At 72.5% G+C, this 115,343-nt stretch carries 87 protein-coding genes and 2 riboswitches (1 of these 89 running past the window's edge); of the genes, 50 read left to right on the forward strand and 37 right to left on the reverse strand.

What is annotated here, in order from left to right:
- Positions 1 to 71 precede the first annotated feature (71 nt).
- From ACWC9R_RS17240 to ACWC9R_RS17260, 5 genes are all read right to left on the reverse strand, one after another.
- Complete coding sequence (locus ACWC9R_RS17240) at positions 72 to 2,627, reverse strand: ABC transporter permease (protein ID WP_450732374.1); 2,556 nt, start codon at positions 2,625 to 2,627, stop codon at positions 72 to 74.
- Positions 2,628 to 2,690: 63 nt separating this feature from the next.
- Positions 2,691 to 3,491 carry an ABC transporter ATP-binding protein gene (locus tag ACWC9R_RS17245; RefSeq protein WP_450732376.1) on the reverse strand — a complete coding sequence of 267 codons (801 nt, stop codon included), beginning with the start codon at positions 3,489 to 3,491 and terminating at the stop codon, positions 2,691 to 2,693.
- Between the two features lie 172 nt (positions 3,492 to 3,663).
- Positions 3,664 to 4,392 carry a helix-turn-helix domain-containing protein gene (locus tag ACWC9R_RS17250; protein WP_450732378.1) on the reverse strand — a complete coding sequence of 243 codons (729 nt, stop codon included), beginning with the start codon at positions 4,390 to 4,392 and terminating at the stop codon, positions 3,664 to 3,666.
- Positions 4,393 to 4,488: 96 nt separating this feature from the next.
- Positions 4,489 to 5,178: a response regulator gene (locus ACWC9R_RS17255; protein WP_450732380.1), complete on the reverse strand. Its 690-nt coding sequence runs from the start codon at positions 5,176 to 5,178 to the stop codon at positions 4,489 to 4,491.
- A gap of 40 nt (positions 5,179 to 5,218) precedes the next feature.
- A complete protein-coding gene (locus ACWC9R_RS17260) occupies positions 5,219 to 6,889 on the reverse strand; it encodes a sensor histidine kinase (protein ID WP_450732382.1) in 1,671 nt (556 codons plus the stop codon).
- Between the two features lie 165 nt (positions 6,890 to 7,054).
- Between ACWC9R_RS17260 and ACWC9R_RS17265 the strand changes: the two genes are divergently transcribed.
- A complete protein-coding gene (locus ACWC9R_RS17265; protein WP_450732384.1) occupies positions 7,055 to 8,458 on the forward strand; it encodes a cation:dicarboxylate symporter family transporter in 1,404 nt (467 codons plus the stop codon).
- Positions 8,459 to 8,778: 320 nt separating this feature from the next.
- Here ACWC9R_RS17265 and glgB read toward each other — a convergent pair whose 3' ends face one another.
- The 6 genes from glgB to ACWC9R_RS17295 all read right to left on the reverse strand — a co-directional run bounded on the left by glgB (position 8,779) and on the right by ACWC9R_RS17295 (position 19,735).
- Complete coding sequence (glgB, locus tag ACWC9R_RS17270; RefSeq protein WP_450732386.1) at positions 8,779 to 11,253, reverse strand: 1,4-alpha-glucan branching enzyme; 2,475 nt, start codon at positions 11,251 to 11,253, stop codon at positions 8,779 to 8,781.
- Positions 11,254 to 11,335: 82 nt separating this feature from the next.
- The gene (locus ACWC9R_RS17275; protein WP_450732388.1) at positions 11,336 to 12,844 is read right to left on the reverse strand and encodes a maltokinase N-terminal cap-like domain-containing protein; all 1,509 of its coding nucleotides are present in this window, start codon (positions 12,842 to 12,844) and stop codon (positions 11,336 to 11,338) included.
- Between the two features lie 323 nt (positions 12,845 to 13,167).
- Positions 13,168 to 14,886, reverse strand: a complete 1,719-nt coding sequence (gene treS, locus ACWC9R_RS17280; protein WP_450732390.1) for a maltose alpha-D-glucosyltransferase — start codon at positions 14,884 to 14,886, stop codon at positions 13,168 to 13,170.
- A complete protein-coding gene (locus tag ACWC9R_RS17285; protein WP_450732392.1) occupies positions 14,883 to 16,886 on the reverse strand; it encodes a maltotransferase domain-containing protein in 2,004 nt (667 codons plus the stop codon). The genes treS and ACWC9R_RS17285 overlap by 4 nt, the downstream gene beginning before the upstream one ends.
- Positions 16,887 to 17,483: 597 nt before the next feature.
- Entirely contained in the window at positions 17,484 to 19,049 is a 1,566-nt protein-coding gene (locus tag ACWC9R_RS17290) for a sensor histidine kinase (protein ID WP_450732393.1), read from the reverse strand.
- The gene (locus ACWC9R_RS17295; protein ID WP_450732395.1) at positions 19,046 to 19,735 is read right to left on the reverse strand and encodes a response regulator; all 690 of its coding nucleotides are present in this window, start codon (positions 19,733 to 19,735) and stop codon (positions 19,046 to 19,048) included. The genes ACWC9R_RS17290 and ACWC9R_RS17295 overlap by 4 nt, the downstream gene beginning before the upstream one ends.
- Before the next feature lie 169 nt (positions 19,736 to 19,904).
- Between ACWC9R_RS17295 and ACWC9R_RS17300 the strand changes: the two genes are divergently transcribed.
- The gene (locus tag ACWC9R_RS17300; protein ID WP_450732397.1) at positions 19,905 to 20,501 is read left to right on the forward strand and encodes a hypothetical protein; all 597 of its coding nucleotides are present in this window, start codon (positions 19,905 to 19,907) and stop codon (positions 20,499 to 20,501) included.
- 103 nt (positions 20,502 to 20,604) lie between these two features.
- Here the strand turns inward: ACWC9R_RS17300 and ACWC9R_RS17305 are convergent, their stop codons facing one another.
- From ACWC9R_RS17305 to glgX, 7 genes are all read right to left on the reverse strand, one after another.
- Positions 20,605 to 22,236, reverse strand: a complete 1,632-nt coding sequence (locus tag ACWC9R_RS17305; protein WP_450732398.1) for a M4 family metallopeptidase — start codon at positions 22,234 to 22,236, stop codon at positions 20,605 to 20,607.
- 287 nt (positions 22,237 to 22,523) lie between these two features.
- Positions 22,524 to 24,803: a M4 family metallopeptidase gene (locus ACWC9R_RS17310; protein ID WP_450732400.1), complete on the reverse strand. Its 2,280-nt coding sequence runs from the start codon at positions 24,801 to 24,803 to the stop codon at positions 22,524 to 22,526.
- A 454-nt stretch (positions 24,804 to 25,257) separates the two neighbouring features.
- Complete coding sequence (locus ACWC9R_RS17315; protein ID WP_450732402.1) at positions 25,258 to 27,105, reverse strand: ABC transporter ATP-binding protein; 1,848 nt, start codon at positions 27,103 to 27,105, stop codon at positions 25,258 to 25,260.
- A complete protein-coding gene (locus ACWC9R_RS17320) occupies positions 27,102 to 28,910 on the reverse strand; it encodes an ABC transporter transmembrane domain-containing protein (RefSeq protein ID WP_450732404.1) in 1,809 nt (602 codons plus the stop codon). The genes ACWC9R_RS17315 and ACWC9R_RS17320 overlap by 4 nt, the downstream gene beginning before the upstream one ends.
- A gap of 28 nt (positions 28,911 to 28,938) precedes the next feature.
- Complete coding sequence (locus ACWC9R_RS17325) at positions 28,939 to 30,843, reverse strand: ABC transporter ATP-binding protein (protein WP_450732405.1); 1,905 nt, start codon at positions 30,841 to 30,843, stop codon at positions 28,939 to 28,941.
- Complete coding sequence (locus ACWC9R_RS17330; RefSeq protein WP_450732407.1) at positions 30,840 to 32,729, reverse strand: ABC transporter ATP-binding protein; 1,890 nt, start codon at positions 32,727 to 32,729, stop codon at positions 30,840 to 30,842. The genes ACWC9R_RS17325 and ACWC9R_RS17330 overlap by 4 nt, the downstream gene beginning before the upstream one ends.
- 84 nt (positions 32,730 to 32,813) lie before the next feature.
- On the reverse strand, positions 32,814 to 35,063 hold the full coding sequence (gene glgX, locus ACWC9R_RS17335) for a glycogen debranching protein GlgX (protein WP_450732408.1): 2,250 nt from the start codon (positions 35,061 to 35,063) through the stop codon (positions 32,814 to 32,816).
- Between the two features lie 234 nt (positions 35,064 to 35,297).
- Here glgX and ACWC9R_RS17340 point away from each other — a divergent pair, with 234 nt between their 5' ends.
- The 7 genes from ACWC9R_RS17340 (at position 35,298) to ACWC9R_RS17370 (ending at position 41,949) form a co-directional block, all read left to right on the forward strand.
- Positions 35,298 to 36,614 carry an Ig-like domain-containing protein gene (locus ACWC9R_RS17340; protein WP_450732409.1) on the forward strand — a complete coding sequence of 439 codons (1,317 nt, stop codon included), beginning with the start codon at positions 35,298 to 35,300 and terminating at the stop codon, positions 36,612 to 36,614.
- 177 nt (positions 36,615 to 36,791) lie between these two features.
- A complete protein-coding gene (locus tag ACWC9R_RS17345; protein ID WP_450732411.1) occupies positions 36,792 to 38,030 on the forward strand; it encodes a L,D-transpeptidase in 1,239 nt (412 codons plus the stop codon).
- An 83-nt stretch (positions 38,031 to 38,113) separates the two neighbouring features.
- Positions 38,114 to 38,881, forward strand: coding sequence for an enoyl-CoA hydratase/isomerase family protein (locus ACWC9R_RS17350; protein ID WP_450732413.1), 768 nt, complete (start codon positions 38,114 to 38,116; stop codon positions 38,879 to 38,881).
- Between the two features lie 264 nt (positions 38,882 to 39,145).
- Positions 39,146 to 39,685 (forward strand): ATP-binding protein, encoded by a 540-nt coding sequence (locus ACWC9R_RS17355; protein WP_450732415.1) that lies wholly within the window; start codon positions 39,146 to 39,148, stop codon positions 39,683 to 39,685.
- A gap of 124 nt (positions 39,686 to 39,809) precedes the next feature.
- On the forward strand, positions 39,810 to 40,286 hold the full coding sequence (locus ACWC9R_RS17360) for a hypothetical protein (RefSeq protein WP_450732416.1): 477 nt from the start codon (positions 39,810 to 39,812) through the stop codon (positions 40,284 to 40,286).
- Positions 40,287 to 40,345: 59 nt separating this feature from the next.
- On the forward strand, positions 40,346 to 41,113 hold the full coding sequence (locus ACWC9R_RS17365) for a DsbA family protein (RefSeq protein ID WP_450732418.1): 768 nt from the start codon (positions 40,346 to 40,348) through the stop codon (positions 41,111 to 41,113).
- Positions 41,110 to 41,949 carry a cytochrome c biogenesis CcdA family protein gene (locus ACWC9R_RS17370; RefSeq protein WP_450732420.1) on the forward strand — a complete coding sequence of 280 codons (840 nt, stop codon included), beginning with the start codon at positions 41,110 to 41,112 and terminating at the stop codon, positions 41,947 to 41,949. Before ACWC9R_RS17365 ends, ACWC9R_RS17370 begins: the two co-directional genes overlap by 4 nt.
- A 97-nt stretch (positions 41,950 to 42,046) precedes the next feature.
- Here ACWC9R_RS17370 and dgt read toward each other — a convergent pair whose 3' ends face one another.
- From dgt to ACWC9R_RS17395, 5 genes are all read right to left on the reverse strand, one after another.
- Positions 42,047 to 43,372 (reverse strand): dGTP triphosphohydrolase, encoded by a 1,326-nt coding sequence (dgt, locus tag ACWC9R_RS17375; RefSeq protein ID WP_450732421.1) that lies wholly within the window; start codon positions 43,370 to 43,372, stop codon positions 42,047 to 42,049.
- Positions 43,373 to 43,442: 70 nt separating this feature from the next.
- On the reverse strand, positions 43,443 to 43,796 hold the full coding sequence (locus tag ACWC9R_RS17380; protein ID WP_450732423.1) for a hypothetical protein: 354 nt from the start codon (positions 43,794 to 43,796) through the stop codon (positions 43,443 to 43,445).
- A 368-nt stretch (positions 43,797 to 44,164) separates the two neighbouring features.
- Positions 44,165 to 44,995, reverse strand: coding sequence for an ammonia-dependent NAD(+) synthetase (gene nadE, locus ACWC9R_RS17385; protein ID WP_450732425.1), 831 nt, complete (start codon positions 44,993 to 44,995; stop codon positions 44,165 to 44,167).
- Between the two features lie 133 nt (positions 44,996 to 45,128).
- On the reverse strand, positions 45,129 to 45,683 hold the full coding sequence (locus ACWC9R_RS17390; RefSeq protein ID WP_450732427.1) for a GH25 family lysozyme: 555 nt from the start codon (positions 45,681 to 45,683) through the stop codon (positions 45,129 to 45,131).
- Between the two features lie 284 nt (positions 45,684 to 45,967).
- A complete protein-coding gene (locus ACWC9R_RS17395; RefSeq protein ID WP_450732429.1) occupies positions 45,968 to 47,188 on the reverse strand; it encodes a glycosyltransferase family 4 protein in 1,221 nt (406 codons plus the stop codon).
- Between the two features lie 234 nt (positions 47,189 to 47,422).
- Here ACWC9R_RS17395 and ACWC9R_RS17400 point away from each other — a divergent pair, with 234 nt between their 5' ends.
- Positions 47,423 to 48,214, forward strand: a complete 792-nt coding sequence (locus tag ACWC9R_RS17400; protein ID WP_450732430.1) for a response regulator transcription factor — start codon at positions 47,423 to 47,425, stop codon at positions 48,212 to 48,214.
- Position 48,215: 1 nt separating this feature from the next.
- Positions 48,216 to 49,763 (forward strand): ATP-binding protein, encoded by a 1,548-nt coding sequence (locus tag ACWC9R_RS17405; protein WP_450732432.1) that lies wholly within the window; start codon positions 48,216 to 48,218, stop codon positions 49,761 to 49,763.
- 116 nt (positions 49,764 to 49,879) lie between these two features.
- Here the strand turns inward: ACWC9R_RS17405 and ACWC9R_RS17410 are convergent, their stop codons facing one another.
- A complete protein-coding gene (locus tag ACWC9R_RS17410; protein WP_450732434.1) occupies positions 49,880 to 50,305 on the reverse strand; it encodes a BlaI/MecI/CopY family transcriptional regulator in 426 nt (141 codons plus the stop codon).
- A gap of 263 nt (positions 50,306 to 50,568) precedes the next feature.
- On the opposite strand from ACWC9R_RS17410, the gene ACWC9R_RS17415 reads away from it, so the two are divergent.
- From ACWC9R_RS17415 to ACWC9R_RS17425, 3 genes are all read left to right on the forward strand, one after another.
- Complete coding sequence (locus tag ACWC9R_RS17415; protein WP_450732436.1) at positions 50,569 to 51,381, forward strand: phosphatase PAP2 family protein; 813 nt, start codon at positions 50,569 to 50,571, stop codon at positions 51,379 to 51,381.
- Between the two features lie 213 nt (positions 51,382 to 51,594).
- Complete coding sequence (locus ACWC9R_RS17420) at positions 51,595 to 51,894, forward strand: hypothetical protein (RefSeq protein WP_450732438.1); 300 nt, start codon at positions 51,595 to 51,597, stop codon at positions 51,892 to 51,894.
- Between the two features lie 296 nt (positions 51,895 to 52,190).
- Positions 52,191 to 52,997 carry a serine hydrolase domain-containing protein gene (locus ACWC9R_RS17425; protein WP_450732523.1) on the forward strand — a complete coding sequence of 269 codons (807 nt, stop codon included), beginning with the start codon at positions 52,191 to 52,193 and terminating at the stop codon, positions 52,995 to 52,997.
- A gap of 103 nt (positions 52,998 to 53,100) precedes the next feature.
- Here the strand turns inward: ACWC9R_RS17425 and ACWC9R_RS17430 are convergent, their stop codons facing one another.
- From ACWC9R_RS17430 to gcvT, 5 genes are all read right to left on the reverse strand, one after another.
- On the reverse strand, positions 53,101 to 54,486 hold the full coding sequence (locus ACWC9R_RS17430; protein ID WP_450732440.1) for an L-serine ammonia-lyase: 1,386 nt from the start codon (positions 54,484 to 54,486) through the stop codon (positions 53,101 to 53,103).
- A gap of 104 nt (positions 54,487 to 54,590) precedes the next feature.
- Positions 54,591 to 56,285, reverse strand: coding sequence for an APC family permease (locus ACWC9R_RS17435; protein WP_450732442.1), 1,695 nt, complete (start codon positions 56,283 to 56,285; stop codon positions 54,591 to 54,593).
- Positions 56,286 to 56,523: 238 nt separating this feature from the next.
- A complete protein-coding gene (glyA, locus tag ACWC9R_RS17440) occupies positions 56,524 to 57,783 on the reverse strand; it encodes a serine hydroxymethyltransferase (protein ID WP_450732444.1) in 1,260 nt (419 codons plus the stop codon).
- Between the two features lie 127 nt (positions 57,784 to 57,910).
- Positions 57,911 to 58,288 carry a glycine cleavage system protein GcvH gene (gcvH, locus tag ACWC9R_RS17445; protein WP_450732446.1) on the reverse strand — a complete coding sequence of 126 codons (378 nt, stop codon included), beginning with the start codon at positions 58,286 to 58,288 and terminating at the stop codon, positions 57,911 to 57,913.
- 142 nt (positions 58,289 to 58,430) lie between these two features.
- Entirely contained in the window at positions 58,431 to 59,558 is a 1,128-nt protein-coding gene (gene gcvT / locus ACWC9R_RS17450) for a glycine cleavage system aminomethyltransferase GcvT (RefSeq protein WP_450732447.1), read from the reverse strand.
- A gap of 33 nt (positions 59,559 to 59,591) precedes the next feature.
- Positions 59,592 to 59,704: riboswitch (glycine riboswitch) on the reverse strand.
- Positions 59,705 to 59,800: riboswitch (glycine riboswitch) on the reverse strand.
- A gap of 221 nt (positions 59,801 to 60,021) precedes the next feature.
- On the opposite strand from gcvT, the gene ACWC9R_RS17455 reads away from it, so the two are divergent.
- From ACWC9R_RS17455 to ACWC9R_RS17495, 9 genes are all read left to right on the forward strand, one after another.
- Positions 60,022 to 60,747, forward strand: coding sequence for an AAA family ATPase (locus ACWC9R_RS17455; protein WP_450732448.1), 726 nt, complete (start codon positions 60,022 to 60,024; stop codon positions 60,745 to 60,747).
- Positions 60,748 to 60,836: 89 nt separating this feature from the next.
- A complete protein-coding gene (locus ACWC9R_RS17460; RefSeq protein ID WP_450732449.1) occupies positions 60,837 to 61,643 on the forward strand; it encodes an enhanced serine sensitivity protein SseB in 807 nt (268 codons plus the stop codon).
- A 72-nt stretch (positions 61,644 to 61,715) separates the two neighbouring features.
- Positions 61,716 to 62,507: an enhanced serine sensitivity protein SseB C-terminal domain-containing protein gene (locus ACWC9R_RS17465; protein ID WP_362608799.1), complete on the forward strand. Its 792-nt coding sequence runs from the start codon at positions 61,716 to 61,718 to the stop codon at positions 62,505 to 62,507.
- A 383-nt stretch (positions 62,508 to 62,890) separates the two neighbouring features.
- On the forward strand, positions 62,891 to 63,889 hold the full coding sequence (locus ACWC9R_RS17470) for an ABC transporter permease (protein ID WP_450732451.1): 999 nt from the start codon (positions 62,891 to 62,893) through the stop codon (positions 63,887 to 63,889).
- Positions 63,890 to 64,001: 112 nt separating this feature from the next.
- Complete coding sequence (locus tag ACWC9R_RS17475) at positions 64,002 to 65,753, forward strand: ABC transporter substrate-binding protein (RefSeq protein ID WP_450732453.1); 1,752 nt, start codon at positions 64,002 to 64,004, stop codon at positions 65,751 to 65,753.
- A gap of 78 nt (positions 65,754 to 65,831) precedes the next feature.
- Positions 65,832 to 66,842: an ABC transporter permease gene (locus ACWC9R_RS17480; RefSeq protein WP_450732455.1), complete on the forward strand. Its 1,011-nt coding sequence runs from the start codon at positions 65,832 to 65,834 to the stop codon at positions 66,840 to 66,842.
- Positions 66,839 to 67,954 carry an ABC transporter ATP-binding protein gene (locus ACWC9R_RS17485; RefSeq protein ID WP_450732457.1) on the forward strand — a complete coding sequence of 372 codons (1,116 nt, stop codon included), beginning with the start codon at positions 66,839 to 66,841 and terminating at the stop codon, positions 67,952 to 67,954. Before ACWC9R_RS17480 ends, ACWC9R_RS17485 begins: the two co-directional genes overlap by 4 nt.
- Positions 67,955 to 67,983: 29 nt before the next feature.
- Positions 67,984 to 69,060, forward strand: a complete 1,077-nt coding sequence (locus ACWC9R_RS17490; protein ID WP_450732525.1) for an ABC transporter ATP-binding protein — start codon at positions 67,984 to 67,986, stop codon at positions 69,058 to 69,060.
- 98 nt (positions 69,061 to 69,158) lie between these two features.
- Positions 69,159 to 70,568, forward strand: coding sequence for a M1 family metallopeptidase (locus ACWC9R_RS17495; RefSeq protein WP_450732459.1), 1,410 nt, complete (start codon positions 69,159 to 69,161; stop codon positions 70,566 to 70,568).
- Positions 70,569 to 70,586: 18 nt separating this feature from the next.
- On the opposite strand, the gene ACWC9R_RS17500 is transcribed toward ACWC9R_RS17495, so the two are convergent.
- Positions 70,587 to 71,222, reverse strand: coding sequence for a trimeric intracellular cation channel family protein (locus ACWC9R_RS17500; protein WP_450732460.1), 636 nt, complete (start codon positions 71,220 to 71,222; stop codon positions 70,587 to 70,589).
- Positions 71,223 to 71,318: 96 nt separating this feature from the next.
- On the opposite strand from ACWC9R_RS17500, the gene ACWC9R_RS17505 reads away from it, so the two are divergent.
- The 7 genes from ACWC9R_RS17505 (at position 71,319) to ACWC9R_RS17535 (ending at position 82,939) form a co-directional block, all read left to right on the forward strand.
- On the forward strand, positions 71,319 to 72,170 hold the full coding sequence (locus ACWC9R_RS17505) for a thioesterase family protein (RefSeq protein ID WP_450732462.1): 852 nt from the start codon (positions 71,319 to 71,321) through the stop codon (positions 72,168 to 72,170).
- 138 nt (positions 72,171 to 72,308) lie between these two features.
- Positions 72,309 to 72,776 carry a CU044_2847 family protein gene (locus tag ACWC9R_RS17510; RefSeq protein WP_450732464.1) on the forward strand — a complete coding sequence of 156 codons (468 nt, stop codon included), beginning with the start codon at positions 72,309 to 72,311 and terminating at the stop codon, positions 72,774 to 72,776.
- Positions 72,773 to 74,950, forward strand: a complete 2,178-nt coding sequence (locus tag ACWC9R_RS17515; protein ID WP_450732466.1) for a VMAP-C domain-containing protein — start codon at positions 72,773 to 72,775, stop codon at positions 74,948 to 74,950. Before ACWC9R_RS17510 ends, ACWC9R_RS17515 begins: the two co-directional genes overlap by 4 nt.
- A 42-nt stretch (positions 74,951 to 74,992) precedes the next feature.
- Complete coding sequence (locus ACWC9R_RS17520; RefSeq protein WP_450732468.1) at positions 74,993 to 76,006, forward strand: AAA family ATPase; 1,014 nt, start codon at positions 74,993 to 74,995, stop codon at positions 76,004 to 76,006.
- Positions 76,003 to 80,811 (forward strand): SAV_2336 N-terminal domain-related protein, encoded by a 4,809-nt coding sequence (locus ACWC9R_RS17525; RefSeq protein WP_450732470.1) that lies wholly within the window; start codon positions 76,003 to 76,005, stop codon positions 80,809 to 80,811. Before ACWC9R_RS17520 ends, ACWC9R_RS17525 begins: the two co-directional genes overlap by 4 nt.
- Positions 80,812 to 80,939: 128 nt before the next feature.
- Entirely contained in the window at positions 80,940 to 81,605 is a 666-nt protein-coding gene (locus tag ACWC9R_RS17530) for an ArsR/SmtB family transcription factor (RefSeq protein ID WP_450732472.1), read from the forward strand.
- A complete protein-coding gene (locus tag ACWC9R_RS17535; protein ID WP_450732474.1) occupies positions 81,602 to 82,939 on the forward strand; it encodes an MFS transporter in 1,338 nt (445 codons plus the stop codon). Before ACWC9R_RS17530 ends, ACWC9R_RS17535 begins: the two co-directional genes overlap by 4 nt.
- Positions 82,940 to 82,971: 32 nt before the next feature.
- On the opposite strand, the gene ACWC9R_RS17540 is transcribed toward ACWC9R_RS17535, so the two are convergent.
- The gene (locus ACWC9R_RS17540) at positions 82,972 to 83,826 is read right to left on the reverse strand and encodes an alpha/beta fold hydrolase (protein ID WP_450732476.1); all 855 of its coding nucleotides are present in this window, start codon (positions 83,824 to 83,826) and stop codon (positions 82,972 to 82,974) included.
- Positions 83,827 to 84,043: 217 nt separating this feature from the next.
- Between ACWC9R_RS17540 and ACWC9R_RS17545 the strand changes: the two genes are divergently transcribed.
- Complete coding sequence (locus ACWC9R_RS17545) at positions 84,044 to 85,213, forward strand: cysteine desulfurase family protein (RefSeq protein ID WP_450732478.1); 1,170 nt, start codon at positions 84,044 to 84,046, stop codon at positions 85,211 to 85,213.
- Positions 85,214 to 85,292: 79 nt separating this feature from the next.
- Here the strand turns inward: ACWC9R_RS17545 and ACWC9R_RS17550 are convergent, their stop codons facing one another.
- Positions 85,293 to 86,015, reverse strand: a complete 723-nt coding sequence (locus tag ACWC9R_RS17550) for an N-acetylmuramoyl-L-alanine amidase (protein ID WP_450732480.1) — start codon at positions 86,013 to 86,015, stop codon at positions 85,293 to 85,295.
- A gap of 54 nt (positions 86,016 to 86,069) precedes the next feature.
- On the opposite strand from ACWC9R_RS17550, the gene mnmA reads away from it, so the two are divergent.
- The 14 genes from mnmA (at position 86,070) to gatB (ending at position 103,684) form a co-directional block, all read left to right on the forward strand.
- Positions 86,070 to 87,200, forward strand: a complete 1,131-nt coding sequence (mnmA, locus tag ACWC9R_RS17555; RefSeq protein ID WP_450732482.1) for a tRNA 2-thiouridine(34) synthase MnmA — start codon at positions 86,070 to 86,072, stop codon at positions 87,198 to 87,200.
- Between the two features lie 217 nt (positions 87,201 to 87,417).
- A complete protein-coding gene (locus ACWC9R_RS17560; RefSeq protein ID WP_450732526.1) occupies positions 87,418 to 88,161 on the forward strand; it encodes a VC0807 family protein in 744 nt (247 codons plus the stop codon).
- Positions 88,162 to 88,544: 383 nt separating this feature from the next.
- On the forward strand, positions 88,545 to 89,921 hold the full coding sequence (gdhA, locus tag ACWC9R_RS17565) for an NADP-specific glutamate dehydrogenase (RefSeq protein ID WP_393363429.1): 1,377 nt from the start codon (positions 88,545 to 88,547) through the stop codon (positions 89,919 to 89,921).
- Between the two features lie 428 nt (positions 89,922 to 90,349).
- Complete coding sequence (locus tag ACWC9R_RS17570) at positions 90,350 to 90,892, forward strand: LOG family protein (protein WP_450732484.1); 543 nt, start codon at positions 90,350 to 90,352, stop codon at positions 90,890 to 90,892.
- A gap of 48 nt (positions 90,893 to 90,940) precedes the next feature.
- Complete coding sequence (locus ACWC9R_RS17575; protein ID WP_450732486.1) at positions 90,941 to 91,630, forward strand: SDR family oxidoreductase; 690 nt, start codon at positions 90,941 to 90,943, stop codon at positions 91,628 to 91,630.
- Positions 91,631 to 91,713: 83 nt separating this feature from the next.
- Entirely contained in the window at positions 91,714 to 92,154 is a 441-nt protein-coding gene (locus ACWC9R_RS17580; protein WP_450732488.1) for a MarR family winged helix-turn-helix transcriptional regulator, read from the forward strand.
- Between the two features lie 138 nt (positions 92,155 to 92,292).
- The gene (locus ACWC9R_RS17585) at positions 92,293 to 93,693 is read left to right on the forward strand and encodes an MFS transporter (protein ID WP_450732490.1); all 1,401 of its coding nucleotides are present in this window, start codon (positions 92,293 to 92,295) and stop codon (positions 93,691 to 93,693) included.
- Positions 93,694 to 93,864: 171 nt separating this feature from the next.
- A complete protein-coding gene (locus ACWC9R_RS17590; protein WP_450732492.1) occupies positions 93,865 to 94,878 on the forward strand; it encodes a methionine synthase in 1,014 nt (337 codons plus the stop codon).
- A gap of 31 nt (positions 94,879 to 94,909) precedes the next feature.
- Positions 94,910 to 97,126 carry an NAD-dependent DNA ligase LigA gene (ligA, locus tag ACWC9R_RS17595; protein WP_450732493.1) on the forward strand — a complete coding sequence of 739 codons (2,217 nt, stop codon included), beginning with the start codon at positions 94,910 to 94,912 and terminating at the stop codon, positions 97,124 to 97,126.
- Between the two features lie 156 nt (positions 97,127 to 97,282).
- Positions 97,283 to 99,391 (forward strand): putative bifunctional diguanylate cyclase/phosphodiesterase, encoded by a 2,109-nt coding sequence (locus tag ACWC9R_RS17600; RefSeq protein WP_450732495.1) that lies wholly within the window; start codon positions 97,283 to 97,285, stop codon positions 99,389 to 99,391.
- A gap of 733 nt (positions 99,392 to 100,124) precedes the next feature.
- Positions 100,125 to 100,421: an Asp-tRNA(Asn)/Glu-tRNA(Gln) amidotransferase subunit GatC gene (gene gatC, locus ACWC9R_RS17605; protein ID WP_006602950.1), complete on the forward strand. Its 297-nt coding sequence runs from the start codon at positions 100,125 to 100,127 to the stop codon at positions 100,419 to 100,421.
- Between the two features lie 5 nt (positions 100,422 to 100,426).
- Positions 100,427 to 101,920, forward strand: a complete 1,494-nt coding sequence (gene gatA, locus ACWC9R_RS17610; protein ID WP_393363417.1) for an Asp-tRNA(Asn)/Glu-tRNA(Gln) amidotransferase subunit GatA — start codon at positions 100,427 to 100,429, stop codon at positions 101,918 to 101,920.
- Between the two features lie 5 nt (positions 101,921 to 101,925).
- Positions 101,926 to 102,159, forward strand: coding sequence for a hypothetical protein (locus ACWC9R_RS17615; RefSeq protein WP_030087700.1), 234 nt, complete (start codon positions 101,926 to 101,928; stop codon positions 102,157 to 102,159).
- Between the two features lie 16 nt (positions 102,160 to 102,175).
- Entirely contained in the window at positions 102,176 to 103,684 is a 1,509-nt protein-coding gene (gene gatB / locus ACWC9R_RS17620) for an Asp-tRNA(Asn)/Glu-tRNA(Gln) amidotransferase subunit GatB (RefSeq protein WP_450732496.1), read from the forward strand.
- Between the two features lie 90 nt (positions 103,685 to 103,774).
- Here gatB and ACWC9R_RS17625 read toward each other — a convergent pair whose 3' ends face one another.
- Genes ACWC9R_RS17625 through ACWC9R_RS17640 form a run of 4 tightly spaced genes read right to left on the reverse strand, consistent with a single transcriptional unit; the run spans position 103,775 to position 105,840 of the window.
- Positions 103,775 to 104,032 carry a hypothetical protein gene (locus ACWC9R_RS17625; protein WP_450732498.1) on the reverse strand — a complete coding sequence of 86 codons (258 nt, stop codon included), beginning with the start codon at positions 104,030 to 104,032 and terminating at the stop codon, positions 103,775 to 103,777.
- 28 nt (positions 104,033 to 104,060) lie between these two features.
- Positions 104,061 to 105,065, reverse strand: coding sequence for an aldo/keto reductase (locus ACWC9R_RS17630; protein ID WP_450732528.1), 1,005 nt, complete (start codon positions 105,063 to 105,065; stop codon positions 104,061 to 104,063).
- A gap of 17 nt (positions 105,066 to 105,082) precedes the next feature.
- Positions 105,083 to 105,346, reverse strand: a complete 264-nt coding sequence (locus ACWC9R_RS17635; protein WP_450732500.1) for a DUF397 domain-containing protein — start codon at positions 105,344 to 105,346, stop codon at positions 105,083 to 105,085.
- A complete protein-coding gene (locus tag ACWC9R_RS17640) occupies positions 105,343 to 105,840 on the reverse strand; it encodes a DUF5753 domain-containing protein (RefSeq protein WP_450732501.1) in 498 nt (165 codons plus the stop codon). The genes ACWC9R_RS17635 and ACWC9R_RS17640 overlap by 4 nt, the downstream gene beginning before the upstream one ends.
- 9 nt (positions 105,841 to 105,849) lie before the next feature.
- Here ACWC9R_RS17640 and ACWC9R_RS17645 point away from each other — a divergent pair, with 9 nt between their 5' ends.
- Complete coding sequence (locus ACWC9R_RS17645) at positions 105,850 to 106,242, forward strand: ATP-binding protein (protein ID WP_450732503.1); 393 nt, start codon at positions 105,850 to 105,852, stop codon at positions 106,240 to 106,242.
- A 24-nt stretch (positions 106,243 to 106,266) separates the two neighbouring features.
- Here the strand turns inward: ACWC9R_RS17645 and ACWC9R_RS17650 are convergent, their stop codons facing one another.
- Positions 106,267 to 107,295, reverse strand: a complete 1,029-nt coding sequence (locus tag ACWC9R_RS17650) for a hypothetical protein (RefSeq protein ID WP_450732505.1) — start codon at positions 107,293 to 107,295, stop codon at positions 106,267 to 106,269.
- A 186-nt stretch (positions 107,296 to 107,481) separates the two neighbouring features.
- Between ACWC9R_RS17650 and ACWC9R_RS17655 the strand changes: the two genes are divergently transcribed.
- The 4 genes from ACWC9R_RS17655 to ACWC9R_RS17670 all read left to right on the forward strand — a co-directional run.
- Positions 107,482 to 109,590: a phosphocholine-specific phospholipase C gene (locus ACWC9R_RS17655; RefSeq protein WP_450732507.1), complete on the forward strand. Its 2,109-nt coding sequence runs from the start codon at positions 107,482 to 107,484 to the stop codon at positions 109,588 to 109,590.
- A gap of 245 nt (positions 109,591 to 109,835) precedes the next feature.
- Positions 109,836 to 112,073 (forward strand): MMPL family transporter, encoded by a 2,238-nt coding sequence (locus tag ACWC9R_RS17660; protein ID WP_450732509.1) that lies wholly within the window; start codon positions 109,836 to 109,838, stop codon positions 112,071 to 112,073.
- Positions 112,074 to 112,179: 106 nt separating this feature from the next.
- Positions 112,180 to 112,818 carry a hypothetical protein gene (locus ACWC9R_RS17665; RefSeq protein ID WP_450732511.1) on the forward strand — a complete coding sequence of 213 codons (639 nt, stop codon included), beginning with the start codon at positions 112,180 to 112,182 and terminating at the stop codon, positions 112,816 to 112,818.
- A gap of 235 nt (positions 112,819 to 113,053) precedes the next feature.
- On the forward strand, positions 113,054 to 115,343 hold the 5' portion of the coding sequence (locus ACWC9R_RS17670) for an ABC transporter substrate-binding protein (protein WP_450732513.1). It continues 386 nt past the right edge of the window; 2,290 of the gene's 2,676 nt are visible here — the first part of the coding sequence; the start codon lies at positions 113,054 to 113,056; its stop codon lies beyond the right edge, outside the window.

Consider the following 115,343-nt stretch of genomic DNA (forward strand, 5'->3'; position numbering starts at 1 on the left):
GCTCAGCGACGTCGAGATGGTCACCATGATCCTCACCGTCGTCCTCGCCGGGCACGAGACCACCGCCCACCTCATAGGCAACGGCACGACGGCGCCAGCATGTTCAGCCGGGCCGCCCGGCGGGCCGGCCACAGCGCGGCCAGCACCCCCACGACCAGCGCGATCAGCACGAACAGCGCGAGCCGGCCCCAGGGCAGCAGCAGCTCGTAGGTGGGCAGGCCCTGGCTGACCAGGTTGCCGACGGCCCAGGAGCAGAAGACACCCACCGCGATGCCCAGGCCCGCGCCGAACAGCGCGATGACCACCGACTCCAGCCGGACCATCTGCTTGATGCCGCTGCGGGCCAGGCCGATCGCCCGCAGCATCCCGATCTCGCGGGTCCGCTCGAAGACCGACATGGCGAGGGTGTTGACGACGCCCACCACCGCGATGACGACGGCCATGCCCAGCAGCCCGTAGGAGACGTTGAGCACCATCTCGATGCTCCGGGCGTTCTCCGTGCGCAGGTCGGCGTGGTCCTGGACCAGCAGCAGCGGGCTGTCGCCGAGGGCGTGCCGGATCTGCTTCTCCAGCCCCTCCGACGGGCCGTCCTGGGCGTTCACCAGCAGGGTCTCGACGTTCGACTCGTACTGGTGCGGCGCCACCGTCGAGGCGGCTCCGATCGAGTCGCCGAGCAGCTCGTTGGCTGCGAAGATTCCGACGATCTTGAGCTTCGCCTTCTTCTCGTCGAAGAAGGTGCCGTCCAGGGTGTCGCCGGTCTTCCAGCCCTTCATCTTGGCCATCTCCTCGGAGACCGCGATGTCGTTGCCTCCGGCGCCCTTCAACGAACCGCTGATGAGGTCCAGTCGGACGACCTTGCCGATCGTGCTGAGGTCGGTGCCCTTCAGGCTCATGGAGGAATTGGGGGTGTCGAAGCTCGTACCGCTCAGCGGAGCCGCCGCCTCGACGCCGGGGAGATCCGCCACCTTCTGCGACCGCTCGGGGTCCAGACCGGTGAACGTCGTGGTCCCGATCTTGTAGTCGGCCTTCAGCCCCTGGGCCGTCATCTTGTCCATGGCCTGCCCGGCCGAGTTCCCGACGACCGTCATACCGGTGATCAGGGTGAGGCCGATCATCAGCGCCGATGCGGTCGCCGCCGTACGGCGGGGGTTGCGCAGCGTGTTCTCCTTGGCCAGCTTGCCGCTGATGCCGAAGAGCCGGGTGGTGACGACGCCCGCCAGCGAGACCAGCGGCCGGGACAGCAGCGGCGCGAGGATGATGACGCCGATCAGCATCAGCACTCCGCCCACCATCGCGATCGGCAGGTCGTCGGACTCCTTGAGGGTGGAGACGTAGAACATGGTCGCGACGCCGAGGCCGGTGATCACCGTGCCGAGGGAGTTGCGGAGCACCAGGCTGCGCAGTGCGGGCGGCGCCTCGACGGTGTTGAGCGCCTCCACCGGGGCGATCTTCGCCGCCTTGCGGGACGGCAGCCAGGCGGCCAGTACGGTCACCACGACGCCCACCCCGAGCGCGGAGAGCACCGCGGCCGGGCTGATGACGACCGGTCCGTCCGGGAAACCCGCGCCATTCGCCGCGAGCACAGCCCGCAGACCCACAGCGAGGCCGATGCCCAGCGCGAATCCGACGACCGACGAGATCAGGCCCAGCAGGGCCGCCTCCGCGAGCACCGAGCGCACGACCTGACGGCGGGAGGCGCCGATCGCGCGCATCAGGGCGATCTCCCGGCTGCGCTGGGAGATCAGCATGGTGAAGGTGTTGGCGATGATGAAGACGCCGACGAACAGCGCGATTCCGGCGAAGGACAGCAACGTCTGGGTCAGGGACTTGCTCTCGTTGGCGACCGACCTGGACTGCTCGGCGGCGAGCTCGGTGCCGCTGGTCGCCGTGGCACCTTCCTTGGGCAGTACCTCGCTGACCTTGGCGGTCAGGGCCTGCTGGTCGGCGCCGGGCGCGGCACCGACCAGCAGCTCGTCGAACTGGCCGGGGTGCAGGAACAGCTTCTGCGCGGTGTCGGTGTCGAAGAGCGTCAGACTGCCGCCCGCGGTCACCTGCGGGTCGTCGGTGGTGACGATGCCGACCAGCTTCTTCGTCAGCACCGGGCCGTCGGTGGCGAACCGTACGGAGTCACCGATCGTGTGGCCGGACGCCTTCGCGGTCGCCTCGTCCAGCGCGATCTCGTCGGCGGCGGCCGGTCCGCGGCCCTTCAGCAGCGGGTAGCGGGGGTCGTGACCGTCCTTGCCCGGCTGGAAGTTGCCGGCGAGGTTCTGCCAGCCGTTGCCGAGCGGCACATTGTCCGGACCGGCGACGGTGGCCCTGCCGACGACATTGGCGCGCACGGACTGCACGCCGGGCAGTGCGCGGATTCTGTCCGCCAGCTTTTCGTCGACAGGAGTGCTCCGCTTGCCGTCCTTGCCGAGGGTCGGGGAGTTGGCGTCGGACTCGGCCTTGACGGAGACGGCCACCCCGTCGAGGTTCCTCTCGGACGCCTTCTTGACGGCCGAGCCGACGGTGTCGCTGAAGATGAGGGTGCCGGCGACGAAGGCGACGCCGAGCAGGACCGCGAGCGCGGTCATCATCAATCGGGCTTTGTGCGCAAGGACGTTGCGCAGGGCGGTTCGCAGCATGGTGGTGGTGTCAGTCCTGGTCCGGTGCGGGAGAGGGAGGGTGAGGTGCCGGGGCGTCCGGCGTCAGCTGGTGCGGCCCTTGGAGTCGAAGAGCCGCATCCGGTCCAGGACGGTGTCCGGGGTCGGGTCGTCGAGCTCCTCGACGATCCGCCCGTCCGCGAGGAAGACCACCCGGTCCGCGTAGCCGGCGGCGACCGGGTCGTGGGTGACCATCACCACCGTCTGCTGCATGGCCCGCACCGACTCCCGCAGAAAGCCCAGCACTTCGGCGCCGGAGCGGGAGTCGAGGTTGCCGGTAGGCTCGTCCGCGAAGATGATCTCCGGCTGGGCGGCCAGCGCACGGGCGACCGCGACCCGCTGCTGCTGACCGCCGGAGAGCTGCGCCGGCCGGTGCGACAGGCGCCCGGACAGGCCGACCGTCTCGATGACCCGGCTGACCCACTCCCGGTCCGGCTTGCGGCCCGCGATGTCCATCGGCAGCGTGATGTTCTCCAGCGCGGTCAGCGTCGGCAGCAGGTTGAAGGCCTGGAAGATGAAGCCGATCTTGTCCCGGCGCAGCCGCGTCAGCTGCTTGTCGTTCAGCGACCCCAGCTCCACGTCGCCGATCCGGGCCGAGCCGGACGAGATGGTGTCCAGACCGGCCATGCAGTGCATCAGCGTCGACTTGCCGGAGCCGGAGGGGCCCATGATGGCGGTGAACCGGGCCTTGCCGAACTCGACCGAGACGGAGTCCAGTGCGACCACGCGGGTCTCCCCCTGGCCGTAGACCTTGTTCAGGTCCGTGGCGCGGGCAGCGACCGCGGCGGAGGCGCGGGTGGGGGCGGGGGAACCGGGGACGCCCTGAAAGGCAGCCGCGTGGGACACGGGGACTCCTGGGGAAGGAACGGAAGAATGCGACGTTCCTATTCTTGAATGCGCAGGTCAGCGCGGTCCTCACCCGGAGGGACCGAAAGCCGGACCGGCCGGAAGTGCGATCTCCCCGCCCGGCGTCATCCTCTGGACGGACGGCCGTCCGTCCAGAGGCCGACGGAGAAGATCAGGGCTGCCGGCCGCTCCCGGCTTCCGACTCGCCCGCCCGTGCCCAGAATTCCGCCACGATATCGGCGAGGAAGGCGCGCCCCGCCTTCCCGGACTCCTCGGCGCCGTCCCCGCCGCCCCAGTGGAGCGTGCCGGCCATCAGCGTCTGATACGTGCTGTGCAGATCCCGCAGCACGTCCTGGAGCCGCTGCCGGGGCAGCGGTACCAGCTTGCCGACCGGCCGGACACAGGCCTGCCAGCGGGTGGTGGCGGCGCTGGTCAGCAGCCCGGCCAGGGCCTCGTCCCGGCCGGTGAAACGGAGCAGCGCGGGCAGCGGCAGCCGCAGCACCTCGGCGAGCGCCGCGGCCTGCCGGTCGGTGCCGCGCCAGTTCCCGCCGGCCTCCAGACGCTCATAGGCACGCGGCTCCATACCGGTCCGCAGTGCGAGGTCCGCCGGGGCGAGGCCGAGCGCCAGCCGGTGTTCGCGCAGGGTGCCCGGTGTGCCGATCAGCTCGCCCGGCGCGCACCACAGGGCACCGGCCAGCGCGGTCAGTTCGGCTTCCGTGGGGCGGCTCTCGCCCCGCTCCCAGGCCGCCACGGTCCCGGGCGCGACGCGCATGCCGAAGGCGGCCCCTATCCCGTACGCGACATGGGCGGGCGTCATGCCGAGGGCCTCACGGAGCCGGCGGGCGGCCTCGGCGTCGAAAGGGGGGCGGTGCGGCTCCCCGGCACGCGTGTTCACCGGCACACGGTAGGTGACGGGGTGGGACCGCACCTATGGTGCGGATGCCCAAGAAGGGAAGTCGTAGGAAGCTCCTAGCGGGCCGGTTTCCGGTCCGGCAGGTCAGTGGCCCGACCAGCGGTAGCGCAGTTCGGGGCGGCCGACCTGGCCGTACTGGGGGGCGCGGGCGGCCCGTCCGCTCTCCACGAGGTGTTCGAGATAGCGGCGGGCGGTGATCCGTGAGATGCCCACGTCGGCAGCCGCCTCGGTCGCCGTCAGCCCGCTGCCGGCCGATCGCAGCACCGTGGTCACCGCGTCCAGGGTGGCCGCGGTCAGCCCCTTGGGCAGCGCGGCAGGGCGCGGCGCGCGCAGGGCGGCGATCGCCCGGTCCACCTCGTCCTGCCCGCTGGCCTCACCGGTGGCGGCCCGGAACTCCGCGTAGCGGGTGAGCCGGTCGCGCAGGGTGGCGAAGGTGAACGGCTTGAGGACGTACTGCACCACGCCGAGCGAGACGCCCTCGCGCACCATCGTCAGATCCCGCGCCGAGGTGACCGCGATGATGTCGGCGGTGTGCCCGGCCGCGCGCAGTGTCCGCACCAGCTGCAGCCCGTGGCCGTCGGGCAGGTAGAGGTCGAGCAGCAGCAGGTCGATGGCGTGCTGTTCGAGGTGGCGGCGGGCGTCGGCGCCGGAGTGCACGGTGCCGGAGACGGTGAAGCCGGGCACCCGCCCGACATACAGGGCATGGGCGTCCGCCGCGACCGGATCGTCCTCGACGACGAGGACCCGGATGTCGGAGGGGGTCACCGGTTCCATCCTCTCCCGGCCGGACGGCCCGCGCAGGGCGCCGGCCCGCTCATCCGGCGGCCCCCGCCCGCAGCGGCAGCCGTACGGTGAACCGCGCGCCGCCCTCCGGCGCCCGGTCCAGCGTGACGGTGCCGCCGTTGCGCCGTACCGCCTGCTGGACCAGGGCCAGCCCCAGACCGCGGCCCCGGGCGGGGGCGGCGGTGCCCGGCTTGGTGCTCCAGCCCCGGCGGAAGATCTCCCCGGCGGCGTCCGCGGCCACCCCCGGGCCGGTGTCCGCCACCCGCAGCAGCAGCTCGTCCTCGGCCGCCCGTGCGGTGACCCGCACCCGTGGCGGGTCGGTGGCGCCGTGCTCCGGGGTGGGCGCGGCGGCGTCGATGGCGTTGTCGAGCAGGTTGCCCAGCACGGTGACCAGGTCGCGGGCCGGCAGTCCGGGCGGCAGCAGCCCGTCGTCGATCCGGCTGTCGGGCGTCAGCCGCAGGTCGACACCGCGCTCGTTGGCCTGTGCCGCCTTGCCGAGCAGCAGCGCGGCCAGCACCGGCTCGGCGACCGCGCCGACGACCTGGTCGGTCAGCGCCTGCGCCAGCTCCAGCTCCGCGGTGGCGAACTCCACGGCCTCCTCGGCACGCCCCAGTTCGATCAGCGAGACCACGGTGTGCAGCCGGTTGGCGGCCTCGTGAGCCTGTGAGCGCAGTGCCTCGGTGAAGCCGCGTACGGAGTCCAACTCCCCGGAGAGCGCCTGGAGTTCGGTGTGGTCGCGCAGGGTGACGACGCTGCCGCGCCGCTCACCGCCGGAGACCGGCGAGGAGTTGACGACCAGCACCCGCTCGCCGGTCAGCTGGAGTTCGTCGACCCGCGGACCGGTCGCCAGCAGTGCCTCGGTCAGCGCCTCCGGCAGCCCCAGCTCCGTGACCTGCCGGCCCACCGCGTCGTCGGACAGCCCGAGCAGCTCCCGCCCGCCGTCGTTGATCAGGGCGACCCGGCGCTGCCCGTCGAGCATCAGCAGCCCCTCGCGCACGGCGTGCAGCGCGGCCTGGTGGTAGTCGTGCATCCGGCTCAGCTCCCGGGCGTTCATCCCGTGGGTGTGCCGCCGCAGCCGGGCGTTGATCACATACGTCCCCAGGCCGCCCAGTGCCAGCGCCGCGGCGGCCACGCCCCCCAGCGCGAGCACCTGGTCGCGCAGCTGCGCACTGATCGTCTTGATGGTGATCCCGGAGCTGACCAGCGCCGTGATCCGGCCGCCGTGCGCGGGGTCGCGCACCGGCGCGACGACCCGTACGGACGGCCCGAGCACCCCGAGGTGGGTCTCGGGGAAGATCTCGCCGCGCAGCGCCGGGCCGATGTGCCCGAAGTACTTCTTGCCGATCGCGGACGGCTCGGGGTGCGTCCAGCGGATGCCCTTCGGCGACATGACCACCACGAAGTCGACCCCGGCGTCCCGCCGCAGCCGTTCGCTGTACGGCTGGAGCGCGGCCGTCGGGTTCTTGGTGCGCGCCGCCGCCACGACCGCCGGGGAGTCGGCGACGGCGGTGGCCGCCGCGGTCGCCTGCCGCCGCGCGGTCTCCTCCGCCTGCCGTCCGGCGCTCACATACGCGAAGACGGCGCAGCCCAGCACGACCACCGCCACCAGCACCACCTGCATGGCGAAGAGCTGCCCGGCGAGGCTGCGGGGGCCGCGCAGCCGGCCGGGACGGCGCGGCCTGCGGGGTCGGGGGAGTCGCATGCAGAACAGTCTGCACGGTGACCACGGAACCGTCTGCACGGTCACTTTTACGTGAACGAAATGTACGTAAGGGTGACGGGCGCCACAGTGACGTGCATAGTCGCCGGGACTTGTTGTGTGGCAGAGCCGCAGATCAGCGCACAGCCGTAGACCGAGGAGACAGCCGTGGCTGCACAGACCCCGCCCGGGGGCACCACCGAGGAGACCGCGCCGGTGAAGCGGGACCGGACCCATTTCCTCTATATCGCCGTGATCGGCGCGGTACTGCTCGGCATCGTCGTGGGCTTCGCCGCCCCCGGTGTCGCCGTCCAGCTCAAGCCGCTCGGCACCGGGTTCGTGAACCTGATCAAGATGATGATCTCGCCCGTCATCTTCTGCACCATCGTGCTGGGCGTCGGCTCGGTGCGGAAGGCCGCCAAGGTCGGCGCCGTCGGCGGCCTGGCCCTCGGCTACTTCATGGTGATGTCCACGATCGCGCTGGCCATCGGCCTGGTCGTCGGCAACCTGCTGGACCCCGGTTCCGGCCTCCACCTGACGGAGACCGTCAAGCACGCCGGGCACGCCCAGACCGAGGGCGGCGGGGAGTCGCTGCCCGAGTTCCTGCTGGGCATGATCCCCAAGACGCTGGTCTCCGCCTTCACCCAGGGCGAGGTGCTCCAGACGCTGCTGGTGGCGCTGCTGGTCGGCTTCGGCCTGCAGGCGCTGGGCACGGCGGGCGAGCCGGTGCTGCGCGGGGTCGGGCACCTCCAGAAGCTGGTCTTCCGGGTGCTGGCCATGATCATGTGGGCGGCGCCGGTGGGTGCCTTCGGCGCCATCGCGGCGGTGGTCGGCGAGACCGGCCTGGACGCGCTGAAGTCGCTGGCCGTCATCATGGTCGGCTTCTACGTCACCTGTCTGCTGTTCGTGATCGTGGTGCTCGGCACGCTGCTCCGGCTGGTCGCCGGCGTCAACATCTTCCTGCTGCTGAAGTACCTCGGCCGGGAGTTCCTGCTGATCCTGTCCACCTCCTCCTCGGAGTCGGCGCTGCCCCGGCTCATCGCGAAGATGGAGCACCTGGGCGTCAGCAAGCCGGTGGTCGGCATCACCGTCCCCACCGGCTACAGCTTCAACCTCGACGGCACCGCCATCTACCTGACGATGTCCTCGCTGTTCGTGGCCGAGGCGATGGGCAAGCCGCTGCCGCTCGGCCAGCAGATCTCCCTGCTGGTGTTCATGATCATCGCGTCGAAGGGGGCGGCCGGGGTCACCGGCGCGGGCCTGGCGACGCTGGCCGGCGGCCTCCAGTCGCACCGCCCCGAACTGGTCGACGGCGTCGGCCTGATCGTCGGCATCGACCGCTTCATGAGCGAGGCGCGGGCGCTGACCAACTTCGCCGGCAATGCGGTGGCCACCGTGCTGATCGGCACCTGGACCAAGGAGATCGACAAGGGCCGGGTGGCCGAAGTGCTCGCCGGGAAGGCCCCGTTCGACGAGAGGACGCCGGCCGCCGACGTGCCCGTCGCTCCGGTCGCCGCTGAGGTCGTCGCGCCGCGGGACGGCGGGACGGAGAAGACGTCCGCCACGGTCTGACACCGGGCCGCAGGAGGGGAGAAGGGGCGGGTGCCGGACACGGCACCCGCCCCTTCGGCACGACCGGGCGGCGGGCCGCCGCGCGACCGGCGCCGCACCCCCCCTCAATGCCCCTCTGACCTGCTGCTTTCCTGACCCCGGTCGATTGTCAGTGCCCCCTGACACCATGGTGAGGACACGGGAAACGCGGCCGGTCGCGGCCGGTTGCGCGGGGGCGCGGACAAGGAGGAACGGGCCATAAGGACATGGGGGACGGATCTGTTCGGTGGGGGTGCCGCAGCCACGGCTGAAGGGTCCGACAGCCACCAGCCGTGAGGTGGTCAGGACGGTCGCAGCCAGACGGTGGTCAGCGGGGGGAGGACGAGGGAGACGGACGCCGGGCGGCCGTTCCAGGGGGTCGGTTCCGCCTTGAGCGGCTCGGGGTTGCCGACGCCGCTGCCGCCGTAGCGCGGGTCGTCGGTGTTGAGGACCTCACGCCAGGCGGGGAAGCGGTCGGGGACGCCGAGCCGGTAGGCGTGACGGACGACGGGGGAGAAGTTGGTGACCGAGATCAGCGGAGAGGCGTCGGCGGCGAAGCGGAGGAAGGGGAAGACGTTGTCCTCGCTCGCGTCGCCGTCGATCCAGGAGAAGCCGACCGGGTCGGTGTCGCGTTCCCACAGGGCGGGCGTGGCCGCGTAATGACGGTTCAGCTCGCGCACGAGATCGCGGACGCCCCGGTGGTCCGGCTCCGCCTCGTACGAGGGGTCGAGCAGCCACCAGTCCGGGCCGTGGCTCTCCGCCCACTCCGCGCCCTGGGCGAACTCCTGCCCCATGAAGAGGAGTTGCTTGCCGGGGTGGGCCCACATGAAGCCGAGGTAGGCCCGGTGGCCGGCGCGCTGCTGCCACCAGTCACCGGGCATCTTCGACACCAGGGCGCGCTTGCCGTGCACCACCTCGTCATGGGAGATCGGCAGCACGTAGTTCTCGGAGTAGGCGTAGATCATCGAGAAGGTCATCTCGCCGTGGTGGTACTTCCGGTGTACCGGCTCCTTGGCGACGTAGCCGAGGGAGTCGTGCATCCAGCCCATGTTCCACTTCAGGCCGAAGCCCAGTCCGCCGAAGCCGCCGGGCCCGGCGTGGTGGGTGGCGCGGGTGACGCCGTCCCAGGCCGTGGACTCCTCGGCGATGGTGACGACGCCGGGGCAGCGGCGGTAGACCGTCGCGTTCATCTCCTGGAGGAAGGCGACCGCGTCGAGGTTCTCCCGGCCGCCGTGGACGTTCGGCGTCCAGCCGCCGTCCTCACGCGAGTAGTCCAGGTAGAGCATCGAGGCGACGGCGTCCACCCGGAGGCCGTCGATATGGAACTCCTCGCACCAGTAGACGGCGTTGGCGACCAGGAAGTTACGGACCTCGGTGCGGCCGTAGTCGAACTCCAGGGTGCCCCAGTCCGGGTGCGCGGCCCGTGCCGGGTCCTGCGGCTCGTAGAGCGCGCGGCCGTCGAACTCCGCCAGCGCCCAGTCGTCGCGCGGGAAATGCGCCGGCACCCAGTCCATCAGCACCCCGATGCCCGCCTGGTGCAGCGCGTCGATCAGGAACCGGAAGTCGTCCGGGCCGCCCATCCTGGCGGTGGGCGCGTAGAAGCCGGTGACCTGGTAGCCCCAGGAGCCGCCGAAGGGGTGCTCGGCGACCGGCATGAACTCGACGTGGGTGAAGCCCAGATCCTTGACGTACGCGGGGAGCTGCACGGCCAGCTGGCGGTAGGTCAGGCCGGGCCGCCAGGAGGGGAGGTGCACCTCGTAGACCGAGAACGGGGCCTCGTGCACGGGGCGCGCGCCGCGCCGGGCCATCCACGTGGCGTCGTTCCAGTGGTAGTGCGAGGTCTCCACGACCGAGGCGGTGGCGGGCGGGCACTCGGTCCGCCGGGCCATCGGGTCGGCCCGCACGGTCCGGGAGCCGTCCGGCCGGGTGATCTCGAACTTGTACAGCTCGCCCTCGCCGAGGCCCGGGACGAAGAGCTCCCAGACACCGGACGAACCCAGCGAGCGCATCGGGGCGCCGGTACCGTCCCAGTAGTTGAAGTCGCCGATGACCCGGACCCCCTGGGCGTTGGGCGCCCAGACCGTGAAGCGGGTGCCGGTCACCCCCTGGTGCTCCATGATCCGCGCGCCGAGCGCCCGCCACAGCTGCTCGTGCCGGCCCTCGCCGAACAGGTGGAGATCCAGCTCGCCGAGCGCGGGCAGGAAGCGATAGGGGTCCTGCACGGTCACGGTGTGCTCGCCGTAGTCCACCAGCAGCTCGTAGTCCGGCACGGTGCGCAGCGGCAGCACCCCGGCGAACAGCCCGTCCCCCTCGAAGGGCAGATCGGCGCGCAGCCCCTTCGCCAGGACGGTGACGCCCCGCGCGTACGGCCGCAGGACCCGGATGAGCAGCCCGCCGCGCACGGGGTGGGCGCCGAGCAGCCCGTGCGGATCGTGATGGGCGCCGCCCAGCAGCCGGCCGCGGTCCTCGTCGGACAGCGGTGCGGCGGGCCGGACCCCGTGACTGCCGCTCGTACGGGCCGGGCCCGCGGGCCCGTCGTTCCGGCCGGGCGCCGCGGCCGTCTCCCGGAGACCGGGCGGCCGGCCGGTGAAGGTGGCGCCGGCGATGCCCGGCCGGACCGACGGCGCCGTACCGGAGGCCGCCGGCCGGGAGGGCGGAGAGCCGGCGGGGGACGGCGACGTCATACCGGCCGGGCCGGTGGCGGGTGACGGGGTGTCGGAGGCGGACGGCGAAGCCGTTCCGGACGGAGGGGTGGCGGGCGATGGGCGGGCGGTCACGGGAGGGGCCTCCTCGGTGCGGGGCAGCGGACGGGTCTCAGCGGCGGACGGGCGGTGGGTGCGGCGGTTCGGCTGCGGCCCCTCACCCCCGGCCGTCGGGCCCGCCGGACCGGGACGGGCCGGACCCGTCCACCCCGACGGCCCGCTCCCCGCCCGCCGCCAGGCGCCGGATGGCGGCCATCGGGACGGCCAGCCAGTCGGGCCGGTGCCGGGCCTCGTAGAGCACCTCGTAGACGGCCTTGTCCGTCTCGTAGGCGCGCATCAGTTCGGGCGCGGAGCGCGGATCGAGCCCGCCGGCCTCCGCGTAGCCCAGGCAGTAGGCGTCGCGGGTGCGCCGCGCCCACTCCAGCGACCAGGGGTCGCCGCCCGCCGGTCCGCTGCGCGCGGCGTAGTCGAAGGAGCGCAGCATCGCCGCGACATCGCGGACCGCGGGCTGCAGCCGGCGCCGCTCGGCCAGCGGCCGGGCCGGTTCGCCCTCGAAGTCGATCAGCGACCAGCGGCCCTCGTCGGCGGAGCGCAGCGTCTGGCCCAGGTGCAGATCGCCGTGGATGCGCTGGGCGGCCCAGCTGCGGCCGTCCTGGCCGGTCGCGGCCAGCGCGTCGAAGGCGGTACGCAGCCGGGCCCGGTAGGGCTGGAGCACCGGTACGGCGCGGGCGGTGGCCGTCAGCCGCTCGTGCATCCGGGCGGCGATCTCCGCCAGCTGCGGGCGGCGCAGCTCGGTGGTCGGCAGCGTCTGGGCGAGCGCGGTGTGCACCTCGGCGGTGGCATGGCCCAGCGCCCGCGCCGAGCCGGTGAAGTCGGCGCGTACGGCCAGCGCGTTCAGCGCCAGCTGCCAGCCGTCCGCCGAGCCCGGCAGGAAGGGCTGCAGCACACCCAGCGTGGTCGGCTCACCGCCCTCCTCGGGGGCCGCCGACTCGAACCACGCCGCGGGCGCCGGCACCCGCGCGCACTTGGCGTCCGCGAGCGCCCGCGGCAGCTCCAGGTCCGGGTTGATGCCCGGCTCGATCCGCCGGAAGACCTTCAGGATGAAGGAATCGCCGTAGACGATCGAGGAGTTGGACTGCTCGACGGCGATCGGCCGGCCCGGCAGCCCGGAGGGGATGTCGGCATCGGGCTCCCGGCAGAAGCGCAGCGCGCCCATCCGGCCCGGCACCCGCAGCCGCTCCAGCAGCAGCCCGCAGAGCCGGCTGTCGAGGAGCGCGTCGTAGACGGCGCGGCCGCGCAGCGGGCCGCCGCCGGGGCACCCGATCACCGCGGGCGCCAGCTGGGGCGGTGGTGCGGGGTGCACTCCCAGCAGCAGCTGGTAGCAGTTGCCGCCGGCCGGGGTGCGGCTCGGTGGTGCGCTCTGGTGGGCGCGGACGAGCAGTTGCAGCAGGCCCGGTGCGGTGCCGTCGGGGGTGCACGGCAGCAGCTCGGTCGCCGAGAGCAGCGTGAAGCCGGTGACCAGCCGCCCCTTGCCGGCGAACCAGCGCTGGCGTGGCACCCAGTCGGCGAGCAGGGGGACCAGCGAGGGCAGCAGATCGGGGGCGGAGACGAGCGGGCGGCGGTCAGGGGTGTTGCGGGTGGCACGGGTCGAGGCGGTGTCCGACATGGCGTCGCGTCCTTTCCCCGGGCACACGACAGATAGGGCAGAGTGTCCCGGAATGCGGCCTTGACTGTGCGGCGGCGCGGTGGGGGTACCCCCAGACGGAGTCCGGGGCCCGGTGCGCGAGATCGTCCGTACGGCAGCGGTCTGCCGGCGTGTGCTGCTCCGCCGCCCGGCGGTCCCCCACCCGAGCCGGAGGGGCCGACGAGGGCTCGCCCGGCCCGTGCGTACTAGGGAGGCTGCCCGAGCGAAAGGTCAGAAAACGCCCGTACGCGCCATGGTGCCGCGTACGGGCGTCCTTCCGGCGCCCGTGCCCGGTCGGGCACCGGCTACCCCGCGTTCCTGCGCAGCCGGAACCAGTAGAACCCGTGGCCCGCGAGGGTCAGCAGATACGGCAGCTCCCCGATGGCCGGGAAGCGGACCCCGCCGATGAGTTCCACCGGATGGCGGCCGCTGAACGACCGCAGGTCCAGCTCGGTGGGCTGGGCGAAGCGCGAGAAGTTGTGCACGCACAGCACCAGGTCGTCGTCCGCGCCGTCGGTGCCCGGAGCCTCCCGCAGGAAGGCCAGCACCGCCGGGTTGGTGGAGGACAGCTCGGTGTAGCTGCCGAGCCCGAACGCCGGATTCTGCTTCCGGATCTCGATCATCCGCCGGGTCCAGTGCAGCAGCGACGAGGGCGAACTCATCGCGGCCTCGACATTGGTGACCTGGTAGCCGTAGACCGGGTCCATGATGGTCGGCAGGAACAGCCGCCCCGGATCGCAGGAGGAGAAACCGGCGTTGCGGTCCGGGGTCCACTGCATCGGCGTGCGCACCGCGTCCCGGTCGCCGAGCCAGATGTTGTCGCCCATGCCGATCTCGTCGCCGTAATAGAGGATCGGCGAACCCGGCAGGGACAGCAGCAGGGCCGTGAAGAGCTCGATCTGGTTGCGGTCGTTGTCGAGCAGCGGGGCCAGTCGGCGGCGGATACCGATATTGGCGCGCATCCGCGGGTCCTTGGCGTACTCCGCGTACATGTAGTCGCGCTCTTCGTCCGTGACCATTTCGAGGGTCAGCTCGTCGTGGTTGCGCAGGAAGATGCCCCACTGGCAGCCGGACGGGATCGCCGGGGTCTTGGCGAGGATTTCCGAGACCGGATAGCGCGATTCCCGCCGTACCGCCATGAAGATGCGCGGCATGACCGGGAAGTGGAAGGCCATATGGCATTCGTCGCCGCCGACGCGGTAATCGCCGAAGTAGTCGACGACGTCCTCCGGCCACTGATTGGCCTCGGCCAGCAGCACGGTGTCCGGATAATGCGCGTCGATCTCCGCGCGGACCCGCTTGAGGAAGGCGTGCGAGGCCGGCAAATTCTCGCAGTTGGTGCCTTCCTCGGCGTAGAGGTAGGGCACCGCGTCCAGCCGGAAACCGTCGATCCCCAGGTCGAGCCAGAAGCGCAGGGCGGAGATCATCTCCTCCTGGACCGTCGGGTTCTCGTAGTTGAGATCCGGCTGGTGGGAGAAGAAACGGTGCCAGTAGTACTGCTTGCGGACCGGGTCGAAGGTCCAGTTGGAGGCCTCGGTGTCGACGAAGATGATGCGGGCGTCGGCGTACTGCTTGTCGTCGTCGGCCCAGACGTAGTAGTCGCCGTACGGCCCGTCGGGGTCGGTGCGCGACTCCTGGAACCACGGGTGCTGGTCGCTGGTGTGGTTCATCACCATGTCGATGATGACCCGCATACCGCGGTGGTGCGCGGCGTCCACGAATTCCACGAAATCGGCGAGGTCACCGAATTCGGGAAGCACCGCGGTGTAGTCGGCGACATCGTAACCGCCGTCCCGAAGCGGGGATTTGAAGAACGGCGGAAGCCAGAGGCAGTCGACCCCCAGCCATTGCAGATAGTCGAGCTTGGCCGTGATGCCCTTGAGGTCGCCGATTCCGTCGCCGTTGCTGTCCTGGAAGGAGCGCACCAGAACTTCGTAGAAGACGGCCCGTTTGAACCAGTCGGGATCGCGGTCCTTCGCCGGGGTGTCCTCGAACGTGTCGGGGACAGGCTCATTGACGATCAATTGGGTGACCCTCCGATCGGTGAGGACGGTCGCAGCGACAGCACATGGGCGGGCGCGAGTGAGCGGCCCGGCTCCAGGCGCACATAGTTGTCCCTGCCCCAGTGGTAGGTGTCGCCGGTGAGCTCGTCGCGCACCGGAATGGACTCGTGCCGGCCGAGGCCGAGTTCCGGCATGTCCAACGACACCGTCGCCTCGTGGGTGTGGTGCGGGTCGAGGTTGACCACCGTGAGCACCGTGTCGGCCCGGTCGCCGTGCCCCTCGCGTTTGGAGTAGGCGAGGACGGCCTCGTTGTCGACGTGGTGGAAGCGCAGACTGCGCAGCTGCTGCAGGGCGGGGTGCCGGCGGCGGATGCGGTTGAGCGCCGTGATCAGGGGGGCGATGGTGTGGCCCGCCCGGGCCGCCGCATCCCAGTCGCGCGGCCTGAGTTGGTACTTCTCCGAGTCGAGGTACTCCTCGCTGCCGCGGCGTACCGGCGTCGACTCGCAGAGCTCGTATCCCGCGTAGACGCCCCAGGTGGGGGAGAGGGTGGCGGCCAGCACGGCGCGCACCTCGAAGGCGGGGCGGCCGCCCTCCTGGAGGTAGGCGTGCAGGATGTCCGGGGTGTTCACGAAGAAGTTGGGCCGCAGGTAGGAGGCGCCCTCACCGGTCAGCTCGGTGAGGTAGTCGGTCAGCTCCTGCTTGGTGTTGCGCCAGGTGAAGTACGTGTACGACTGGTGGAAACCGACCTGGGCGAGGGTGTGCAGCATGGCCGGGCGGGTGAACGCCTCGGCGAGGAAGAGCACGTCCGGATCGGTGCGGTTGATGTCGCCGATCACCTTCTCCCAGAAGGCCACCGGCTTGGTGTGGGGGTTGTCCACCCGGAAGATCCGTACGCCCTTGGCCATCCAGAAGCGCAGCAGGCGTTCGGTCTCGCGGACCAGCCCGCGGAAGTCGGTGTCGAAGGCGAGGGGGTAGATGTCCTGGTACTTCTTCGGCGGGTTCTCGGCGTAGGCGATCGTGCCGTCCGCGCGGCGGTGGAACCACTGGGGGTGCAGGGTGACCCAGGGGTGGTCCGGGGAGCATTGCAGCGCGAAGTCCAGGGCCACCTCCATCCGCAGGTCACGGGCGGTGCGGACGAAGTGCTCGAAGTCGTCGAAGGTGCCCAGGTCCGGGTGGAGGGCGTCATGGCCGCCGGCCGGTGACCCGATGGCCCAGGGGGAGCCGACGTCGTCCGGGCCGGCCGACAGCGCGTTGTTGGGGCCCTTGCGGTAGGAGGTGCCGATGGGGTGGACGGGCGGGAGGTAGACCACGTCGAAGCCCATGGCGGCGACGGCCGGGAGCCGCTCCGCTGCGGTGCGCAGGGTGCCGCTGACGGCCGTGCCGCACGGGCCGACCGTGGCGCCCTCGGAGCGCGGGAAGAGCTCGTACCACGAGCCGTACAGGGCCCGGCGGCGCTCGACGACCAGTGGCATCGGGTGCGAGACGGTGAGCAGCTCGCGCAGCGGATGGCGTGCCAGCACCTCGGTGACCTGCGGGGACAGCGTCGCGGCCAGCCGGGTAGCGGCGGGCAGCCCGGTGTTGCGCAGGGTGTCCACGGCGGCGAGCACCGCCTCACGGCCGTCGCTCTTGGGGACCTCGGCCGCCGCCCGCTCATGGAGGGCGGCGCCCTCGGTGAGCACCAGCTCGGTGTCGATGCCCGCCGGGATCTTGATGGCGGCATGCCGCCGCCAGGTGGTGACCGGATCGGACCAGGCCTCGACGGTGAACGTCCAGCGGCCCTCCAGGCCGGGGGTGACCTCGGCGCTCCACCGGTCGGAGCCGGGCGCCCGTTCCCGCATCGGGGTCCAGGGCCCGCAGCGGCCGGCCGGATTGCGCAGCACCACGTTCGCCGCGACGGCGTCATGCCCTTCGCGGAAGACGGTGGCCGAGACCTCGAAGGTCTCACCCACCACGGCCTTCGCCGGGCGGCGGCCGCAATCGATCTGCGGGCGGATGTCCAGAACAGGAATACGACCGATCATGGGCTCACCTGGTCTTGTGATGCTTTACGGCGTTTTGTCCTTTGTATCCGCTTCATGGCGGGCGGACCGGGTGCGGGCATGGGCGCTCCTGTCCGCTTTCACTCGGCTGGCGGAGGGTGCGGCGGGGCGGGTCGGCGCTCCTCCGGCCTCCGGTCGGTGGTTCCCCCGATGCATCCTGTGCGGGTGTGCGCTGCGGGCGAAGGGTCCTGACCGGCGGACCCTCCCGCGGGCGGCGACCGGGACGGTCGGCGGTGTGCCGCCCGCTCCCGCCCCGCCGTACCGCGGCGGACCTGCCTCGGCCCCCGCGCCGGCGACTACGGCGCTGCGCTGACACGGTCGGCGTTCGCCTCCTCAACTCGGTCTGATCACAGCGGAGTTGCGGTGTGCGGATGTCCGGTGCCGCGCCGGGGCCCGTCGGCGCCACACCGCAGCCTCTCTCCAGGAGGGAGTCCGTACAAGAGCGCATGAGGGGGTGGAATCAGCCATATCGGCGGACGGGGTGGTAGGGAGGATCGAGGCCCGGCGGGAAGGGGAAATTGCCGGTATACAGGGCGAGTTGAGGACGCGCTCCGCGGGTTCGGGCGGGGCGGGGGCGCTCTAACGGTCCCGCCGGTGGACCACGCGCTTCCTGACCAGCCGGTCGTCGGTGAAGCAGAGCTGATAGGCGTCGTCGGAGCCCGCGCGGACGCTGTAGTACCGGCAGGTCCAGTCGTGCGGGGGCGGTGGGGTGCCGTCCGGCGGGGCGTCCAGCGCGAAGAACGGGAGGAAGGACTCCACTCCGGAGCGGTCGGCGCCGAGGCGGAGCACCGCGTAGCGCTCCCGTTCCAGCACCGTCCACGACGGGCTGACCAGATGGAAGGTGCTGCTCAGCACCACCAGGGCGGCCAGCAGTGCCAGCGGGACCGCCACCGTCTGCCGCAGCCGGCGCCGCACCTTGCGCCGGGCGTCCGCCAACTCCCGTTCGGCAGCCGTGGGTTCGGAGAGCCGGGTGGACTCCGGCAGGGGCGCCCCGGCCGTCGGCAGCCGTGCCGAGACGGTGAAGCCGCCCTCCGGGGTGGGGCCGGCCCGCAGGGTGCCGCCCGCCAGCCGTACCCGCTCGTCCAGCCCCACCAGGCCGCTGCCCCCGGAGACCGGGGCGGCCGCCGGCCCGGTCGGCGGCGCGGTGTGGGTCACGGTGACCCGCAGTTGTCCTTCGGCCCGCCCGATCCTGACCCGGACGGCCGCGCCGGGGGCGTGCTTGGCGGCGTTGGTCAGGGACTCCTGGACGACACGGTGCAGGGCGGGGCCGGTCATGGCCGGAAGGGGGATGGTCCCGGTGTCGTCCGGCTGCTCCAGGTCCACCGTCATCCCGGACGCCCGCGCCCGCTCCACCAGCCGGGGCACGCTCTCGTCGGCCGGGGTCCGGGGCGCGCCCTCGTCGTCGGCGCGCAGCACGCCGATGATGTCCCGCAGCCGTTCGGTCGCCGTCCCGGCGGCGGCCCGCAGCTCACCGGCCGCCGCCTGACGGTCCGGGTCCAGCCGTGGATCGACCTCCAGCGCCCCGGCCCGCAGGGCGATCAGGGCCAGGTCGTGGCCGAGGGAGTCATGCATGTCACCGGCGATCCGGGCGCGTTCGCGCAGCCGGGTGCGGTCGGCGACGGCCCGCTGTTCGCGCTCCATCCGCTCGGCGAGCTGCCAGCCGGTGCGGGCCAGCGCGGCGTACTGCCGGCGGTAGCGGCCCAGCAGCCACGGCAGCATCACATTCAGCAGCAGCGTCAACAGCAGCGAGAACCACGGCCACACCGTCCGGCCGACCACCGCTGCCAGCGGCAGCCCGCCCGCCGCCACCGCGGAGAAGAACCACAGTGCCGGGCGGGCCCGGGACATCCGGGCCCCGGCCAGATAGCCGAACACCGCCAGCGCCGCGCAGTAGGCGACGGTGAACAGGTCCAGCGAGATCACCAGGCTCGGCGCGACCGGCAGCGCCAGCGCCGTCAGCGGCCGCCGCCGGTGCAGCAGCACGGACACCGCGAGCAGCGGGAAGGCGGCCGCGGTGGCCCACGGGTGGGTGGCGGCGAGGGAGGGGAAGGCGAACGCCGGCGGACCGCACACCAGGAGGTAGAGCCCCAGCCCGGGGACCAGCGCGCGCAGCTGCCGGGCGTCCGGGCGCCGCCGGCGCGTCATGACGCCGGGACCAGACCCGCCTCGTACGCGAGGACCGCCGCCTGCACGCGGTTGCGGACGTCCAGCCGGGCGAGGACCGCGCTGACATACGCCTTGACGGTGCCCTCGACCAGGGACAGCCGCTGGGCGATCTCGGCGTTGGACAGCCCGGCGCCGACCAGCCCCAGCACCTCGCGCTCCCGCCCGGTCAGCTCGGCGACCCGGGCCCGGGCGGTCACCCCGCGGCCCAACTGCCCGGCCGCCAGGTGCGAGATGACCCGCCGGGCGACGGACGGCGAGAGGCAGGCACCGCCCTCGGCGACGGCCCGGACCCCGGCGATCAGCTCCCGCGGATCGCCGGACTTGAGCAGGAACCCGGCCGCGCCCGAGCCGAGGGCCTCGGCGATGTACGCGTCCTCGGAGAACGTCGTCAGCATCACGACGGCGGTGGCGGGCAGCGCCCTGGCCAGCTCCGCGGCGACCCCGAGGCCGTCCAGCCGCGGCATCCGGATGTCCAGCAGACAGACGTCGGGCCGGTGCCGGAGCGCCAGGCCGACCGCCTCGCGGCCGTCGGCGGCCTCCGCGACGACCTCGATACCGGGTGCCGCGCCGAGGATCGCGCGCACACCGGCCCGTATCAGGGGCTCGTCGTCGGCGAGGAGGACCCTCGTACAGCTCGTGGGCGGGCCGCCGCGGGACTCAGTCATACCGCCAGATTATGCGGCGGGAGGCCCCTGGCGGCGGGGGTTCAGCGGGTATCCGGGCATGCGGCCCGTCCCCCAACCGGGCGGGCTCCCCGGCCCGTCCGGCACGCTGCCGGGGCCGTGGGCGGGAGGTGCCGGATGCTGAGGGCCTCCGAATCCGCAGGAGCGGCCCGTGAACCAGCCCAGCCCCCGAGGAACCGGTGCACCGGCACTCAGCGACGCCGGCCAGGACACCGCCGATCAGCCCGGGGTCATCGGTATCGCCCTCGCCGCCGTGCTGACGGCCGCGCTCGCCGAGGGGTCCTGGCAGTGGTTCGCCACCTACATCGGCGTGACCCTGCTCGCGGTGGTCTTCTCCTTCTACGGGATGCCGGCCTGGACGCCCGGCTTCCGCACCCCGTACCTGCGGAAACTCCTCGCGTATGCGCTGGTCGTCGGCCTGTGCGTGGCGATCGCACTGGCCCCCATGATGCAGCGCTGGGCGTGGCTGTTCCCGATGCCGGGCACCCGTAGCGGCTGCCCGGAACTGGGCCGGTACGAGGGCTTCCGGGCGCACGCCGAACTGGCGCACCCGGCGGGGCTCGACCAGGCCGCGCTGGCCCATGCGCAGCGGGCCCGGACCGAGGAGGCCGTCGCCGACTGCCTGTCGGCCACGACGACGCACTGGCTGCCGGTGTACGGGGCCGGGGCGGCGGTGCTGGTCGGTGTGGCCGTGTGGTTCTTCGACCGGGCCCGTGCGGAGAAGGGCAACCGTCCGGCGTCTTCCTGACCGGGGCCGTGCAACGCGAAGGCGGTGCCCGGAGAATCTCCGGACACCGCCCGCCCCGGGGTCAGATCACCCCGGCACAATCAGCACGTTCCCGCATGGTGCGTCACTTGACGCCGACACCGGTCCAAGCGGCCTCGACGCCCTTGACCTCGGCGCTGTCGGCCTTGTACAGGTCGGTGGCGGCCTTGACGGTCGCCTCGCGCGCGGCCTTGTAGTCCGTGTTCGAGGTCATGTACTCGGTCAGGGCCTTGAACCAGATCTTCTCGGCCTTGTCCCGGCCGATGCCCTCGACCTTCTTGCCGTCCGCCGTCGGGCTGTCGTACTTCACGCCACCGATCTCCTTCGCGCCGCTGCCCTCGGACAGCAGGTAGAAGAAGTGGTTGGCGACACCCGAGGAGTAGTGCGGGTCGAGGCCACCGGTCTTGGAGTCCCAGTTGTCCTGCGACTGACCGTCCTTGGACGGCTTGTCCATGTAGCGCAGCGGCTTGCCGTCACCGTTGATGTCGATCTTCTCGCCGATGAGGTAGTCGCCCGGGTCCTTCTCGCTCTTGGCGAAGAACTCGGCCGACGTGCCGAAGATGTCCGAGGTGCCCTCGTTGAGACCGCCGGACTCACCGCTGTAGGTGAGGTTGGCGGTGGCGGAGGTGACACCGTGCGACATCTCGTGCGCCGCGACGTCCAGGGCGGTCAGCGGCTTCTTGTCGCCCTCACCGTCGCCGTACGTCATGCAGAAGCAGCTGTCGTCCCAGAAGGCGTTGACGTAGCTCTTGCCGTAGTGCACGCGGGACGAGGCGCCCTTGCCGTCGCCCTTGATGCCGCTGCGGCCGTGCACCTTCTTGTAGTAGTCCCAGGTCACGGCCGCGCCGTAGTGCGCGTCCACGGCCGCGGTCTGCGGGTCGTCCGGCTTGCCGGTGCCCCACTTGTCGTCCTCGTCCGTGAAGGCCTTGCCGTCACCGGACTCGCTGTTCTCGAGGTTGGTGGTCTTGTGGTCACCGCGGTCCTTGTCGGTCAGCGTGTAGCCGCTGCCCGACTTGGAGGTGCCCAGCTCGACGCTGCCGCTGTACTCGCTCTCGCCCTTGCCGGTACGGATCTCGTCGTACTGGAACAGCTTCTTGCCGCTGTTGGCGTCGGTGATGACGTGCATCCGGCTGGGGGTGCCGTCCTTCTTCACGCCGTTGACGACGGTGTCGTAGGCGAGGACGGGGGTGCCGGAGGCGGCCCAGACGACCTTCTTGGGCGCCTGCGCGTCGGCCTTCTTCGCGCTGAGCGACTTCACCGCGGTGCCCTGCGCCGACTTCGCGGCGGCGGTCGGGGCGATCTTGGCGGTGGTGGAGGCCACCTTGACCGTCTTGTCGGTCGACTTGGTGGTGCTCTTGACCGCGCCGCCCTTGGCGGTGTGCACGATCAGGTCGCCGCCCAGCACCGGCAGGCCGGCGTAGGTGCGGTCGTAGCGGGTGTGCGTGGTGCCGTCAGCGTCCTTGATGACGTCCTTGACGACCAGCTTCTCCTGTGCGCCCAGGCCCAGTTCCTTGGCGGCCTGCGCCTTGGTGGCGCTCGCGTCACGCAGCAGTTCCGCGCGGTGCGAGGCGCTGAGCTTGAGGGGCGAACCGTCCGCGGTGGGGGTCTGGGCGGGGGAGGCGCCGGCGGTACCTGCGGTGATGCCGGCGGCCACGAGGGCGGCGACGGCGAACGAGGTACCGATGACACGGGTCTTACGGGATATGCGGGGGGTCACGCGTGCTCCTTCAACTTTGCCAAGTGGTGGGGGTGCAAAGCGATGCGGGTGTGACGTGCGTTCGGAGAGACTGCCATTCGAACGCGTGCATGTCAGGAGGGTGTAAAGGGATTGGCTGAAAAATGTCCGTGGAGAGGTGCGCGCCGTTCGCATAACGGAGCTGGGCGCCGCCCCCGGCTATCAGGGGGCGACGCCCAACGCGCTTGCCTCGTACCTCAGTTGTGCGGTGGCGTGATCTGTGACCCGCCTATGTCATACCCGGGTGACGGCTGGGTGCCGCCACGAGGTCAGAACGTCAGCTTCCAGCCGTTGATGTAGCCGGTGTCCTGGGAGTAGACGTCCTGGACCCGGAGCTTCCAGGTGCCACTGGCCTTCTCCGAGGAGGCGTTGACGGTGTACGTGGTCTTCACGTCGGCCGCCGAGTCGAACGCGCTGGAGTTCTTCAGCCGGTAGGCCGTGCCGTCCGGGGCGATCAGGTCCACGACCAGGTCACCGCGGTAGGTGTGCACGATGTCCACCCCGACCTTCAGGGTGCTCGGCGCGTTGCCGGTGCGGCCGACGGTGATCGGCGAGGTGACCGCCGAGCCGGCGTCCGGGATCTGCACGTCGGCGGCGTTCTCGAAGACATTGCCGCCGCCGGCCGGGTTGACCGTCCAGGTGAAGGCGGTGGTACCGGTCTTCTTCGCGGCGTCGGTGACCGTGACCGTCACGTTGGCGGTGCCGGCCGTGGTCGGCGTACCCGAGATCAGACCGGTGGTGGCGTTGATCGAGAGCCCGGCGGGCAGCCCGGTCGCCGCGTACGTCAGTGCGCCCGCGGTACCGCTGCTCGCCTTGATCTGGAGGCTCGCCGCCTGGCCCACGGTGCCGCTCTGGTTGCCCGGGTTGGTGACGGAGACCGCGCCGCTGTCCGGGACGCGGGAGCCGACGTTGACCGCCGCCCAGGTGTTGGCGACCGTGTTGTAGGAGGCGCTGCCCTCACCGAACAGGTCGGCCGCGGCCTTGAGGGTGGCGGTGCGGGCGGCCGCGTAGTTGGTGTTGGCGCTCATGTACTGGCTGAGTGCCTTGAACCAGACCTTCTCGGCGTTGGCCCGCCCGATGCCCGGGACCGGCAGGTTGTCGGAGGTCGGGCTGTCGTAGTGCACGCCGCCGATGTCCTTCGGGCCGCTGCCCTCGGACAGCAGGTAGAAGAAGTGGTTGGCGACGCCGGACGAGTAGTGCACGTCCTTGTTGCCGACGTTGCTCGACCAGTAGTCGGCCGAGGCCCCGTCCTTGGACGGCTTGTCCATGTAGCGCAGCGGGGTGCCGTCGCCGTTGATGTCGATCTTCTCGCCGATGACGTAGTCACCGGGGTCGGAGGTGTTGTTGGCGTAGAACTCCACCGCCGTACCGAAGATGTCGGAGGTCGCCTCGTTGAGGCCGCCGGACTCACCGCTGTAGGTGAGGTCGGCGGTGGCCGCGGTGACACCGTGCGACATCTCGTGGCCGGCCACGTCGATGGCGGTCAGCGGGGCGGCGTTGCCGCTGCCGTCGCCGTACGTCATGCAGAAGCAGCCGTCGTCCCAGAAGGCGTTGACGTAGCTGTTGCCGTAGTGGACCCGGGAGTAGGCGCCCACGCCGTCGCCCTTGATGCCGCTGCGGCCGTGCACGTTCTTGTAGTAGTCCCAGGTCTCCTGGGCGCCGTAGGCCGCGTCCACGCCGGCCGTCTGGGCGTTCTGCGGGGTGCCGTCGCCCCAGGTGTCGTCGGCGTCGGTGAAGAGCGTGCCGGTCCCGGAGGAGCCGTGCTTGAGGTCGTACGTCTTGTGGTTGCCGCGGGTGGGGTCGGTCATCGAGAAGTTCGGTGCCGAGCCCGAGGTCCCGAGGGTGACCTTGCCGCTGTACTCGCTGTTGCCGACGCCGTTCCTGATGCCCTGGTACTCGAAGATCTTGGCGCCGGTCGTGGCGTCCGTGATGACGTGCAGCTGGCTGGGGGTGCCGTCGTCCTGCAGCCCGCCGACCACCGTCTCGTAGGCGAGCAGCGGCTTGCCGTCGGCGACCCAGACCACCTTGCGCGGCGCCTTCGCGGCCTCGGACTTCTTCGAACCGAGCGCCTGCGCCGCCTTGACGGCCTTCGACTCGGCCGTGGCGGGCCGCACCTTCGCGGTGGTGCTCGCGACCTTCAGCTGGGAGCGCACGGCCTTGGTGACGCCCTTGAGCGTGCCGGCCTTGCTCTCGTGGACCACGAGGTCGCCGCCGAGGACGGGCAGCCCGTCGTAGGTGCGCTCGTAGCGGGTGTGCACGGTGCCGTCGACATCCTTCGAGACGTCCTTGACGACCAGCTTCTCCTGCGCGCCGAGCTTGAGCTGCCGCGCGGTCTCGGCGGTGGTGGCCCCGGCTGCCCGTATCAGCTCCGCACGCTGGGACGGGGACAGCTTGGCCGGCAGGGCGCCGGGATCGGGGGTGGCGTGCGTGGTGCCCGGCCGCGGGGCGGCCGCCGTACCGGTACCGGCCTGGACACCGACGGCCAGCATCGCGGTGACAGCGACGAGTGCGCCGGTGGCGACGGCGCGTCCATGGGGGGTGCGTCTCACACTGACTCCTTCTGCGGTGGCCGCCATGAGGCGCTGCGGCCGAGGGGGACCGGGCGGCAAAGCGGCCGTCCGGGCAGAGCGAGGCAGAACTCTTGGAGCGTGTGGGGGGAGACGTACGGGAGGTGCTGGGCGAACAGGTGGAACGGGTGGTGCGGATGAAGCCTCCGGCCGCAGGGAGCTGATGCTGTGGGGGTCCGTGCGGCGGTTGCGGGGAAGAGTCCCACCACCGGTGGCTTGTTGTCAGGCTCCGTTCAACTAATTGGCCGGAAACCGTCCGTTGCCCGAAATCGGTGTCCGGAAGCCGGACAGCCCGTGATCGGCCACGCAAGCCGCCCCCGGCCCTCCACAGCACCGGAAACCGCCCGGACGGCAGTTCACAGCCGTCCGGATCACGACCCCCGCACGGCGGGGCGGGCGGGGTCGTGATCCGGACGCCCCGGTCCGGCGACGCGCCTCAGCTGTGCCAGGAGCGCCACAGGGCGGCGTACGCCCCGTCCGCCGCCACCAGCGCGTCATGGGTGCCGAGTTCGGTCAGCCGGCCCTCCTCCATGACGGCCACCCGGTCCGCGTCGTGGGCGGTGTGCAGACGGTGCGCGATGGCGATGACCGTACGGCCCGTCAGGACGGCGGCCAGCGCGCGCTCGGTGTGCCGGGCCGTCCGCGGATCGAGCAGCGCGGTCGCCTCGTCCAGGATCACCGTGTGCGGGTCCGCCAGCACCACCCGCGCCAGGGCCAGCTGCTGGGACTGCGAGCCGTCGGGGCGGTGACCGCCGTCGCCCAGCTCGGTGTCCAGGCCGGCCGGCAGCTCCGCGGCCCATTCGGCCCCCACGGCGGCCAGCGCGGCACACAGCGCGGCGTCCCCGGCACCGGGCGCGGCGATCTGCAGGTTGTCCCGGAGCGTGCCCAGGAACACATGGTGCTCCTGGGTGACGAGGACGACCTGCCGGCGCAGCGCCGCCGGGTCCAGCGCGGTGACCGGCACCCGCCCGACCGTCACCGAGCCGCTGCGCGGGGCGTCGATCCCGGCCAGCAGCCGCCCCAGGGTGGACTTGCCGGCGCCGGACGGGCCGACCACGGCGAGGCGTTCGCCGGGGCGGACCGTCAGGTCGACACCGCGCAGCACGTCGCGCCGCGCGGCGAGCTCCCGGCCGCCGCCGGGGGCCCCGTAGGCGTAGTGGACGCCGGTGACCTCGATGCGGTCGTCGGCGGGTACGGCCGGGGCGGCGGACTCCGGGGCGGGATGCGGGAGGTGGGCCACGGCGGCTGCCCCCGCGGTCCGCCGGGCCTCGCCGAGCCCCTCGACACGGGCGAACGCGGCGCCGCCGCTCTGCAGTTGCTCGGCCCAGAACAGCACCGTCGCCAACGGGTCGGACAGCTGCCGCAGATACAGCGCCGCGGCGATGACCACGCCCAGACTGATCCCGCCCCGCCCGTGCAGCGCCCCGCCGGCCAGCAGGACACCGGCCACCGGGAGGACGTAGGCGACATCCACCGCGGGCAGCAGCACACTGCGCAGGAACAGCGTGCGGGTGCGGGTGCGGCGGCACCGCTCGACGGCCCGCTCGCCCGCCGCCGCCCGGCTCTCCTGGAGGCCCAGCGCCTCCACGGTCCGCGCGCCCTCGGCGGTGGCCGCCAGCAACTCGGCGAGCGCCGAGGTCGCCGCGCCCTCCGCCAGATACGCGCCGTGCGCCCGGCGCAGATACCACCGGACCGCGAACACCCCGCTGAACACCAGCAGCCCGCACAGGCCGAGCCGCGGATCGAGCACCACCACCGCACCCAGCAGGAACAGCGCCTGCGCCGCGGCGACACACACCTCCGGTACGGCGTCCCGCAGCGACCGGGCGACCGAGGCGACGTCCGACGTCCCGCGGGCCGTCAGATCGCCGGTGCCGGCCCGCTCCACGACCGCGGCCGGCAGCGCCAGCGCCCGCTCCACGTACTGCTCCCGGACCCGCGCCACGGTCCGCTCACCGAAGCGGTGCCCGACATACCGGGCGTAGCGCGCCAGCAGCAGCTGCGCCAGCCCGCACACCAGGATGACCAGCGCCAGCCGGTCCACCGCGCGCACCCCGCCGCCGGCCCGCACCGTGTCCACGATCCGGCCGAGCAGCCAGGGGCCGGCCACCCCCGCGGCGGCCGCCAGCGCGTTCAGCGTGAGCATCAGGGCGAAGGCCCGGCCGTCCCGCCGGATCAGCCGGCCCGCCGCCCGCCGGGTCGTGGCCGGACCGGCCACCGGCAGCGCCGCACCGTCCGGCGGCGCGCTTTCGGACCGTCCGGGCCGGGTGGCGGTCGCCGTCATCGTGCGTCCTCCTTCGTCACGGGCGCCCCGGCCGCCTCCGCGCGCCGGGAGCCGCTGCCCTCGTCCGTGCCGTCCGCGTCCTGAACGCCCTCCGTGTCCCGGACGTCCTCCGCGTCCTCGCCGCGGGACACCAGACGGCGGTATCCGGGCTGCTCGTCGAGGAGTTGCCGATGGCTGCCGACGGCGGCGGCCCGGCCGTCGACGAGGTAGTAGACCCGGTCGGCCCGGTCGAGCAGCAGCGGGGAGGTGCTGGTGACGACGGTCGTACGGCCTTGCCGCGCGCGGTGCAGCCGGGCCGCGACACCGCCCTCGGTGTGCGCGTCGACCGCCGAGGTCGGCTCCACCGCCAGCAGCACCTCGGGGTCGGCCAACAGCGCCCGCACCAGCCGCAGTCGCTGCCGCTGCCCGCCGGAGAGGCTGCGGCCCTGTGCCTCGACCGCCGAGTCCAGCCCGTCCGGCAGGCCCCGGACGATGTCCTCGGCCAGCGCCGTACGGACGGCCTCCCCGATCGCCTCGTCGGTACGGTCCCGGCGCCCGGACACCACCTCGCGCAGCGTCCCGGCGAACAGCGCGGCCTCGTTGTCCGCGACCAGCACCCGGTCGCGGACCTGCGGCAGCGCGATCTCGTCGAGACGTACCGTGCCCCAGGTCGCGGCCGAATCCGCGAACCGGCCCAGCCGGTCGGCCACCGCCGCCGACTCGGCCGGCCGGGCGGCGGCCAGCGCGGTCAGCAGACCGGGCACCACCTCGACACCCGACACCGGATCGTGCAGCACGGACGCGGCCTCGGGGGCGTCCGCCGTCCCGTCGGCGGCATCCGGCTCCAGCCGCAGGAAGCGGATCACCCGCCGGGCCGCGACCAGCCCGCGGGTGAGGTCGTAGCCGCCCTCGATGAAGAACGACACCGGCACCACCAGCGCCGCCGCATAGCCGTACACGGCCACCAACTCGCCCACGCTGATGGCCCCCTGGGCCGCCATCCGGGCCGCGAGCCAGGTCACCGCGGCCAGGAACAGCGTCGGCAGGCCGACGCCGAGGGCCTGCACCCAGCTCGTCACCGCGCCGACCCGGTAGCCCTCGCCCTGCAGCGCCCGGGAGTCGCGCCGGTAGCGGTCGGTGAACACCTCCTTCCCGCCCAGGCCGTTGAGCACCCGCAGCCCGCCCACCAGGTCCGTGAGCCGGGCCGCCAGCCCGCTCTGCCGCTCGCGGTAGCGCGACTCCGCCCCCTGCAGCCGCCCCAGCAGCGGCCCGACCAGCAGCGCGAGCAGTGGGACACCCAGCAGCACCACCCCGGCCAGCAGCGGCGACACGGTCAGCAGCAGGACGGCGACGGTCCCGTAGGCCAGCACCGCGCCGACCCCGGGACCGGTCATCGTCAGCGTCTGGCTGATCACCGCGACATCGCCGATCCCGATCGTGACGACCTCCCCGGCCGTCACCTGGCGCGGCAGCGCCGCCCCCAGCCGCAGGGTGTGCGCCACGATGACCCGCACCGTACGGAACGTGGCGTCCATCCGGATGCGGGTCATGGTGCGGTGCCGCATGACCGCCAGCCAGGCGTTCGCCACCCCGACCACGAACAGCACCGCCACCCAGCCCAGCAGCACCGGCGGCCGGCCCGGCACCAGCCCCTCGTCGATGGCCCGGGACAGCACATAGGGCGGCAGCATCAGCCCGACCATCCACAGGCTCCCGTACGTGGCCCCCGCCGCCGCCCGCCCCCGTTGACGGACCACCAGCCACCACAGGTACCGTCCGGCACTGCGGCGGTCGGGGACCTCCGGTCCCCTCGCGGTGTCGGTCATGCCGCGTCCCCCTCGCGTCGTCTCCGCCCTACCCCACGCTGTCCCGCCACGCCTGGTGCAGCTGAGCGAACCGGCCCCGTCCGGCGATGAGTTCGGCCGGCGGGCCGTCCTCGACGATCCGGCCGTCGGCCATGACCAGCACCCGGTCGGCGATGTCCACGGTCGACAGGCGGTGGGCGATCACCAGGGCCGTACGGCCCTCCAGGACAGTGTCCATGGCGTGCTGCACCGCGCGTTCGCCGGGTATGTCCAGCGAGCTGGTGGCCTCGTCGAGGAGGAGCACGGCGGGGTCGGCGAGCAACGCGCGGGCGAAGCCCACCAGTTGGCGCTGGCCGGCGGAGATGCGGCCGCCGCGCTTGCGGACGTCGGTGTCGTAGCCGTCCGGCAGGGCGGCGATGAAGTCGTGGGCGCCGATGGCCCGCGCGGCGCCTTCGATCTCCGCGCGGGTGGCGTCCGGGCGGCCCAGGGCGATGTTGTCGGCGACGGTGCCGGAGAACAGGAACGCCTCCTGGGTGACCATGACGACATTGCGGCGCAGCGCGGCCGTGGACAGCTCGCGCAGATCGACGCCGTCGAGCAGCACCTGGCCCTCGGTGGGGTCGTAGAAGCGGGCCAGGAGCTTGGCGAGGGTCGACTTGCCGGCGCCGGTGGCGCCCACCACGGCCACCGTCGTCCCGGCGGCCAGGGTCAGCGCGAAGCGCGGCAGCACCTCGCCGCCGGTGCGGTAGGCGAACCGGACGTCCCGGAAGGTGACCTCGCGGCCCGGCCGCTCGGCGGCGACGGGCGGCAGCGCGGCGGAGGCGGCCGGCTCCGGGACACCGGGGCGCCGGGCGAGCAGACCGGCGATCTTCAGGAGCGAAGCGGCCGCGGACTCATAGGAGTTGAGGAACATCCCGAGCCGGTCGATGGGGTCGTACAGCCGGCGCAGATAGAGCACCGCGGCGGCGAGCACGCCGAGCGCCAGACCGCCGGTGGCCACGCGGTAGGCGCCCCACAGGACGATCCCGGCGACCGCGGTGTTGGCCACCAGCCGGGAGGCGACGACATAGCGCGCCATCTCCAGCAGCGTGTCGCCGTTGAGCCGCTGGTGGCGGTGGTTCAGCCGGGCGAAGACGGCGTCGTTCGGGCGCTCGCGGCGGAACGCCTGCACCGGGCGGATGCCGTTGAGTGTCTCGGTGAACTTCACGATCACGGCCGCCGTCGCCGTGGACTTGGCGCTGTAGGCCCGGTGCGAACGGCGCCGGAAGGAGCGGACCAGGAGGGCCAGCGGCCCGGCGGAGGCGAGGGCGGCGGCGCCCAGACCCCAGTCCAGCCAGAGCAGGGTCACGCTGATGAAGACCGTCGAGAGGACGATCACGACCAGTTCCTGCAGGCCCTCTTCGAGGAGTTCGCGCAGCGACTCCACGTCCGTGGTGGCCCGGGAGATCAGCCGGCCGGACGTGTAGCGCTCGTGGAAGTCCAGGCTCAGCGCCTGGCCGTGCCGGAAGATCCGGCCGCGCAGGTCGAGCAGCACGTCCTGGCTGACCCGCGCGGACAGCTCGACGAAGCCGAACTGCAGCCCGCCGGCCGCCGCCGCGCACAGCGCCGCCGCCACCGCCACGGCGAGCAGCGGCCCGTGGTCACCGGCCCGCAGCGCGGGCACCGCGCGGTCGAGCGCGTAGGCCACCAGCAGCGGCCCCGCCTGCACGGCGGCCTGCTGGAGCAGCAGCAGGACGGCCACCAGCCCGACGCGGCGCCGGTGCGGGCCCAGCAGGGAAGCCAGCAGAGCGCGGGCGGCCCCCTTGGGCGCGGGCAGCGCGTCCTGGGCGAGCGCGTCGGGGGAGAGGTCCTCGGACTCCGGGGGCGGCGGCGCGGGATGCTGCCGGGGGCCGGGGCGGTCACCGGGGTGGTCGTCGGGGCCGTCGGACGGGCGGCCGGTCGTGGTGGTGGTCATCGGGCACCCGCTCCCTCGCCGGACATCAGGATCGCGTACTCGGGGTGGTCCCGGAGCAGTTCGTGGTGGGTGCCGACGGCGGCGATCCGTCCGCCGGACAGCAGGGCCACCCGGTCGGCGAGCAGGACCGTGGACGGCCGGTGGGCGACGACCAGGGCCGTGGTGGTCGCCAGGACCTGGCGCAGTGCCGCCTCCACCCGTGCCTCGGTGTGCACATCGAGCGCGGACAGCGGGTCGTCGAGGATCAGGAAGCGCGGCCGGCCGACCACGGCACGGGCCAGGGCGAGCCGTTGCCGCTGCCCGCCGGACAGGCTCAGGCCCTGCTCGCCGACCTGGGTGGCACCGCCCTCGGGGAGCGCGTCGACGAAGCCGTCGGCCTGCGCCACCTCCAGCGCCCGCCGCAGGTCGTTCTCCTGGGCGCCCTCCCCGCCCATCAGGACGTTCTCCGCCGCGGTCGCCGAGAACAGCGTCGGCTCCTCGAAGGCCACCGCGACCAGCGCACGGACCTCCTCCCGGCGAAGCGTCGCCAGATCGCGGCCGTCGAGGCTGATCCGGCCCGCGGTGGGGTCGTACAGCCGCGGCACCAGCGCCGTGAGCGTGGTCTTGCCGCTGCCCGTCGCCCCGACCAGCGCCATGGTCTCGCCGGGCCGGATGTGCAGGGTGATGTCCTTGAGCAGCGGCGGCGAGCCGGGCGGCGCGTCGGGGTAGCGGAACTGCACACCGGAGAAGACCAGTCCGCCGGTGTGGGCGGAGTGGGCGGTGTGGGCGGTGTCGGCGGCATCGCTGGTGTCGGCGGGCGAGGAGGCACCGGCGGGAGCCGCTGCGCCGGACGCCGGTGCGGCCCCGGCGTCCCCCTCCGCCGCCCCCTCCACCGCCGGTTCGTCCAGCACCTCGAAGTACCGGTCGGTGGCCGTCGCCGCCTCGTTGCTCATGGCCAGCAGGAAGCCGATCGACTCCACCGGCCAGCGCAGCGCCAGGGCGGTGGACAGGAAGGCGACGAGGGTGCCCGCGGACAGCTCGCCGTCGGCCACCTGGAGCGTGCCGAGCACCAGCGCCCCGCCGATCGCCAGCTCCGGCAGGGTGGTGATGCACCCCCAGATCCACGCCAGCAGCCGCGCCTTGCGCAGCTCGGAGGTCCGCAGCGCACGGGTCAGCCGCCGGAAGGCCTCGGCCTGGCTGCGGTGGCGGCCGAAGCCCTTGATGATGCGGATGCCGAGCACCGACTCCTCGACCACCGTCGTCAGATCGCCGAGCTGGTCCTGGGTCCGGCGCGCCGCCCGCCCGTACTTCGTCTCGAAGACGGCGCACAGCACGATCAGCGGCGGCACCGGCGCCAGCAGCACCAGCCCCAGCGACCACCGCTGGGCCAGCAGCAGCACCGCGCCCACCAGGATCGTGACGCCGTTGACCAGCAGAAAGGTCAGCGGGAAGGCGAGGAACAGCCGCACCGTCTGGAGATCGGTCGTGCCCCGCGACAGCAACTGGCCCGAGGGCCAGCGGTCGTGGAAGGAGACCGGCAGCCGCTGCAGATGGCGGTACAGCGCCGCACGCATCGCCGCCTCGACGCCGGCCAGCGGACGCGCCACCAGCCAGCGCCGCAGCCCGAACAACAGCGCCTCCGCGAGCCCGAGCAGCAGCAGACACCCGCCGCCGAGCCAGGCCCCGCCCGGATCGCGCTCCGCCACGGGCCCGTCCACCAGCCACTTGAGCACCAGCGGAATGACCAGGCTGACGCACGAGGCGAGCACCCCCACGCACGCGGCCGTGAACAGCCGCGCCCGCACCGGCCGGGCGAACGGCCACAGGCGCAACAGCGAGCGCACGGCGGAGCGTTGGGGTAAGTCGGTTCGGTCGGTCGGGTTCGTCGTCTGCGTGGTGTCGGCCATCACTCGTGAGCGTACGGCGCGGCACTGACAACGCTCATGTGGATTTCCGCCGGCGGCCCCGCCCCGCGCCCCCGCCCGTGGACCTCAGCCCGGCACCGCCCGGAACAACAGCACCGACCTCCCGCCCACCGTGACCGGCGCGCCCGCCGCGAACGGCTCCGCCCCCGGCTGCTCCTCCCGCGCGGTGTCGACCAGAAGCTCGTAGTTCGCGGCCCAGGGCGGCCCGGGGAGGGTGAACGGGCGCGGGGAGTCAGCGGCGTGGAGCACCGCGAGGAAGCTGTCGTCGACGATCCGCAGGCCCCGGGCGTCGCGCTGCGAGATGTCGTTCCCGGAGAGGTACATCCCCAGCGTGGCCCCCGGGGTGTACCAGTCCCGTTCGCTCATCTCCGTGCCGTCCGCGGTGAACCACGCGAGGTCGCGCAGACCGCCCTGCCGGTGCGGCCGACCGGAGAAGAACGCCCGGCGGCGCAGGACGGGGTGGGCGCGGCGCAGCGCGACGAGACGGGCCACGAGACCGGCCAGCGGGCGCCACTCCGGGTCGTCCAGGAGCGACCAGTCGACCCAGCTGGTCTCGTTGTCCTGGCAGTAGGCGTTGTTGTTGCCGTGCTGGGTGCGGCCCATCTCGTCGCCGGCGACCAGCATCGGCACGCCCGTCGACAGCAGCAGGGTGGTCAGCAGGTTCCGCAGCTGGCGGTGGCGCAGCGCGGTGACCGCCCGGTCGTCGCTCTCGCCCTCGGCGCCGCAGTTCCACGACCGGTTGTCGTGGGTGCCGTCGCGGTTGCCCTCGCCGTTGTCCGCGTTGCGTTTGTGCTCGTAGGTGACCAGGTCGCGCAGGGTGAAGCCGTCGTGCGCGGTGATGAAGTTGACCGAGGCGTACGGGCGGCGGCCGCCCCAGGCGTAGAGGTCGCTCGACCCGGAGAGCCGGTAGCCCAGGTCGCGGACATCGTGCTGGGCGCCGCGCCAGAAGTCCCTGACGGTGTCGCGGTAGCGGTCGTTCCACTCCGTCCACAACGGGGGGAAGGCGCCGACCTGATAGCCGCCGTTGCCCACGTCCCAAGGCTCCGCGATCAGCTTGACCCGGCGCAGCACCGGGTCCTGGGCGATCACGGCGAGGAACGGGGAGAGCATGTCGACGTCGTGCATGGAGCGGGCCAGCGCGGCCGCCAGATCGAAGCGGAAGCCGTCCACGCCCATCTCGGTGACCCAGTAGCGCAGCGAATCGGTGATCAGCCGCAGGACGTGGGGCTGGACGACGTGCAGGGTGTTGCCGCAGCCGGTGTAGTCGGCGTAGCGGCGGGCGTCGCCCGCGAGACGGTAGTAGCCGCGGTTGTCGATGCCCCGGAGGGAGAGCGTCGGGCCCAGCTCGCCGGCCTCGGCGGTGTGGTTGTAGACGACGTCGAGGATGACCTCGATCCCGGCGTCGTGCAGCGCCCGCACCATCCGCTTGAACTCGCCGACCTGCTGCCCCCGGGTACCGGTGGCGGCGTATCCGGCGTGCGGCGCGAAGTAGCCGATGGAGTTGTAGCCCCAGTAGTTGCGCAGCCCCCGGCGCACCAGGTGGTCCTCGTGCGCGAACTGGTGGACGGGCAGCAGCTCGACGGCGGTGACCCCGAGCCGGACGAGGTGCTCCAGCGCCGCGGGGTGCGCCAGCCCGGCATAGGTGCCGCGCAGCCGCTCGGGGACACCGGGGTGGCGCATCGTGAAACCGCGCACATGCAGCTCGTAGAGCACCGAGTCGGGCCACGGCGTCTTGGGCCGGCGGTCGTCCCGCCACTCGTCGGCACCGTCCTCGCCCCCGGTGTCGTCGCCGACCACGACGCCCTTCGGGACGTACGGCGCCGAGTCCCGGTCGTCGCGCACGGTGTCGGCGGCCTGCTGCTGCGGCCAGTCGCGGACGTGCCCGTAGAGCTGGGCGGGCAGCGCGGCTCCGGAGCCGGTCGCTTCCGTCCGCGTGCCGAAGTCGCCGTCGACGGCTCGGGCGTACGGGTCGAGCAGCAGCTTCGCCGGGTTCCAGCGGGCGCCGGACCAGGGGTCCCAGCGGCCGTGCACCCGGAAGCCGTAGCGCTGCCCGGGGCGGACCCCGGGCAGGAAGCCGTGCCAGATCTCATGGGTGAGCTCGGTCAGCGCATGGCGCGTCTCGCGCTCCGCTTCGTCGAAGAGACACAGCTCGACGGCCTCGGCGCCGCCCGCCCACAGGGCGAAGTTGGTACCGGCGACGCCATCGGGGCCGGTGCGGTAGCGGGCCCCCAGGGGGGTGGGACTGCCGGGACGGATGTCCGCGGGTGGGGCGAGTGGTTCGTCCGCCACTGCCTCCTGCTCGGGTGCGCTCGACACGTGCCCGCCTCCTGCGGCTCATGGCTCGGTCGGGCGGTGGGTCCGGCAGGGGGTTCCTCCCGGCGCGTGCCGGGGAGTCCCGTGCGGGTGTCCGCCCTCCCCGTTGTTCTTCCCGCAACCGGGCGTTGCCTCACGCTTCCCGTGCGAGGCTCCTGGCTCCGCTCCGGTCCGTCCGTGACATTCCGCTACGCGGCATACCTCCTAACCTGGGCATCATCCGTCACAATTCGGTATATGACCGCCCATCAGCACGACCGAGCAGGGGACCGAGCGAACCGCCGCGGCAGCACCCGTGGACGCGGCCGGCTGCCGGACCGGGCGGGCGGCCGGACGGCCCGTGGCGCGGCGGTGCGGGCGGCCCGCCGCACCCGCGTCGCGCTGCTGGCCCTGGCCGGTCTCGCCGGGGCGGCGGCGCTGGCCGGCTGCGGGGACCCGGAGGCCCTCGTCGGCGGCACACCACGCTCCACGGAACAGACGATCCGCGTCGTCCCGCACCACGGCGCACACGGCGTACGGGCCGACGGGCGGTTCGAGGTCCGGGTCCCTGAGGGGCGGCTGGAGCGGGTCACGGTCAGCCGGACCGGTGACGCCGGCCGGCGGTCCGTCGCCGGGCGGCTCTCCCCGGACGGCATGGTCTGGCGGCCCGCCCCCGGGCGCCTCCAACTCGGCGCGAGGTACACCGTCGACGCGGTCGCGCTGGACGGCGCGGGCCACCGCTTCGCCCGCCACAGCACCTTCACCACCGCCGCGCCGGTCCGTCGCCTCGTCGGCCACTTCGCGCCCCAGCGCGACGCCACCGTCGGCACCGGCCTGATCTTCTCGATGGTCTTCAACCGGCCGGTCGCCGACCGCGCCGCGGTCGAACGCGCCGTCCGGGTCGGCGCCCGCCCCGGCGTCGAGGTCGCCGCCCACTGGTTCGGCCGCCGGCGGCTGGACTTCCGGCCCCGGGAGCGGTGGCGGCCGGGCACCGAGATCACCGTGCAGCTGCGGCTGCGCGGGGTGAAGGCCGCACCGAACGCCTATGGCACGCAGCGCAGAACCGTCCGCTACCGGGTGGGCCGGGACCAGGTCAGCACCATCGACGCCGCCCGGCACACCATGACCGTGCGCCGGGACGGCCGGGTCGTGGCGGTGCTGCCGGTCACCGCGGGCGATGCCGAGAACCCCACGTACAACGGGCTGATGGTGATCCTGGAGCGCCATTCGCGTACGCGGATGGACGGGGACACCGTCGGCTTCGGCGGTGAGTACGACATCCCGGACGTGCCGCACGCCATGCGTCTCACCAGGTCGGGGACCTTCCTCCACGGCAACTACTGGGCGCCGCCGGAGGTCTTCGGCGGGGTGAACACCAGCCATGGCTGCGTCGGGCTGAAGGACATCAGGGGCGGCGGCCCGGACACCCCGGCGGGCTGGTTCTTCGGCCAGTCGATCGTCGGCGACACCGTGGTGGTGCACAACTCCCCGGAGCGCACGGTCGCACCGGACAACGGCCTCGGTGGCTGGAACATGCCCTGGGAGTTGTGGCGGGCCGGGTCCGCGCTGCGCTGAACCGGGGAGCCGGGCGCCGGGGCAAGTCCCCCGCACCACCCCCGCACTTGGGACTGAACAGTGACATTCAGGGGGAGTTCACTGTCACCGTGGTGTGGTTATCTAACGGCAAGCGCGCGGCTGCCCGCATCCGCGTGCGGGGGACCGCGGGCCGTGCGAGGGGAAAAGGGGCCAGTCGTGAACGTCCAGCCGAATTCGGGGGTGCCGGCTCGCCGGCGTCGGTGGTCGCGGAGGGGCGGTGGCCCGCTCGCCGCGGTGCTCGCCGCCACGCTGTTGCTGGTGACGGGGTGTGGCGGCGATGACGGCGACGGCGAGAAGGCCGGCAAGGCGGGCGGCGGCAAGGCCGCCTCGCAGGCCGCGGTGACGATAGCGCCCAAGGACGGCGCGGACGACGTCGCCACCAGCGGCGCGCTGAAGGTGACCGCCCAGAAGGGCCGCCTCACGTCCGTCAGGGTCAAGGACGGCAAGGGCAACGAGGTCGGCGGGAAGATATCCGGCGACGGCGCCGTGTGGAAGCCGAGCGGCCATCTGGGCGCCTCGACGAAGTACACCGTCGACGCGATAGCGGTGGACGGTCAGGGCCGCAAGGCCGCCGAGCACTCCGGCTTCACGACGCTCGTCCCCAAGAACACCTTCATCGGCCAGTACAGCCCCGAGAACGGCCAGCGGGTCGGCGTCGGGATGCCGGTCTCGATCCGCTTCACCCGCGGCATCACCGACCCCGAGGCCGTCGAGGACGCCATCAAGGTCACCGCGAAGCCGTCGGTCCCGGTCGAGGGCCACTGGTTCGGCAACGACCGGCTCGACTTCCGCCCCGAGAAGTACTGGGCACCCGGCACCAAGGTCACCCTCGAACTCGACCTGAACGGTGTCCAGGGCCGGCCCGGTGTCTACGGCACCCAGGCCAAGAAGGTCTCCTTCACCGTCGGCCGCAGCCAGGTCAGCACGGTCGACGCCGACTCGAAGCAGATGACCGTGGTCCGCGACGGGAAGAAGATCAAGACCATCCCGATCACCGCGGGCGCACCGGGCACCGAGACGTACAACGGCAAGATGGTGATCAGCGAGAAGCATCTGGTGACGCGGATGAACGGGGACACCGTCGGCTTCGGCGGGGAGTACGACATCAAGGACGTGCCGCACGCGATGCGGCTGAGCACGTCCGGCACCTTCATCCACGGCAACTACTGGTCGGGCCGCGCGGCCTTCGGCAGCCGCAACGCCAGCCACGGCTGTGTGGGCCTCTTCGACCAGCGCGGCGGCGGCGACGGTTCCACCCCGGCGGCGTGGTTCTTCCGCAACTCCGTCATCGGCGATGTGGTCGTCGTCAAGAACTCCCACGACGAAACGATCCAGCCGGACAACGGCTTCAGCGACTGGAACCTCTCCTGGGAGAAGTGGAAGGCCGGCCGGTAGGACGGCCGGAAGGCGACCGGGCCCGCTGCACTGTGACCGAGTGCACCGGGTCCGGTGTCGTTAACGCGTACTAACCTTCCGGCATGACTGTGAATCTCGAGGTCGCCGACGGCGTCGGCACCATCCGCCTGGACCGTCCGCCGATGAACGCGCTCGACATCGCCACCCAGGACCGGCTGCGCGAGCTGGCCGAGGAGGCCACCCGCCGCGACGACGTCCGCGCCGTCGTGATCTGGGGCGGCGAGAAGGTGTTCGCGGCCGGGGCGGACATCAAGGAAATGCAGGTCATGGACCACGCGGACATGGTCGTACGGTCCAAGGCCCTGCAGGACGCGTTCACCGCCGTGGCCCGCATCCCCAAGCCGGTGGTCGCCGCGATCACCGGCTACGCACTGGGCGGCGGCTGTGAGCTGGCGCTCTGCGCCGACTTCCGGATCGCGGCGGACAACGCCAAGCTCGGCCAGCCGGAGATCCTGCTGGGGCTCATCCCCGGCGCCGGCGGCACCCAGCGGCTGGCGCGGCTGGTGGGCCCGTCCAAGGCCAAGGACCTGATCTTCACCGGCCGTCAGGTGAAGGCCGAGGAGGCGCTCACCCTCGGACTGGTCGACCGGGTGGTGCCGGCCGCCGAGGTCTACGAGCAGGCGCACGCCTGGGCGGCGCGGCTGGCGGCGGGCCCCGCGCTGGCGCTGCGGGCCGCGAAGGAATCCGTCGACGCGGGCCTGGAGGCGGACATCGACACCGGCCTCACCATTGAACGGAACTGGTTCGCGGGGCTGTTCGCGACCGAGGACCGGGAGACCGGCATGCGCAGCTTCGTCGAGGAAGGCCCCGGCAAGGCCAAGTTCCGCTGAAACAACTGGTGTTGACGGGGCATCTGAGGTTTGGCCGGGACGTGATGCCCCTTGTGGGGGAACGGGACCCGGCTTAAATGCGCCTTAAGGCAGCCTTGTTGAGGCCTTCCGGCGGCCCTTCGCGCGGCGGGCGTCGTCGCAGGTCAGCAGGCACGGCCCGGAACCTTAACTGCCTTTGGCATATGTCCCGGCGCGGGGATGGAACCGACGATTCCGGACAGCTGATTCCGTCGGTTCCACCCCCGTGACCGTCAAGTAGCGGCCATGATGGGGGGCATGGCGGGCCTCGAAGGAATGGAGCAGCCGCGGCCGCGGAGCGATCCGGCCGCCGCGCGCCCGGGCATCCCCGACGCGGACCCGGACCGGACACCGGCCTCCCGCAGACCGCTGTCCGCGGTACCCGAACCGGCCGGGGAGCAGACCCTCGGCGAGGTCCGGCTCCCCTCGCGCCCCCAGTCCGCCGGGATCGCCCGCCGGCTGACCGCGGCCGTCCTCCTCAAGCAGTGGTCCCTGACGCCCCAGCTCGCCGAGCACGCCGTGCTGCTGGTCTCCGAGCTCGTCGGCAACGCCGTACGGCACACCGGTGCCCGCACCTTCGGGCTGCGGATGCTCCGGCGCCGCGGCTGGGTCCGTATCGAGGTGCGTGACCCGTCCCGCGGCCTGCCGTGTCTGATGCCGGTGCAGGAGATGGACATCAGCGGCCGCGGGCTCTTCCTCGTCGACAAGCTCTCCGAACGCTGGGGCGTGGATCTGCTGCCCCGCGGCAAGACCACCTGGTTCGAGATGCGGATCGCCGACCGCTGAACGCCGTTCCCGTACCGCCGGGCCCGGGCGCGACAGGCGCCGGGGCCCGGCGGTGCTCCGTGCGCGCGGCAACGGTCCGTAGGATGGGCTGTTCATGCTCGCGCAAGGTACGGAGAGGAAGGACATGCACCATGTGCGCCGGTCGGCCGCGCTGACGCTGCTGCTCCTCCTCACCGTCGCCTTCGGGCCGCTGCTGTGCCGCAGCGGCGGCGACCTGGCCTGGCTGGAGGGCCGGGCGGCGACGGCCACGACGGCCTGGCGGACGGCTGACGCCACGCCGGCGGCCGCCCCGGATGCCACGGCCCCGGACCGGCCCGCCACCGGGCGGTCCGCCGCCGCGCACGGCGGCCCGCGGCTCGATCCCGACGCCCCCCTCGCCGTCGCCCAGGCACCCAAGCGCTGCTCGGGCCGGCACGCGCCGTCGCCCGACGAGTCCGCCCCGCTGCCCGCGCCGCAGCGCGGTGAGCCGCTCGCCCCCGCCACCACCGGGGCGGGTCCGCTTGCCATGGACCTGCCCGCGCAGTGCGCGCTCGCCCGGCCGCCGACGGACAGCGCCTCCGCCACCGACCACACCGCGCTCCTGCCCGTACTGCGGATATAGGCCGCTGCCCCGACGCACCCGGCCTTGACCCTCCCCTTCCGTACGTCTGGAGCTTCCGCATGCCCGTTTCCGTCCCTCCCGCCCGCAAACTGGCCGCCATCGGCGCGGTCATCGCCCTCGTCGTCGCCGTGATCGCCATCGGTGTCGCGGTCGGCACGTCCGTCGAGGGCGGCCGTGACACCGGCCGCGCCGACACCCCCGAGGCCGCCGCCTCCAGCGGTCCCGAGGAGGACCCCGCCCAGCAGAAGATGTTCGACGACCTCGCCCAGCGGACCAGCCGGCGCGCGGACGGCGACCCGCTGGCCGTCGGCAAGAAGGACGCCCCGGTGGTCCTGGTCGAGTACGCCGACTACCAGTGCTCGTTCTGCGGCCGCTTCACGCGCGAGACCCAGCCGGACCTGATCAAGAAGTATGTCGACGCGGGCACCCTGCGCATCGAGTTCCGCAACTTCACCGTCTTCGGCGCGCACTCCGAGCGGGCCGCCCGCGCCTCCTGGGCCGCCGGGCAGCAGGGGAGGTTCTGGCAGCTGCACGACGCGCTGTACGCCAAGACCCGCAAGGGCGCGGCGCTCGCCGAGGACAAGCTCGTCGACCTGGCCCGCAGCAGCGGCGTGCCCGACCTCGACAGGTTCCGTTCGGACATGAAGAGCGCGGACGCCGACCGGGCGCTGAAGAAGGATCAGGACGAGGGCTACCAGCTCGGGGTGCAGTCCACCCCGTCCTTCCTGGTCAACGGCCGGCCGGTCGCCGGGGCGCAGCCGTACGCGGTCTTCGCGCAGGCCGTCGAGCAGGCCGCCGACCGCGCCGGGAAGGGGGCCGATAAGTGACCGACATCGGCTATCTCGCGGCGTTCCTGGGCGGTGCGCTCGCCCTGCTCAGCCCGTGCAGCGCACTGCTGCTGCCGGCCTTCTTCGCGTACTCGCTGTCCACGCCCGGCCGGCTGGTGGCCCGTACCGGTGTGTTCTATCTGGGGCTGGCCACCACCCTGGTGCCGCTCGGCGCGGCCAGTACGGCGGCCAGCCGGCTGTTCAACGGCCACCGTGACCTGCTGATCTCCGTCGGCGGCTGGGTGGTCATCGCGATGGGCCTCGCCCAGATCCTCGGCCTGGGCTTCGCCTCCCGGCGCGCCCAGGCGGCCGCCGCCCGGATCACCCCGCGCTCCGCCGTCTCCACCTTCCTGCTCGGCTGCGTCTACGGCCTGGCCGGCTTCTGCGCGGGCCCGATCCTCGGCGCGGTGCTGACGGTGACGGCGGTCAGCGGCTCACCGGTGTACGGCGCCTCGATGCTCGCCGTCTACGCGCTGGGCATGGCGCTGCCGCTGTTCGTGCTGGCGCTGCTGTGGGACCGCTGCAAGCTCGGCACCCGGGGCTGGCTGCGGGGCCGCGAGTTCACCCTCGGCAGGCTGCGGCTGCACACCACCTCGCTGCTGTCCGGGGTGTTCTTCATCGGCATCGGTGTGCTGTTCCTGCGCTTCAACGGGACCAGCGCACTGCCCGGAATCCTCGACGCGGACAGCGAGTTCCGGGCCGAGGAATGGGCGACGCGGATCGGCAACGGCGTCCCGGACACCGTCCTGATCGCCGTGGCGGCGCTGGTCGTCGCCGCGGTGCTCGGCCGGTTCGCGCTGCGGCCGGAGAAGAAGCAGCGGGACGGTACCGAATAGCCGGGACGGGAGCGGGGCGCCGAGGGGGCGGTGCCCCGCTCCCCGGCTCACCGCCCCGCGGTGCCCCGGGGCGCGCGTCCCCCTCCGGTGCCCGGCCTCACAGCCACACGTTGTCGTTGACCGAGCCCAGGCCCGTACCGGACAGCCGCCGGTGGAGGGCCAGCGCCTGATCCTCGGTCAGCGAGGCGACATGGTCGGCGGCGGCACGCAGCCGGTCGCCGTGCAGCGCCAGCTCCTCGGCGCGGTCCGGCGGCAGCAGCTCGGGCGCGTCATGGCTCCAGCGCAGCAGCTCACTCACCACCCGCCGCTTGCCGTGCTGCTGGGTGGCCAGCGCCGGGCGGTCGATGACGTAGCACCACACCAGCTCCTTGAGCAGATCGCAGGCGGCCCGCCGGTCCGGCGGGATCACCAGCCGCGCCCCGTAACGGATCGCCGCCGCGCCGCCCACCTCCAGCTCGATCCCACGGGTGAAGTACGAGATCAGGTCGGCGGTGCGGCGGTTGACCGCCACCGCGTCCTCATGGCTGCCGCTGTACGGGGCCGGGACCGCCAGCCGCTTGCCGATGTCCGCCATCATCACCAGCGCCGCCGCCCGGTCGAAGACCTCGCCCGCCCGCGCCCGCTTGGCCTGCACGTAGTCCAGGAAACGGCGGGTCTCCCGCTCGGTGTCGCTGCCCGCGGCACCGTCCGGCGGGAACAGCGCGGCCAGCGGGATCAGGCCCGTGCGGTAGAAGTCCTCGACGTCATGGCAGGCGTAGGTGACATCGTCCGCCCAGTCCATGACCTGCTCCTCGACCGGCACGGCGGAGTCCGTACGGCCGGCCCGCACCCAGGAGAACGCCTCCCGGTCGGCGACGTACACGCCCCACTTCACATGCCGCGCCGGGTCCTGGTCGACGGGCGCCCGCTCCCAGGGGTACTTCGTGGCGGCGTCCAGACAGGCGCGGGTCAGATGCAGCCCGCGGTGGCCCGGGTACTTGTGGGCGGCGAGGAAGGTCAGCACCCGCAGGGTCTGGGCATTGCCCTCGAAGCTGTCCAGCACGCCGTCCGCGAAGTGCAGTTCGTCCATCGTGGCGCGCAGCGCCAGCTCACCCGCGTGCCCGAAGGGGGGATGGCCGATGTCGTGTGCCATGCACGCCGCCTCGACGAGCGCCGGATTCGGCCCGCCGTACTGCCGCTCCAGCCGCTCCGCCATCCGCCGGCCGAGCTGCGCCACCTTCATCGAGTGCGTCAGCCGGGTGTGGTACGCGCCCAGCTCGGCGCTCGCCACCACCTGGCTCTTGCCGGCCAGCGCCCGCCACTGCGTCGAGTACAGGATGCGGTCGACATCGTGCTCGAACCCGGACCGCTGCCCGTCGTCGGGCACCCGCCGCCGCAGGGAGTGCTGTTCGAGGTCCTCATCGCTGTATCTGGCAGGTCGCATGCGCGGATGGTAGTCCTGCCCCGCCCACGAGGTCCCGTCGCGGTCGCCCGGGGCACCCCGTAGGCACCCTCTAGGCACTCAGGCGTCGCCGCCAGCGCGGATGCGTACGGGCGTACGGGCGGGTGTGCGGGGGATGGGCGTCGGCCCGGCGCCGGCGGTCGTTGCAGAGCAGGCACTTCCCGTAGCCCGGCGGAAGGGGGTCTTCCGGGTCGCCGTACAACGGGTCGACGGCGCCGTGCGGATGCAGGGCGCAGCCGGTCGGGCCGGTCTCCGCGCCCAGCGAGCCGGCGGCGGTCAGTGCTTGCCGGAGGACGTCGACGAGCTGGTCCGCGTCCCGCCGGGTGGGCGCGGACTGCAGGGCCGAGGCCAGGTCGGAGGCGGTGGTCAGCGCGGTCTGGAGTTCGCGCAGGTTTGCGTAACCCATGTCCCGGAGCGTAGGCGGACCCACTGACAGTTGATCTTCCGATCGCACTTCGCGGCTTCCCATGGCCGGATGCATGCCCGCTCGGACCCACGATTTAGCACCGGGACGGTGACGGTCCCCTAGCCGGGCCATGACATGACGGGGTGGGGCGGGGTGGGCTCGGGTGAGTGGTGGTTGAGGGGCGGGGCCGATTCGGGGGTGCTGCTCCCCCCACCCCCGAACCCACCCCCCGCCCCCTCCCCCGAAGGGGGAGAGGGGGAGGGGGCGGGGGAGAGCTCTGAGGCCGTGTGGAGCGGTCCCTCGCGGAGCGGCCGTCGGAGGGGCCTCCCACCGAGCGGCCCCTCACAGAGCAGCCGTGGCGCGCCCCCTCAAGGAGCGATCGGCAGTGCCCGCTTGTGTTCCGTGAGGCGGTAGCGGCGGACGATGGCCTGGGCGGCCGCCTCGTCGACCGGCCCTCCCTCCAGGAAGGCGTCGATCTGGTCGTAGCTCACGCCGAGCGCGTCCTCGTCGGGCTTGCCCGGGTCGAGCGTCTCCAGGTCGGCCGTCGGCACCTTGGTGACCAGCTCCTCCGGGGCGCCCAGGGCCGCCGCCACGGCGCGTACCCGGCGCTTGGTCAGGCCGGTGAGCGGCACGACGTCGGCCGCGCCGTCGCCGAACTTGGTGAAGAACCCGGAGACCGCCTCGGCCGCGTGGTCGGTGCCCACGACCAGGCCGTCGTGGGCACCGGCGACCGCGTACTGCGCGATCATGCGCTGCCGCGCCTTGATGTTGCCGTGCACGAAGTCCTGGTGGTGGGCGTCGCGGAAGGTGAGCCCGCCGTCCAGCGCGGCCTGCAGCGCCGCGTCGCTCGCCGGGCGGATGTCGACGGTCAGCTCCCGGTCGGCGCCGATGAACTCCAGTGCGCGCCGGGCGTCCTTCTCGTCCGCCTGGACGCCGTACGGCAGCCGCATCGCGTAGAACGTCGCCTCGTGCCCGGCCGCGCGGGCCCGCTCCACGGCGAGCTGGCAGAGCCGGCCCGTGGTCGTGGAGTCCACGCCGCCACTGATGCCCAGGACCAGCGAGCGCAGGCCCGTGGTGGTCAGCCGCTCCGTGAGGAACGTCACCCGGCGCTCGATCTCCTGCTCGGCGTCGAACGACGCGGTCACCTGGAGATCCCGGGCGATCTCCTGCTGCAGGGCCTTGGACGCCGGGTCGCTCACGGCTGCTCCTCACATCTCTCGTGCTGCGTCCCGCGGTGGCGGTGACGCGCTGTTCCTGTGGCGTGTACGCGGTGTTTCCCCGCCGCGTACGTGCGGTGCCTGGCGACGCGCGACGGCGTGCCGGTAGGAAACCTTATGCCGGGTGCGCCCACTTCTTGAGGGCGGCCTTGGTGGAGAAGTCCGCGACGTCCTTGTCCAGCGGCTCGTCGGTGTACTGGTGGATGCGCCACTTCGCCTTGATCCGCGGATGCCCGGCGGAGACGTGGTCGGCGATCCACAGGCCGTCGGCGGCGTAGGACGTGGTGTCGTGGTTGAGCCAGAAGTCGCGGTTGCAGTAGAGCAGCACCCGGTGAGTGGGGCGCAGCCGCTTCACCTCGGCCAGGAACTGGTCCTTCTGCGCATTGCTCGCATAGGTCCCTTCGCCGGTGCGTTCCCAGTCGCAGGCCAGAAGGTCGCCCTGGACGGATACACACTTCTCGACGAAGTATTTCGCCTGGGCCGCGATATTCCCCGGCCACAGAAAGTGGTAGAAACCGACGACACAGCCCGCTTTACGTGCCTTTGACGCCTGCGCGGACTGGTGCGGGTTGATGTAGGAGCGGCCTTCTGTGGCCTTGACGAAAACGAAGTCCAGCCCCGCGGTGGAATACGAGGGGTTGTAGGAGCTGACATCGACACCGTGCAGCATGAGCGGCCTCCTGCCGTTCGGACCTGCGGATTCGAAGCGTCAACTGCTCGAAGCGTCAACTGCGTTGCCGTGTTCCGGGCGTGCCGTGATCGGCTTTTCGGTGGCCCGGTGCGGTGATCCGGTGCGGTGATCCGGCGATTCTGTGTGCCGTGCGATTCAGTTTCGTTTCCAGCAGTTCAGCATGTTTGCTACCGCTGACGCCAGATCGTGGACAGGAAGTTCCTTGTGCCGCGGTCAAGTTGCGACAGGGCCGGTGAGACCGGCCCTGTCGCCCGGGGCGGGATTCAGCGCTTCAGGGCGCGCCGCAGCAGACGTCGTGCGCGGGCGCGGGTCCGTCCCACGGTCCGCTGCCACGCCCGCCGCCCGCGCGTCGACCGCAGTTCCCCGAAGAGGACTTGGTAGCGCTCGGCGATCGGCTCCGGGTCGTAGCGGTGCGAGCTCTGCCGCGCGGCCTCGGCCATGGTGCGGCGGCGTTCGGGGTCCTCTATCAGGGTGAGCAGCGCGCCGGCCAGCGCCCGGCCGTCGCCGCGCGGGACCAGCAGCCCGTCCGTGCCGTCGCTGATGATCTCGGCCGGGCCCAGCGGGCAGTCGGTGCTGACCACCGGCACCCCGCAGCGCATCGCCTCGACGAGGGTCATGCCGAACGACTCGGCGTCCGAGGCGGAGGCGACGATCGAGGCCTTGGCGAACTCCGCCTCGATCGGCGAGCGCGGCCCGGTCAGCTCCGCCCGCCCGTGCAGCCCGAGCCCCTCGATCAGGCTCTGGAGCTGGGCCCGTTCGCCCCCGCCGCCGTGTATCCGCAGCCGCCAGTCGGGGTGCTTGGCGGCGACCGCGGAGAACGCCTCGATCAGCAGGTCGAAGCGCTTGCCGCGGACCAGCCGGCCGGCCGCCGCGATCACCTTCGAGGTGCCCTCGGACTGCGGCCCGTCCGGCGCGGGCACGATGTTGGGCACCGCCATGACCCGTACGCCGGGCAGCGGCATCCGCGCGCGGTAGACCGCGGCGTCCGCCTCCGTGGTGGTGACCACGGCGTCCAGTGTCCGGTAGTGGCGGGCGAGTTCGGCGCGGAGCCGCTTGCTGTGGGCGTCGTGCCGGAGGTGCTCCTGGGCGATCCGCAGCGCCCGGCGGGGGCCGAACCGGGCCAGGTAGACGTTGATGCCGGGCCGGGTGCCGATCAGCACGTCCGCGTCGGTGGTGCGCAGCAGCTCCGCGGCGCGGACGTCGACCAGCCGGCTGTACTGGTGGTGCCGCTTCTCGGCGAGCGGGAAGTCCTGCGCGGGCTCACCGAACAGCGGGTCGGCCATGTCCGCGCTGCCGACCCGGGTGTCCACCAGCGGCACCAGCCGCACCCGGGGGTCCACGGTGAACCGCGGGACCTCGCGGTGCCGCAGCATCGAGACGATCTCGACGTCGTGCCGCCCGGCGAGCGCGGCGGCGAGGTTGAGGGTGGTGCGGACCGTGCCACCGATGGCATAGGCGTTGTGCAGCAGGAGGGTGATCTTCATGCGGTGTGGCGTCTTCCCCGAGGTGTGCCGAGTCATTCCGTCCGGCCGGTACTCGCGCGGCCGGTCGGCGCGGCCGGACCGTCCGGCACGGGGCCACCGTGTCGCCACGGGGTAAGCCGAGGGCGTGGCCCGGGTGAGAGCCCGGTAAGAACCAGGGGTGAGAGCCGGGTAAGAAAGCCCCCGCCCCACCGGCCGCCCTGCAGCGCACCACCGGGCCCTTGGCAGACTTGCCGGGTGACCCACTCCGTACTGCTCGCCGAGGACGACCGCCCCATCCGCACCGCGCTGGAGCGTGCCCTGACCCTGGAGGGATACCAGGTCACGGCGGTCGCCGACGGCATCCAGGCGCTGGCCGCCGCACACCGCGAGCGGCCGGACGTGATCCTGCTGGACGTGATGATGCCCGGGATCGACGGGCTCCAGGTGTGCCAGGTGCTGCGCGCCGAACAGGACCGCACCCCGATCCTGATGCTGACCGCCCGGGTCGAGACCGCGGACCGGATCGCCGGCCTGGACGCCGGGGCGGACGACTACGTGGTCAAGCCCTTCGAGGTCGAGGAGGTCTTCGCCCGGCTGCGGGCGCTGCTGCGGCGGACGACGGCCGGCCCGGCCGCGGCGGAGGACGGCGGGGGCCCGGCGGCCGGGTCCGACGGTGCCGAGGAGCCCGGTGAGGCGGGCGCGGGCGCGGAAGCGGGCGGGGCGTACGAGACCCGGGTGGCGGACAGCGGTGTCGTCGAGGCGGCGGACCTGCGGATCGACGGCCCCTCGCGGCGCGCCTGGCGCGGCGAGCGGGAGCTGGAGCTGACCCGGACCGAGTTCGAGCTGCTGGAGCTGCTGGCCCGCAACGCCGGGATCGTGCTGGACCATTCGACGATCTACGACCGGATCTGGGGGTACGACTTCGGCCCCGGCTCCAAGAACCTCGCGGTGTACGTGGGCTATCTGCGGCGCAAGGTCGATGTCCCGGGCAGCCGCCCGCTGATCCACACGGTGCGTGGCGTCGGCTACGTGCTGCGGGAGGACTGAGGTGTCCGGGCCCCGCGAACGCGCCGCGACCGGGCGCCGCCGGCCGGGCGGCCGGCTGCGGGCCCGCCTGCGTTCCTGGCGGCGCGGCGGATCGGCGGCCTGGCTGCGCACCCGCAGGCCCGCCAGTCTGCGCACCGCCTTCGCGGTGGCGTTCGCCGCCGGCGCCGCCGCGGTGACCGTACTCGTCGGCTTCCTCAGCTACGACGCGGCGGCCCGGCTCGTACGGGTCGACGAGAAGTCGGTGTTCTCGCAGGTCGTCCGCGATCTGCGGGTCCAGGTCCGGGAGAAGCCGTTCGGGCCCGGCGACTACGCGACCTCCGACCCCGGCCACGACGGGCCGCGCGACGAACTCACCCGGCCGAGCCGTACCGACGTCCAGGTCCTGGGCGCCGGCGGCCGGATCGTGGAACACGGGCGCCCGGTGCTCCCGGCCGGTGCCGCGGAGCGCCGGATCGCCGCCGACGACCGGGCCGGCCAGCACGCCGAACGGGAGGCGGACATCGGCGACGAGGAGTACCACGTCGCCACCGTCGCGCTCGGCGGCGGCCGCGGGGCGGTGCAGGTCGCCCAGAAGTTCAGCGAGACCGAGGACCTGCTCTCCGCGCTCCAGCAGCGCACCGCCCTGCTGGCCGCCGCGGTCATCACGCTGGCCGGAGCGGGCGGCTGGTGGCTGGCGCGCCGGATCACCGGCCGGCTGGTGCGGCTGACCGCGGTCGCCGAGAGCGTGGCGGAGCACGGACGGCTGGACGTCCCGGTCCCGGTGGCCGGCCGCGACGAGGTCGCCCGGCTCGGGCGCGCCTTCGACGACATGCTCGGCCGGCTGGCCAGCGCCGTCCAGGACCAGCAGCGCCTCGTCCAGGACGCCGGCCACGAGCTGCGCACCCCGCTGACCTCGCTCCGTACGAACATCTCGCTGCTCAAGCGGTTCGACGAACTCCCCTCGGACGCCCGCGAGGAGCTGCTGGCCGACCTGGCGGGTGAGGCCCGCGAACTCAGCGACCTGGTCAACGAGCTGGTGGATCTGGCCGCCGGGACGCGCGATGACGACCCGCTCGCCGAGGTGGGGCTGGCCGAGGTCGCGGAGAAGGCGGCCGCCTCGGCCCGCCGCCGCACCGGCCGCGAGATCACCGTACGGACCGTCCGCCCGGCGGTGGTCGAGGGCCGGCCCGCCGCGCTGCACCGCGCGCTCACCAACCTGCTGGAGAACGCCGCCAAGTTCGACGCGGGCGGCACGGAGCCGATCGAGGTCGTGGTCACCGGCGCCCGGGTCGAGGTCCTCGACCGCGGCCCCGGCATCGCGGACGCCGATCTCACCCGGGTCTTCGACCGCTTCTACCGCGCCGCCGCCGCCCGCGGCCTGCCCGGCTCCGGCCTCGGCCTCGCCATCGTCCGCGAGATCGCCACCACCCACGGCGGCCACGCCTTCGCCACCCACCGCCCCGGCGGCGGCGCCACCCTCGGCTTCACGGTCGGCACCGGGGCGGGCGCGGGGGCGAGGAACGGCACGGGGACCGGCGGGGGGCCGGGGGAGGGCGGAGCGAGAGCCTGAGACCCGGCGCGGGACTCGTCCGGCGGTTCACGGCACGGACTTCAGGGCGCGGCACGGTGCCGTTCGCGGCCGGGTGGCGAGGTGCCGCGCCGGACAGGATGCCTACGGGGCCGGGATCACGGTGCCGTCCCGGGGCCGGGCCGCGGTCCCTCGGGCCCTTCGGGGGCGTCGTCCTTCGCCGCCTCCAGGAGGGCGCGCAGCAACTGCTCGTCCTCGCTGGTCAGCTGGGCGACGAAGCGGGCGAGCGCGGTGCCGTGGTCGGCCTGTTTGTCCAGCTCGCTGTGCATCCGCCGGGCGGTCAGCCCCGCGGAGTCCTGTATGGGCGAGTACGCGAAGCCGCGGCCGGCCCGGGAGCGGGACACCGCGCCCTTGTCGTGCAGCCGGGTGAGGATCGTGGTGACGGTGGTGCGCGCGAGCCGCCTGCCCAGTGCGCGCTGCACCTCGGCGGGGCTCAGCGGCCCCTCGGCCGCCCAGAGCACCGCGAGCACGCTCGCCTCCAGCTCACCGGACGGGCGCCGCGGCACGGGTGATGTCTCCGCCATCGAACGCCCCCACCTCCGCGTCGTCTACAGTGCCGTAGATCGTCTACGGGGCTGTAGCCGGTTGTCACCGTAGTCGGTCGGGCCGGTCGTACGGCAGGCCCGCAACCCATTATGGGAGGGGCCGGTGACATGGCCGTGGCCATCGCTTTTGCGCAGGTGACAGGGGGTTCCCAGGCCGCGCACGGGCGCGTTGCCGTCCCCGTGCCCCGCGTTCGGCAGGGCTCCCTGCCCCGCGTCTGGCCGCGCCCCTTGGTGTACGGGCCGTGACGCCGTCCGGGCCGGGACCGGAACCGGGGCCCGAGGCGGAGGAGCCACGGCCGGAGCCGGGACCCGCGGCGCAGGGGCCTCGACCGGAGCCGGCCCCGCGCCCCCGGCCGGGCCGCCGCCCCTCCACCGCCGCCCTCCTCACCCTCGCCGCCATCTGCGCGGCACTCTTCGCCGCCACGGCCCTGACCGTGTCCGTACGGAACGGCACCCCGCTCGCCGCGGAACGGGCCGCCGTCCGCTGGGCCACCGCGCATCAGGGGGAGCCGTCGCTCTCCGTGGCGCGGGCGCTGACCGCCACCGGCAGCGGGCCGGTCCCGTATCTGATGGCGGTGCTCGCCGGTCTGCTGGCCGGACGGCGGGCGCGTGGCCGGCTGCGCGCGGTGGTCTGCGCCGTCGCCGTCCTGGCCGTCGGCCAGGCGATCCGTTACGGCCTGATGGAGCTGCTCGCCCGCCCCCGCCCGCCGGGTGCCGACTGGTCGGTGTCCGCCGACGGGTACGCCTTCCCCTCTGGCCACGCCACCACGGCGGCGCTGGCCGCCGGCATCCTGGCCTGGGGCATCGCCCGGCGCGCCCGCCCCGCCGTGGCCCGCACCTGGTGCGCGGTGCTGGCCCTCTGGGCCGCCGGAGTCGGGCTCACCCGTGTCTATCTGGGCGTCCACTGGCCCGGCGACGTCCTCGGCGGCTGGTTCCTGGCGGCCGGACTCCTCGCCCTCGCGCTGCTGTTGGAGCCGTTCGCTCTCCGCCGCCGGGACGACTCCTCGCCGGGCCGGTCCGGAGGCCGCAGACCGGGCCGGCCCGGCGGCTCCTGACCGGCTCGGCCCGAAGGCTCCTGACCGGGCCCGAGGGCGCCCCACGCCCCCCATTCCCATGAATAGCTGACGATCGGTCCAGGTCTTCCCCAAGGCGGCATGGACGTGTTCCGCGCCGAGCAGCACTGTCCTGGGCGGCCACGAACGGCGAGGCCATCCCGCCCCGGCGCCGCTCACCGCAGGCATCACCGCAAGCTCAGGGGGAACGCACCGATGAACCAGCCACTCGACACCCCGCCGCCGCGGCGGGACGCCGCCGGGGCCGCCGCGGACCGTGCCCGTTGTCCGGCCGCCGTCGCCGCGGACCCCACAGCGTGCGAGGGGCCGCGGGACGCCGCCACCATCGTCGACCGCCACGGCCGGGAGTCCGCCGGCTGTGTCCACCACTGCGCCCGCCTGCTGGCCGGCCTGGAAGGCGCCCGCGTCCACCCCTTCGTCCCCGCGCCACAGGCCCTGGACGTCTACTCCCGGGCCCGCGAACTGCCGCCCTTCGCCTGGGAGATCGGCAGGTAGCGCCTGAGGCACGGCATCCCCGGGCACGGCATCCCGAGGCACAGCGCCCCTGGGCGCGGCGCCGAGGTCTTTGCGCCCACTTCACGCCTGTTGGCCGGGACATTCGGCCAACAGCGGGAAGGGGCTCCGGCCCCGGTCGCCGCCGGGGCTATGAAGAGCGGCCAGAACCAACGCCTCGCTCGCGGGAGCGACGGCCTGCCCGATGCCTGAGGGGAGTGACTGCTATGCCAGTGCCCACCTGCGTTTTAGGGAGCAGTGGAATCCGTGACTATGTGACACATGGTCACCGTGTGGACATGTTCGCCGAGTTGGGTTCCCTCACCAAGCTGGTGACCGGCACCATCCTGACCCAGCTCGCCGAAGCGGGGGTGCTGAGCCTGGACGAACCGCTCGAACACCGGCTGGACGAGGTGCCGAAAGGCACCGGAGTCACTCTCCGCCACCTCGCCGAGCACACTTCGGGTCTCCCCAGGCTCCCTCCCCGTACGGAAGCCTCCGTGCGTGACCCCTACGCGTCCTTCACGGAGCCTGTCCTGCACGAGGTGTTGTGCGGCCTGGACAAGGCGGTCACCGGGACGGTGGGCAGCAAGGAGTACTCCAACCTCGGCTACGCGGTGCTCGGCCACGTTCTCACCGCCTCCACCGGCCGCACCTTCCAGCAGCTCACCGACGAACACGTGCTCGCGCCTCTGGGGCTGCCGGCGGGCGCGGCCACCGCCGAGCCGCCCTCCGGCCGGCGGCTCGTGGCGACGGGCCTTCTCGGACGCCCCCGCCGCACCTGGGACATGTCGGGGCCGATCCTGCCGGCCGGCGGACTGTGGGCCGCCCCCAGCACCGCTGCCCGCCTCGTGGTCGGCCTCGCCGTCGACCGGGTCCTGGGCGATCCGGCCCCGACCTGGCAGCGCGGCGGGCAGGCGCTGTGGCACCTGGGGGCGACCCGCGACGCTTCGGCCTTCGCCGGGGTACACGAGGACGGCCGATGGATCTTCGTGCACCGCCTCCGCGGAAGCCCCGACCGTACGGAGCGCCTCGCCGTGAAGATGCTCCTGGAGTGCCGACGGCAGCAGGAGGGCGAGGGGTCCACCGAGAGGCCGGCGCGATGAGTCCCCCGGGGACGTGCGTCCGCCGGGGCCTGCCGTCACGCGGGCAGCGAAAAGGCCCTGACGGCGCCGGAGGACACCCGCGCGCCGGTCAGGGCCTCCGCGCTCAGCACTCGATGATGTTCACCGCCAGACCGCCCCGGGCGGTCTCCTTGTACTTGACGCTCATGTCGGCGCCGGTGTCCTTCATGGTCTTGATGACCTTGTCGAGGGAGACGTGGTGGCGGCCGTCGCCGCGCAGTGCCATACGGGCGGCGGTGACGGCCTTGACCGCGGCCATGCCGTTGCGTTCGATGCACGGGATCTGGACCAGGCCGCCGACCGGGTCGCAGGTCAGGCCGAGGTTGTGCTCCATGCCGATCTCGGCGGCGTTCTCGACCTGCTCGGGGGAGCCGCCCAGGACCTCGGCGAGGCCGCCGGCTGCCATGGAGCAGGCGGAGCCGACCTCGCCCTGGCAGCCGACCTCGGCGCCGGAGATGGAGGCGTTCTCCTTGAAGAGCATGCCGATGGCGCCGGCCGCGAGCAGGAAGCGGATGACGCCTTCCTCGTCGGCGCCGGGCACGAAGTTGACGTAGTAGTGCAGGACGGCGGGGATGATGCCGGCCGCGCCGTTGGTGGGGGCGGTCACCACCCGGCCGCCGGCCGCGTTCTCCTCGTTCACGGCCATCGCGTAGAGGGTGGTCCACTCCATGGCGTGGGCGGTCGCGTCACCTTCGGAACGCAGCTGGCGCGCGGAGTGGGCGGCGCGGCGGCGGACCTTCAGCCCGCCCGGCAGGATGCCCTCGCGGCTCATCCCGCGGCTCACACAGCTCTGCATGACCTGCCAGATCTCCAGCAGGCCGGCGCGGATCTCGTCCTCGGTGCGCCAGGCCTTCTCGTTCTCCATCATCAGGGCCGAGATGGACAGGCCGGTGTCCTGGGCCAGCCGCAGCAGCTCGTCGCCGGTGCGGAAGGGGTGGGTCAGGACCGTGTCGTCGGGCACGATCGGGTTCTCGCCCGCGACGGCGTCCTCGTCGACGACGAAGCCGCCGCCCACCGAGTAGTACGTCTTCTCCAGCAGGGGGGCGCCCGCGCCGTCGTAGGCGAAGAGCGTCATGCCGTTCGCGTGGTACGGCAGCGCGCGGCGGCGGTGCAGGATCAGCTCGTTCGACTCGTCGAAGTCGATCTCGTGGGCGGCGCCTATCTCCGCGCCCAGCAGCCGCAGCCGCTTGGTGGTGCGGATGCGCTCCACCTCGTCGTCGGCGGATTCCACGTCGACGGTCCGGGGGGAGTGGCCCTCCAGGCCGAGGAGGACGGCCTTGGGGGTGCCGTGGCCGTGGCCGGTGGCGCCGAGCGAGCCGAAGAGCTCGGCGCGCACGCGGACCGTCTCGGAGAGCAGGCCGTCCTTCTTGAGGCGCCCGACGAACATCCGGGCGGCGCGCATCGGGCCCACGGTGTGGGAGCTGGAGGGGCCGATGCCGATGGAGAAGAGGTCGAAGACGGAGATGGCCACGGAGGCGGACTCCCTTGTCTGCTCGTGATGGACGGTGGAGCTGGGGGGTGAAGGGGAGATTCTGCGCCGGTTTCCGAGCGTAACGCGGACCCGGCGCGGTGCCGTCAGACGGAGACCATCCGGTGTCCGTCGTCGGTGGTGACGGTGGGTGCCGGGGTGGTTTCGGCGGGGGACGGCTCGCCGGTCAGGCCCCGTGCGTGGGCCCTGACCCCGGAGCGCACCGCCCAGAAGTAGAAGAGCGGGGCGGTGACCGCGATCACAGCGGTGCCCAGCTCGCCGGGGAGGAGGCCCCGGCCGCCGAACTCCTCGCCGCCCAGCGCGGAGACCGTGGCCGTCCACACCAGGAAGAGGATCATCCACCAGGCCGGGGCGAACTGCCGCAGCAGGCCCGCCGCCCGGCCGCCCTCGCCGGCCGCCCCGTTGCCTCGCGCGATCCGGTCCCGGCGCCACAGCACCACGGCGGCGACCGGCGCGGACACCAGCGTCAACAGCGTGATCTTGCCCGTCTCCGGCCACTTCGACCAGTACAGCGCGCAGGCGGCGAAGGCGAAGGTGACCGGGCACAGCACCCCGGCGGCCGGCAGCCGGAAGGGACGGGGCAGGTCCGGGCGGGTCCGCCGCAGCACCCCCACCGCGACCGGGCCGATCAGATACGAGATGACCATGGCCGCCGAGACCACCCCGGCCAGCGCCTGCCAGCTGCGGCCGACGGTGAGCAGCAGTACGACGGAGAAGCCGAGGTTGAGCCACATCGCGGGGCGGGCGGTGCCGTAGCGGGGGTGCACGGCCGCCAGCTTCCGGGGGAAGAACCCGGTCTCGGCGAGGTTGGTGACCATGTAAGCGGCCGAGGCGACATTGGCGATGTTGGACCCGGCCGGCGAGATGAAGGCGCCGAACTGGAGCATGGTGACCACCCAGTGCAGCATCAGCAGCCCCGCCAGGTCGGCGAACGGAGAGTTGAGGTTCACGCCCTGCCAGCCGCCGGACCGCTCCAGCAGCTCCGGCGGCACCGAGCCGAGGTACGCGGCCTGCAGCGCCAGGTAGATCACCAGGCCCAGCGCGAGCGCGCCGACCAGGGCGAGCGGGATGGCCCGGCCCGGGTTCTTGGCGGCCCCGCCGAGGTTGACCACGGCCTGGAAGCCGTTGAAGGCGAAGACCACACCGCAGGTGGTGACGGCGGTGAGCACGGCCGGCCAGCCGTACGGGGCGAAGCCGCCGTGCGCGGTGAAGTTCGAGGTGTGGAAGCCGGACCCGATCAGGGCGACCACCGCCAGCACCGGGATGGCGAACTTGACCAGGGTGAGCACCGTGTTGGCGCGGGCCAGCAGCTGCACCGACCAGAAGCAGGTCAGCCAGAGCGCGAGGGTCAGGACCAGCGCCATCGCCGTGCCGGACAGGGTCAGCTGATGGGTGGCCGGATCGACCAGGCCCTGCGCCCAGTCGAAGCTCCAGGACGTCATGTACTGGGTGGCGGCGATCGACTCGATCGGGATCAGCGAGGCGGTCGCGATCCACACCGCCCAGCCGGTGAGGAAGCCGAGGACCGGGCCGTGCGAGAGGTGCCCGTAGCGGGCCATCCCGCCGGGGATCGGGTAGGCCGAGCCGACCTCCGCATACGACATCGCGATCATGCCGATGAAGATCACGCCGATCACCCAGGCGACCAGTGCGGCGGGGCCCGCCACCTGGGCGGCGGAGCCGGCTCCGAAGAGCCATCCGGAGCCGAAGATCGAGCCTATGCCGATCATGATCAGGGCGAAGAGGCTGAGCCCCTTGCGCCCGCCGGCGCTCATGTCCATGGAAAGTGTCGTCCGTCCTGCTGGTGCCGCATGCCCCCTCGCTGCCGAAGGGCCGTTGACGTATGCCGCCGACACCTTATTTCGGCCAAATGACAGGAATGGCACCGCGCTGTCGGCCCCCCGGCGCGCACCGGCCCCCGCACACCGTGAGCCCGGGGCCAACAGCCCCGGGCTCACGGCCCGTTCACGCCCGGACCGCCGTCAGCCGGCGGTCCGGGAGATCACCGCATGAGACGCGTCACAGCGCCGGGTAGAGCGGGAACTTCTCCGCGAGCGCGGTGACCCGGGCCTTGAGGGCCTCGGTGTCGTGGCCCGGCTTGAGGGTCTCGGCGATGATGTCGGCGACCTCGCGGAAGTCCTCGGCCTGGAAGCCGCGGGTGGCCAGGGCCGGGGTGCCGATCCGCAGGCCGGAGGTGACCATCGGCGGGCGGGGGTCGTTCGGGATCGCGTTGCGGTTGACGGTGATGCCGACCTCGTGGAGACGGTCCTCGGCCTGCTGGCCGTCCAGCTCGGAGTCGCGCAGGTCGACCAGGACGAGGTGGACGTCGGTGCCGCCGGACAGCACCGAGACGCCGTACTCCTTGACGTCGTCCTGGACGAGACGCTCGGCCAGGATGCGGGCGCCGTCCAGGGTGCGCTGCTGGCGCTCCTTGAAGTCCTCGGACGCGGCGACCTTGAAGGAGACGGCCTTGGCGGCGATGACGTGCTCCAGCGGGCCGCCCTGCTGACCGGGGAAGACCGCTGAGTTGATCTTCTTGGCCAGCTCCTGGGTGGACAGGATCACACCGCCGCGGGGACCGCCGAGGGTCTTGTGGGTGGTGGTGGTGACCACGTGGGCGTGCGGCACGGGGGAGGGGTGCAGACCCGCCGCGACCAGGCCGGCGAAGTGCGCCATGTCGACCATGAGGTAGGCGCCCACCTCGTCGGCGATCCGGCGGAACGCGGCGAAGTCGAGCTGGCGCGGGTAGGCGGACCAGCCGGCCACGATCAGCTTGGGGCGGTGCTCCTTGGCGAGGCGCTCGACCTCCTCCATGTCGACCAGGTTCGACTTCTCGTCGACGTGGTAGGGCACCACGTTGTAGAGCTTGCCGGAGAAGTTGATCTTCATGCCGTGGGTGAGGTGGCCGCCGTGGGCGAGGTTGAGGCCCAGGATGGTGTCGCCCGGCTTGATGAGGGCGAACATGGCGGCGGCGTTGGCCTGCGCACCGGAGTGCGGCTGCACGTTGGCGGCCTCGGCGCCGAAGAGCGCCTTGATGCGGTCGATGGCGATCTGCTCGACCACGTCGACGTGCTCACAGCCGCCGTAGTAGCGGCGGCCGGGGTAGCCCTCGGCGTACTTGTTGGTGAGGACGGAGCCCTGGGCCTCCATGACGGCGACGGGGGCGAAGTTCTCCGACGCGATCATCTCGAGGGTGGACTGCTGGCGGTGGAGCTCGGCGTCGACGGCGGCGGCGACGTCGGGGTCGAGCTCATGGAGGGAGCTGTTCAGAAGCGACATGAGATCTTCCTGGGGAGTCAGGCGGTGCGCGGGGCCCCCGGACGGGGTCCGGGGGGCTTCCACACGGGCGGTGGCGGGTCGGAGGTCCCCCGTCCGGGCGGCGCCGGGAGCGGGGGCGAGCCGGGGCTCAGCTCTGGATGAAGGCGGCGTACTCGTCGGCCGAGAGCAGGTCGCCCGGCTCGCCGCTGATCTTCACCTTGAACAGCCAACCGCCCTCGAACGGGGCGGAGTTCACCAGTGAGGGGTCGGTGACGACGTCCTCGTTGATCTCGGTGATCTCACCGTCGACGGGCGAGTAGAGGTCGCTGACCGACTTGGTCGACTCCAGCTCGCCGCAGGTCTCGCCCGCCGCGACCGTGGAACCGACCTCAGGGAGCTGGACGAACACGACGTCGCCGAGCGCGTTGGCCGCGTGCTCGGTGATGCCGACCGTCGAGGCGCCGTCCTCGGCGCCCGACAGCCACTCGTGCTCCTTGCTGTAGCGCAGCTGCTGGGGGTTGCTCATGGCTCGATTCTCCTGTACGCGAGGGTGTGATCGTGAAGGGGGGCACTCCCCCAGCCACCGCTGGGGGTACCCCCACCCGGACCGGGTCCGGGGGAGTCCCGGGGGTGGCGGGACGCGGGGGGCGCGCCGCCGCCGGTGGCCGCTACTTCTGCCGCTTGTAGAACGGCAGAGCGGTGACCTCGTACGGCTCATGGCTTCCACGGATGTCCACACAGACACCCTCGGTGCCCGGCGTGGCGTACGCCGCGTCGACATAGGCGATGGCGACGGGCTTGCCGAGCGTGGGGGAGGGGGCCCCGGAGGTGACCTCGCCGATGACCGTGCCGTCGGCCGTGACGACCGGGTATCCGGCGCGCGGCACCCGGCGGCCCTGGGCGATCAGGCCGACCAGCTTGCGCGGCGGCCGGGTCTCGGCGCGTTCGGCGGCCGTGGCCAGTGCCGCGCGGCCCACGAAGTCTCCGCCGTTGGAGGTCTTCTCGAACTTCACGACCCGGCCCAGGCCCGCGTCGAACGGCGTGGTCGCGGTGGTCAGCTCGTGCCCGTACAGCGGCATGCCCGCCTCCAGGCGCAGGGTGTCCCGGCAGGACAGCCCGCAGGGCACCAGCCCGGTGTCCTTGCCCGCCGCGGTCAGCGCCTCCCAGAGGGCGACCGCGTCGGCCGGCCGGACGAACAGCTCGAAGCCGTCCTCACCGGTGTAGCCGGTACGGGCGATCAGGGCCTGCACCCCGGCGACCGTGCCGGGCAGCCCCGCGTAGTACTTCAGCCCGTCCAGATCGGCGTCCGTGAGCTGCTTGAGGATGCCGGGGGACTCCGGGCCCTGCACCGCGAGCAGCGCGTAGGCGTCCCGGTCGTCGCGGATCGCGGCGTCGAAGCCGCCCGCCCGCGCGGTCAGCGCGTCCAGCACCACCTGGGCGTTGGAGGCGTTGGCGACGACCATGTACTCCTGGTCGGCGAGGCGGTAGACGATCAGGTCGTCGAGGATGCCGCCGGCCTCCTCGCAGATCATGGTGTAGCGGGCGCGGCCCGTCTTGACGCCGCCGATGTTGCCGACCAGCGCGTAGTCGAGGAGGTCGGCGGCCTGCGGGCCGGTGACGGTGATCTCGCCCATGTGGGAGAGGTCGAAGAGGCCGGCGCGGGTGCGGACGGCGACATGTTCGTCGCGCTCGCTGCTGTAGCGCAGCGGCATGTCCCAGCCGGCGAAGTCGGTCATGGTCGCGCCGAGCGCGCGATGGGTGGCGTCCAGCGCGGTGCGACGGGGGGCATCAGTCATGGTTCTGGGCTCCCAGGCAGGGGTGACAAGACGTTCTCCCCATCTGTCATCGGAACCTGAGAGGTTCACCGGGATACCGCGAACGGACCCGGTTTGCACCTTGGGTGGAGCCGGCCCACGGGCTGCGGCTCGCTTTTCAGATCTGCCTCGCCCGCGCGGTATAGGGGCCTGAGAGATTCAAGGGAGGACTTGCTCCTTCGGCGCCCCGCCATCACGGCCGGGGACTCTCCCGCGCAGGTTACAAGCGGCCGGTATGCAGTTGGCGGTGCACGGGTGAGCTGTGATGTGCACGTGGCGGCCACATCATTACACGGGAACGCCGGATAAAGGAGCCCCAGCCGCCGTACCGTCCACGACATGGGCGGATCGCACAATCACCTTGATGGGCATTACCTTTTCTTGACACTCTGCGGGTAGGGGACGGAACCAAACCGGACCAGAACGGGCGGGGAGGGCGATCACGGTGCACAGTGAAGCGGCATTCGGGGCGACTTCAGGGGTCGTGCCCCCGGGCGCCGCGCCGGCGGCGCCGTCCGCCGCCAGGACCCGGACCGGCCGTGCGCCGCGGTCCGTCCTCCGGCCGGGGCGCGGCGCCGCGGTCGTGGACCTGCGGGGCGAGGCGCGGGCCCCGGGCGCCGCCGAGCTGCGGTTCCCGGCCGGCGACCTGGTGGTGGTCTCCGGGCTGCCGGGCAGCGGCAAGAGCACCTTCATGCACCGCGTCGTACCGCCCCTGGACGGGCGCGGCGCCGAGGTGTACCGCATCGACTCACAGGACGTCCGCGAGCGCTGGGAGCGCGGCAGGCTGCGCCGGCTGCCGTACGGCCTCTACCGCCCGCTGGTGCGGGCCGCCCACTATCTGACCCTGCGCCGCGCACTGCGCTCCGGTCACAGCGTGGTGGTGCACGACTGCGGAACTCTGGCGTGGGTGCGCCGCTGGATCGCGCGCGCGGCGCTGCGCGGCGGCCGCGGTGCGCATCTGGTGCTGCTCGACGTGGCACCCGAGGTGGCGCTCTCCGGCCAGGAGTCACGGGGACGCGGGGTGTCCGGGTACGCCTTCGCACGCCACCGCGGGGCGGTGGGCCGACTGGTCGGCGCCGCCGAGTCGGCCCGGCTGCCGGAGGGCTTCCGCTCGGCCGTCCTCCTCGACCGGCGCGCGGCCGGCGCGCTGGAGACGCTCACGTTCCACTAGTCGCCGGACACCGCCCCCGCACGCCACCGCGCGCGTCTTCTCGTTTAGTGTCTTTGGCCAGATGGCGCGGTTGGGAACGGGTGGGACACATGACATTTCCGGAGCAGGGGATACCGCAGCTGGCATGGCCGGCGAACGAGCTCGAAGAGGTGCTGTCCGCTTCGGTCGGACACCCGGGCGCCGGGGGCCGGATCGTCGAGGTCCTCGGCCGTAGCCGGCTGTGGGTGCCGCTGCCCGAAGGCGGCGGCCCGGAGAGCGCGGGCCCCGGCGCGGGCGGCCTCGACCTGCCCACCGTCGAGCTCGACGGTGCGCCCTACGTCCCGGTCTACAGCTCCGAGCAGGAGTTCCTGCGGGTGATCGGCTCGCACATGTCCTTCACCGTCGCCCCGGCACGGGAGTTCGCCCGCGGGCTGCCGCCGCAGCTCGGTATCGCGGTCAACCCCGACGGCACGGTCGGCGTCCCGCTGCCGCCGCCCGCGGTGGCCGAGCTGTGCCGGGACCGGCATGGGGGCCACCACGACATCGAGGGGTTGCCGAGCGGCGGCCGGGTGCGGCTCTTCGAGCCGGACTGGCAGGACGAGCCGGTGGACTTCCTGGCCGCGGCCGGACTGGAGTTCTCCGGCGCCGGAATTGTCCTGAGTGCCCGGCGTGCCCTGGCAAGCGTCGAGGGCGACACGCCCGCGCTGTTCGTCGGTGTTCAGGTCGCCGCCGACGTCGTCGCCCTCCAGGACGGCACCGCCCGCCAGGCGGTACTGTCAGCCCTGGGACGTGCGCTCGGCACGGTGCCGCTGCCCTGGCCCGTTCAGCTCGTCATGCTCGACCTCGCCCAGGGTGACCCGGTCGCCGGCTGGATGCTGGAGCGTGTGCGGCCCTTCTACGCCCGGGACCACTCGTAGGGCAAGCCCTAAGCTGGTTGGATGACAGGCGGGCGCACCCCACGTGCCCTGCCGAGAGAAGGGACGGACCACGTGAGCGCGGGTGCGCATCAGGGACCGGCGGCGGCCGGACAGCTGGAGCAGCTGCTCCAGCAGATCTCGCCCGGCCGTTACGACGCCTATGAAGCACTGCTGCACGCGCTCGCCGCGGGCCAGGTCTGGATGCTGCTCTGGCAGGGCCGGGCCGGTATGCCCGACGCGCAGTACGGAAACATGGAGGTCGAGGGCCTCGGCTACGCGCCGTGTGTGACCTCGGCGCCCGAACTCGCCGCCTCCGGCTGGAACCGCGACCACGAGGTGGTCACCGGCCCGGAGATCGCCGCCGCGCTCTTCCCCGACCGCTGGGGCCTGTGGCTGAATCCGCACGCCCCCGGCGGCGGTGTCGGTATCCCCTGGCTCGATCTGCGCCGGATCGCCGGCGGCCTCGACCGGCTGCCCGCCGGCCCGCTGCGGATCTCGGAACCGGTCATCGACATCCCGCAGTTCTACGCACTCCTCGCCCAGAACGCGCACCGTACGCCCGCGGTGCGGTCGCTGCGCCGGGCCTGGGTGCAGCCCGCGCTCGGTGCCCCGTATCTGGCGATCGGCCTGGATCTGTACGACACCGGCCAACCGGCGGTGGACTCGGTGCGGTTGATGATCCAGCAGTCGATCGGCGCGGTCCCGGACGGCCTGCCCGTCTCCACGGTCGCGATGAACGACGAGTACGACCCGGTCGGCATGTGGATGCGGGCCTCCACGCGCCCGTTCTTCGACCGCGACGGCTATGTCCAGCCGCCGGCCCCCGCGCCCTCCTACGGTTACGGCTACCCGCGTCCGTACTGACGCCGGACGGTCGCGCTCCGGCGTGACCCCGGCGTGAATTCGCCCCATGCGTCCCGTGGTTGAGCCCCTTTCCCACGGGTTTGTGCTCCGCTCAGCCCGAACTGGTGTCCGTATAACGGAAAGCCGCGGAACACATCACAGTTACGCATCCTTTCCCCTTCAGGGCTGGTGACTGATCGCGAATCGGATGAAGACTCCGGCAACACAGGGTCTCGGCCCGATGTACGAGCGTCATCCCTTTACGGCGTCGCGCGCACCTTTCGAACCTCATATCAGGCGAACTCCCGCGATGCCGGCACGACTTGCACCAGTGATGTGAATCAGGCCGTTACCGCGGCGTCGCATGGGCCGGCCTCTGTCGGCCGAGAGGGGTCAAGGGCACCGTGACCGCACCGATCGAGACCACCGGAGCAGCTGCTGAGGCGCAGCCGGAAGCGGTGCTGAAAGGCGTGGAAGGAAAGCAGATCGAGGGGCGCTCGCTCGGTCAGATCGCCTTGCTGCGCTTCCGGCGGGACAGGGTCGCGGTGGCCGGTGCCATCGTTGTCATCCTGCTCATCCTCGTCGCCGCGCTCTCCCGTCCCCTCCAGTCCCTGCTGGGGCTGGACCCCAACAGCCCCCACCAGTCGCTGATCGATCCCAACACCACGCTTCCCAAGGGCGACTTCGGCGGGATGAGCGGGGACCACCCCCTGGGGGTGGACCCGAAGTTCGGCCGCGATCTGCTCGCCCGGATCTTGGAGGGCTCGTGGGTCTCGCTGATCGTGGCGTTCGGCGCGACCCTGCTGTCGGTCGCCATCGGCACCGTGCTCGGTGTGGTCGCCGGCTTCTACCGGGGGCGGGTGGACGCCGTCATCAGCCGGATGATGGATGTCTTCCTGGCCTTCCCGCTGCTGCTGTTCGCCATCGCGATCTCCGCCTCGCTGCAGGGCGGCGCCTTCGGCCTGGAGGGCCTGCCGCTGCACATCTCGGTACTCATCTTCGTCATCGGATTCTTCAACTGGCCCTACATGGGGCGGATCGTGCGCGCGCAGACGCTCTCGCTGCGTGAGCGGGAGTTCGTGGACGCCGCCCGCGGCATGGGGGCGCGCGGGCCGTTCATCCTCTTCCGGGAGCTGCTGCCCAACCTGGTGGGGCCGATCATCGTCTACTCGACGCTGCTGATCCCCTCCAACATCCTCTTCGAGGCGGCGCTGAGCTTCCTGGGCGTCGGTATCCAGCCGCCGCAGGCGTCCTGGGGCGGCATGCTCAACCAGGCGGTCAAGTACTACGAGGTCGACCCCCAGTACATGATCGTCCCCGGCCTCGCGATCTTCGTCACCGTGCTGGCGTTCAACCTGCTCGGTGACGGTCTGAGGGACGCGCTGGACCCACGCAGCCGCTGATGGCCGTGCCTGGCACCCGCTCAGAAGTCTCACCAGCGTTTTTCGAAGTCACGCAGTTTCCACGTATCGACGTATCGACGTTTCTCGACGAACGAAGGGGACACCGACCATCATGCGAAGGTCAGTTCCGGTCGCGGCGATAGCGGCCATCACCAGTGCGGGCCTTGTGCTGGCCGGCTGCAGCGGGGGCAAGGGCTCCTCGGACGGCGCGGGCGAGGCCAACGCCGCCACCAAGGGCGTCGTCAACGCCTCGGACGCGAAGGGCGGCACGGTCACCTACGCGATCAGCGACGCCCCCGAGTCCTTCGACCCGGGCAACACGTACTACGCCTTCATCTACAACTTCAGCCGCCTCTACGCGCGCCCGCTCACCACCTTCAAGCCGGCCCCCGGCACCAAGGGCAACGAGCTGGTGCCGGACCTCGCCGAGTCCATGGGCAAGCCCAGCGACGGCGGGAAGACCTGGACGTACAAGATCCGCAAGGGCGTCAAGTACGACGACGGGTCCGAGGTCACCTCGCAGGACGTCAAGTACGCCGTGGAGCGCAGCAACTTCGCGCGTGACACCCTCTCGCTGGGGCCGAACTACTTCCAGCAGTTCCTCAAGGACAACGAGGGCGGCTACAAGGGTCCCTACAAGGACAAGAGCAAGGCCGGTCTGAAGTCCATCGAGACCCCGGACGACCAGACGGTCGTCTTCCACCTGAAGAAGCCGTTCGCCGAGTTCGACTACCTGGTGAGCGCCCCGCAGACCGCTCCGGTCCCGCAGGCCAAGGACAAGGGCGCCGACTACACCAAGTCCGTGCTGTCCACCGGCTCGTACAAGTTCGAGAGCTACGAAGAGGGCAAGAAGCTCACCCTGGTCCGCAACCCGCAGTGGTCCGCGAAGACCGACCCGCTGCGCAAGCAGCTGCCGGACAAGATCGTGCTGAACCTGAAGGTCGCCCAGTCGACGATCGACAAGGACCTCAAGTCCGGGAACACCCTGGTGGACCTGGCCGGCCGTGGTGTCGACGGGCAGACGCAGGCCCAGCTGCTGACCAACTCCGCGGAGAAGGCCAACACCGACAACGCGCTCGGGCAGCGGCTGGTCTACACGGCGCTCAACACCAAGGTGAAGCCGTTCGACAACATCGAGTGCCGCAAGGCCGTCGAGTACGCGATCGACAAGAAGGCCGTCCAGACCTCCCTCGGCGGCCCGATCCGCGGTGAGCTGGCCTCCACGGTCCTGCCCACCGACATCGACGGCTACCAGAAGTTCGACCTGTACCCGCAGAAGTACGACGGGGACAAGCTGGACCTGACCGAGGCCAAGAAGCACTGGGACAAGTGCGGCGCCGGCAAGACCACGACCACGATCCTGGCCCGCAACGACCGCCAGGACGAGGTCGACGCGGCCACCTCGGTCATCGACTCGCTCAAGAAGATCGGCGTCACCGCCAAGATCCAGTCCTACCCGACCAGCAAGTACTTCTCGGACTACGCCGGTGTGCCGAAGTTCAACAAGAAGAACAACGTCGGCCTGATCATGATGCAGTGGGGCTCGGACTTCCCGACCGGCTACGGCTACCTCCAGCAGATCCTCAACGGCAAGGCGATCAGCCAGTCCGGCAACACCAACCTGTCGGAGCTGGACGACCCGGAGATCAACAAGCTGCTCGAGAGCGCCATCGCCGACACCGACAAGGCGGCCCGCGAGAAGGCGTACGCCGAGATCGACAAGAAGACGATGGAGCAGGCGGCGATCGTCCCGCTCACCTACTTCAAGGTCCTGATGTACCGCTCGCCCAAGGCCACCAACCTGGTGTCCACCTCGGCCTTCAGCGGTCAGTACGACTACCTCAACATCGGCGTCAAGAAGTAGCAGCCCTGGAAGGCAGGTGAAGGCATTGGTGTCCGCGGGCCGGCCCGGTCCGGCCCGCGGCGCCGACGCCGCATCCCCGTGGTCTCGTACATCATCCGCAGGTTGATCAGCGCGGTGGTTCTGCTGCTGATCGTCAGCGCGGTCACCTTCGGCATCTTCTTCCTGCTGCCGAAGATGGCCGGGCAGAGCACCGACCAGCTTGCCCAGCAGTACATCGGAAAGGCCCCCACCCCGGCGGACATCGCCGCGGTGAAGAAGAACCTGGGCCTGGACAAGCCCGTGTACGAGCAGTACTGGGACTTCCTCAAGGGCATCTTCGTCGGCGTCGACTACAAGTTCGGCCCGGAAGCGGCCAAGTGCCATGTGCCGTGCTTCGGCTACTCCTTCAAGACCCATATCGAGGTCTGGCCGGAGATCCAGTCCCGGCTCCCGGTGACGCTCTCGCTGGCCGCCGGCGCGGCCGTGCTGTGGGTCGTCTCCGGCGTCGCCACCGGCGTGCTCTCCGCGCTGCGCCCCGGCTCGCTCTTCGACCGGATGGCGATGGGCGTCGCGCTGGCCGGTGTCTCCCTCCCGATGTTCTTCACCGGCGCCCTGGCACTGGCCCTGTTCACCTACCAGTGGCCGCTCTTCGAGCGCAGCGACTACATCTATCTGACCGAGGACCCCTTCGGCTGGGCCTGGACCCTGGTCCTGCCCTGGGTCACCCTGGCCTTCCTCTACTCCGCGCTCTACGCCCGGCTCACCCGTGCGGGCATGCTGGAGACCCTGAGCGAGGACTACATCCGGACGGCCCGCGCCAAGGGCCTGCGGGAGCGCAAGGTGGTCGTACGGCACGGTCTGCGGGCCGCGCTCACCCCGATCATCACGGTCTTCGGCATGGACCTGGGCCTGCTGCTCGGCGGTGCGCTGATCACCGAACAGGTCTTCTCGCTCAAGGGAGTCGGCGCCTTCGCCGTCGAGGCGATCAACGCCAACGACCTGCCGAACATCCTCGGCGTCACCCTGCTCGCCGCGTTCTTCATCGTCATATGCAACCTGGTGGTGGACGTTCTGTACGCCGCCGTCGACCCGCGGGTGAGGCTCTCGTGACCGACTCCTCCGAGGACAAGACCGAGACCGCGGCGGCCGGGTCCGCCGTGGCCACCGACGGGGAGGCGCCGCGGACGGCTCCCTTCCTCCAGGTGAAGGACCTGAAGGTGCACTTCCGCACCGACGACGGGCTGGTGAAGTCCGTCGACGGCCTGAACTTCAGCCTGGAGAAGGGCAAGACGCTCGGCATCGTCGGCGAGTCCGGCTCCGGCAAGTCCGTCACCTCGCTCGCCGTGATGGGCCTGCACCGGGCCTCCCGCCAGCAGCGCAGCAAGGTGGACATGTCCGGCGAGATCTGGCTGGACGGCAAGGAGCTGGTCTCCGCCGAGCCGGACGAGGTGCGCCGGCTGCGCGGCCGCGAGATGGCGATGATCTTCCAGGACCCGCTGTCCGCGCTGCACCCCTTCTACTCGGTCGGCAGCCAGATCGTGGAGGCCTACCGCGTCCACCACGACGTGGACAAGAAGACCGCGCGCAGGCGGGCCGTCGAGATGCTCGACCGGGTCGGCATCCCGCAGCCCGACAAGCGGGTCGACGACCATCCGCACCAGTTCTCCGGCGGGATGCGCCAGCGCGCCATGATCGCGATGGCGCTGGTCAACAACCCGGAGCTGCTGATCGCGGACGAGCCGACCACCGCACTGGACGTCACCGTCCAGGCGCAGATCCTGGACCTGATCCGCGACCTCCAGAAGGAGTTCGGCTCGGCGGTCATCATCATCACCCACGACCTGGGCGTGGTCGCCGAACTCGCCGACGACCTGCTGGTGATGTACGGCGGACGGTGCGTCGAGCGCGGCCCCGCCGAGAAGGTCTTCTACGAGCCCCAGCACCCCTACACCTGGGGGCTGCTCGGGTCCATGCCGCGCATCGACCGCGCGCAGACGGACCGGCTGATCCCGGTCAAGGGCTCCCCGCCCAGCCTGATCAACGTCCCGTCCGGCTGCGCCTTCAACCCCCGCTGCCCGTACGCGGACGTGCCGAAGGACAACCTCACCCGTACGGTCCGCCCCGAGCTGCGCGAGGCCGGCGGCGGGCACTCCTCCGCCTGCCACATGTCGCAGGAGGAGCGGGAGCGTATCTGGACCGAAGAGATTGCGCCGAAGCTGTGACCGAGACGACTGACGACCAGAACAAGAAGATCCCGCTCCAGAAGGGGACCGCCACCGAGGCGCCCGCCGACGCCGCGCCGCTGCTCAGGGTCCGCGGTCTGGTCCGGCACTTCCCGATCACCAAGGGCCTGCTCAAGCGGCAGGTCGGTGCGGTCCAGGCGGTCGACGGCATCGACTTCGACGTCCGGCCCGGGGAGACGCTCGGGGTCGTCGGCGAGTCCGGCTGCGGCAAGTCGACGATGGGGCGGCTGATCACCCGGCTCGACGAACCGACCGGCGGCACCATCGAGTTCCAGGGCCAGGACATCACCCATCTGTCCCCGGGCCGGCTGCGGCCGATGCGCCGGGACGTGCAGATGATCTTCCAGGACCCGTACGGCTCGCTGAACCCCCGGCACACCATCGGCGCCATCGTCTCCACGCCCTTCCGCCTTCAGGGCGTCGAGCCCGAGGGCGGCGTGAAGAAGGAGGTGCAGCGGCTGCTGGAGCTGGTGGGTCTGAGCCCGGAGCACTACAACCGCTATCCGCACGAGTTCTCCGGCGGCCAGCGGCAGCGCATCGGCATCGCCCGCGCGCTCGCGCTCAAGCCCCGGCTGGTGGTCGCCGACGAGCCGGTCTCCGCGCTGGACGTGTCGATCCAGGCCCAGGTCGTCAACCTCATGGACGACCTCCAGGAGGAGCTAGGCCTGACGTACGTCATCATCGCCCACGACCTCTCGGTGATCCGGCACGTCTCGGACCGGATCGCGGTGATGTACCTCGGCAAGATCGTGGAGCTGGCCGACCGCACGGCGCTGTACGAGACGCCGATGCACCCGTACACCAAGGCGCTGCTGTCCGCCGTGCCGGTGCCCGACCCCCGGCGGCGCACCCAGCGCGACCGGATTCTGCTCAAGGGCGATGTGCCGTCGCCGATCAACCCGCCGTCCGGCTGCCGGTTCCGTACCCGCTGCTGGAAGGCGACCGAGGAGTGCGGCCGCACCGAACCGCCGCTGGTCACCCTGCGGACCGGCCACCAGGTGGCCTGCCACCACCCGGAGAACGCCCCCGGCGCGGCCGCCGTCGAGGCGTCCGGAGGGGCCGGCCAGGCCTCAACCGGTAAGTAATACCGAGGAATTGGCAAAGCCCGGGACATTGCGGTACGGGAGGGTGCAGAGTCGGCGCGGTTGTTCCCCATCCGCTCGTGTGTCCGAAAGGACGGCTCATGGCACTCTCCCGTTCTGCGCGTCGCACCTCCCGCTGGCTCGCCCTGGCCACCGCCGTGGCCTCGGCCGCCACCCTCGCCGCCGCCCCCGGCGCGTCCCCCGGCGCCCCCGGCGTCGGTGACCCGTACTTCCCCCGCCTGGGCAACGGAGGCTTCGACGCCCTGCACTACGACCTCGGCGTCAGCTACCACCCCGGCAGCGGCCGCCTCGACGGCCGGACGAAGCTCACCGCCAGGGCCACCCAGAACCTCACCGCCTTCGACCTCGACCTCCAGAAGCTGACCGTCGACAGCGTCCGGGTCAACGGGCGGCGGGCCCACTTCGGCAGATCCGGCGACGAGATAACGGTCCGCCCCGACTTCCCGCTGCGCCGCGGCGGGAAGTTCACCGTCACCGTCGCCTACCACGGTGTCCCCAAGCCGCTGAGCGGCCCGATCGTCTTCGGCTCCGACTACGGCTGGATGAAGACCAAGGACGGGGTGTTCGTCGCCTGCGAGCCGAACGCCGCCTCGACGTGGTTCCCCTCCAGCGACCACCCGGGCGACAAGGCGACCTACGACATCCGCATCGACGCCCCCAAGGGGCTGACCGCTGTCTCCAACGGGCGGCTGGTCGCCTCCCGGGAGGCGCACGGACGCTCGTACGCGCACTGGCGCGAGAGCCGGCCCATGGCGACCTACCTGGCCACCGCCACCATCGGGAAGTTCGACGTCCGCACGGGCACCACGCCGGGCGGCACCCCCATCTACGTCGCCACCGACCCCACCCTGCCCACCGGCAAGGTCGACGTCTACGGCATCACCGCGGAGGCCACCGACTACTGGTCGACGGTCTTCGGGCGGTACCCGTTCGAGCAGACCGGCGCGATCGTCGACGACATGCCGCAGGCCGGCTTCTCGCTGGAGGTGCAGTCCAAGCCGGTGTACTCGGCGGTGCGCAGCGAGTCGACCATCGTCCACGAGCTGGCGCACCAGTGGTTCGGCGACTCGGTCTCCGTGAAGCGGTGGAAGGACATCTGGCTCAACGAGGGCTTCGCCACCTACGCGCAGTGGCTGTGGAGCGAGCACCGCGGCACCCGCAGCGCCCATGACGCCCTCCGCCGGCAGTACGCGGACATCCCGGCCGGCAGCGACTTCTGGAAGGTGAGGGTCGGTGATCCGCAGCGGGACACCATGTTCGACGGCGCGGTCTACGTCCGGGGCGCGATGACGCTCCAGGTCCTGCGCGAGCGGATCGGCGACACGGCGTTCTTCAAGCTGCTGCCGGCCTGGACCGCCCGGCACCGCTACGGCAACGCGGAGACCTCCCAGTTCATCGCGCTGGCCGAGAAGATCTCCGGGCAGCGGCTCGACGACCTCTTCGACTCCTGGCTCGCCACGGACAGCAAGCCGCAGCTGCCGGGTCAGTAGGCGCCCGCCCGGCCCGGGTCAGCCGGACTCCTGCTGCCCGCCCCGTTTGCGGAGATGCTCGGGGCGCGGCAGGTGCAGCCCGAGGTAGACGGCGCCCATCCGCAGGGCGAACACCACCCCCGCCGAGATCCCCGCGGCGGGGGTGGCTCCCGTACCGAGGTGGTGCAGCAGCAGATAGCAGCCGCCGCCCGCCAGCGCGGCGATGGCGTAGACGTCCTCGCGCAGCAGCAGCGGGGGGAACTCCCCGCACAGCACGTCGCGGATGACCTCACCGGTGACCCCGGTCAGCACCGCCAGGATGATCACGGCGAGCGGGGTGGCGTGCGCCTCGATCGCCGCGCGGGCGCCGATCACCGTGACGACGGACAGCCCGATCGCGTCGACCACCAGCAGTGATTTGTGCGGCAGCTGCCAGAACCGCAGATAGATCATGGTGCCGACGCCGACACAGATGATCACGGTGAGCAGCACCCAGTCGTGCGTCCAGTACAGCGGCTGCCGGTTGAGGATGAGATCGCGCAGCGTGCCGCCGGAGATGGACGCGGCGAAGGCGAGCACCAGGCCGCCGAACGGGTCCATGTTGGCGCGGTAGGCCGCCAGCACGCCGCTCGCGGCGAACGCGGCGACGCCGGCCAGATAGAGCACGTGAAGCATGGCGCTCATCATCGCAGGCCCGGAAGGAACCGTTCCGCCCGAGGTCGTCAAAATTGACACTACCGGTCGGTAACCATCCGGTGTAGCGTGCAACCCATGGCTCTGGTGACCCACGGCAACAGCGAGTTCGACCGCGACACGGCGGTCAGCCGCCGCGCCCCCGGCGTCTACGACGCCCATCTCTCCGCCGGCTGGACGATCATCCAGGCGGTCAACGGCGGCTACCTCCTCGCCCTCATGGGCCGCGCCCTGGGTGACGCCCTCCCGCACCCCGACCCGATGTCGGTCACCGCGCACTACCTCACCGCCTCGGTGCCGGGCCCCGCGGTCATCCGCACCGAAGTGGTCCGCACCGGCCGCACGATGTCGACCGGCACCGCCACCCTCGTCCAGTTCGCCGAGGACGGCAGCGAGGTCGAGCGGCTGCGGGTGCTCGCCGCGTACGGCGACCTCGGCGCGCTGCCCGACGAGGTCCACACCACCGCCAAGCCCCCGGCCATCCCGCCCTACGAGCACTGCCTCGGCACGGACGCGGCCCCCGACGGCCGCCCCGCGATCCCCGGCAGCACCGCCATCGCCGAGCGGCTCGCCCTCCGCCTGGACCCGGCGACCGCGGGCTGGGCCGTCGGCGCGCCCTCCGGCAAGGGCGAGATGCGCGCCTGGTTCGGCCTCGCCGACGGCCGCGAACCCGACCCGCTCTCCCTCCTGCTGACCGTGGACGCGCTGCCGCCCACCGCCTTCGAGATGGGCCTGTCCGGCTGGGTCCCCACCGTCGAGCTGACCGCCCACATCCGCCACCGCCCGGCCCCCGGCCCGCTGCGGGTCGCCATCACCACGCGCAACCTCGCCGGCGGCTTCCTGGAGGAGGACGCGGAGGTCTGGGACTCCGAGGACCGACTCGTCGCCCAGTCCCGGCAGTTGGCCCGCGCGGTGCTGCTGCCGGGGTAGCGGCCCGCCGTCCCGGCCCGGTGCGGCGCCCTCGATGCCGCTTCCGTGCCCTTTTCGCAGGTGACCGCGGGTGCGGCAGCGGAGATTGAGCGCGAAAGCGCGGGCGGTGGCCGGGCGCCTCATGTCAGACTGACCGGCATGGGGGATGTGGCTCTCAGAATCGATGACACGACCGTGGTGTGGCTGCGGGCCGAGGAACCGGCCGGCGCCCGGACGGGCACACGGCAACAGCCCGGAGCACAGCCGCCGTCCGGCGGCGCACCGGGCCCGCGGCCCGACAGCGACGGGGAGTTGGAACTCCCCGAGGAGTTCGGCTCCGCCCAGCCGGTCAGCGTGGACAGCCGGGTGGCGCGGGCGCTGACCCGCGGCGGGGCGGCCCTCGAAGAGGCCCTGCGCCCGCTCGGCGGCGTACTGGGCCAGATCCACCGCTCGATCTCCAGCGGCAGCCACCGCCCCGACGAGGTCACCGTGGAGTTCGGCGTCACCCTCGGCTCCGATCTGAGCCTCGGGGTGTTCTCCGGCAAGGGGGACGCCAGTTTCAAGGTGTCGGCCACCTGGAACCTCGGCGGAGGCGGCACGGCGGAACCCGGCGGGACGGCCCCGTGAGCCACGGCGCAGGCCCCGACGCCCCGCTCCAGCGGTCCTTCGCCTCCGTACGCCACGGCGGCCACGCCGTCGGCGCGGGGGTGCTGGTCGCCGAGCGGCTCGTGCTGACCTGCGCCCATGTCGTCAACAGCGCGCTGGGCAGGGACCGTTTCGCCCAGGACACCCCCGGCCCCGGCGACACGGTCACCCTCCGGCTGCCCCATGTCGCGTCCGGCCACGACCTGAGCGCACGGGTCTTACGGGAGATGTGGGTGCCGCCGCGGGCCACTGCCGCCGGCAGCGCCCCCGTCGAGCCCGGCAGGGTGCCGTACCACGGCGACCTCGCCGTCCTGGAGCTGACCTGTACCGCCCCCGAGGGCGCCGAACCCGCCCCGTTCCTCCAGCACAACTACGGCAACGAGACCGTCGCCTTATGGGCCAGCGGCAATCCGCTGCCCACGGTGCGGGCGGTGCCCCGGGTCTCGGCGCCGCCCTGGATCGCGCTCGACGTGCTCGGCGGCGCCCAGGTCACCGAGGGCTTCAGCGGCGGGCCGCTGTGGGACCGCGAACGGCAGGCCGTGGTCGGCCTGGTCGCGGCCGTGCACCGGGCCCCGGAAGGGGCCGCCCCCGGGAGCCGGCCCACGACGATGTACGCCATCAGCGTCCCGGCCATCGAGGCCGAACTCCCCGGCCTGCCGCCCTCGGCGGTGCCCACCGCCCGGCGCGGCGTACAGCAGCTGCTCACCGCGCTGGAGCGGGTGCTGAAGGGCCGCGAGGCGGTCCTGGCCTGCGAGGAGCGGCTCGCCGCCCGGCTCGGCAGGCCCTCCGCAGGCCCGGCGGCCGACCTGGAACGGCTGGCCGGCCTGGCGGTGAGCGTCCGCCGCGGCCTCCCCGAACTCCTCGACCTGGTACGGGACCACGAGCCGCCGGCCGCCGACCCCTATGACCCGCACCCCCGCCACGGCCTCCACGGGGCCCGCGAGGACTGGGAGCGGCTGCGCCGCGCCGCCCGTACGGTCCGCCCCGGCGAGTACCTGACCACCCGCCAGCGCCGCGACCTCTCCGGCCTGTTGGCGCACTGCACCCGCACCGACCCCGCCGGCCTCCTGGCGCGCGTCCTGCCGCACGCCCCGGAGCTGCCCGCCGTCACCGGCCTCGCCGACGCGATGGACGCCCTGGAGGGCTTCAGCTCCACCACCGGGGCGCCGGTGCCCCCGCTGCTGCAGGGCGTGGTGCGGATCAGCGTCGAGGAGCGCGCGGCCGGGGCCTATCCGGCCGAGGACCTCGACGCCTGGGTCGAACGGGTCGCCGCCCGGTCCGGGGTCGACGAGGCGGCGGTCAGCCAGTTCCGCGCCGATGTCACGGCCGCCGCCGCACCGGCCCGCACCCCGGCCCTCGCCCGGCCGGCCACCGGCACCCCGGCCGCCACCGCGCCCCGCGTCCAGGTGGAGCTGCTGCCCACCCCGACCGGACGCCGCTTCACCTACCAGATCTGGACCTTCGCCGACCGCCAGCCGCACCGGCTCGCGCTGGTCAGGGACACCGAGGCGGGCAGCGAGCAGGTGGTCGACGACATCCGCCGGGTGCTGCGCACCGAGGTCCGGGAGGACCCGGAGACCGCCCTGGTGGAGTACTTCCTGCCGTCCGCCTGGCTCGGCCTGGACGTCGACTCCTGGGAGTCGCCCGACAGCGACGAGGACGGGCCGTTCGCCCCCGGCATCACCCGGCGGGTGGTGGTACGCACCACCGAGCGCTCCCGGGAGAGCTACGCCGGCTGGAAGCAGCGCACCGCCGCCCTGCCGCACGCCAAGCGCCTGGTCCTCGACCACCGCCACACCGACCGCAAGGTCGCCCGCGCCCAGCTGGAGGTGCACCGCGACGCCGGCACGGTCATCGTGTGCTGCGAACCCGACCACCACGGCACGCTGTTGCGGCAGTGCGTGCAGGCAGGCGTCCACACCGTGCTCTGGCACCGCGCCGAACACGGCGCGCACATCGCCCAGGACCTGCTGGCCCTGGTCGACGGCACCGACCACGCCGAGGTGCCCGAGGCGGTCCGCCTGGAGCGGGCCAAGGCGATGGCCGAGCCGGAGCGGGTCACCCACCACGGCCGCCTGTTGTCCCTGCTCTACGACGCGCCCGACCATCGTCCCCCACAACTCGCCCCCGACGCCTGGGTGCTGACCCAGCCCTGAGCGCCGGAGCGTGGACGCAGCAATGAACGAGGAGAACGTGCGGTGACCGGACAGAGCGCAGCAGGCGCACACGACGACCCGGGCGCGGAGCCGGAGGGCTGGTGGGTGTTCCGCGGCCCGGCTCCGCTGCCCGCCCCGCCGCCCTGGCGGCATCTGCCCGCCGGCCGGGGGGCCGCGCCCGGCGCGCCGTACCTCCTGGAGCGCAACGAGATCTCCGTCGTCAACGCCGCCCTGCATCTGCACCGCCCGCTGCTGGTCACCGGCCGCCCCGGCGCGGGGAAGAGCTCACTGGCCCGCGCCGTCGCCGACGAGCTCGGCCTCGGCGACGTGCTGCGCTGGTCGGTCAACAGCCGCTCCACGCTCCAGGACGCCCTCTACCGCTACGACGCTGTGGGCCGCCTCCGGGAGGCCTCGCTGCGCCGCGAACGGGAGGCCTCCCACGGCTCCGCGCGCCGCCCCCGGGCCCGGCGTGCCACCGCGGCCGGCGACATCGGCCAGTACCTGCGTCTCGGCCCGCTCGGCAGCGCACTGGCGGCCGGCCGCCCCCGTGTCCTGCTCGTCGACGAACTCGACAAGGCCGATATCGACCTGCCCAACGACCTGCTGGTGGTCCTGGAGGAGGGCGAGTTCGAGATCCCGGAGCTGGCGCGGCTGCCCGAGCACCAGCAGGAGGTCCAGGTCCTGCTGAGCGGAAGCCGGGAGCGGGTCACGGTCCGCCGCGGGGTGGTCCGCTGCACCCACTTCCCGATCGTCATCATGACCAGCAACGGCGAACGGGACTTCCCGCCCGCCTTCCTGCGCCGCTGCGTACGGCTGGACCTGCCGGAGCCGACCGGCGACCGGCTGCGGAAGATCATCGAGCACAACCTGGGCGAGCAGGCGGTCGCCGCGGCCGAGGACCTCATCGAGGTCTTCCACCAGCGCGCGAAGACCCAGACCCTGGCCACCGATCAGCTGCTGGCCGCGGTCCATCTGCGCATCAGCGGCGCCGACCTCTCCAAGGAAGAGCTGCTCGCCGCCGTGCTGCACCGTCTCGACGAGTCCATGTCGCCATGATCGACCGACTGCGACAGGCGATGTCCGCCGCCGGCTACGACCTCGGGGCCACCGAACTCCTCGACGTGCTGTGGCTGTCGCGGGCGATGGAGGGGCACCCGGCGGACGAGACGCCGGGTGCCGAGGGGGAGCCGGGGGAGCGTGTGGACGGGGCGGGGAGCGCGAGCGGTGGCGGGGGCGAGGGGACCGACGGCGCCGGTGAGGCCGACGCGGCCCACGGTCGTCCGTCCGGCGGGCGGCGCGGGGACGGGGTGGAGGGCGCGTCCGATGCGGCCGACGTGGCCCACGCGTCCGACGGGGCCGGTGGGTTCGCGGGTGCCGGTGGACGCGCGGTTCCCGCGGGCTCAGCCGAGCCCGCCGCCGAGCCCACCGACCTCACCGATCATGCCGATCACACGGACCCCACCGACCCCACCGACCCCCTGACCTCAGGCCTCCCGCCCCGTCGTGCGCTGTACGCCATGGGCAGCCAGGGTGGCGGGGGCGAGGGGGCCGGCCGGGCGCGGCCGGCGCGGGTGCCCGGTGGGCGGGCGCTGCCCGACGCCCAGCAACTGGGCCGGGCGCTGCGCCCGTTGCGCCGGTCCCGGGACCACCCGCACCGCACCGTCACCGATGTCGAGGCCACCGTCCGCCTCGCCGCCGAGACCGGCTTCCTCGACGTCGTCTCCCGCCCGGACCAGGAGCGCCGCTGGTCGGCCGTGCTGCTGGTGGACTGCTCGCCGTCCATGCAGGTGTGGGGGCCGCTCGCGGCCGAGCTGCGCGCGCTCCTCGCCCGGAGCACGGTCTTCCGCTCCGTCCGCGTCCTGGCGGTCGACCCCCAGGACCCGGGCGGCTCGCCGGGGCGCCGACGGTCCACGGGCACGGCGGTGACCTTCCTGCTGACCGACGGTACGAGCCCGGGCTGGCGCAGCCCGCAGGCCGTACGCGCCCTTGCCGCCTGGGGCCGGGGCGGCCCGCTGGCCGTACTGAACCCGCTGCCCCGGCGGCTGTGGCGCGGTACCGCCCTGGATGCCCGGCCCCGGCTCCTGGCCGCACCGGGCGAGTTCGGCCCCCTCGGCCGGCTCCTCGTCTGCGATCCGCTGAGCGGCGAGCGCGATCCGGAGGCGGACGGCCTGCTCGCGCTGCCCGTGCTGCATCCGACCGCCTCCGCGCTGGAGCAGTGGGCCGGGCTGCTCACCCGCCCCGGAGTGCCGCATCTGATCGAAACGGTGCTGCTGGACGAGGCGCCTCCCGAGCCGGTACGGCCCGCCGAACCCCACGGCACGGCCGAGGAGTTGCTCGCCCACTTCCGTGGCGCCTTCTCGCCCGAGGCCTACCGTCTCGCCGTCCGCCTCTCCGCCATCCGCCCCCTGACCACGCCCCTGATGCAGCTGGTGCGCGCCGCCACGATGCGGGACGCCGGGCCCACCCATGTCGCGGAGATCCTGCTCGGCGGCCTCCTGGAGCGCACCGACCGGGCGCGGGACGCGGCCGCCGCCCACACCCTGGACCGCGCCCTCGGCACGCCGCCACCGGGCCGACTCGTCCAGCCCGTCTACGACTTCCGCCCCGGCGTGCGGGAGCTGCTGTTCAGCGGGCTGGGCGCCGAGCAGGCCGTGGAGGTCGTCGAGGCGGTCGGCCGGTCCCTGGAGCCGTACATGGGACGGCTGCCGGACTTCCCGGTCCTGATGGGCGACGAGGAGGGCGAGCTGCGGCTCCAGGCCTCGGCGCGAGCCTTCGCGGTGCTGGCCAGTCCGGTGCTGGAGCGGATGGGGGGTGCGGTGCCCGAGGCGGCGGACCACCCGCTGCCGGGCCCGCGCCGCCCCGCGCCGGTGCCCGCGCCGCCGCGCTTCGGCGTCCTCGGCCCCGTCCGCGCCTGGCGCGGGGCGACACCCCTCACGCTGGGCGGTCCGGAGGAACGGGCGCTGCTGGCCGCCCTGTTGCTGAGTCCGGGGCACGCCGTCGGCACGGCCGAGCTGCTTCCCGGCCTCTGGGGCGACGGGGCGCCGCGTGACGCCCCCGCGTCGCTGCACGCCTGTGCCACCCGGCTGACCGCGGCGCTCGGCGCCGACACGGGGGCGGATACCGGCCCGGACCTCCTGGCCAGGGAGCAGGACGGGGGCTACGCCCTGCGCCGCCCCGACGGCAGCGCGCCCGTCCTCGACCTCGATCTCGACCGGGCCGAGCAGCTGGTCGACCGGTCCCGGCGCGCCGGGGACCCGGCCGCGGCCCGCCGACTGTGCGACGAGGCACTGGCGTTGTGGGACGGCGCACCGCTCGCCGGGGTGCCGGGACCGTTCGCCGCCGCCCAGCGGGCCCGGCTGGAGCGCTGGCGCGAAGACCTCAGGAACGGGATCTACCGCCCCCTTGCCGAGGAGCCCGCGCCCGGTCCGGCCGGGCCCCGGGCCGAAGCGGTGGGCCTGCCGCCCGCGCCGGAACCGTTCGCCGGACGCCGCGAGCAGCTCTCCCGGCTGGCCACCGGACTGACGGGGGCGGGGGCGGGGGCCAGGAGCGACGCCCCACCCTGCCACGTCGTCCACGGACCGGCCGGGACCGGCAAGACGGCCCTGGCGCTGCGGGCCGCACACCAGGTCGCGGACCACTTCCCGGACGGACAGCTGTTCCTGGACCTGCGCGGCAGCGTCGACGCGGCGGAGGAGCGGGTGACACCGACCGGAGCCCTCGAAGCGCTGCTGCGCGCACTGGGCGTGCCGGACGACCGCATCCCCCTGTGGCGCGACGGGCGGGCGGCCCTCTACCGCTCCCTGCTGGCCGAACGCCGCGTCCTCATCGTGCTGGACGATGCGCCTGAGGTCGGCGATGCACCTGAGGTCGATGGCGACGCCGACGGGGCGGAGGGGACCGAGGGCGCCGAAGCGGCTCCCGCCCCGCCCGCCCCAGCCTCCCTGGCATCCCTGTCCCCCCTGCTCCCCGGCCGTACCGGCAGGCCCGGGGCCCGGGGCAGCGCCGTCCTGGTCACCGGCCGTGGGCGACCGCCGCTGCCCCCGTTCGCCGAAGCCGTCGAACTGGCCGCGCTGACGCCCGCCGAGGCGCGGGAGCTGTTCACCGACCCCGGCCCCCCGGCGCTCCGCTGGCTCGACGCGCGGCTCTCCCCGCCGGCCCGCCGGGCGTTCCGCCTCCTCGCCGTGGCGGACAGCGGCGAGGACCCGTCCGCCGCCTTCTCGTCCGGCGCCGCGGCCGCACTGCTCGATGCCACGGACCGGCGGACCGGCGCCCTGCTGGACGAGCTGCGGTCCGCCGGCGCGCTCCAGGAGGCGGGCGCCGGCCGCTACCGCTATACGGGCCAACTGCGACGCCTCGCCCTCCGGTCCGCCGTTCAGGAGCTGTCGGCGGCGACCCGCGACGAGGCCCTGGCCCGGCTGCTGACCTGGTATCTCGCCCTGGGCCGGCAGGTCCACGCCCTCCGTTGTCCGGGCGACCGACTGCCGAACGACCTCGTCCGCGTCCCCTCCGGCGGCCCCGCCCCCGCCGGGAAGGACCGGGCCCGGGCCCTGGCCGTCTGGGCCGGGGAGACCTCCGCCCTGCTCGCGCTCGTGCGCCGGGCCGCGATCCGTACGCCGGGGATCGTCCGCCAGGCCGCCGATCTCCTGCTGCTCTCCCAGGTGGCCGCGGATTCCGGCGCGCTCTCCGCCGCCTACGAGCCGGCCGCCCGTACGGTGGCGGCGCGGGCGGCCCGGGACGGTGACGCACGGGCGGAAGGCCGGGCCCGGCTGGCGCTCGCCGAGGCGTACCTCGCGCTGGGCAGGTGCGCCGCGGCCGAGCCGGAGGCACAGCGCGCCGAGCAGCTGGCCGACCACGCGGGCGACGCCCTGACCCGGTGCCGCGCCCCGTATGCGCGCGGGCTCATCGCTCTCCACCAAAGACGGCACGACCTCGCGGAGCGGCATCTCACCACGGCCTGGGAGCGGTACCGCCGCCGCAACGACCAGCTGGGCGAGGCCGATGCGCTCGCCGCGCTGGCCCGGCTCTGGGCGGCGACCGGCAACAGCGACGAAGCCGTGCTGTTCGCCGAGCGGAGCGTGGGCGTCCACCGCCGCCTCGCCGAGGGCTCCGTACGCCTCGCACACGGCCGCTACGCACTCGCCGAAGCGCTGTCGGCGGCCGGCCGGCACGCCGACGCGCTCCGTGAACTCTTCCAGGCGCTGCCCCTCTTCGAGGAGGACCGGCAGCGGCTGTGGGCGGGGCGTACCCGCTGCCGGACGGCCGAGGCGATGGTCGCCCTGATCCGGCCCGGCGAAGCCGTCACCGCGGCCGAGGACGCGGCGCGACGGCTACTGGTGCCGGGCGGCGAGCGGTGGCGGGCCGACGCGCTGACCGCCCTGGGGCACGCCGAGACCGCCCTGGGCCGCAGCCAGAGCACCCAGGCGCACTGGCGCGAAGCCCTCGCCGTCCACGAGGCGTTCGGCACCCCGGAAGCGGACACCCTCCGCGCGCTCCTACGGGACAGGACGGAAGCCCCGCCGCCCGGACCCCGCCGCCCCGGCCTGTCCCGCACCGCTGACGTCGCCCGCACCGGCACCACCCTGCGCGACCTGACGGCGGCCGTCCGCACCCTGACCGACCAACTACGCCTCCACACCCCCGACGAGGCCTCCACCCTCCCCGCCCTCGACGCCCTCCACACCGAACTCACCACCACCCTCACCGACTTCACCCACACCCCCCGCCCCCCACGCACTGACCTCCACCGCCTCCGCACCACCCTGGAATCCCTGACCGCCCCCGAGTCCCTGCCGAACCCGCCGTCCGCCGTGATCGCGGCGGTCACGGAGGTCCGCGAACTCGGAAGGCTTCTCGCGCCTTAGGGGGAGGCGCCACGCCCAAGTCGACTGTCCTGCGCTGCGGTTGAGCGGACATCCGTATCGGCAATCCGCAAACAGTTCTTTGCGAAGAAGTCTTCGCAAAGAACTGTTTGCGGTCTAGGCTGCCCGGTATGACCGACCCCCATGAGAAGCCCCATGCTCCGGACCCCGGGACGCACACGGCCGTCCTTGACGCGAAGGGGCTGCGTGCCCTGGCGCACCCGCTCCGGCTGCAGTTGGTCGGGCTGCTGCGGAAGCACGGCCCGTCAACGGCCACCCGGCTCGCCGAGCGGCTGGGCGTCAACTCCGGCAGTGCCAGCTACCACCTGCGCCAGCTGGGCGCGGCGGGGTTCGTCGAGGAGGACGCCGAGCGCGGGAACGCGCGGGAGCGCTGGTGGCGTTCGGTGCACCAGGTCACCTGGTTCGACGACCCCGAGCTGGCCGAGCGGGAGCCCGACGCCGCCCTGGCCTATCTGCAGTCCGTCGCGGCCACCTACACCCTGCGCACCCAGCGCACGCTCAACGAGCTCCAGACGATGCCCCGCGCCTGGCGGGAGACCTTCGACATGAGCGACTGGCCGCTGCGGCTGACGCCCACGGAAGCGGCGGCGCTGCACGGCGAACTGCGGGACGTCATCTCCCGCTACCGCCGGGACACGCCGGAGGGGGTGGCCGAGGCGCCCGAGGGTGCCGAGCGGGTCTCCGTGATCACCCACTTGCTGCCCGAACCGGGGGAGCCCGCTGCGCCGTCCGGCCGTTCCGGAGCCGGGGGAACGGCCGGAGCGGAATCCCCGTGACGGGCGAAGTGGCGGGCGGCGACGGCATATCCGGCCGGCGGTCCTTACGGCCGCTGGGCGGACTGCTCGCGGCGATGGCGGTCTCGCTGACCGGCACCCGCGTCTCGGCCATCGCGCTGCCCTGGTTCGTACTGGTCACCACCCACAGCGCCACCTGGACCGGACTGGTGGGCTTCTGCGAGATGGCGCCGTACGTCGTGGTCAAGGCGCTCACCGGGCCGCTCGTGGACCGGGCCGGCCCCCGGGTCGTCTCCTGGTCCACCGACCTGGTCAGCGCGGCCGCCGCCGGTGCCGTTCCCCTGCTCCACGCCCTGGACCTGCTGTCGCTGCCGCTGCTGCTGCCCCTGGTCGCGCTGATCGGCGCGGCGCGCGGCCCCGGTGACCTGGCCAAGGAGGTCATGGTCCCGGAGGCGGCCGAACGCGGCCGGCTGCCCCTGGAGCGGGCCACCGGCCTGTCCGGGGTGACCGAACGGCTCGCCGCCACGGTGGGCCCCGCGGCCGGCGGGACCCTGGTGGCGCTGCTGGGCCCCCTGACGGGGCTCGTCGTCAACGCGGCCTGCTTCGCGCTCGGTTCGGTGATCGTCGCCCTGACGCTGCCCCGCGGTATGGGGCGCGTCGTCGAGGAAGTGCCGTTGTCTGAGGGCGAGTTGGCCCAAGGCTACTGGCGGCGGTTCGGTGCGGGCTGCCGGTTCCTGCGCGGTGAGCCGCTGCTGCTCACCGTGCTCGTCATGGTCGGGATCACCAACCTGCTGGACGCGGCGTTCACCACGGTGCTGGTGCCCGTGTGGGCCGAACGGTCCGGCAACGGGCCGGCGGTGATCGGCCTGAACAGCGGCGTGGGGGGAGCGGCCGCGGTCGCCGGGAGCCTGGTCGCCGCGGCGCTGGCGCACCGGATGCGGCGCCGGATGGCGTTCTTCGGCGGGTTCCTGCTCGCCGGGGCGCCGAGGTTTCTGATCCTCGCCTCCGGCGCGCCGATGTGGGCGGTGCTCGTCGTGTTCGCCGCGAGCGGGTTCGGGTCCGGCTTCGTCAACCCGGTCCTCGGGGCGCTCTCCTTCGAGCGGGTGCCGCGCCGGCTGCTGGGGCGGGTCAACGCGCTGGGCGACGCGCTGGCCTGGTCCGGTATCCCGCTCGGCGGGCTGGTCGCCGGAGCGGCGGTGACCGCCTGGGGGCTTGTGCCGGTGCTGGCGCTCGGCGGGGCGGCGTACTTCCTCACGACGAGTCTGGCCGGGCTGCGGCCGGAGTGGCGGGAGATGGACCGCCGGCGCGGCCGGGGCCTCCGGGAGAGGCGCCCCGGTACGGATGACCGGGCGGCCGGCCGCGACCTCGCCCGGTGACCACTACGGTGAGAAGGCCCGGGCTTCACCCCTCACCCCTCGCCCCTCGCGAACTCCCCCAGCAGTGAGGCGAGTTCGGCCGGTGCGTCCTCCTGGACCAGGTGGCCCGCGCCCTCGATGAGGCGGAGGCGGGAGCCCGGGATGCGGGCGGCCAGTTCGTGGCCCTTGGCGGAGGGAATCCAGGTGTCCTGGGCGCCCCAGCAGATCAGGGTGGGCAGGGTGAGTTCCCCGTAGCGGTCCTGGATCTCGTCCGTGAAGCGCTGGTCGTTCTGCGCGATCTGGCGGTAGAAGGCCGGGCGGCCCGCGTCCGTGCACCAGGGCTCGACCAGCCGGTCGAGGACCGCCGGGTGCAGGCCGTAGTGGCTCGCGGAGGACACGTACTCCCGTACCAGCGCGCGGTGGAGGTCCGGCGGCAGCTGTGCGAACACGTCGGGGTGGGCGCCCAGCAGCCGGTACGTGGGCGACCCCCAGGGGGCGAGCGCCACCGGGTCGACGAGGGCCAGCCGGGCGTAGCGGGCGCCGTGCAGGAGGTGTGCGCGCAGGGCGACACAGCCGCCGAAGTCGTGCGCGACCACGGCCGGCGGGGTCGGTGCCGTGGCCAGGCCCCAGTGCGTGAGCAGCTCCGCGAAGACGCCGGCCTGGGCGCCGAGCGAGACGTCCTGGCCCGCCCGCTGCTCGGACGCGCCGTAGCCCGGCATGTCCCAGACGAACACCCGGTGCCGGGCGGCGAGGGAGCGGGCGACGCCCCGCCAGACGTACGAGGAGAAGGGCGTCCCGTGCAGCAGGACCACCGCCGGCGCGTCCGGCTGCCCTTCCCCGAGCTCGGTCCACCGCACCGCGTCGCCCGACGCGCCGCGGAACGGCCGGTCCAGCAGCCACTGTGTCATGACCGTCAGGCTAATGACTCCTTACCGGGGTGTCGAGGGGGGTGAGGGGTGTCGAGAAGTGGGGCGAGGCGTTCGCGTGGCCGTGGGGTGGGCGGCGGTCCGGGGCGGGCTTGGGGGCGGGCCCGCGGCGCTCCCGGCGTCGCGGGGCGCGGCGCTCCCGCGCGCTGTGGATGCGCCCCCGGAGCCCGCCGCGTCAGCTCGTAGAATCGTGCGCACCATGGTTTACCTCGACCACGCCGCCACCACCCCGATGCTTCCGGAGGCGGTGCAGGCGATGACCGCCCAGCTGACCGTCACCGGCAACGCGTCCTCGCTGCACGCCGCCGGCCGGCGGGCCCGGCGTACCGTCGAGGAGGCGCGCGAGTCCCTCGCCGCCTCACTGGGCGCCCGCCCGAGCGAGATCGTCTTCACCGCGGGCGGCACCGAGGCCGACAACCTCGCGGTCAAGGGCCTCTACTGGGCGCGCCGGGCCGCCGACCCGGCCCGTACCCGCGTCCTCGCCAGCCCCGTCGAGCACCACGCGGTCCTCGACGCGGTGGAGTGGCTCGCCGAGCACGAGGGCGCCCGGGTCGAGTGGCTGCCGGTCGACAGCTACGGCCGGGTGTCCGCCGAGGCGCTGCGCACGGCCCTCGCCCGCAACCCCGCCGATGTCGCGCTCGCCACGGTCATGTGGGCCAACAACGAGATCGGCACCATCCAGCCGGTGCGGGAACTGGCCGACGCCGCCGCGGAGTTCGACGTTCCGCTGCACGCCGACGCGGTGCAGGCCTTCGGCCAGCTGGAGGTCGACTTCGGCGCCTCCGGGCTCGCCGCGATGACGGTCTCCAGCCACAAGATCGGCGGCCCGTACGGCATCGGCGCGCTGCTGCTGGGCCGCGAGTACGCCCCGGTGCCGGTGCTGCACGGCGGCGGCCAGGAACGGCACGTCCGCTCCGGCACCCTCGACACCCCGGCCGTCGCCGCCTTCGCCGCCGCCGGCCGCCATGCCGTCGCACACCGCGCGGACTTCGCCCGCGACATCGGCGCGCTCCGCGACGACCTGGTCAAGGCCGTCCGCGCCGCCGCCCCGGACGCCGTCCTCGGCGGCGACCCGGACCCCGCGGGCCGGCTCCCCGCCAACGCCCACTTCTCCTTCCCCGGCTGCGAGGGCGACTCCCTCCTGCTCCTCCTGGACGCCCAGGGCATCGCCTGCTCCACGGGCTCCGCCTGCACCGCCGGCGTCGCCCAGCCCAGCCATGTCCTGCTGGCCACCGGCATGTCCCCGGAGCTCGCCCGGGGCACCCTGAGGTTCTCCCTGGGGCACACCTCCACCGCGGAGGACGTGGCGGCCCTGGCCGAGGCCATCGGCCCGGTCGTCGGGCGGGCACGGAGCGCGGGCCTGAGCTAGGGCCTGCGCCAGGGCTTGAACCAGGGTCTGAGCCAGGGCCTGTCCGGCGGATCAGGCCTGAGGCCTCCGGCGGCAGAACTCATGACTTCGGAGGCGCTGACCGGCCCTTCCCCGCCCGTACGGGCTTGCGCAGTTCGGCCCGTACGAGGCGCAGATAGCGGTCCCAGTCCCAGTGCGGCCCCGGGTCGGTGTGGTCCGTCCCCGGCACCTCCACATGCCCCACGATGTGCTCCCGGTCGGCCGGGAAGCCGTACCGCCGGCAGATCCCGGCCGTCAGCCGCGCCGAGGACGCGTACATGGCAGCCGTGAACGACGCCGGCCGGTCCACGAAGCCCTCGTGCTCGATGCCCACGCTCCGCTCGTTGTAGCCGCGGTTGCCCGCGTGGAAGGCCACGTCCAGCTCGCGGATCAGCTGGGCGATATGCCCGTCCTTACGGACGACGTAGTGCGCGCCGGCCTCGTGCAGCGGGTCCTGGAAGACGTCCAGCGCGGTCGCGTAGCTGCCCTGGACGACATGGATGACCACCCGGTCGATCACGTAGTCCGCCGGCCGGTCCGCCCACCGGAAGTTCGCCGGGGACGCCGCGACCCACTGCGCGCCCCGGTGGTCCACCGCACCGGGCGTGCGCGGCTTCTCGTTCCCCGGCAGCCGCCACCACCACTGGGCCAGCACATCGCGCCCGGCGAACGCCGCGGCCCCGGCGGCCACCGCCCCGCCGCCTCCGATCCACAACGCCCGGCGCCGTGTGATCCCGGGCGGGGCCTCCTGGCCGCCGCCGTTCTCCCCGTCCTTGTTCCCCATGCGCTGATCAACGCTTTCGGCCCTGTCCGTGGTTCCGTCTACCCTGGACTCGCTATGACTGATGACGCACCCCGCCGCCTCCGCGTGCTCGCCGCCATGTCCGGCGGCGTCGACTCCGCCGTTGCCGCCGCCCGTGCCGCCGAGGCCGGCCATGACGTGACGGGCGTGCATCTGGCGCTCTCCGAGAACCCGAAGTCGTTCCGCACCGGCGCCCGCGGCTGCTGCACCATCGAGGACTCCCACGACGCCCGCCGCGCCGCCGACGTCATCGGCATCCCCTTCTACGTCTGGGACCTCGCCGAACGCTTCCGTGAGGACGTCGTCGAGGACTTCTTCGCGGAGTACGAGGCCGGGCGCACCCCGAACCCCTGCCTGCGCTGCAACGAGAAGATCAAGTTCGCCGCGCTGCTGGACAAGGCCCTGGCCCTGGGCTTCGACGCGGTGTGCACGGGCCACTACGCCACGGTCGTGCTGCGCGAGGACGGCACCCGCGAGCTGCACCGCGCCTCCGACATGGCCAAGGACCAGTCGTACGTCCTCGGCGTCCTCGACGACCGCCAGCTCGCGCACGCCATGTTCCCGCTCGGCGACACCCTCACCACCAAGGCGGAGATCCGCGAAGAGGCCGCCCGCCGCGGCCTGTTCGTCGCCAAGAAGCCGGACAGCCACGACATCTGCTTCATCGCCGACGGAGACACCCAGGGCTTCCTGGCCAAGCGGCTCGGCACGGCCCCCGGCGACATCGTCGACGAGTCCGGCGCGGTCCTGGGCACCCACGAGGGCGCGTACGGCTTCACCATCGGCCAGCGCAAGGGCCTGCGCATCGGCCACCCGGCCGCCGACGGCAAGCCGCGCTACGTCCTCGACATCTCCCCGGTCGACAACACCGTCACGGTCGGCCCCGCCGACGCCCTAGACGTCACGGCCCTGACCGCGATCCGTCCCCGCTGGTGCGGCCGCCCCCCGACGGCCGGACCCGCGACCTACACGGCCCAGCTCCGCGCCCACGGCGGCGAGACCGAGGTCACCGCCGAGCTGACCGCCGACGCCGAACTCCGGGTCTCCTTCACCGAGCCGGTCCGCGGCGTGGCCCCCGGCCAGGCGGTCGTCCTCTACGACGGCACCCGCGTGGTCGGCTCGGCCACCATCGCCACCACGGAACGAGCGGCGCGCGCGGAGGCGTAGGGCGCCTCTTCCGGACCTCCGGGGGAGGGGAGCGCGGGGCCGGGGCGTGACACTCCGAGCGTCCCGTCGATCTGACAAATGTCATGGCGAGCCCGGGACACCTGGAACTGTTGCTTGGCCACGGCTGTGCACAAAGCTGAATGCCTCGCAGCAAACAGCAGTTCACAGCGAAGTGGGGGAGCACGCCGTGCGCCGGAACCAGTCCGTGGCCGAGCCCGTGTCCGAGGGGGAGCGCAGCAGTCCGCTGGCGAGCTTCGTGCCGCTGATCGTGGACGCGGGGATTCCGGTGGCCTCGTACTACCTCCTCCGCGACGGCTTCGGCCTCGGCACGGTGGCCGCGCTGGGCTGGAGCAGCGTGGTGCCGGCGCTGCGGACGGTGTGGAGCCTGGTCACCAGCCGCCGCGTCAACGGCCTCGCCCTGCTGATCCTGGTCGTCAACGCGGTGGGCCTGGCGCTGAGCACGGTGGCCGGCGACCCGCGGCTGATGCTGGCCAAGGACAGCGGGGTGAGCAGTGTGGTCGGGATCGTGGTCCTGCTCTCCGTGCGGGCGAGGCGGCCCCTGATGACCGCGGGGCTCAAGCCGTGGGTCACCAAGGGGAGCGCGGCCGGCGAGGCCGCCTGGGACCGGCTGCGGGCGGGCTCGGACCGGTTCCGGCGGGCCGAGCTGCGGTTCTCGGCGATCTGGGGGACGGCGCTGCTGGCCGAGTGCGTGCTCCGGGTCGTCGGCGCCTACACCGTGCCGGTGGACACCATGGTCTGGCTGGGCACCGTCCTGATGGCGGTGGCCGTCCTGGCGGCGATGGTCATCGCCGGGGGCAGCTGTGCCGACCCGATGCGGAGGATGGTCGAGGCCGAGGCTGAGGCCGCTGACGGGGTCGGGGCCGAGGCCGGGAGCGACGCCGGGACCGGGGCGGGTGGGGAGACCGGGCGCGCCGCCGCGGTGGCCGGGGCGGAGAGCTGAGGGCCGGGCCGGGGGCACGGTGGGGCGTTCGGGGCGCATGGGACGGGCCAAGACCGCTGGTCAACTGTGAGGTCCCGCACAGCCGGCGGGGCCGGAGACCGGGGCGCGGCGGCCGTCACCGGTGCGCTGACCTGCGGGCATGGGGTGGGCGAGGCCGCGCCGGAGGAGTCGGACGTTTGCGTACGGGGGCGACGTGTCGCATATCCCACAGTCGATCGGCGGGGTGCCGCCAAATAAGGTCGGTAAAGCGACGGGACGTCAGCGGCCACCCCGGCGAGAAATGGTGACGATAAGGACTCGCAAGGAGTTGTAGGCCTTGTGAGGACTCGTCAGGGTCCGGACCGCAGGCGGCCTTTCCGCGGCCACGAAAGGGAACGGAAGTCATGTCGACTGTTCAATCTCAGGTCAAGCCCGGCGTTCATTCCGCCGGGCCGGCATCCCTGTACGCCGAGCTGGTCCGGCGGAATCCCGGGGAGCCCGAGTTCCACCAGGCGGCACTTGAGGTGCTGGAGACGCTGGCCCCGGTGCTGGCGGCCCGCCCGGAGTTCGCCGAGGCCAAGATCCTGGAGCGGATCTGCGAGCCGGAACGGCAGATCATGTTCCGGGTCCCCTGGCAGGACGATTCCGGGGCGATTCACGTCAACCGCGGTTTCCGGGTGGAATTCAACAGTGCGCTCGGTCCGTACAAGGGCGGTCTGCGTTTCCACTCGTCCGTGAATCTGGGGATCGTCAAGTTCCTCGGCTTCGAACAAATCTTCAAGAATTCCCTTACCGGTCTCAGCATCGGTGGCGGTAAGGGCGGCAGCGATTTCGACCCGCACGGCAAGTCGGACGCCGAAGTCATGCGATTCTGCCAGTCGTTCATGACGGAGCTCCACCGTCATCTCGGCGAGCACACGGACGTACCGGCCGGCGATATCGGCGTCGGCGGCCGGGAGATCGGCTACCTCTTCGGCCAGTACCGGCGGATCACCAATCGCTGGGAGGCCGGTGTCCTCACCGGCAAGGGGCTGGCCTGGGGCGGCTCCAAGGCCCGTACGGAGGCCACCGGTTACGGCAACGTCCTCTTCACCGAGGAGATGCTCAAGCAGCGCGGCGAGGAGCTGGACGGGCAGCAGGTGGTGGTCTCCGGGTCCGGCAATGTCGCGATCTACACCATCGAGAAGGCGCAGGCGCTCGGCGCCAACGTGCTGACCTGCTCGGACTCCGGCGGCTATGTCGTCGACGAGAAGGGCATCGACCTGGCCCTGCTGCGGCAGATCAAGGAGGTCGAGCGCGGCCGGATCAGCGCGTACGCCGAGCGGCGCGGGGTGTCGGCCACCTATGTCCCCGGCGGGCGGGTGTGGGACGTCGCCTGCGACGTGGCACTGCCGTCGGCGACGCAGAACGAGCTGGACGTGGACGCCGCCCGCATTCTGGTCCGCAACGGCGTCAAGGCGGTCTCCGAGGGCGCCAACATGCCGACCACGCCGGAGGCGGTGACGCTCCTCAAGTCGGCCGGTGTGGCCTTCGGCCCCGGTAAGGCCGCCAACGCGGGCGGCGTGGCCACCAGCGCGCTGGAGATGCGGCAGAACTCCTCGCGTGAGTCCTGGGCCTTCGAACGCACGGAGGGCGAGCTGGCGGCCATCATGCGCGGCATCCACCACCGCTGCTACGAGACCGCGGAGCGCTTCGGACTGCCGGGCGACTACGTCGCCGGCGCCAACATCGCCGGCTTCGAGCGTGTCGCGGACGCGATGCTGGATCAGGGGTTGATCTGATCCGGGGGCGATCTGGCTCGGGGGCTGATCTGATCTACGGGCTGATCTGGCTCAGGGAGGATCTGGTCCAGGGCTGATCCGGCCCTGGGCTGATGTGCCTCGGGGCGGGGAGGGGGCGGCTTCGCGCTTGCCGGGGCGGGTGCGGCTCACCCGCCGTCGGGTACGGCTCCCCCCCCCACCCCCGAACCCACCCCCGCCCCCTCCCCCGAAGGGGGAGGAGGGGGAGGGGGCGGGGGAGAGCGCTGCGGCGCCTTTGCCCAGAGCTTCGGCCCGGCCCCGCCCCCGCCCCAGCCCCGCCCGCCCTATCCCAATCCGCCCAGCCCAGCCTGCCCTTTCCCGGTCCGCCCCGGCCCCCGCCCCGCCTGGCCCAGCCCGCCCCGCTTCGCCCCCGCCCCACCCCGCCCCCACCCGCTCGTAAAGTGACCGGCATGAATATCTGTGTCTTCTGCTCCGCCGCCGATCTCGACGACCGTTATGTCACTCCTGCCCGTGAGTTCGCCGAGCTGATCGGCCGGGGTGGGCATGCGCTGGTCTGGGGCGGCTCGGACACCGGTCTGATGAAGGTCATGGCCGACGGGGTGCAGGAGGCCGGCGGGAAGCTGATCGGCGTCTCCGTGGAGTTCCTGGCGCACAAGGTGCGCGAGGGCGCCGATGAGATGGTCGTCACCAAGGATCTCGCCGAGCGGAAGGCACAGATGCTGGTGCGCGCCGACGCGGTCGTCATCATGGTCGGCGGTACGGGCACCCTGGACGAGGCCACCGAGATCCTGGAGCTGCGCAAGCACGGGATGCACAGCAAGCCGGTGGTGCTGCTCAACACCGCTGGTTTCTATGACGGGTTGCACCAGCAGTTCGAGCGGATGGAGGCGGAGGGCTTTCTGCCGCTTCCGCTCACCGAGCTGGTCTTCTTCGCGGAGGACGGGGTCGGCGCGCTGGCCTATCTGGAGGAGAAGGCGGGCATCCGGTCCTGAGCCGCCGCCCCCGCGTATCCGGGCGTCCCGCTCGTTAGGATCGGTCCCATGGGTACGCATTTGATCACGGGCGCAGGGTCGGGCATCGGAGCGGCGGTCGCACGGCGGCTCGCGGACCGCGGGGAGGACCTGTGGCTGCTGGCGCGCAACGCGGTCCGGGCGAAGGAGCTGGCCGCGCAGTTCCCCGGCGCCCACACGCTCGTGGGTGATCTCGCCCATCCCGAGAAGCTGTCCTGGGCCTTCGGGCAGCAGCCGCTGCCGGACCGGATCGACTCCCTCGTGCACAGCGCGGGCGTGATCGAGCTGGGCGCGGTCGCCGATCTGCCGGCCAAGTCCTGGCAGCGGCAGCTCGCCGCCAACCTGGTCGCGCCCGCCGAGCTCACCCGGCTGCTGCTGCCGCTGGTGCGGGTCGCCGAGGGCCATGTCGTCTTCGTGAACTCCGGTGCCGGGCTGAGCGCACGGGCCCAGTGGGGCGCGTACGCGGCGACCAAGCACGGCCTGAAGGCACTGGCCGACGCGCTGCGGGCGGAGGAGCACGACAACGGCGTGCGGGTGACCTCGGTCTATCCGGGACGCACCGCCACCCCGATGCAGGAGAGCACCCACCAGCAGGAGGGCAGGGAGTACGACGCGTCCCGCTGGATCGACCCGGAGTCGGTCGCGACGGCCATCCTCACGGCCGTCGACCTGCCGCGGGACGCGGAGATCAACGATGTGTCGGTGCGCCCCGGACGCTGACGTTCCGGGCCGCCGTAGGGGTGGTTGTCCCCGCTCCCGTGAGCGCTCGGCTGCTTTCCGTCGTGGCGACGTACGCTTCATGAGTGACCATAGAAGCGAAGTCGACCGCGGCGGCGGGGTGCGGGTTCCGGGAGATCCGGGGGCTGGTGACGGAGCTGAGCCGTCAGCTCGATGCGCATCAGCGCAGCCGGATCGCCGAGCTCGATCTGACGCCGACGCAGGCCAAGGCGCTGGAGGAGCTCGGCGAGCCGAAGACGGCGCGGGAGCTGGCCGCGGTGCTGTGCTGTGAGCCGCCGAATGTCACCTATGTCATCTCCAAGCTGGAGAAGCAGGGCATGGTCGTGCGCCGGCCGCACCCTCTGGACGGGCGGGCCAAGCAGCTCGTACTCACCGAGGAGGGGCGGGAGTTGCGGCTCGATCTGCTGCGGCGGATGGGCACCGCCTCACCGCTCGACCATCTTTCGCACGACGAGCGGGCCGCGCTCCGCGCTGACCTGCTGAAGGCGCTGGGGCGGGGCGACTGACCGCTCACGGGAGAGACACCCCGCCGGGGCCCCGGGACGCACACCGCATCCCGGGGTCCCGGCCGTTTTCGTATGCGTTCAGTAAAGTTATAGCTGTAATCATTGCTGCGCGCGATAGCTACAGCTTTAAGTAAATCCATGATCACTGAGAAGAGTGCGTCGCGTACGCCGGTGCGCGAGTCCGGGACCGACGGGGCAGGCAGGGCAGGCGTCCAACTCCTCGTCCTGGCCCTCGGGTTCGTGATGGCGAGCCTGGACACCGGCATCATGAACGTCGCCGCGAGCGACCTGCGGGACCGGCTCGGACTGACGATGTCCGGCCTCACCTGGGTCGTCGAGGGGTATGTCCTCGCCTTCGCCGCGCTGCTGCTGCTCGCCGGCTCGCTGGCGCAGCGGTTCGGGGCCCGCCGGATCTATCTCGTCGGGATCGCCGTGTTCACCGCCGCGTCCCTCCTGGGAGCCGTCGCGCCGAACGGCGGCGTCCTCGTGGCGGCCCGCTTCGTCCAGGGGGCGGGCGCGGCGCTCTTCATGCCCAGTTCGCTGTCGCTGCTGATGAACGCCTTCCCCGAACCGGCGCGCCGGGCGAAGATCCTCGGCATCTGGTCGGCGGTCGTCTCCACCTCCGTAGGGCTGGCACCGACCATCGGCGGCCTCCTGGTCGGCACGCTCGGCTGGCGCAGCATCTTCCTCGTCAACCTCCCCCTCGGCCTTGCCGGGTTGCTGCTGACCCGGCGGGTCATCGCACGGGTCCCGGCCCGCGGTGCGGCGCTCGGCGGCGCCGGCCACGTCCTGGGCCTGCTGGCTCTCGGGGCACTGGGTTACGCGCTCATCGAGGGGCCCGGCAGGGGCTGGTCCGCGCCGCCCGTCCTGGGGGCGTCGGCGGTCGCGGTGGTCGCGCTGGCCGGGTTCCTCGTCCGGGAGCGGGCCGCCCGTACCCCGGTCCTCCCGGGCGCGCTCTTCGGGGACCGCGCTTTCGCCGCCGCCAACGTGGTCGGCTTCCTCTTCAACTTCGCCTTCTACGGGGCGCTGTTCGTCCTCGGGCTCTTCCTCCAGTCCGCGCGCGGGGCGGGTCCGGTGACCGCGGGGCTCCAGATGCTGCCGGCCGTTCTGGTCATCCCGTTCGGCAACATGCTCTACGCCCGGTTCGGGCCGCGGGTCGGCGACCGGACCGCGCTCACGGCCTCTCTGGCGCTCTCCGCCGCGGGCTACGCCGCGCTGTTCCTGACGCTCGCCCCCGGGCTGCCGTACGGGGTGCTCGCGCTGGTGCTGGCGGTCGCCCACATCGGCGGCGGGGCCAGCTCCCCGGCGATGACCGGCGTCCTGATGGCGGCCGCGGGCCGGGAGCACGCCGACATCGGCAGCGCGACCCTCAACGCCAACCGCCAGATCGGCTCCCTGGTGGGCATCGCCGGCATGGGCGCGGTCCTGACGGGCGCGGGCGGCGGCCACCAGGGCGCGGCCTGGGCCTTCGCCCTGGCGGCGGGCGCGCTGGCCCTCGCGGCGGTGGCCGGCCGGGTGGGCCTACGCACCCGGGGGTGAGGGGTGTCCACGGCCGGCGTGCGGGACGTACCCGGGCGGAAGGGGCGGGGCGTACGCACCGGAGCGTGACCGCCGTACGCATCCCGGCGGGCGGACCACGGCGCCACGGACCGTCCCGCGCCCGCCCACCTGCCGCACCCCGCCCCGGGCACCGGCGCATACCCTTCCTGGGTGAGCGAGAACAGCACGCAGAAGTGGACCGCGGGCGCCGCGACCGGGATCGGATCGATGCCGGGCGGTGACGCGCGGGAGGCGGCCAAAACTGTCACCGGATCGCTGGAGGCCTTCCCGTATCTGCCGGAACTGCCGGCCCGGGGCCCCGGGGCCGACATGATCGGCCGGACCCTCGGGATGCTGGTCGAGGTCTACGGCCATGTGGAGCCCAGCGGCTGGCGGATCAGCGACCGGCCGGGCCGGGACACCCGGCGGGCCCACTCCTGGCTGGGGGAGGACCTCGATGCCCTGGAGGAGTTCACCCAGGGGTACGAGGGCGCGTTGAAGGTCTCCGCGGTCGGCCCGTGGACCCTGGCCACCGCCCTGGAGCTGCGCAACGGCGAGGCGGCCCTCTCGGACGCCGGTGCCTGCCGGGACCTCGCGGCGTCGCTGATGGAGGGGCTGCGCGGCCATCTCGCGGACGTACGGCGGCGGGTCCCGGGCGCCCGGGTCGTGCTGCAGCTCGACGAACCGTCGTTGACGGCGGTGCTCCAGGGGCGGGTGAAGTCGGCGAGCGGCTACCGCACCCACCGCGCGGTGGACCGGGCGGTCGTGGAGGGAACGCTGCGCGACCTCGTCGGGGTGGCGGAGGGCGGTCCCGTGGTCGTCCACTCGTGCGCGCCCGAGGTGCCCTTCGGGCTGCTGCGGCGGGCCGGTGCCACGGGTGTCTCGTTCGATTTCTCCCTGCTCACCGAGCGTGAGGAGGAGGCAGTCGGGGAGGCCGTCGAGGGCGGTACCACGCTGTTCGCGGGCGTGGTGCCGGGCGTGGACGGCCGATTGTCAGACCCTGCCGGTAGCGTCATGGGTGTCAGGACGCTGTGGCGCAGGCTGGGGCTGGCGCCGGGGACTCTCAGCGAGTCCGTGGTCATCACTCCGTCGTGCGGACTGGCGGGTGCTTCGCCCGCTTATGCCCGCTCTGCTCTCGCCCACTGCGTCCGGGCGGCGAGATCACTCGCAGACAACCCTGAGTGACCGCACTCAAGGACCACGGGAGGACAAGACGGTGGCTGGCGAACAGCACGCAGCGGAATCCAAGGTGCCCGCCGCGGCGCGGGAGGAGCACGCGCAGCTCGCTGAGCAGATCGAGGAGCACCGCTTCCGGTATTACGTGAAGGACGCCCCGGTCGTCAGCGACGCGGAGTTCGACAGGCTGCTGCGCTCCCTGGAGGCCCTGGAGAACGAGCACCCCGAGCTGCGCACCCCCGACTCCCCGACCCAGAAGGTCGCCGGGGCCTACGCCACGGAGTTCACCGAGGTCGCGCACCGCGAACGGATGCTCTCGCTCGACAACGCCTTCGACAACGAGGAGTTGGCGGGCTGGGCCGAGCGGATCGCCGGTGAGCTGGGCGGTGACCCCAAGAGCGCCGGCTACCACTTCCTGTGCGAGCTGAAGGTCGACGGCCTCGCCGTCAACCTCACCTACGAGCAGGGCCGGCTGACCCGGGCCGCCACCCGCGGCGACGGCCGTACGGGCGAGGACATCACCCCCAACGTCCGGACGATCGCCGAGATCCCGCACCGCCTGAAGGGCGACACGATCCCGGATCTGGTCGAGGTGCGCGGGGAGGTCTTCTTCCCGATGGAGAAGTTCCTCGCGCTCAACGAGCGGCTGGTGGCCGACGGCAAACCGCCGTTCGCCAACCCCCGTAACGCCGCGGCCGGTTCGCTGCGCCAGAAGGACCCCAAGATCACCGCGAGCCGCCCGCTGCACATGGTCGTCCATGGCATCGGCGCCCGCGACGGCCTGGAGATCGACCGGCTGTCGGAGGCCTACGACCTGCTCAAGGAGTGGGGCCTGCCGACGGCCACGCACAACCGGGTTGTCGACTCCCTGGAGGCCGTACGGGAGTTCATCGGCCACTACGGCGACGCCGACACCCGCCGCACCGCCGTCGAGCACGAGATCGACGGCGTGGTCGTCAAGCTGGACGAGATCCGGCTCCAGGGGCGGCTGGGCTCGACCTCGCGCGCGCCGCGCTGGGCGATCGCCTGGAAGTACCCGCCCGAGGAGGTCAACACCAAGCTGGTCGACATCCGCGTCGGCGTCGGCCGTACGGGCCGGGTCACGCCGTACGCCGTGGTCGAGCCGGTGACGGTGGCGGGCTCCGAGGTGGAGTTCGCGACCCTGCACAACCAGGACGTGGTCAAGGCCAAGGGCGTGTTCATCGGCGACACCGTCGTGATCCGCAAGGCCGGCGACGTCATCCCGGAGATCCTCGGCCCGGTCGTCGACCTGCGCAACGGCAGCGAGCGGGAGTTCGTGATGCCGGCCGAGTGCCCCGAGTGCGGGACGGCGCTGCAGCCCGCCAAGGAGGGCGATATCGACCTGCGCTGCCCCAACGCCCGCGCCTGCCCCGCCCAGATCCGTGAGCGGCTGTTCTACCTGGCCGGCCGCAAGTGTCTGGACATCGAGAACTTCGGCTATGTCGCGGCGACGGCACTCAGCCAGCCGCTGGAGCCCGCCGAGCCGCCGCTGAAGGATGAAGGGGACCTTTTCGGCCTTTCCATCGAGCAGCTGCTGCCGATCAAGTCGCATGTCCTCGACCCGGATTCCGGTCTGCCCAAGCGCGACCCGAAGACGGGCGAGGAGAAGGTCGTCACCTTCTTCGCCAACCAGAAGGGCGAGCCGAAGAAGAACGCCCTGGCCATGCTGGAACACATCGAGGCGGCCAAGCAGCGCCCGCTGGCCAGGATCATCACCGGTCTGTCGATCCGCCATGTGGGCCCGGTGGCGGCCGAGGCGCTGGCGCGCGAGTTCCGCTCCCTCGACCGCATCCGGGACGCCGAGGAGGCCGAGCTGGCCGCCGTGGACGGCGTCGGGCCCACCATCGCGGCCTCGCTGAAGCAGTGGTTCGCCGTGGACTGGCACCGGCAGATCATCGAGTCCTGGCGGGCCGCGGGCGTCCGAATGGAGGCGGAGCACACGGGTGACGAGGGCCCACGTCCGCTGGAAGGCGTCACCGTCGTCGTAACGGGCACACTTCAGTCACACACCAGAGATGGCGCGAAAGAGGCCCTCCAGAACCTCGGAGCGAAGGTGACCGGTTCCGTTTCGAAGAAGACCGGATTCGTAGTGGTGGGCGACAACCCTGGTTCGAAGTACGACAAGGCCATGCAGTTGAAGGTCCCCGTGTTGGACGATGATGGCTTCGCGGTGCTGCTGGAGCAGGGTCCTGACGCAGCGCGAGCGGTAGCTGTCACTCCACCTGAGGAGGAGTGAGGTGTCACCTCATCGGCGCATACCAGATTGATCCGCGACGCCGGGTCGCATTCGGGCAACCGTCGTCGATCGCTGCCCGTCGCGGCCTTCCGCGGCCTACTGTTGAGGAGTGCGCCTGCCGTGGCGCGGGCACAGCCGGCTGTGAGAGGGATCGGAATGAAACCGACCGACAGCGCCGCTCCGGCGTCGCGGCTCCGGCGGCTCGTCGTGCCCGCGCTGCCCGCGACCATCGTCACCGTGGCGGGCCTCGCGCTCGCCACGGGCGTCATCGTGACCCTGGGCGAAGGTGAGGCACTCTTCCCCGGCGCCACCGTGGGCTGGTCGCTGGCGATCCTCACCGGCATCATCGTCGGCCACCTGGTCGCCCTCGGCCGGGACCGCTGGTGGGGCGGCACGGGCTCCGGCGCCGCCCTCGCCCTCGCCGTCCTGCTGCTCTACGGCTGGGTGCCCGCCGTCCTCGTCAGCCTCTCCGTGGTCGTCCTGGTCGGTGCCGCCCGGCGGCACCGCTGGCGACAGGCCGTGGTGCACGGTGCCGTGGACATCCTCGGCCTCGGCACCGCGGCGCTCGGCCTCGCCGCGTTCGGTGTGGCCTCCAGCGTCCGCCACCCCTGGGGCCCGCCGTCCTGGAACCTCGCGGTCCTCCCCGAAGTCGTCGTCACCGCCGCCGGCTACCTCTTCGTCAGCCGCGGCCTGCTCTGGCTCAGCCTCACCCCGCGCACCGGCCAGCTGCCGGCCATCCCTCGAACGGCCGTGCTGCGTCAGGCCCTCGTCGGCATCGCGCTGCTCGGCATCTCCCCGCTGATCGCCGTCTGCGCCGTCCACGCCCCCCTGCTGCTGCCGCTGTTCGCGGTCCCGCTGATCGCGCTGGACTCCACCCTCTGGATCGCCCGCGTCCGCGCCGAGGAGCAACTGCGCGACCCGCTCACCGGCCTGCCCAACCGCCAGTGGCTGCTGGAGCGCACCTGGACCGCCCTGGACGACGCCGAACGCGTCGGCGCCCGCTCGGCGCTGGTCCTCATCGACCTGGACCGCTTCCGTTCCGTCAACGACACCCTCGGCCACCTCGCCGGCGACCGCCTGCTGCTCCAGATCGCCGAACGCCTGCGGCACGCCCTCCCGCGGGGCGCCGAGGCGGCCCGGCTCGGCGGCGACGAGTTCGCCGTCCTGCTGCCCACCACCGACTCCCTCACCAGCTCCCAGCGGGCGGCCCGCAACCTCGTCGCCGCCCTCGGCTCCCCGCTGGACCTCGACGGACTCACCCTCGTGCTCGAAGCCAGCGCGGGGGTCGCCGTCTTCCCCGATCACGCCCTCGACGCCGAGGGGCTGCTGCGCCGCGCCGATGTGGCGATGTACCAGGCCAAGCGCGACCGCAGCGGTGTCGAGCTCTACGAGGCCAAGCGGGACGGCAACACCCCCGACCGGCTGGGCCTGTTGGGCGATCTGCGCCGCGCCCTGGACGCCGGCGACGTCGAGCTGCACTACCAGCCCAAGGTCGGCTTCGACGGGCATGTGGCCGGACTGGAGGCGCTGGTCCGCTGGGTGCACCCGGACCGCGGCCGGGTGCCACCGGACGAGTTCATCGCCATCGCCGAGTCCTCCGGGCTGATGCCCCGGCTGACGGAGTACGTCCTGGAGACCGCGCTCGCCCAGGTGGCGCGCTGGCGCGCGATGGGCCTGGAGGTGCCGGTCGCGGTCAACGTCTCCCCGCGCGACGTGCACTCCCCGGGCTTCGCCGGAGCGGTCGCCGCGCGGCTCGCCCGGCACCGCGTCCCACCCGGCGCCCTCCAACTGGAGATAACCGAGCACGTCCTCCTGGAGGACCCGCAGCGGGCCGCCGACACCCTCGCCGGGCTCACCGCGCACGGCGTCAAGATGTCCCTCGACGACTTCGGTACCGGCTACTCCTCGCTCGTCCACCTGAGGCGGCTCCCGGTCAGCGAGCTCAAGATCGACCGCTCGTTCGTGGCCCGGCTGGCCGTCGACACCGAGGACGCGGAGATCGTCCGCTGCACCCTCGACCTCGCCCATTCCCTCGGCCTCCTGGTCGTCGCGGAGGGTGTCGAGGACGACGAGACCTGGGAGCGGCTGCGCGATCTCGGCTGCGACGCCGTCCAGGGCTGGCTGGTGGCCGCGGCGATGCCACCGGACGAGACCACCGCCTGGCTGAGAGCCCGCGGCGAGCGCGGCTGGCAGCGCGCCTCGGAGACGGCCGCCCTCGCGGCGGAGAAGGGCGCCGAGCGCCCTTCCGGACAGGTCCTGAACTGACCCGGCCACCGGCCGTCCCATGTCCCCGCTCCGAAGCAACCGCGCAGCAGCCTCCGGCCCCGGCCCGTCCCGAGGAGGACGACCACGGGCCGTCGGGGGAGACGGCTGCGGCCGACGCGTCCGCTGAGGCGACCGATGAGGCCGGCGCGGCCGAGGCGTCCGATGCGGTCGGCACATCTGACGCGGCCGGCACGATGGATACGGCCGATGAATCCGGTGCGTTCGAGGTGCCGGACGAGCCTGCGCCGTCCAATGAGCCTGTGCTGTCCAACGAGCCCGCGTCGCTCACCGAGCCGGCGTCGCCCGTCGGGCCTGCCCGGCCCGACGAGTCCGACGCGTCGGACGACTCCGGAGCGTCTGACTGCTCCGGCGCTTCCGACCCGCCCGCCGCGCCCGGTGGCTCCGACGTGAACGGCGCACCCGGCGCTCCCGCACAGTCCGCCCCGCCCGACGCCCCCGCCCCCAGGGCCCACGGCGGACGCGACCCCGGCGGCGAAGCAGCCCGATGAGCCGGCCGGTCCGGGGCCCGGCGGACGTGCCCCGGGCCCGCCGGTGGAGCGTGAAAACGGTGCGTGTCCGGCGTTCGCGGCGGCGCCCGGCGAAACGGTTTCGCGGCAGCTCTTCCGTACGCCATAGGATTGGGCCGGAAAAGTTCACAGGAGTATTCGCCGAGAAGACTCCGCCTGGACATTCCGCCCGGAACACTCCGCCAAGAACACCAGAGGATCGCTGCATGCCTGGCATCACGCGCGAGGAGGTCGCTCACCTCGCCCGGCTGGCACGTCTGGAGCTGAAGGCCGAAGAGCTCGACCACTTCGCCGGACAGCTCGACGACATCATCGGCGCGGTCGCCCGCGTCTCCGAGGTCGCCGATCAAGACGTCCCGCCGACCTCCCACCCGCTGCCGCTGACCAATGTCATGCGGCCGGACGAGGTCCGTCCGTCGCTGACTCCCGAGCAGGCGCTCTCCGGCGCCCCGGCCCAGGAGCAGCAGCGTTTCAAGGTGCCGCAGATCCTGGGGGAGGAGTGACCGACATGGCAGACCTGATCAAGCTCACCGCCGCCGAGATCGCGGCCAAGATCGCCTCCGGCGAGCTCACCGCCGTCGAGGTGACCGAGGCCCACCTGGCCCGCATCGAGGCCGTCGACGAGAAGGTGCACGCCTTCCTGCACGTCGACCGCGAGGGCGCGCTCGCCCAGGCCCGCGCCGTCGACGAGAAGAAGGCCCGCGGCGAGAAGCTCGGGCCGCTGGCCGGCGTCCCGCTCGCGCTCAAGGACATCTTCACGACGGAGGGCATTCCCACCACCGTCGGCTCGAAGATCCTCGAAGGCTGGCTGCCGCCGTACGACGCGACGCTGACCAAGAAGCTCAAGGCCGCCGACGTCGTCATCCTCGGCAAGACCAACATGGACGAGTTCGCCATGGGGTCGTCGACGGAGAACAGCGCCTACGGGCCGACCGGCAACCCCTGGGACCTCACCAAGATCCCCGGCGGCTCCGGCGGCGGCTCCAGCGCCGCCCTCGCCTCCTACGAGGCCCCGCTCGCCATCGGCACGGACACCGGCGGCTCCATCCGCCAGCCCGCGTCCGTCACCGGCACGGTCGGCGTCAAGCCCACCTACGGCGGCGTCTCCCGCTACGGCATGGTGGCGTTCTCCAGCTCCCTCGACCAGGGCGGGCCCTGCGCCCGTACGGTGCTGGACGCGGCGCTGCTCCACGAGGTCATCGCCGGGCACGACCCGCTGGACTCCACCTCCATCGACGCGCCGGTCCCGCCGGTCGTCGAGGCGGCCCGCAACGGCAGCGTCGAGGGCATGCGCGTCGGCGTCGTCAAGCAGTTCCGCGGTGAGGGCTACCAGGCCGGTGTCATCCAGCGCTTCGACGAGTCGGTCGCGCTGATGAAGGAGCTGGGCGCCGAGATCGTCGAGCTGGACTGCCCGTCCTTCGACCTCGCGCTGTCGGCGTACTACCTGATCGCGCCGTCGGAGTGCTCCTCCAACCTGGCCCGCTTCGACGCCATGCGCTACGGCCTGCGGGTCGGCGACGACGGCACCAAGTCCGCCGAGGACGTCACGGCCCTGACCCGCGAGGCCGGCTTCGGCCCCGAGGTCAAGCGCCGGATCATGCTCGGCACGTACGCGCTCAGCTCCGGCTACTACGACGCGTACTACGGCTCCGCCCAGAAGGTGCGGACGCTGATCACCCGCGACTTCGAGAAGGCCTTCGAGCAGGTCGACGTGATCGTTTCGCCGACCACGCCGACCACCGCCTTCCCGATCGGCGAGCGCGCCGACGACCCGATGGCGATGTACCTCGCCGACCTGTGCACGATCCCCACCAACCTGGCAGGCAACGCGGCGATGTCGCTGCCCTGCGGCCTGGCTCCCGAGGACGGGATGCCGGTGGGCCTGCAGATCATCGCTCCTGCCATGGCCGACGACCGGCTCTACAAGGTCGGTGCCGCGGTCGAGGCCGCGTACACCGCCAAGTGGGGTCACCCGCTGCTTGAGGAGGCACCTGCACTGTGAGCGCCATGACCAAGAAGGCCAAGAACTTCAAGAAGTCCAAGGGCGGCCTGTACCTGTCGATCGGCAGCACCGCGTTCGGCGCCCTCAGCGTCGCCAAGCAGGCCAAGCTGGCCCGTCAGGAGAACGACACGCTCCGCCTGATCGACGCCGCCGTTTCGGCCGCGGCGATCGTCACCGGCCTGGCGATCCTCTACCGCGAACTGAAGCGCCTGGGCGACGACGACGTCCTGCTGGGCTGAGAGGGAAAGTTTCACCGTGACTGTCACTGACCTGGTGTCGTACGAGGACGCCCTCGCGACGTACGACCCCGTCATGGGCCTTGAGGTCCATGTCGAGCTCGGCACCAAGACCAAGATGTTCTGCGGGTGTTCCACCACCCTGGGCGCGGATGCCAATGCGCAGACCTGCCCCACCTGCCTGGGTCTGCCCGGCTCGCTGCCCGTCGTCAACGCGATCGGCGTCGAGTCCGCGATCAAGATCGGCCTGGCGCTGAACTGCTCCATCGCCGAGTGGTGCCGCTTCGCCCGGAAGAACTACTTCTATCCGGACATGCCGAAGAACTTCCAGACCTCCCAGTACGACGAGCCGATCGCCTTCGACGGCTATCTCGACGTGCAGCTGGAGGACGGGGAGATCTTCCGGGTGCACATCGAGCGCGCCCACATGGAGGAGGACACCGGCAAGTCCACCCACATCGGTGGTGCCACCGGCCGTATCCACGGCGCCCGGCACTCCCTGCTGGACTACAACCGCGCCGGTATCCCGCTCATCGAGATCGTCACCAAGCCCATCGAGGGCGCGGGCGAGCGGGCCCCCGAGGTCGCCAAGGCGTACGTCGCCGAGCTGCGCGAACTCATCAAGGCGCTCGGCGTCTCCGAGGCCCGCATGGAGCAGGGCCAGATGCGCTGCGACGTGAACCTCTCGCTGCGCCCCAACGGCACCGAGACCTTCGGTACGCGCTCGGAGACCAAGAACGTCAACTCCCTGCGCTCCGTGGAGCGTGCGGCCCGGTTCGAGATCCAGCGGCACGCCGCGGTGCTCTCCTCCGGCGGCACGATCGTCCAGGAGACCCGGCACTTCCACGAGGAGGACGGCTCCACCACGGCCGGCCGCATCAAGGACAACGCCGAGGACTACCGCTACTTCCCCGAGCCGGACCTGGTGCCGGTGGCCCCCTCCCGTGAGTGGGTCGAGGAACTGCGGGCTGCGCTCCCCGAGCTGCCGCGGGTGCGCCGCAACCGGCTGCGCGAGGAGTGGGGCATCTCCGAGCACGACATGCAGTCGATCCTCAACGCGGGCGCGGTCGACCTGATCACCGCCACCGTCGACGCCGGTGCGGACTCCGCCTCGGCCCGTAAGTGGTGGATGGGCGAGCTGGCCCGCCGCGCCAACGAGGACGGCGTGGACCTGGCCGCCCTGCCGATCACCCCCGAGCAGGTCGCCCGGGTGACCGCGCTGGTCGCCGACGGCTCCCTCAACGACAAGCTGGCCCGCCAGACCATCGAGGGCGTGCTGGCCGGCGAGGGCGACCCGGACACCGTCGTCGAGAAGCGCGGCCTGAAGGTCGTCTCCGACGAGGGCGCCCTGGGCACCGCCGTCGACGAGGCGATCGCCGCCAACGCCGCCATCGCCGACAAGATCCGCGGCGGCAAGGTCGCCGCGGCCGGCGCCCTGGTCGGCGCGGTCATGAAGGCCACCCGGGGCCAGGCGGACGCGGCCCGCGTGCGCGAGCTGATCCTGGAGAAGCTGGGCGTCGAAGGCTGACGCGCTGATTCCTGTGCACGAGCCGAGCGGCCGTCCTTCTGCGGAGGGGCGGCCGCTTCGTCGTGCAGCGGCGGGCGGTCCGCCCTGCCGTCAGGGGGCGAACAGCCAGCTGCCGCCGAAGACCGCTGCGAGCACGCCCATGCCGGCGGTGAGCGTCATCCAGGGCCGCGCACGGCGCCAGCCCACCACGGCGAGCACGGCGCAGCAGAGCAGCACCGGACTCAGTACGAAGACCAAGGCCGGGGCCCCGCCCTTCACGATGCCGATCACGGCGGGCACGGTGACGAACAGGGCGAGCCCGGAGATTCCCAGCGCGATACGGCGCGGATAGTCGTCCCTGATCAGCATGGCTCTCCTCGGTCCCCCTCGGTTCCTCTCAGTGCCCCAGCCGTTCCAGTGCGGCGAGTGGATAGCGTTCGCCGGCGACGGCGCCGTCGGGCACTGCTGCGCGGAGCCGTTCCGTCTGCTCGCGGCTCAGGGCGATCCCGGCCGCCGACGCGTTCTCGTCCAGGTAGGCGCGGCGTTTGGTGCCGGGGATCGGGACGATGTCCTCGCCCTGGGCGAGCAGCCAGGCGAGGACGGCCTGTGCCGGGGTGCAGCCGAAGGACTCGGCGGTGGTCCGTACGGCCCGGACGAGGCGGAGGTTGCGGTCGATGTTCTCCTCGGCGAACCGCGGCCACCGGCGCCGGGCGTCCTCGGCGGTCAGATCGTCCCGTGCGGCGAGCGCGCCGGTCAGCATCCCGCGGCCGAGCGGCGAGTACGCCACGATGCCGATGCCGAGTTCCCGGCAGGTCGCCCGCATCTCGCCCTCCACGACCTCGCGGGTGAAGAGGGAGTACTCCAACTGCACGGCGCTGATGGGGTGGACGGCATGCGCCCGGCGCAGCGTCTGCGGGCTGACCTCGCTGAGGCCGAGGTGGCGTACGGCACCGGCGGCGACGAGCTCGGCCATCGCACCGACCGTCTCCTCGATGGGGACGGCCGGATCACGGCGGTGCATGTAGTACAGGTCGATGTGGTCCGTACCGAGGCGGCGCAGCGAGGCGTGGCAGGCCTCGCGCACCCAGGCGGCGGAGGTGTCGACCTCGTTCACCCGCCCCGTGGCGGCGTCGTGCCGCAGCCCGAACTTGGTGGCGAGGACGAGTCGGTCCCGCGGCGATCCCGTACGGCTGTGCAGCCAGCGGCCGAGGAACTCCTCGTTGGCGCCCCGCCCGTAGGCGTCCGCGGTGTCGAGCAGCGTGACGCCGAGTTCGACGGCGCGGTCGAGCGTACGGAGCGATTCGGCGTCGTCCGGGACGCCGTACGAGGTGGACATCCCCATACAGCCGAGGCCGAGGGGGGAGACGGTGGGGCCGTGGGTGCCGAGCCGGCGGACCTTCATCGTCACGTCTGAGCCCGTCAGTTGGCGATGTCAGACAGGAACACGGACCAGGCGGCGGCGCTCAGGGTGAGTATCGGGCCGCCGGGGTTCTTGGAGTCGCGGATGTGTATGGCGGAGGGACAGGCGGCGACTTCCAGGCAGTTGCCGCCTTCGCTGCCGCTGTGGGCCGACTTGCGCCAGTCGTAGGCGACCTCGATGCAGTTGCCCCCTGCACTGCCGCTGTAGCTCGACTTGAACCAGTTAAGACCGCGAGAGAAGTGCTGGGCTGCTGTGCCGGTCATGACTCTCCTAGCAAGTCGTCCAGCAGGCTCATCGTCTCCTCGGGGGTGAGGGCCTGCGACCGCAGCATCCCATATACCTGTTGATACACGCTGACCTTATCCGGGTCGTCGACTAGGAAGCTGATCCGTTGGGTTTCGATGTAGGCGAGGTGCTCGTGATCGGGTGTCTCCAGCAGGACCAGTGGGCCGTCCAGCGAGGCATGGGTGTGTCGAGCCGTCGGCATGATCTGGAGCCTCAGGAAAGGGAGTTCGGCGCATGAGCGGAGATGGCGGAGCTGGGCGCGCAGGATCTCGGGGCCGCCGATCGGCCGGTGGAGCACTACCTCTTCCAGGATGAAGTTGAGCATGGGCAGAGGCTTTTTGCGCTCCAGCAGTTTCTGTCGGCTGATGCGTCCTGAAACCCATTCCTCGGCCTGCTCCTCGTCCAGGGGTGGGTAGAGCGAATCGAAGGTTGCCCGTACGTAGGGCTCAATCTGCAAAAGCCCCGGCACCACCTGGTTCTGATGCGCTACCGGCGTGAGCGCCGATCCGTCCCGCTGGCAAGGGAGTTCGCCCGCCACGCGCTCGCCGACTGGGACCTGGAGAGCCGGGCGGACGCCGTTCTGCTCTGCGTCAGCGAGCTGGCGACCAATGCCCTGCTGCACGGTGTGCCGCCGGGGCGTGAGTACCGGCTGTGTCTGTCGCTGTACGAGGACGGGCTGCTGCGTGCCGAGGTGCACGACAGCGGGGGCGGTGAGCCGCGGGTTCCGGTGCGGGGTGGCGGGGTGGAAGAGGAGTGCGGGCGGGGGCTGTTCCTGGTGTCCGCGCTCGCGGACAAGTGGGGGGGCGGGGAGCGTGATCCGGGCAAGGTCGTGTGGTGTGAGTGGTGGCCGGAGTTCCGGGGCGGTGCGCGGTGACCGGACGCGGGCGCCCGGTGCGGGTCAGTGGCAGTGCATGGTGGCGGCGACCTTGGTCAGGACGGCGCGTTTGACCGCCGCGTACTGCGCGTCCGAACCCGTGGCTATGACGTGCACATAGCGGCTGCCCGGCCCCTTGGCGCAGTCCAGTGCCGTGGCCGCGTCGCGGTCAAAACGGAGGTCCTTGCCTGTCAGCTTCAGTGGCCCTGCGGACGGCACCTGCACACGGGCCTGGACGCCGGTCGGCGAGAACGCGTCCAGGGTCGCCCGGTCGCGCAGCACGAGCGCCGAGAACAGTCCCAGGTCGAGCGCGCCATCGCCCTCCTCCAGGGCGGAGCACCTGCTGACCGGGTCGTCGGTGAAGCCGCCGAACTGGCGGACCGGCCCCTCGGCCCACTTCCGTACGGTCCCGGCGTCCGCCACGCCGCAGGGCGTCTCGTCGCGGGAGAGGTGCACGGGCTCCGGCGTGGGCCAGTCGAAGCTCCGGGGAACGGGGAAGGGCCTGCCGCCGCACCGGGATATCCGGGCGTTGCCGACGGCGAGCAGGCTTCTGGCGGCGAAGGTCGAGGCGGCGCGCTGATCCGCCCCCGCGCTGGGGACGTTGATGTGCGCCAGCTTGTTGCGGCACTGGGGGAGGCGGAGCCAGCCGTCGACCCGGTTGCGGTTCGGCTTGATCATCCCGGGCAGGCCGTGGTGGAGCGGGACGGTGCCGAGGCCCCACCACAGGTGCGCCTTGAGCGGGGTCCTCATGACGGTGGCGTCGAGCCGCCAGTCGCCCCGCTGCACCGTGCAGTCCGGGTCGCCCCACCGGTCCTTCGTCTCCGTGACCTCCCAGGGGGCGTCGCCGGGTGGTGCCGCCCTCGTCAGCAGCGAGCGGTCGAGGGAGTTCCAGCACGCCCGGTCCGGCAGCGCGCCGCTCCAGGGCCAGGCGCCGTTCACCGTGGCCCAGGCGGCGAGCAGCAGCCCGGCCGTGGCCAGGGCGACCGCCGGCCAGAACCGCTTGAGGTGTGGTGTGCGGCGTCCCGTGTCCGCCGGATGTTCGACTTCCCCCATGCCATTGAACCTAAGAGGCGCTCCTTCGACGCCGCAACCGCCTGTGGATAACGCGGAGTTGTCATCCCGCTGCCTATCGCCGACCACTGGCGTCCACTACTGTCCCGGTCGCACCCGGTGCAATGGGCTGAGGCCAGACCATTGCGCGGTCCGTGGTTGTCGTGACTGTCGACTGGGAGGTCGGGCGTGGCACCGGAGGTATCTCGCAGACGGGTACTGGGAGTTGGCGCGGCAGCGGCGGGCGCGGCGGTGGCCGGGTCGCTGCTGCCGCCGTCGCTGCAACAGGCGCTGGCGGACGACGCGGCACGGCCGGCGCGGGGCGGCGGGCTCGGGGACATCCGGCACGTCGTCGTGCTGATGCAGGAGAACCGCTCCTTCGACCACTACTTCGGGACGCTGCGCGGGGTGCGCGGCTACGCCGACCGCAACGCGATCGAGCTGCCCGGCGGCCGGAGCGTCTACGAGCAGCCGGGGCTGCTGGGCCTCGGGACCGTGCTGCCCTTCCCGGTGCGCGGGGCGGCCGCCGCGCAGAAGAAGGACCTGCAGTACATCGGCGCGCTGGACCACAGCTGGTTCGGCGGGGCGGTCGCGTGGAACCGCGGCTGGATGAACGGCTGGGTCACCGCCAAGACCGCCGCCACCATGGCCCACTACGACCGGCAGGACATCCCGCTGCACCACGAACTCGCGGACACCTTCACCGTCTGCGACGCCTACCACTCCTCGATCCACTCCTCCACCAGCCCCAACCGCAACCACCTGGTGAGCGGCTGGACGGGCTACGAACCCAACGGGAAGCGGGCGGTGGGCAACGACGCCTACGAGGAGGACACCCACCCCGGCTACACCTGGACCACCTACGCCGAGCGGCTGGAGAAGGCCGGCCGCAGCTGGCGGGTCTACCAGGAGTGGGACAACTTCACCGACAACAACCTGGAGTTCCACGCGCGCTTCAAGGCGGTCGCGAGGAAGGCCCTGGCCAAGGTGGACGGGGTGCGGGCCATGACCGCCTACTACACGAAGGTGGCGGGCGCCGACGAGGCCGGGCGCACCCGGCTGGCGGGGCTCCTGGAGGAGGGCGTCAAGGGGCTGGACCGCGCGGAGCGCAGCCTGTTCGAGCGGGCGCTGCGGCGGGGTGAGCCGGACACCACGGCGACCGTGTTCGCCGCTGACGTGGCGCACGGCAGGCTGCCCGAGGTGTCGTACCTCGTGCCGTCCGCCGCGGACTCCGAGCACCCCGGCTCGTCCTCACCGGCCGAGAGCGCCACCATCGTCTACAAGGTGCTCGACGCGCTCGGCCGCAACCCGGAGGTCTGGCGGCACACCGCGCTCTTCCTGACCTACGACGAGAACGACGGGTTCTTCGACCATGTGCCGCCCCCGGTGCCGCCCGCCGGGACCGACGGGGAGTTCTGGGACGGCAGGCCGACCGGTCTGGGCATCCGGGTCCCGATGATCGTCATCTCCCCGTGGACGGTCGGCGGCTACGTCTGCTCCCAGGTCTTCGACCACACCTCGGTCACCCGCTTCCTGGAGCGCTGGACGGGGATCGCGGAACCCCAGATCAGCGCCTGGCGGCGCACCGTCTGCGGCGATCTGACCGCCGCCTTCGACTTCTCCCGCGGGCGCCGGCAGCCGTCGGTGCGGCGGCCCGGCGCGGTACCGGAGTTCAGCGGGCGCTGGGCGCCGCTGCCGCCGCTCCGGCAGGCACTGCCGCGGCAGGAGCCGGGCAGCCGCCCGGCCCGGGCGCTCCCGTACCAGCCGGACGCCGACGGCGGCTTCGACCCGGGCGCCGCGGTCTTCCGGATGGCCGTCCGCAACACCGGCGAGGCCTCGGCCCATCTGGCGCTCTATCCGTACGCGAAGGAATTCGGGGCGCCGCAGCACCGGGACGTACAGGGGAAGGCGCGGTGGGATGTACCGGTGAAGGACGGTACGTACCGCTTCACGGTGACCGGCCCGAACGGCTTCCGGCGGGAGTTCGCCGGTACCGGGCGGGGCGCGGCCGCGGCCGTCACCCTGGGCACGCGGATCGACGCCGGGCGGCAGGAACTCCATCTGACCCTCACCAACCCCGGCCGCACCGACCTGACGTTCACCCTCGCGCCGCTGGCCTATACGGACACCGCGCCGCGCACGGTGACGGTGAAGGCCGGCGGCAGCCGCACCGTCGCCCATCCCGCCGCGGCCGCGCATGGTTGGTACGACCTCGCCCTCACGGTCACCGAGGACAGGTCCTTCCGCCGCCGTCTCATGGGGCATGTGGAGAACGGCGAGGAGTCGGTCACCGGCTGAGAGGCGGTGTACGGGGGCGCGGCCCGGAGGAGGGGACGGCGGCGAGTTCCCCTTCCCGTTTTTTGTGGGGAAGCCCACAAAGGGGGTCAAAGGATCTTTTCCGGCTGACACCCTGCCCCGGAGAGGCGGACCGTACGCTTCCGCTTCGGGGTGTGCGGCGGTCCGCCCCGCCCCCGTACATCCGCGCTCGGCACCGCCCGTCCCCGGGAGATATCGACGCCCAACCCGGGAAGCAGACGAGGTCCGTGACCGCTCTGGCTCGGTGGTGTCTCAGGCGCCGCATCGTGGTGATCGTGCTCTGGCTCGCCGCCTTCGCGGGTGTCGCCGTCGCCGCCGGGTTCACGGGGGCCGCGTACTCGAACAACTACGAGGTACCCGGGACCGAGTCCGGGCAGGCGAGCGCCCGTATGGCGAAGGCCTTCCCGGACCGCTCCGGGGACGGCGACACCCTCGTGTGGCACACCGGCTCCGGAACGGTGCGCTCCGCCGCCGTCGAGAAGACGATGCGGCACACCCTCAAGAGGGTCGCCGGCCTGCCCGGAGTCTCCGAGGTGCAGAGCCCCTACGGGACCCGCGGCGACCGCGGCGGCGCGCGGCAGATCAGCGAGGACGGGCACACCGCCTACGCCTCGGTGCTCTTCGACCGGCGCATCGACGAGCTGGACGTCGCCCAGGTCCGCAAGGTCGTCGACACCGCGCAGGCCGCCGCCCGTCCGGGCCTCCAGGTCGAAATGGGCGGCGCCGGCATCGCGCTGACCGAGGCACCGCGCGCCCAGCTCCCGGAGATCATCGGGCTCTGCGCCGCGGCCGTGGTGCTCTTCCTCGCCTTCGGCTCGCTCGCCGCGACCTTCCTGCCGATCATCACCGCGCTCGCCGCCGTCGGCACCGCCTCGGCCGGGATCACCCTGCTCAGCCACGCCATGACCGTCGCCGACTTCGCCCCGATGCTCGGCATGCTGATCGGGCTCGGCGTGGGCATCGACTACGCGCTGTTCATCGTCACCCGGCACCGCAAGGGCCTGCGGGCGGGCCTGCCGGTCGAGGAGGCCGCCACCCGGGCCCTCGCGGTGTCCGGGCGCGCGGTGGTCCTCGCCGGTGCCACGGTCTGTATCGCGCTGCTGGGCATGCTGATCCTGCGGCTGAGCTTCCTCAACGGAGTCGCCCTCGCGGCCTCCCTCACCGTCGTCCTGACCGTGGCCGCCGCCGTGACCCTGCTGCCGGCGCTGCTCGGGCTGATCGGGACGCGGGCGCTGAGCCGCCGCGAGCGCCGCCGGCTGGCCGAGCACGGACCGCGGTCCGAGCGGCCCACCGGAATAGCCGCCCGCTGGTCCGGCTTCGTCGAGCGGCACCCGAAACTGCTGGGCACCGTCGCGGCCGCCGTCATGCTCGCCCTCGCCCTGCCGACCTTCGGACTGCAACTGGGCACCTCCGACCAGGGCAACAACCCGGCCACGTCGACCACCCGCAAGGCCTACGACCTGCTCGCGGGCGACGGCCCCGGCCAGGGGAGCGGCTTCGGCCCCGGCTTCAACGGGCCGCTGACCCTCGTCGGCACCCTCGACGGCGCCAAGGACCGGGTCGCGTTCGGGAAGCTGCCGCACCGGCTGCGCGAGACGCCGGGGGTCGCGCAGGTCAGCGGGCCGGAGTTCGGCGGCGGGCGCGGCACCGGCGTGATCACCGTCGTACCGGACAGTTCCCCGCAGTCCCGGCAGACCTCCGAGCTGGTGGAACGGCTGCGGACGGAGGTGCTGCCGGCGAGCGAGCGCGGGACCACCCTCCAGGTACGGGTCGGCGGGATCACCGCGAGCTACGACGACTTCGCCTCGGTCATCGTCGGCAAACTGCCGCTCTTCATCGGCGTCGTGATCGCCCTGGGGTCGGTCCTGCTGCTGCTCGCCTTCCGCAGCGTCGGCATCCCGCTCAAGGCCGCCCTGATGAACGTCGCCGCCGTCGCCTCGTCCTTCGGGATCGTGGTCGCGGTCTTCCAGTGGGGCTGGGGCAGCGAACTCCTGGGCCTGGGCAGCGCGGGCCCGGTCGAACCCTTCCTGCCGGTGATCATGGTGTCGGTGCTCTTCGGGCTGTCCATGGACTACCAGGTGTTCCTGGTCTCCCGGATGTACGAGGAGTGGCAGCTGACCCACGACAACCGCCGGTCGGTACGCGTCGGTCTCGCCGAGACCAGCCGCGTGATCAACTCGGCGGCGGTCATCATGATCGCGGTGTTCGGGGCCTTCGTCCTCAGCGGCGACCGGACCATCGCGATGTTCGGCATCGGCCTGGCCAGCGCCGTCGCCCTGGACGCCTTCGTCCTCCGTACGCTGCTGGTTCCCGCCCTGATGCACCTGCTGGGCGGCGCCAACTGGTGGCTGCCGTCCTGGCTCGACCGGTGGCTGCCCCGGATCAGCATCGAGCCGCCGCCGGAACCGGGCGGGGTACGGCTGCCCGGCCCTCAGGACGGCGAGAAGCCGCTGGTGAGTGCGTAGGAAGTGGTCCCGGCGCGGGCCCCGCGGCCGGTGTGCCGCCGCCCGCCGGCCGCTCCCCGGCGCCGTTCTCATCCGACTCTCAGACGCGGCGCCTACGGTCGCGCCCATGGGTACCAGGACGACCGAGAAGCGAACCGACGACGAGAAGGCCGTGCCGGAGCAGACCGCCACGGACACCGCCGCGATTCCGGAGGCCACCGAGGCCGAGGCGGCCGGCAAGGCCGCCGCCAAGGCCGACGAGCAGACCGATGACAACGCCGCCCTCGCCGCGCAGGACGAGGCCGGAGACCTCGGCGCGGACGACGCCGCCGACGAGCTTGGCGGCCCGGACACCGCCTCCGCGACGTCCTCCGGGGTCGCCGCCGGCGCCGGTGCCGTCGTGGCCGCGGGGCTCGGCCTCGCGTCCGTCAGCGGCACCTGGCTCGGCACGACGCTGGCCGAGCGCGCCAACCTGATGGGCCAGATCAAGCTCCAGTCGGGCAAGGCCAGTGACCAGATCGCCGCCGTCTACGGCGCCTCCTGGCACACCAACGCCCTGGTCAACGGCGTCTTCGCGCTCCTCGCCGTGATCGCCGCCACCGTGGTGCTGACCAGCCGGCGCGCCACCTGGGTCCGGGCCGTCGCCTGGGGCGGACTGGCGCTGGGCGTGCTGGGCGTACTGATCTCCGCGGGCATGTACCTCGACCTGTTCGGCAGCATGCCGACCGTGCCCAAGGCCCCGGCGGGGGGACCCACCGCTCCGTAGCGCGGCGAAACCGACATCCGCTGAAGACCCACCGGTCCGCCCGGTGGGTCTTTGGCGTTGGCGGGGGAGCGCTGGCCTGCCGTGCCCGCTCCGGGGGCGGAACCGGCAGCAGTCACCCCGCGCGGCACACACGAATTCCGAAAGTTGATTGAGCCTGCGGCGTCACCCTTCTAACATGGGTAACTACCCTGTGTAGATCATTAGTTGGCCGAAAGGCCGCTAGTCGGCTGATGAGGTGAGATCCGCGAACAACTCAGTCGAACCCTCCTCCTTCCCGGACGATGCCGGAGCGGACTACTTCATCCGCGAGTACCGCACCGCCGTGAACCCCGCCCGGCGCGACCTCCTGGAGAACAAGCCGCCACTGCTCCTCCTCAGCACGTCGACGGACGCCCCGGAGTCCCACACCCACCGGGTCCTCGAAGCGCTGCGCTGGGCACTCGGACCCGAGTACAAGCGCGTTCCGCACACGGTGCTGTACGCCGAGGGCGACGTGCCCCTGCTCACCGTCCAGGCGGGCACGGGCCTCGAATTCGACATCCCCCGGCGCTCGACCCCGGACCGCTTCCCCAACTTCCGGCTGATGGCGGATGTCGTCGCCCAGATACAGGAGAGCCGTCCGGGCGGCGGCGGCCTGGGGGCGCGGAAGTTACGCGACCACGTCTACCGCCAGCGGGCCGAACGGGGCGGCCTCCCCGGCCTGTTGTGGCACATGGGCGGCACGGACACCGCGCCCATCGGCGGGGTGTACGGCTTCTTCGTCGGACTCGTATGGCACTCCCTCACCCGGACCCTGCCCCGGTGGATCTGGGCCCGTCGGCAGAACCGCCGGCTCGTCAGGTCCAAGCGGAGCGGCTGGCTCGGCACACACCTCAACGCGACCGCCGGCGGGGCGCCGGTGTTCGAACTCCTCGACCAGGTAGGGGCCCGCCAGGCGCCCCGGCTCGGCCTGGAACCCGACCACCCCCGGCACAAGGAGGGCCTCGCGGCCCTCGAACTCCTGCTGCTGCGCGCCCTGCTGGAGGACCTGCGCAAACCCGCCGTCGGGCGGCTGCTGCCCAAGCGCCGCCGCCGGGTGGCCCGCCCCGTGCTGCTGGTGGAGATTCCGCCGGAGGGCGCCCCGGGGGCCGACGCGGCGGAGCGGTTCCTGCACGCGTTTCACACCCTGCAGGCCGGGCTGGACGGGCCCGGACCGCTCGTCATCGCGGTCGGCCACCCCTCCGGCTCCCTGCAGGCCGATCTGGGCGTGGAACGCACCAATCTCCGCCGGGCCAGCAGCCTGCTCCACTCCAGCAACCGGCGGCCGGTCGTGGTGCCCCTGGAGGACGAACCCTTCGAGCGCCCGGGGCTGCAGATTCCCCCGGTGCAGCCGCGGAAGTTCACCATGGGCTGGCGCGCCGTGACCGCCGTCGAACTGGCCGCGCTGACCACGGTCCTGGTGGGCGGCGCCCTCGCACCCGTCTTCTGGGAAACGCCGCCGGACACCCGGTGCGTGGGCGGGGACCGGCCGGCCGCGTCCGGCAGCCAGACCGAGCGCGTCGAGGTCAGGCCGAAGCAGTGGTACCAGGATGCGCTGAACCGGATCGACAAGCAGAACGAGGAGGCCGAGAAGTACGCCAAGGGCCGCGCGGTGCGCACCGTCGTGCTCTTCGAGTCGACCGCCCCGACGAGTGCCGAGGACACCATCTTCGACGGGGCCATCCCCGAACTGCGCGGGGTCGCCATGTGGCAGAAGCGGCTGATAGAGGACGCCGCTTCGGACGCCTCCCGGGTGCCGCTGCGGGTGGACGTGCGGAAGGCCGGTGCGGGCTTCCGCGAAGCCGTCCCCGCCGTGCGTGACCTCATCCAGGACGTCAAGCGGGAGAACTCCGGAGAGGCGTACGAGCAGATCGTCGGCGTCCTGGGCTTCGCGCAGAGCACGAAGGAGACCCAGGAGGCCGTGAAGGAACTGGGTGGCATCGGCATGCCGGTGGTCGGCACCACCGCGACGGCGGACGAGATGCAACAGAGCGATTCCTACTGGCCCTTCACTCCGGCCAACAGCACGGAGGCAAACATCGAGGCCGCCTTCGCCGCCCGTTCCCCCCTCGTGGCGAAGCCGGGGCAGGCGGACCCGCACGCGCCGGTGGAATGCGTTCCCGCCGGGCACGCGGTGATCGTACGGACCCCCGACGACCTCTACAGCGAGAGCCTCGCCGAGAGGTTCCAGCAGGCCTTCAAGGGGGGTGAGACGGTCATCAGCTTCCGCCAGGACTCCCAGCCCTTCGCCACACAAGCGGGCACGCAGAAGGCGACCACGGCCGACCAGCTCGTCGGCCAGGTGTGCCAGGCCCTGAAGGCCGAACCGGACACCGCCGTCTACTGGACCGCGCGGGCCAAGGACTTCACGGCCTTCGTCAGGGCCATGGACACCAACGGGACCTGCATCGAGAACGACCTCACCGTGCTCGGCGGCAATGAGCTGACGAATGTGGCGCTCACCGGCCAGTACGCCGACAAGGACTGGCTCCGGCTGTACCACTCCG

The organism is Streptomyces sp. NPDC001219 (assembly GCF_053597915.1).

What these genes read in the sequence shown, in the direction of transcription:
- ACWC9R_RS17240 (WP_450732374.1), bottom strand. Translation starts at nt 2,627, where the DNA reads ATGCTGCGAACCGCCCTGCGCAACGTCCTTGCGCACAAAGCCCGATTG.
- ACWC9R_RS17255 (WP_450732380.1), bottom strand. Translation starts at nt 5,178, where the DNA reads ATGGAACCGGTGACCCCCTCCGACATCCGGGTCCTCGTCGTCGAGGAC.
- ACWC9R_RS17260 (WP_450732382.1), bottom strand. Translation starts at nt 6,889, where the DNA reads ATGCGACTCCCCCGACCCCGCAGGCCGCGCCGTCCCGGCCGGCTGCGC.
- ACWC9R_RS17275 (WP_450732388.1), bottom strand. Translation starts at nt 12,844, where the DNA reads ATGTCGGACACCGCCTCGACCCGTGCCACCCGCAACACCCCTGACCGC.
- ACWC9R_RS17285 (WP_450732392.1), bottom strand. Translation starts at nt 16,886, where the DNA reads ATGATCGGTCGTATTCCTGTTCTGGACATCCGCCCGCAGATCGATTGC.
- ACWC9R_RS17290 (WP_450732393.1), bottom strand. Translation starts at nt 19,049, where the DNA reads ATGACGCGCCGGCGGCGCCCGGACGCCCGGCAGCTGCGCGCGCTGGTC.
- ACWC9R_RS17295 (WP_450732395.1), bottom strand. Translation starts at nt 19,735, where the DNA reads ATGACTGAGTCCCGCGGCGGCCCGCCCACGAGCTGTACGAGGGTCCTC.
- ACWC9R_RS17315 (WP_450732402.1), bottom strand. Translation starts at nt 27,105, where the DNA reads ATGACGGCGACCGCCACCCGGCCCGGACGGTCCGAAAGCGCGCCGCCG.
- ACWC9R_RS17320 (WP_450732404.1), bottom strand. Translation starts at nt 28,910, where the DNA reads ATGACCGACACCGCGAGGGGACCGGAGGTCCCCGACCGCCGCAGTGCC.
- ACWC9R_RS17325 (WP_450732405.1), bottom strand. Translation starts at nt 30,843, where the DNA reads ATGACCACCACCACGACCGGCCGCCCGTCCGACGGCCCCGACGACCAC.
- ACWC9R_RS17330 (WP_450732407.1), bottom strand. Translation starts at nt 32,729, where the DNA reads ATGGCCGACACCACGCAGACGACGAACCCGACCGACCGAACCGACTTA.
- ACWC9R_RS17340 (WP_450732409.1), top strand. Translation starts at nt 35,298, where the DNA reads ATGACCGCCCATCAGCACGACCGAGCAGGGGACCGAGCGAACCGCCGC.
- ACWC9R_RS17350 (WP_450732413.1), top strand. Translation starts at nt 38,114, where the DNA reads ATGACTGTGAATCTCGAGGTCGCCGACGGCGTCGGCACCATCCGCCTG.
- ACWC9R_RS17355 (WP_450732415.1), top strand. Translation starts at nt 39,146, where the DNA reads ATGATGGGGGGCATGGCGGGCCTCGAAGGAATGGAGCAGCCGCGGCCG.
- ACWC9R_RS17360 (WP_450732416.1), top strand. Translation starts at nt 39,810, where the DNA reads ATGCACCATGTGCGCCGGTCGGCCGCGCTGACGCTGCTGCTCCTCCTC.
- ACWC9R_RS17365 (WP_450732418.1), top strand. Translation starts at nt 40,346, where the DNA reads ATGCCCGTTTCCGTCCCTCCCGCCCGCAAACTGGCCGCCATCGGCGCG.
- dgt (WP_450732421.1), bottom strand. Translation starts at nt 43,372, where the DNA reads ATGCGACCTGCCAGATACAGCGATGAGGACCTCGAACAGCACTCCCTG.
- ACWC9R_RS17380 (WP_450732423.1), bottom strand. Translation starts at nt 43,796, where the DNA reads ATGGGTTACGCAAACCTGCGCGAACTCCAGACCGCGCTGACCACCGCC.
- ACWC9R_RS17390 (WP_450732427.1), bottom strand. Translation starts at nt 45,683, where the DNA reads ATGCTGCACGGTGTCGATGTCAGCTCCTACAACCCCTCGTATTCCACC.
- ACWC9R_RS17395 (WP_450732429.1), bottom strand. Translation starts at nt 47,188, where the DNA reads ATGAAGATCACCCTCCTGCTGCACAACGCCTATGCCATCGGTGGCACG.
- ACWC9R_RS17410 (WP_450732434.1), bottom strand. Translation starts at nt 50,305, where the DNA reads ATGGCGGAGACATCACCCGTGCCGCGGCGCCCGTCCGGTGAGCTGGAG.
- ACWC9R_RS17420 (WP_450732438.1), top strand. Translation starts at nt 51,595, where the DNA reads ATGAACCAGCCACTCGACACCCCGCCGCCGCGGCGGGACGCCGCCGGG.
- ACWC9R_RS17425 (WP_450732523.1), top strand. Translation starts at nt 52,191, where the DNA reads ATGTTCGCCGAGTTGGGTTCCCTCACCAAGCTGGTGACCGGCACCATC.
- ACWC9R_RS17435 (WP_450732442.1), bottom strand. Translation starts at nt 56,285, where the DNA reads ATGGACATGAGCGCCGGCGGGCGCAAGGGGCTCAGCCTCTTCGCCCTG.
- glyA (WP_450732444.1), bottom strand. Translation starts at nt 57,783, where the DNA reads ATGTCGCTTCTGAACAGCTCCCTCCATGAGCTCGACCCCGACGTCGCC.
- gcvH (WP_450732446.1), bottom strand. Translation starts at nt 58,288, where the DNA reads ATGAGCAACCCCCAGCAGCTGCGCTACAGCAAGGAGCACGAGTGGCTG.
- gcvT (WP_450732447.1), bottom strand. Translation starts at nt 59,558, where the DNA reads ATGACTGATGCCCCCCGTCGCACCGCGCTGGACGCCACCCATCGCGCG.
- ACWC9R_RS17460 (WP_450732449.1), top strand. Translation starts at nt 60,837, where the DNA reads ATGACATTTCCGGAGCAGGGGATACCGCAGCTGGCATGGCCGGCGAAC.
- ACWC9R_RS17475 (WP_450732453.1), top strand. Translation starts at nt 64,002, where the DNA reads ATGCGAAGGTCAGTTCCGGTCGCGGCGATAGCGGCCATCACCAGTGCG.
- ACWC9R_RS17495 (WP_450732459.1), top strand. Translation starts at nt 69,159, where the DNA reads ATGGCACTCTCCCGTTCTGCGCGTCGCACCTCCCGCTGGCTCGCCCTG.
- ACWC9R_RS17500 (WP_450732460.1), bottom strand. Translation starts at nt 71,222, where the DNA reads ATGCTTCACGTGCTCTATCTGGCCGGCGTCGCCGCGTTCGCCGCGAGC.
- ACWC9R_RS17505 (WP_450732462.1), top strand. Translation starts at nt 71,319, where the DNA reads ATGGCTCTGGTGACCCACGGCAACAGCGAGTTCGACCGCGACACGGCG.
- ACWC9R_RS17510 (WP_450732464.1), top strand. Translation starts at nt 72,309, where the DNA reads ATGGGGGATGTGGCTCTCAGAATCGATGACACGACCGTGGTGTGGCTG.
- ACWC9R_RS17525 (WP_450732470.1), top strand. Translation starts at nt 76,003, where the DNA reads ATGATCGACCGACTGCGACAGGCGATGTCCGCCGCCGGCTACGACCTC.
- ACWC9R_RS17530 (WP_450732472.1), top strand. Translation starts at nt 80,940, where the DNA reads ATGACCGACCCCCATGAGAAGCCCCATGCTCCGGACCCCGGGACGCAC.
- ACWC9R_RS17540 (WP_450732476.1), bottom strand. Translation starts at nt 83,826, where the DNA reads ATGACACAGTGGCTGCTGGACCGGCCGTTCCGCGGCGCGTCGGGCGAC.
- ACWC9R_RS17545 (WP_450732478.1), top strand. Translation starts at nt 84,044, where the DNA reads ATGGTTTACCTCGACCACGCCGCCACCACCCCGATGCTTCCGGAGGCG.
- ACWC9R_RS17550 (WP_450732480.1), bottom strand. Translation starts at nt 86,015, where the DNA reads ATGGGGAACAAGGACGGGGAGAACGGCGGCGGCCAGGAGGCCCCGCCC.
- mnmA (WP_450732482.1), top strand. Translation starts at nt 86,070, where the DNA reads ATGACTGATGACGCACCCCGCCGCCTCCGCGTGCTCGCCGCCATGTCC.
- gdhA (WP_393363429.1), top strand. Translation starts at nt 88,545, where the DNA reads ATGTCGACTGTTCAATCTCAGGTCAAGCCCGGCGTTCATTCCGCCGGG.
- ACWC9R_RS17570 (WP_450732484.1), top strand. Translation starts at nt 90,350, where the DNA reads ATGAATATCTGTGTCTTCTGCTCCGCCGCCGATCTCGACGACCGTTAT.
- ACWC9R_RS17575 (WP_450732486.1), top strand. Translation starts at nt 90,941, where the DNA reads ATGGGTACGCATTTGATCACGGGCGCAGGGTCGGGCATCGGAGCGGCG.
- ACWC9R_RS17585 (WP_450732490.1), top strand. Translation starts at nt 92,293, where the DNA reads ATGATCACTGAGAAGAGTGCGTCGCGTACGCCGGTGCGCGAGTCCGGG.
- ACWC9R_RS17600 (WP_450732495.1), top strand. Translation starts at nt 97,283, where the DNA reads ATGAAACCGACCGACAGCGCCGCTCCGGCGTCGCGGCTCCGGCGGCTC.
- gatC (WP_006602950.1), top strand. Translation starts at nt 100,125, where the DNA reads ATGCCTGGCATCACGCGCGAGGAGGTCGCTCACCTCGCCCGGCTGGCA.
- gatA (WP_393363417.1), top strand. Translation starts at nt 100,427, where the DNA reads ATGGCAGACCTGATCAAGCTCACCGCCGCCGAGATCGCGGCCAAGATC.
- ACWC9R_RS17615 (WP_030087700.1), top strand. Translation starts at nt 101,926, where the DNA reads ATGACCAAGAAGGCCAAGAACTTCAAGAAGTCCAAGGGCGGCCTGTAC.
- ACWC9R_RS17625 (WP_450732498.1), bottom strand. Translation starts at nt 104,032, where the DNA reads ATGCTGATCAGGGACGACTATCCGCGCCGTATCGCGCTGGGAATCTCC.
- ACWC9R_RS17630 (WP_450732528.1), bottom strand. Translation starts at nt 105,065, where the DNA reads ATGAAGGTCCGCCGGCTCGGCACCCACGGCCCCACCGTCTCCCCCCTC.
- ACWC9R_RS17635 (WP_450732500.1), bottom strand. Translation starts at nt 105,346, where the DNA reads ATGACCGGCACAGCAGCCCAGCACTTCTCTCGCGGTCTTAACTGGTTC.
- ACWC9R_RS17645 (WP_450732503.1), top strand. Translation starts at nt 105,850, where the DNA reads ATGCGCTACCGGCGTGAGCGCCGATCCGTCCCGCTGGCAAGGGAGTTC.
- ACWC9R_RS17650 (WP_450732505.1), bottom strand. Translation starts at nt 107,295, where the DNA reads ATGGGGGAAGTCGAACATCCGGCGGACACGGGACGCCGCACACCACAC.
- ACWC9R_RS17665 (WP_450732511.1), top strand. Translation starts at nt 112,180, where the DNA reads ATGGGTACCAGGACGACCGAGAAGCGAACCGACGACGAGAAGGCCGTG.